Source organism: Ottowia sp. VDI28, from assembly GCF_049532675.1.
Taxonomy (GTDB): domain Bacteria; phylum Pseudomonadota; class Gammaproteobacteria; order Burkholderiales; family Burkholderiaceae_C; genus Ottowia.
Map to the genome: position 1 here is coordinate 113,602 of NZ_CP149820.1, position 113,323 is coordinate 226,924.

Annotated in this window: 99 protein-coding genes and 4 pseudogenes (2 of these 103 running past the window's edge); 60 read left to right on the forward strand and 43 right to left on the reverse strand. The window is 63.6% G+C overall.

Features of this window, described 5'->3' with window-relative positions:
* The 4 genes in view from WJU18_RS00540 to WJU18_RS00555 are tightly spaced (at most 35 nt apart) and all read right to left on the reverse strand, a layout consistent with a single transcriptional unit that may run on beyond the window.
* Positions 1–517: the 5' portion of an amino acid synthesis family protein gene (locus WJU18_RS00540; protein WP_423458234.1), read on the reverse strand. Its footprint begins 68 nt before the window's first position; the window shows 517 of its 585 coding nt (coding positions 1–517); its start codon is at positions 515–517; its stop codon lies beyond the left edge, outside the window.
* Between the two features lie 35 nt (positions 518–552).
* Positions 553–1,194, reverse strand: a complete 642-nt coding sequence (locus tag WJU18_RS00545; RefSeq protein WP_423458235.1) for an amino acid synthesis family protein — start codon at positions 1,192–1,194, stop codon at positions 553–555.
* A 24-nt stretch (positions 1,195–1,218) separates the two neighbouring features.
* Positions 1,219–2,118 carry a UPF0280 family protein gene (locus tag WJU18_RS00550; RefSeq protein WP_423458236.1) on the reverse strand — a complete coding sequence of 300 codons (900 nt, stop codon included), beginning with the start codon at positions 2,116–2,118 and terminating at the stop codon, positions 1,219–1,221.
* Between the two features lie 16 nt (positions 2,119–2,134).
* The gene (locus WJU18_RS00555) at positions 2,135–3,754 is read right to left on the reverse strand and encodes a 6-hydroxynicotinate reductase (protein ID WP_423458237.1); all 1,620 of its coding nucleotides are present in this window, start codon (positions 3,752–3,754) and stop codon (positions 2,135–2,137) included.
* Positions 3,755–3,969: 215 nt separating this feature from the next.
* Between WJU18_RS00555 and WJU18_RS00560 the strand changes: the two genes are divergently transcribed.
* The 12 genes from WJU18_RS00560 (at position 3,970) to WJU18_RS00615 (ending at position 17,106) form a co-directional block, all read left to right on the forward strand.
* Positions 3,970–4,743 carry a ferredoxin--NADP reductase gene (locus WJU18_RS00560; protein WP_423458238.1) on the forward strand — a complete coding sequence of 258 codons (774 nt, stop codon included), beginning with the start codon at positions 3,970–3,972 and terminating at the stop codon, positions 4,741–4,743.
* Positions 4,744–4,809: 66 nt separating this feature from the next.
* Positions 4,810–5,538 carry a TetR family transcriptional regulator gene (locus tag WJU18_RS00565; protein WP_423458239.1) on the forward strand — a complete coding sequence of 243 codons (729 nt, stop codon included), beginning with the start codon at positions 4,810–4,812 and terminating at the stop codon, positions 5,536–5,538.
* A gap of 180 nt (positions 5,539–5,718) precedes the next feature.
* On the forward strand, positions 5,719–6,912 hold the full coding sequence (locus tag WJU18_RS00570; protein WP_423458240.1) for an amidohydrolase family protein: 1,194 nt from the start codon (positions 5,719–5,721) through the stop codon (positions 6,910–6,912).
* 655 nt (positions 6,913–7,567) lie between these two features.
* On the forward strand, positions 7,568–8,401 hold the full coding sequence (gene nadC / locus WJU18_RS00575) for a carboxylating nicotinate-nucleotide diphosphorylase (RefSeq protein ID WP_423458241.1): 834 nt from the start codon (positions 7,568–7,570) through the stop codon (positions 8,399–8,401).
* A 229-nt stretch (positions 8,402–8,630) separates the two neighbouring features.
* Positions 8,631–10,679 (forward strand): phosphonate metabolism protein/1,5-bisphosphokinase (PRPP-forming) PhnN, encoded by a 2,049-nt coding sequence (gene phnN, locus WJU18_RS00580; RefSeq protein WP_423458242.1) that lies wholly within the window; start codon positions 8,631–8,633, stop codon positions 10,677–10,679.
* Positions 10,680–10,801: 122 nt separating this feature from the next.
* Entirely contained in the window at positions 10,802–11,770 is a 969-nt protein-coding gene (locus tag WJU18_RS00585; protein WP_423458243.1) for a Bug family tripartite tricarboxylate transporter substrate binding protein, read from the forward strand.
* A 469-nt stretch (positions 11,771–12,239) separates the two neighbouring features.
* Entirely contained in the window at positions 12,240–12,650 is a 411-nt protein-coding gene (locus WJU18_RS00590) for a cupin domain-containing protein (RefSeq protein WP_423458244.1), read from the forward strand.
* A 203-nt stretch (positions 12,651–12,853) separates the two neighbouring features.
* Positions 12,854–13,915 carry an Ldh family oxidoreductase gene (locus WJU18_RS00595; protein ID WP_423458245.1) on the forward strand — a complete coding sequence of 354 codons (1,062 nt, stop codon included), beginning with the start codon at positions 12,854–12,856 and terminating at the stop codon, positions 13,913–13,915.
* A gap of 50 nt (positions 13,916–13,965) precedes the next feature.
* Complete coding sequence (locus tag WJU18_RS00600) at positions 13,966–14,361, forward strand: RidA family protein (protein WP_423458246.1); 396 nt, start codon at positions 13,966–13,968, stop codon at positions 14,359–14,361.
* A 5-nt stretch (positions 14,362–14,366) separates the two neighbouring features.
* On the forward strand, positions 14,367–15,263 hold the full coding sequence (locus tag WJU18_RS00605; protein ID WP_423458247.1) for a fumarylacetoacetate hydrolase family protein: 897 nt from the start codon (positions 14,367–14,369) through the stop codon (positions 15,261–15,263).
* Positions 15,264–15,286: 23 nt separating this feature from the next.
* Positions 15,287–16,216: a VOC family protein gene (locus WJU18_RS00610; protein ID WP_423458248.1), complete on the forward strand. Its 930-nt coding sequence runs from the start codon at positions 15,287–15,289 to the stop codon at positions 16,214–16,216.
* A gap of 5 nt (positions 16,217–16,221) precedes the next feature.
* Complete coding sequence (locus WJU18_RS00615) at positions 16,222–17,106, forward strand: amidohydrolase family protein (protein ID WP_423458249.1); 885 nt, start codon at positions 16,222–16,224, stop codon at positions 17,104–17,106.
* Positions 17,107–17,292: 186 nt separating this feature from the next.
* Here the strand turns inward: WJU18_RS00615 and WJU18_RS00620 are convergent, their stop codons facing one another.
* From WJU18_RS00620 to WJU18_RS00630, 3 genes and pseudogenes are all read right to left on the reverse strand, one after another.
* Positions 17,293–18,303 (reverse strand): Bug family tripartite tricarboxylate transporter substrate binding protein, encoded by a 1,011-nt coding sequence (locus tag WJU18_RS00620; RefSeq protein ID WP_423458250.1) that lies wholly within the window; start codon positions 18,301–18,303, stop codon positions 17,293–17,295.
* Between the two features lie 15 nt (positions 18,304–18,318).
* A pseudogene (locus WJU18_RS00625) lies at positions 18,319–19,391 on the reverse strand (ABC transporter substrate-binding protein).
* A gap of 13 nt (positions 19,392–19,404) precedes the next feature.
* Positions 19,405–20,139: a GntR family transcriptional regulator gene (locus tag WJU18_RS00630; RefSeq protein ID WP_423458251.1), complete on the reverse strand. Its 735-nt coding sequence runs from the start codon at positions 20,137–20,139 to the stop codon at positions 19,405–19,407.
* Between the two features lie 117 nt (positions 20,140–20,256).
* Between WJU18_RS00630 and WJU18_RS00635 the strand changes: the two genes are divergently transcribed.
* A complete protein-coding gene (locus tag WJU18_RS00635) occupies positions 20,257–21,075 on the forward strand; it encodes an ABC transporter ATP-binding protein (protein ID WP_423458252.1) in 819 nt (272 codons plus the stop codon).
* On the forward strand, positions 21,072–21,851 hold the full coding sequence (locus tag WJU18_RS00640; protein ID WP_423458253.1) for an ABC transporter permease: 780 nt from the start codon (positions 21,072–21,074) through the stop codon (positions 21,849–21,851). The genes WJU18_RS00635 and WJU18_RS00640 overlap by 4 nt, the downstream gene beginning before the upstream one ends.
* A 273-nt stretch (positions 21,852–22,124) precedes the next feature.
* Here WJU18_RS00640 and WJU18_RS00645 read toward each other — a convergent pair whose 3' ends face one another.
* The 3 genes from WJU18_RS00645 to WJU18_RS00655 all read right to left on the reverse strand — a co-directional run bounded on the left by WJU18_RS00645 (position 22,125) and on the right by WJU18_RS00655 (position 25,603).
* Positions 22,125–22,856, reverse strand: coding sequence for an SDR family NAD(P)-dependent oxidoreductase (locus WJU18_RS00645; protein ID WP_423458254.1), 732 nt, complete (start codon positions 22,854–22,856; stop codon positions 22,125–22,127).
* Positions 22,857–22,860: 4 nt separating this feature from the next.
* A complete protein-coding gene (locus WJU18_RS00650) occupies positions 22,861–24,468 on the reverse strand; it encodes an FAD-dependent monooxygenase (protein WP_423458255.1) in 1,608 nt (535 codons plus the stop codon).
* Between the two features lie 196 nt (positions 24,469–24,664).
* A complete protein-coding gene (locus WJU18_RS00655) occupies positions 24,665–25,603 on the reverse strand; it encodes a LysR family transcriptional regulator (RefSeq protein ID WP_423458256.1) in 939 nt (312 codons plus the stop codon).
* 175 nt (positions 25,604–25,778) lie between these two features.
* On the opposite strand from WJU18_RS00655, the gene WJU18_RS00660 reads away from it, so the two are divergent.
* The 5 genes from WJU18_RS00660 (at position 25,779) to WJU18_RS00680 (ending at position 34,219) form a co-directional block, all read left to right on the forward strand.
* Positions 25,779–26,615: an alpha/beta hydrolase gene (locus WJU18_RS00660; protein ID WP_423458257.1), complete on the forward strand. Its 837-nt coding sequence runs from the start codon at positions 25,779–25,781 to the stop codon at positions 26,613–26,615.
* A 172-nt stretch (positions 26,616–26,787) separates the two neighbouring features.
* Complete coding sequence (locus tag WJU18_RS00665) at positions 26,788–28,056, forward strand: efflux RND transporter periplasmic adaptor subunit (RefSeq protein ID WP_423458258.1); 1,269 nt, start codon at positions 26,788–26,790, stop codon at positions 28,054–28,056.
* 105 nt (positions 28,057–28,161) lie between these two features.
* Positions 28,162–31,398, forward strand: a complete 3,237-nt coding sequence (locus WJU18_RS00670) for an efflux RND transporter permease subunit (protein ID WP_423458259.1) — start codon at positions 28,162–28,164, stop codon at positions 31,396–31,398.
* Positions 31,399–31,919: 521 nt separating this feature from the next.
* Complete coding sequence (locus tag WJU18_RS00675; protein ID WP_423458260.1) at positions 31,920–33,359, forward strand: efflux transporter outer membrane subunit; 1,440 nt, start codon at positions 31,920–31,922, stop codon at positions 33,357–33,359.
* Positions 33,360–33,493: 134 nt separating this feature from the next.
* Positions 33,494–34,219: a GntR family transcriptional regulator gene (locus tag WJU18_RS00680; RefSeq protein ID WP_423458261.1), complete on the forward strand. Its 726-nt coding sequence runs from the start codon at positions 33,494–33,496 to the stop codon at positions 34,217–34,219.
* Between the two features lie 114 nt (positions 34,220–34,333).
* On the opposite strand, the gene WJU18_RS00685 is transcribed toward WJU18_RS00680, so the two are convergent.
* From WJU18_RS00685 to WJU18_RS00700, 4 genes are all read right to left on the reverse strand, one after another.
* Positions 34,334–35,071 (reverse strand): amino acid ABC transporter ATP-binding protein, encoded by a 738-nt coding sequence (locus tag WJU18_RS00685; protein WP_423458262.1) that lies wholly within the window; start codon positions 35,069–35,071, stop codon positions 34,334–34,336.
* A complete protein-coding gene (locus WJU18_RS00690) occupies positions 35,049–35,738 on the reverse strand; it encodes an amino acid ABC transporter permease (RefSeq protein ID WP_423458263.1) in 690 nt (229 codons plus the stop codon). The genes WJU18_RS00685 and WJU18_RS00690 overlap by 23 nt, the downstream gene beginning before the upstream one ends.
* Positions 35,739–36,407 carry an amino acid ABC transporter permease gene (locus WJU18_RS00695; protein WP_423458264.1) on the reverse strand — a complete coding sequence of 223 codons (669 nt, stop codon included), beginning with the start codon at positions 36,405–36,407 and terminating at the stop codon, positions 35,739–35,741. It lies immediately after the preceding gene.
* Between the two features lie 65 nt (positions 36,408–36,472).
* A complete protein-coding gene (locus WJU18_RS00700) occupies positions 36,473–37,306 on the reverse strand; it encodes a transporter substrate-binding domain-containing protein (protein ID WP_423458265.1) in 834 nt (277 codons plus the stop codon).
* Positions 37,307–37,513: 207 nt separating this feature from the next.
* Between WJU18_RS00700 and WJU18_RS00705 the strand changes: the two genes are divergently transcribed.
* The 8 genes and pseudogenes from WJU18_RS00705 to WJU18_RS00740 all read left to right on the forward strand — a co-directional run bounded on the left by WJU18_RS00705 (position 37,514) and on the right by WJU18_RS00740 (position 43,159).
* Positions 37,514–37,957: a (2Fe-2S)-binding protein gene (locus WJU18_RS00705; protein ID WP_423458266.1), complete on the forward strand. Its 444-nt coding sequence runs from the start codon at positions 37,514–37,516 to the stop codon at positions 37,955–37,957.
* Positions 37,947–39,374, forward strand: a complete 1,428-nt coding sequence (locus tag WJU18_RS00710) for an NAD(P)/FAD-dependent oxidoreductase (protein ID WP_423458267.1) — start codon at positions 37,947–37,949, stop codon at positions 39,372–39,374. The genes WJU18_RS00705 and WJU18_RS00710 overlap by 11 nt, the downstream gene beginning before the upstream one ends.
* A 59-nt stretch (positions 39,375–39,433) precedes the next feature.
* A pseudogene (locus WJU18_RS00715) lies at positions 39,434–39,712 on the forward strand (FAD-dependent oxidoreductase); the annotation flags it as partial.
* Between the two features lie 101 nt (positions 39,713–39,813).
* Positions 39,814–40,521 carry an NAD(P)/FAD-dependent oxidoreductase gene (locus WJU18_RS00720; RefSeq protein ID WP_423460905.1) on the forward strand — a complete coding sequence of 236 codons (708 nt, stop codon included), beginning with the start codon at positions 39,814–39,816 and terminating at the stop codon, positions 40,519–40,521.
* Positions 40,522–40,539: 18 nt separating this feature from the next.
* A complete protein-coding gene (locus tag WJU18_RS00725) occupies positions 40,540–41,475 on the forward strand; it encodes a dihydrodipicolinate synthase family protein (RefSeq protein ID WP_423458268.1) in 936 nt (311 codons plus the stop codon).
* A 20-nt stretch (positions 41,476–41,495) separates the two neighbouring features.
* Entirely contained in the window at positions 41,496–42,584 is a 1,089-nt protein-coding gene (gene hydA, locus WJU18_RS00730; protein ID WP_423458269.1) for a dihydropyrimidinase, read from the forward strand.
* 26 nt (positions 42,585–42,610) lie between these two features.
* On the forward strand, positions 42,611–42,907 hold the full coding sequence (locus WJU18_RS00735; RefSeq protein ID WP_423458270.1) for an amidohydrolase family protein: 297 nt from the start codon (positions 42,611–42,613) through the stop codon (positions 42,905–42,907).
* 12 nt (positions 42,908–42,919) lie between these two features.
* Positions 42,920–43,159, forward strand: coding sequence for an FmdB family zinc ribbon protein (locus WJU18_RS00740; protein WP_423458271.1), 240 nt, complete (start codon positions 42,920–42,922; stop codon positions 43,157–43,159).
* Here WJU18_RS00740 and WJU18_RS00745 read toward each other — a convergent pair.
* From WJU18_RS00745 to WJU18_RS00765, 5 genes are all read right to left on the reverse strand, one after another.
* Positions 43,156–44,145, reverse strand: a complete 990-nt coding sequence (locus WJU18_RS00745) for a PhnD/SsuA/transferrin family substrate-binding protein (protein WP_423458272.1) — start codon at positions 44,143–44,145, stop codon at positions 43,156–43,158. The genes WJU18_RS00740 and WJU18_RS00745 overlap by 4 nt on opposite strands.
* Positions 44,142–45,467, reverse strand: coding sequence for a Rieske 2Fe-2S domain-containing protein (locus WJU18_RS00750; RefSeq protein ID WP_423458273.1), 1,326 nt, complete (start codon positions 45,465–45,467; stop codon positions 44,142–44,144). Before WJU18_RS00750 ends, WJU18_RS00745 begins: the two co-directional genes overlap by 4 nt.
* A 239-nt stretch (positions 45,468–45,706) precedes the next feature.
* Positions 45,707–46,198: a MarR family winged helix-turn-helix transcriptional regulator gene (locus WJU18_RS00755; protein WP_423458274.1), complete on the reverse strand. Its 492-nt coding sequence runs from the start codon at positions 46,196–46,198 to the stop codon at positions 45,707–45,709.
* 7 nt (positions 46,199–46,205) lie between these two features.
* The gene (locus tag WJU18_RS00760) at positions 46,206–47,399 is read right to left on the reverse strand and encodes a Gfo/Idh/MocA family oxidoreductase (RefSeq protein ID WP_423458275.1); all 1,194 of its coding nucleotides are present in this window, start codon (positions 47,397–47,399) and stop codon (positions 46,206–46,208) included.
* Positions 47,396–48,364, reverse strand: a complete 969-nt coding sequence (locus tag WJU18_RS00765) for a PDR/VanB family oxidoreductase (RefSeq protein WP_423458276.1) — start codon at positions 48,362–48,364, stop codon at positions 47,396–47,398. Before WJU18_RS00765 ends, WJU18_RS00760 begins: the two co-directional genes overlap by 4 nt.
* 168 nt (positions 48,365–48,532) lie before the next feature.
* On the opposite strand from WJU18_RS00765, the gene WJU18_RS00770 reads away from it, so the two are divergent.
* Both WJU18_RS00770 and WJU18_RS00775 read left to right on the forward strand, forming a co-directional pair.
* Positions 48,533–49,519, forward strand: a complete 987-nt coding sequence (locus WJU18_RS00770) for a Bug family tripartite tricarboxylate transporter substrate binding protein (protein WP_423458277.1) — start codon at positions 48,533–48,535, stop codon at positions 49,517–49,519.
* A gap of 55 nt (positions 49,520–49,574) precedes the next feature.
* Positions 49,575–50,027 carry a bacteriohemerythrin gene (locus WJU18_RS00775; protein ID WP_423458278.1) on the forward strand — a complete coding sequence of 151 codons (453 nt, stop codon included), beginning with the start codon at positions 49,575–49,577 and terminating at the stop codon, positions 50,025–50,027.
* Between the two features lie 68 nt (positions 50,028–50,095).
* Here the strand turns inward: WJU18_RS00775 and WJU18_RS00780 are convergent, their stop codons facing one another.
* Positions 50,096–51,715, reverse strand: coding sequence for a hypothetical protein (locus tag WJU18_RS00780; protein WP_423458279.1), 1,620 nt, complete (start codon positions 51,713–51,715; stop codon positions 50,096–50,098).
* Positions 51,716–51,949: 234 nt separating this feature from the next.
* Here WJU18_RS00780 and WJU18_RS00785 point away from each other — a divergent pair, with 234 nt between their 5' ends.
* Positions 51,950–53,503 carry an ArnT family glycosyltransferase gene (locus WJU18_RS00785; protein ID WP_423458280.1) on the forward strand — a complete coding sequence of 518 codons (1,554 nt, stop codon included), beginning with the start codon at positions 51,950–51,952 and terminating at the stop codon, positions 53,501–53,503.
* A gap of 44 nt (positions 53,504–53,547) precedes the next feature.
* Here the strand turns inward: WJU18_RS00785 and WJU18_RS00790 are convergent, their stop codons facing one another.
* Complete coding sequence (locus WJU18_RS00790; protein WP_423458281.1) at positions 53,548–53,892, reverse strand: helix-turn-helix transcriptional regulator; 345 nt, start codon at positions 53,890–53,892, stop codon at positions 53,548–53,550.
* 177 nt (positions 53,893–54,069) lie between these two features.
* Between WJU18_RS00790 and WJU18_RS00795 the strand changes: the two genes are divergently transcribed.
* From WJU18_RS00795 to WJU18_RS00815, 5 genes are read left to right on the forward strand one after another with little or no spacing between them, the layout of a single operon-like run.
* Entirely contained in the window at positions 54,070–54,267 is a 198-nt protein-coding gene (locus tag WJU18_RS00795) for a response regulator transcription factor (protein WP_423458282.1), read from the forward strand.
* Positions 54,268–54,326: 59 nt separating this feature from the next.
* The gene (locus WJU18_RS00800; RefSeq protein WP_423458283.1) at positions 54,327–54,671 is read left to right on the forward strand and encodes a LuxR C-terminal-related transcriptional regulator; all 345 of its coding nucleotides are present in this window, start codon (positions 54,327–54,329) and stop codon (positions 54,669–54,671) included.
* Between the two features lie 25 nt (positions 54,672–54,696).
* Positions 54,697–56,484: a hybrid sensor histidine kinase/response regulator gene (locus tag WJU18_RS00805; protein WP_423458284.1), complete on the forward strand. Its 1,788-nt coding sequence runs from the start codon at positions 54,697–54,699 to the stop codon at positions 56,482–56,484.
* A complete protein-coding gene (locus WJU18_RS00810) occupies positions 56,481–57,065 on the forward strand; it encodes an FAD-binding protein (protein WP_423458285.1) in 585 nt (194 codons plus the stop codon). The genes WJU18_RS00805 and WJU18_RS00810 overlap by 4 nt, the downstream gene beginning before the upstream one ends.
* Complete coding sequence (locus WJU18_RS00815; RefSeq protein WP_423458286.1) at positions 57,050–62,725, forward strand: alkaline phosphatase D family protein; 5,676 nt, start codon at positions 57,050–57,052, stop codon at positions 62,723–62,725. The genes WJU18_RS00810 and WJU18_RS00815 overlap by 16 nt, the downstream gene beginning before the upstream one ends.
* Positions 62,726–62,747: 22 nt before the next feature.
* Here WJU18_RS00815 and WJU18_RS00820 read toward each other — a convergent pair whose 3' ends face one another.
* From WJU18_RS00820 to WJU18_RS00845, 6 genes are all read right to left on the reverse strand, one after another.
* A complete protein-coding gene (locus WJU18_RS00820; protein WP_423458287.1) occupies positions 62,748–63,854 on the reverse strand; it encodes a helix-turn-helix transcriptional regulator in 1,107 nt (368 codons plus the stop codon).
* A gap of 251 nt (positions 63,855–64,105) precedes the next feature.
* Positions 64,106–66,379 (reverse strand): IPTL-CTERM sorting domain-containing protein, encoded by a 2,274-nt coding sequence (locus tag WJU18_RS00825; RefSeq protein ID WP_423458288.1) that lies wholly within the window; start codon positions 66,377–66,379, stop codon positions 64,106–64,108.
* Positions 66,380–66,534: 155 nt separating this feature from the next.
* The gene (locus WJU18_RS00830; RefSeq protein ID WP_423458289.1) at positions 66,535–68,241 is read right to left on the reverse strand and encodes a putative bifunctional diguanylate cyclase/phosphodiesterase; all 1,707 of its coding nucleotides are present in this window, start codon (positions 68,239–68,241) and stop codon (positions 66,535–66,537) included.
* A gap of 144 nt (positions 68,242–68,385) precedes the next feature.
* Positions 68,386–68,859, reverse strand: coding sequence for an OmpA family protein (locus WJU18_RS00835; RefSeq protein ID WP_423458290.1), 474 nt, complete (start codon positions 68,857–68,859; stop codon positions 68,386–68,388).
* 33 nt (positions 68,860–68,892) lie between these two features.
* Complete coding sequence (locus WJU18_RS00840; protein ID WP_423458291.1) at positions 68,893–70,116, reverse strand: diguanylate cyclase domain-containing protein; 1,224 nt, start codon at positions 70,114–70,116, stop codon at positions 68,893–68,895.
* Entirely contained in the window at positions 70,113–70,655 is a 543-nt protein-coding gene (locus tag WJU18_RS00845) for a YfiR family protein (RefSeq protein ID WP_423458292.1), read from the reverse strand. The genes WJU18_RS00840 and WJU18_RS00845 overlap by 4 nt, the downstream gene beginning before the upstream one ends.
* A 672-nt stretch (positions 70,656–71,327) precedes the next feature.
* Between WJU18_RS00845 and wecB the strand changes: the two genes are divergently transcribed.
* The 5 genes and pseudogenes from wecB (at position 71,328) to WJU18_RS00870 (ending at position 79,646) form a co-directional block, all read left to right on the forward strand.
* Positions 71,328–72,509, forward strand: coding sequence for a non-hydrolyzing UDP-N-acetylglucosamine 2-epimerase (wecB, locus tag WJU18_RS00850; RefSeq protein ID WP_423458293.1), 1,182 nt, complete (start codon positions 71,328–71,330; stop codon positions 72,507–72,509).
* Complete coding sequence (gene nrfB / locus WJU18_RS00855) at positions 72,496–74,712, forward strand: cyclic di-3',5'-guanylate-activated glycosyltransferase NrfB (RefSeq protein ID WP_423458294.1); 2,217 nt, start codon at positions 72,496–72,498, stop codon at positions 74,710–74,712. The genes wecB and nrfB overlap by 14 nt, the downstream gene beginning before the upstream one ends.
* Positions 74,713–74,818: 106 nt before the next feature.
* Positions 74,819–77,001: pseudogene (locus tag WJU18_RS00860) on the forward strand (NfrA family protein).
* 33 nt (positions 77,002–77,034) lie between these two features.
* Complete coding sequence (locus WJU18_RS00865) at positions 77,035–78,786, forward strand: DUF2334 domain-containing protein (protein WP_423458295.1); 1,752 nt, start codon at positions 77,035–77,037, stop codon at positions 78,784–78,786.
* Between the two features lie 32 nt (positions 78,787–78,818).
* Entirely contained in the window at positions 78,819–79,646 is an 828-nt protein-coding gene (locus tag WJU18_RS00870; RefSeq protein WP_423460906.1) for a hypothetical protein, read from the forward strand.
* Between the two features lie 35 nt (positions 79,647–79,681).
* Here WJU18_RS00870 and WJU18_RS00875 read toward each other — a convergent pair whose 3' ends face one another.
* Complete coding sequence (locus tag WJU18_RS00875; RefSeq protein WP_423458296.1) at positions 79,682–80,419, reverse strand: TetR/AcrR family transcriptional regulator; 738 nt, start codon at positions 80,417–80,419, stop codon at positions 79,682–79,684.
* 136 nt (positions 80,420–80,555) lie between these two features.
* Here WJU18_RS00875 and WJU18_RS00880 point away from each other — a divergent pair, with 136 nt between their 5' ends.
* The 12 genes from WJU18_RS00880 to WJU18_RS00935 all read left to right on the forward strand — a co-directional run bounded on the left by WJU18_RS00880 (position 80,556) and on the right by WJU18_RS00935 (position 90,720).
* Complete coding sequence (locus tag WJU18_RS00880; protein ID WP_423458297.1) at positions 80,556–80,855, forward strand: NIPSNAP family protein; 300 nt, start codon at positions 80,556–80,558, stop codon at positions 80,853–80,855.
* Between the two features lie 212 nt (positions 80,856–81,067).
* A complete protein-coding gene (locus WJU18_RS00885; protein ID WP_423458298.1) occupies positions 81,068–82,393 on the forward strand; it encodes an extracellular solute-binding protein in 1,326 nt (441 codons plus the stop codon).
* Positions 82,394–82,450: 57 nt separating this feature from the next.
* A complete protein-coding gene (locus WJU18_RS00890) occupies positions 82,451–83,368 on the forward strand; it encodes a carbohydrate ABC transporter permease (RefSeq protein ID WP_423458299.1) in 918 nt (305 codons plus the stop codon).
* A 17-nt stretch (positions 83,369–83,385) separates the two neighbouring features.
* Entirely contained in the window at positions 83,386–84,294 is a 909-nt protein-coding gene (locus WJU18_RS00895) for a carbohydrate ABC transporter permease (protein WP_423458300.1), read from the forward strand.
* Between the two features lie 28 nt (positions 84,295–84,322).
* Positions 84,323–85,423: an ABC transporter ATP-binding protein gene (locus tag WJU18_RS00900; RefSeq protein ID WP_423458301.1), complete on the forward strand. Its 1,101-nt coding sequence runs from the start codon at positions 84,323–84,325 to the stop codon at positions 85,421–85,423.
* Positions 85,424–85,452: 29 nt separating this feature from the next.
* Positions 85,453–86,328, forward strand: a complete 876-nt coding sequence (locus WJU18_RS00905) for an FAD binding domain-containing protein (RefSeq protein WP_423458302.1) — start codon at positions 85,453–85,455, stop codon at positions 86,326–86,328.
* Positions 86,325–86,828 (forward strand): (2Fe-2S)-binding protein, encoded by a 504-nt coding sequence (locus WJU18_RS00910; RefSeq protein ID WP_423458303.1) that lies wholly within the window; start codon positions 86,325–86,327, stop codon positions 86,826–86,828. Before WJU18_RS00905 ends, WJU18_RS00910 begins: the two co-directional genes overlap by 4 nt.
* Positions 86,825–88,567, forward strand: a complete 1,743-nt coding sequence (locus WJU18_RS00915) for a xanthine dehydrogenase family protein molybdopterin-binding subunit (RefSeq protein WP_423458304.1) — start codon at positions 86,825–86,827, stop codon at positions 88,565–88,567. Before WJU18_RS00910 ends, WJU18_RS00915 begins: the two co-directional genes overlap by 4 nt.
* Positions 88,528–89,208: a molybdopterin cofactor-binding domain-containing protein gene (locus WJU18_RS00920; RefSeq protein WP_423458305.1), complete on the forward strand. Its 681-nt coding sequence runs from the start codon at positions 88,528–88,530 to the stop codon at positions 89,206–89,208. The genes WJU18_RS00915 and WJU18_RS00920 overlap by 40 nt, the downstream gene beginning before the upstream one ends.
* On the forward strand, positions 89,205–90,086 hold the full coding sequence (locus tag WJU18_RS00925; RefSeq protein WP_423458306.1) for an NAD(P)-dependent oxidoreductase: 882 nt from the start codon (positions 89,205–89,207) through the stop codon (positions 90,084–90,086). The genes WJU18_RS00920 and WJU18_RS00925 overlap by 4 nt, the downstream gene beginning before the upstream one ends.
* A 2-nt stretch (positions 90,087–90,088) precedes the next feature.
* On the forward strand, positions 90,089–90,523 hold the full coding sequence (locus WJU18_RS00930; protein WP_423458307.1) for an SRPBCC family protein: 435 nt from the start codon (positions 90,089–90,091) through the stop codon (positions 90,521–90,523).
* A 62-nt stretch (positions 90,524–90,585) separates the two neighbouring features.
* Positions 90,586–90,720: a hypothetical protein gene (locus tag WJU18_RS00935; protein WP_423458308.1), complete on the forward strand. Its 135-nt coding sequence runs from the start codon at positions 90,586–90,588 to the stop codon at positions 90,718–90,720.
* Between the two features lie 9 nt (positions 90,721–90,729).
* Here WJU18_RS00935 and WJU18_RS00940 read toward each other — a convergent pair whose 3' ends face one another.
* The gene (locus tag WJU18_RS00940) at positions 90,730–91,692 is read right to left on the reverse strand and encodes a LysR substrate-binding domain-containing protein (RefSeq protein ID WP_423458309.1); all 963 of its coding nucleotides are present in this window, start codon (positions 91,690–91,692) and stop codon (positions 90,730–90,732) included.
* A 174-nt stretch (positions 91,693–91,866) separates the two neighbouring features.
* Between WJU18_RS00940 and WJU18_RS00945 the strand changes: the two genes are divergently transcribed.
* Genes WJU18_RS00945 through WJU18_RS00955 form a run of 3 tightly spaced genes read left to right on the forward strand, consistent with a single transcriptional unit; the run spans position 91,867 to position 94,554 of the window.
* Positions 91,867–92,835 carry a Bug family tripartite tricarboxylate transporter substrate binding protein gene (locus WJU18_RS00945; RefSeq protein WP_423458310.1) on the forward strand — a complete coding sequence of 323 codons (969 nt, stop codon included), beginning with the start codon at positions 91,867–91,869 and terminating at the stop codon, positions 92,833–92,835.
* 3 nt (positions 92,836–92,838) lie between these two features.
* Entirely contained in the window at positions 92,839–94,197 is a 1,359-nt protein-coding gene (locus WJU18_RS00950; protein ID WP_423458311.1) for an acyclic terpene utilization AtuA family protein, read from the forward strand.
* Between the two features lie 3 nt (positions 94,198–94,200).
* On the forward strand, positions 94,201–94,554 hold the full coding sequence (locus WJU18_RS00955) for an AtuA-related protein (protein ID WP_423458312.1): 354 nt from the start codon (positions 94,201–94,203) through the stop codon (positions 94,552–94,554).
* Here the strand turns inward: WJU18_RS00955 and WJU18_RS00960 are convergent.
* From WJU18_RS00960 to WJU18_RS00975, 4 genes are read right to left on the reverse strand one after another with little or no spacing between them, the layout of a single operon-like run.
* Positions 94,551–95,705, reverse strand: coding sequence for a CaiB/BaiF CoA transferase family protein (locus tag WJU18_RS00960; RefSeq protein ID WP_423458313.1), 1,155 nt, complete (start codon positions 95,703–95,705; stop codon positions 94,551–94,553). The genes WJU18_RS00955 and WJU18_RS00960 overlap by 4 nt on opposite strands.
* Before the next feature lie 34 nt (positions 95,706–95,739).
* Complete coding sequence (gene metC, locus WJU18_RS00965) at positions 95,740–96,948, reverse strand: cystathionine beta-lyase (RefSeq protein WP_423458314.1); 1,209 nt, start codon at positions 96,946–96,948, stop codon at positions 95,740–95,742.
* Between the two features lie 33 nt (positions 96,949–96,981).
* Entirely contained in the window at positions 96,982–97,950 is a 969-nt protein-coding gene (locus WJU18_RS00970) for an ornithine cyclodeaminase family protein (RefSeq protein ID WP_423458315.1), read from the reverse strand.
* Positions 97,947–99,146, reverse strand: coding sequence for an amidohydrolase family protein (locus WJU18_RS00975; protein WP_423458316.1), 1,200 nt, complete (start codon positions 99,144–99,146; stop codon positions 97,947–97,949). The genes WJU18_RS00970 and WJU18_RS00975 overlap by 4 nt, the downstream gene beginning before the upstream one ends.
* Before the next feature lie 86 nt (positions 99,147–99,232).
* Between WJU18_RS00975 and WJU18_RS00980 the strand changes: the two genes are divergently transcribed.
* Together WJU18_RS00980 and WJU18_RS00985 are read left to right on the forward strand one after the other, a co-directional pair.
* A complete protein-coding gene (locus WJU18_RS00980; RefSeq protein WP_423458317.1) occupies positions 99,233–99,463 on the forward strand; it encodes a helix-turn-helix domain-containing protein in 231 nt (76 codons plus the stop codon).
* Entirely contained in the window at positions 99,412–99,954 is a 543-nt protein-coding gene (locus tag WJU18_RS00985; RefSeq protein ID WP_423458318.1) for an IclR family transcriptional regulator, read from the forward strand. The genes WJU18_RS00980 and WJU18_RS00985 overlap by 52 nt, the downstream gene beginning before the upstream one ends.
* A gap of 32 nt (positions 99,955–99,986) precedes the next feature.
* Here WJU18_RS00985 and WJU18_RS00990 read toward each other — a convergent pair whose 3' ends face one another.
* Positions 99,987–100,199 (reverse strand): DUF2783 domain-containing protein, encoded by a 213-nt coding sequence (locus WJU18_RS00990; protein WP_423458319.1) that lies wholly within the window; start codon positions 100,197–100,199, stop codon positions 99,987–99,989.
* Positions 100,196–101,770, reverse strand: a complete 1,575-nt coding sequence (locus WJU18_RS00995) for an FAD-dependent monooxygenase (RefSeq protein WP_423458320.1) — start codon at positions 101,768–101,770, stop codon at positions 100,196–100,198. Before WJU18_RS00995 ends, WJU18_RS00990 begins: the two co-directional genes overlap by 4 nt.
* A 178-nt stretch (positions 101,771–101,948) precedes the next feature.
* Here WJU18_RS00995 and WJU18_RS01000 point away from each other — a divergent pair, with 178 nt between their 5' ends.
* The gene (locus tag WJU18_RS01000) at positions 101,949–102,464 is read left to right on the forward strand and encodes a VOC family protein (protein ID WP_423458321.1); all 516 of its coding nucleotides are present in this window, start codon (positions 101,949–101,951) and stop codon (positions 102,462–102,464) included.
* Positions 102,461–103,681, forward strand: coding sequence for an alpha/beta hydrolase (locus WJU18_RS01005; RefSeq protein WP_423458322.1), 1,221 nt, complete (start codon positions 102,461–102,463; stop codon positions 103,679–103,681). The genes WJU18_RS01000 and WJU18_RS01005 overlap by 4 nt, the downstream gene beginning before the upstream one ends.
* On the opposite strand, the gene WJU18_RS01010 is transcribed toward WJU18_RS01005, so the two are convergent.
* The 8 genes and pseudogenes from WJU18_RS01010 to WJU18_RS01045 all read right to left on the reverse strand — a co-directional run bounded on the left by WJU18_RS01010 (position 103,678) and on the right by WJU18_RS01045 (position 112,448).
* Positions 103,678–104,658: a Bug family tripartite tricarboxylate transporter substrate binding protein gene (locus WJU18_RS01010; protein WP_423458323.1), complete on the reverse strand. Its 981-nt coding sequence runs from the start codon at positions 104,656–104,658 to the stop codon at positions 103,678–103,680. The two genes, WJU18_RS01005 and WJU18_RS01010, sit on opposite strands and share 4 nt — an antisense overlap.
* A 236-nt stretch (positions 104,659–104,894) precedes the next feature.
* Complete coding sequence (locus tag WJU18_RS01015; protein WP_423458324.1) at positions 104,895–105,653, reverse strand: SDR family NAD(P)-dependent oxidoreductase; 759 nt, start codon at positions 105,651–105,653, stop codon at positions 104,895–104,897.
* Between the two features lie 11 nt (positions 105,654–105,664).
* Positions 105,665–106,177: an L-2-amino-thiazoline-4-carboxylic acid hydrolase gene (locus WJU18_RS01020; protein ID WP_423458325.1), complete on the reverse strand. Its 513-nt coding sequence runs from the start codon at positions 106,175–106,177 to the stop codon at positions 105,665–105,667.
* A 31-nt stretch (positions 106,178–106,208) separates the two neighbouring features.
* Complete coding sequence (locus WJU18_RS01025; protein WP_423458326.1) at positions 106,209–107,894, reverse strand: thiamine pyrophosphate-dependent enzyme; 1,686 nt, start codon at positions 107,892–107,894, stop codon at positions 106,209–106,211.
* Between the two features lie 22 nt (positions 107,895–107,916).
* A pseudogene (locus WJU18_RS01030) lies at positions 107,917–109,346 on the reverse strand (aldehyde dehydrogenase family protein).
* Positions 109,347–109,354: 8 nt separating this feature from the next.
* On the reverse strand, positions 109,355–110,239 hold the full coding sequence (locus WJU18_RS01035; RefSeq protein WP_423458327.1) for an NAD(P)H-binding protein: 885 nt from the start codon (positions 110,237–110,239) through the stop codon (positions 109,355–109,357).
* Positions 110,236–111,219, reverse strand: a complete 984-nt coding sequence (locus WJU18_RS01040) for a Bug family tripartite tricarboxylate transporter substrate binding protein (protein ID WP_423458328.1) — start codon at positions 111,217–111,219, stop codon at positions 110,236–110,238. Before WJU18_RS01040 ends, WJU18_RS01035 begins: the two co-directional genes overlap by 4 nt.
* A 20-nt stretch (positions 111,220–111,239) precedes the next feature.
* A complete protein-coding gene (locus WJU18_RS01045) occupies positions 111,240–112,448 on the reverse strand; it encodes a hypothetical protein (protein WP_423458329.1) in 1,209 nt (402 codons plus the stop codon).
* 253 nt (positions 112,449–112,701) lie between these two features.
* Here WJU18_RS01045 and WJU18_RS01050 point away from each other — a divergent pair, with 253 nt between their 5' ends.
* Positions 112,702–113,323, forward strand: the 5' portion of a protein-coding gene (locus tag WJU18_RS01050; RefSeq protein ID WP_423458330.1) for a hypothetical protein. 71 nt of this gene lie beyond the right edge of the window; 622 of the gene's 693 nt are visible here — the first part of the coding sequence; its start codon is at positions 112,702–112,704; its stop codon lies beyond the right edge, outside the window.

A 113,323-nucleotide genomic window follows, 5' to 3' on the forward strand; every position in this document is an offset into this window, starting at 1 on the left:
CGGAGTCGGTCACGGCCACCGCCACCACAATCTCATTGGCGCGCGGCGCATCCGTCACACGGGCTTCCACAGCGTCGAAGTGGCTGCGCACGAAGGCGGCATCCTTGTGGCCCAGGGGCACGTCGATCGCGGTGCCCAGGGTGCCGCGCTTCTTGGCCGAAGGCACCAGCGCGGCGCCCTTCTCAACGGCCACGCGCAGCGGCGCGCCCAGCTTGGGGTGCAGGATGGCGGCGGCGTGTTCCAGCTCACCTGCTTCGCCCACGATAGCGGCCTTGCCGTAGCTCTGGGCCTGGCCGGGCTCGATGCCCAATGCCTTCACGGCCTTCTGCCCCAGCAGCGCGCCCAGCTCCTCGCCGATGGCGATCAGCTCATCGAGGTTCTCGCTGTAGCGGCCGGCATAAGGGTTGGCGATGACGGCCATGGCCACGGCGCGGCGTGTGGGCGGGTTGACGGCCTGCCCCATTTCCTGGCGGGTCTCGTCGACCTGGACAATGATCTTGCGGATATTTGCTGGCATGTCTTGTGTTTTCCTTGTGAGAGGAGGGGCCGGGATCAGCGCTGGCCGTCCCATTGAGCGATGTTTTCCGCCAGCAGGCCGCCCACGCGCGCATGCACGCGGTAGCCGGTCGTCATGGCGAGGATGAAGACGAGTTCATCGGCGGCGGGCGAGCCTGGCACGCGCACCTCGAAGGCATCGAACTGGCCGCGCACATAGCTGGCATTGATGTTGGTCATCGGCACATCGAGCGTGGCGCCCGGAGGGCCGACTTTCTTGGTCGAGGGCACGATCGAGAGCGCATTGCCGGGCTGGCCGGTCTTGGCCCCGCCCAGACCGGCGATGTAGGCCGCGCGGTCGCCCTTCCAGCCGAGCAGCTCGCGCATGGCGTAACCGCCCGGCACATGCCAGAGCGCGCCGTGCTCCAGTTCGCCCGCGCTGCCCACGATGGAGCCCTTGCCGTAGGTGGCGATGCGCTCGCGCGGCACATCCATGGCGGCCAGCAGACGCTGCGCCATATCCACGCCCACAGGCTCCAGGGCCTTCATCATCGGCAGGATATCGGCCTCGTAGCGGCCTGCGTAGGGATTGGTCATCACCACCGCGATGGCGCCGCGTATCAGCGGTTCGGCTGGCGGCGGACCGAATTCGTGGCGGATTTCCTCCACCTGGGTGAAGATGCGGCGAATTTCAATCATGGGCAAGAACTTTCTTCCTGTTTTTCAAGCAAGGACCGCGCCAGGACCGGCGAAGCCCGCAGGTGGCTGCAAGGATATAGGCTCCACGTGGCGCCACTGCTCCTGACAAACCAGAAGCACGGCCCAGACCAGCCCGCGCGCCTGCAGCGCACGGGCCCGTGTCTGGCCCGCATCGAGGGCGTGTTGCACCTGCTCTGGTGCAAGCGGAGGCACCATGGTGGTCACCAGGCGCTCGCCCAGATCGCTGTCGTCGCGGCACTCGTTGGCGGGACGGCGCTCGATGGCCGGGTCCGGCACGTTCACCGCATTGGCGATCATGGTGGCGGCGGCATCGGCCTGGGCTGCGGTGGCGGCCAGCACGGTCACGCTGTCCGCAATACCCATGGAGAGGCTGCGTCCGCGCCAGCCGCTGGTGGCTACGCCGCGCACGGCGTCGTAGTGATGGATTTCGAAACGGCCGTCGGCCGACAGGCGCTGCATATCGGCCAGATCAAAACGCGCCAGATCGCTGAACAGGCCCACGCGGACTGAATGGCCGGGTGCCAGATGCAGGGCGATATCGCCTCCGTTGTTGAGCCAGGCCCGGTCGATGCCAGGGCGCTGATAGAAAGCGATCAGTTCCTCCGCAACGCTGCCTGCCACCGCAGCCATGGGCGTGATGAACTCGGGCAGGAATGGCGCGCAGGCCTGCCGCATGCGCCGGGCAATCGGGCCGCTGGGCCCGCCGGCCGGATCAGAGACCGGCTGGCGCAGCAGCGGCAATTCCGCCACCAGTTCGGTCAACACGCCTTCGAAACGCTGCCAGGCCGCCTCATGCGCTTCGGCCACCGCGTCGCGCTGGCCGTGCGCTTCGGCCACGATGTCGATCGGGCCATGCTGCCAATGCCAGCGATGGGCGTCGAGGCGCTGTCTCTCGGCGTTCATGGAGGAGGCCCGCTCTTCAACCCAGCATCGGCGGCTGCCCCAGCGGCCATGCGTTGTCGGAAGGGTTGCGCAGCCACTGCCGTGCCAGCGGGGCGCCATCGTCTTGCCAGGCCCCGCGCGCGAGCGCTTTTTCCAGGGGCATCACATAGTCCACATGGCCCCCGAGCGCGGCGAAATCATGAAGCCGCATGGAAAATTCGATCGGCGCCACGATGGCCGGTGTGGGCACGGTGCCGAAGCTGTTGTCCGGCATGCGCAGCACATCGGCCATGACGGTGATGCCGCCTCCCGGCCACACGTAGGCAGGCGCGCCGCCGCAGGTTACGTTCACCAGCGCCCGCTTGATGGCGCGTGTGAGCAGCACTGGGTTTTCGGTCACGCCCGCGCGCAGGCTTCCACCCGCGCCGCCCAGGAACAGCACGCTGCAAAGCGAAGGTTCGCAGTTTTCACCGATGCGCGCCACCACGCTGCGCACGGCGGCCGGCATCTCCTGCTCCACGGGTTGCAGCGCTTCGTTCAGCACATACCACTGCGCATGCTCGCCTGTGGTGGATGTCATCAACAGGCGCAGCCCCGGCCGCGCCACGCCCGGCTCCCACCCCTCGATGATGGACAGCGGATCAGCGATGTCGGTGCCGCCCCAGCCCGTGCCCGGATTGGCCACCTGGAAGTAGCGCCCCGGTGTGGATTTGCGGCCGCGCATCTGGATGCCCGAAGAGGGCATGCCCAGGCAGCGTCCGGCCTGGTGTTCGCTCAAGACACCGGTGATATGGTCATCCACCACCACCACCTCGTCGGCGTGCCCGTACAGCTGGCGCGCGAAAATGCCCACGGCCGCCGAACCGCAGCCCACGCGCATGCGCTGCTCTTCCACTCCGCCGACGACAGGTGCCTTGCCGGCCTGGATGATGAGGTTGGCTCCGCCGTCGATGGTGCATTCCACCGCCTGCTTGTTGCCCAGGCGCTGCATGATCTCCAGCGCCATGCGGCCTTCCTTCTTGCTGCCGCCGGTGAGATGGTGCACACCGCCGAGCGAGAGCATCTGCGAGCCGTATTCGGCGGTGGTCACATGGCCGATGGCTTCACCTTTGTAGCGCACGTTGGCCTGCTCCGGCCCGAGGAAGCGGTCGGTGTCGATCTTCACCTTGAAGCTGCAATAGCTGAAGATGCCTTCGGTGACGACGGTCACCATGTCTACGCCGTCCATCTTCGAGCCGACGATGAACGGGGCGGGTTTGTAGTCGGGGTAGGTGGTGGAGGCGCCCACGCCGGTGACGAACACTTCTCCCGAGCGCAGCAGATCGCCATCCCATTCCGGGGGCGAAGAGGGGGCTGATCCGGCGGAGGCCGGCTCGGCTGGCTCGCGCGCGAAAGGCACGAGCGCCGGCTGTTCTTCCTTCAGGGTGCGGCGCAAGAGCAGCACGGGATCCACACGTACCAGCACGCCTGCCTGGTTGGCATAGCGGTCGCATGCGCCCGCGCGCCCTTCGGCGATCTGGCACAGCACAGGGCAGGCGTTGCATTCCACCTTACCCGCTGCCATGCGCTCATTGCGCGGCGGCGCCTTGGCACCCAGCTCCGGCGGCAGCGGCATATCCATCGCGGGCAAGCCATCGGTTTTGGTATGTTCAGTCATGATGCAGTCTCAAAGTTTTCCCTAGCAAAAGCTTGTCTTGGGTACACGATTTGTGTAGCATCTGCTCCATGTTCATGTTGTAATTACTACATGAAATATGAATATACCTGAATGGCTATGTAAGTGTCTTGGTGTTTTCCAGTACGTTTGGTGTGCTGCCCCACGCTAGCTTGCAAGCCGTTGTATCGAATCACTAAAGAAGCCAGAGCCAACTCATGAGTTCCATGCATACCGAGCGCGTTCTAACCGTCCACCATTGGACCGACCGCCTGTTTTCGTTCACCACCACGCGCGATCCGGCGCTGCGTTTTTCCAACGGCCACTTCACCATGATCGGCCTCAAGGTCAACGACAAGCCCTTGCTGCGCGCCTACAGCGTGGTCAGCGCCAACTATGAGGAGCACCTGGAGTTCCTGAGCATCAAGGTGGAAGACGGCCCGCTCACCAGCCGGCTGCAGCACATCAAGGTGGGAGACGAGATCATCGTCGGCCGCAAGCCCACCGGCACCCTGCTGATCGACTACACCCTGCCCGGCAAGCGCCTGTACCTGTTCGGTACCGGCACGGGCCTGGCGCCGTTCCTGAGCATCATCCGCGACCCCGAGACCTACGAGCGCTTCGAACAGGTCATCCTGGTGCATGGCGTGCGGCAGGTGAACGAGCTGGCCTATCACGATTTCATCACGCAGGATCTACCGCACCATGAGTTCCTGGGCGAACTGGTGAGCGAGCAGCTCAAGTACTACCCTACCGTCACGCGCGAGCCCTTCCGGAACCAGGGCCGCATCACCGATCTGATCACCAGCAACAAGCTCACCAACGACCTGGGCCTGCCGCCGCTCGATCCCGCCGAAGACCGCGTCATGCTGTGCGGCAGCCCCATGTTGCTGGCCGACATGAAAATGATCCTGGAGCAACGGGGCTTCCATGAAGGCAACACCACCACACCGGGCGACTATGTGGTGGAGCGCGCCTTCGTCGAGAAGTAACCCTGAGTTCGTAAACACGTTCCGAGGCCAAGGCCACCAAGGCCTTTTTCGCGCGCAAAACCAAGAATGAGCAGCACAGCCAGCAATACAGCCAGCAATGCGCCTGCCGCGCGCAAGGCCGCCAAGCCGCAACGCCGCACCGGCACGCGTGCGGCGGCGGCCGAAGCCACGCGCGAAGCCATTCTGCGCGCCGCCACCAAGGTATTTGCCAAATATGGCTATGCGGGCGGCAGCATCGAAAAGATATCCAGCGCGGCCAAGTCGGTGGATCGCATGATCTACTATTACTTTGGAAGCAAGGAAGGATTGTTCGTTGCGGTTCTGGAGGACATCTATCGCCGCATGGATGAAGCCGAGAGCCGCCTGGAGATCGACGAAAGCCAGCCACTGGAAGCTTTGGGCGAGCTCATCCGCTTCGTCCTGCGCTACTACCGCGAGCATCCGGAATTCGTCACCCTGCTCAACACCGAGAACCTGCACAAGGGCAAGCACATCGTCAAGTCGCGCCGGGCACGCGAATACTCGCATCATGCCGTCACGCTGACCGAGCGCCTGCTGGCAAAGGGCGTGGAACAAGGCCTCGTGCGCTCCAACATCGAGCCGCGCCAGCTTTACCTGCTGATCGTGGCGGCGGGTTACTTCCATACCTCCAACCGCTACACCCTGGGCGTTTTCCTGGGGGAGGCCATTGATACGCCCGCGGCTGTCGCCCGTTGGGAGACGTTCGTCGCCGACAGCGTGCTGCGCATGATTTTGAAGAATCCCCCTGAGGCGCTAACGCACGCTTCCGCTTGACGCATGGCTTTCCACATGCCCCTCCCCTCGTCATTCCCGCGCAGGCGGGAATCCAGCGACGGCGCTTGCAGGATGCACTGGATTCCCGCCTGCGCGGGAATGACGGCTAAAAAGGGGCGTTACCTGGAACGTGTCCGAGCAACATAGGCTTTCTTACCCAGAAAAAACAAGGAGACCCACATGGCAGAAATCGCCGCCGCAGAAAAATCCGGCAAAGTCGTCATCAAGAACATCGGCCTGCTGTTGTCGGGCGACATCGATCACCCCATTCTTGATGCCGACACCATCGTCATCAACGATGGCCTGATCACCGCCGTCGGCAAGTTCAAGGATTGCGACACCACGGGCGCCAAGACCACCATCGACGCGCGCCAGACCTGCGTCGCGCCCGGTCTGATCGACAGCCACGTGCACCCTGTGGCCGGCGACTGGACGCCGCGCCAGAGCCAGCTCAACTGGATCGAATCCAGCCTCAACGGCGGTGTGACCACCATGATCTCGGCTGGCGAGGTCCACTACCCCGGCCGCCCGAAAGATATCGTGGGCCTGAAGGCGCTGGCCATCACCGCACAGCGCGCCTTCGATGCTTTCAGGCCTGCCGGCGTGAAGGTGCTGGCCGGCGCCCCGGTGATCGAGAAAGGCATGGTCGAGAGCGATTTCAAGGAACTGGCAGAAGCCGGCGTGAGCCTGCTGGGCGAGATCGGATTGGGCTCGGTCAAGGCCGGCTATGAAGCCAAGGAAATGGTGGCCTGGGCCCGTAGGCATGGCATCCAGAGCACCATCCACACAGGCGGCCCATCGGTTCCCGGTTCAGGCTACATCGACAAGGACACGGTCCTCGAGGCCGATGCCGACATCATCGGCCACATCAATGGCGGCCACACCTCGCTGCCGATGAAGCACGTGTGCGACCTGTGCGAGCAGAGCACGCGCGGCATCGAGATCGTGCACAACGGCAACGAGAAAGTGGCGATCGGCGCCGCGCGCGCGGCGATCGAGCTCAAGTGCCCGCACCGCGTTATCTTGGGCACCGACGGCCCGGCCGGCTCCGGTGTGCAGCCGCTGGGCATTTTGCGCATGATTGCGCTGATCTCCTCGATGGCCGACATTCCGGCCGAGTTGGTGTTCTGCTTTGCCACGGGCAATACGGCGCGCATGCGCAACCTGAACTGCGGCCTGATCGAAGCTGGCCGCGCGGCGGACCTCGTCTTCATGGACCGTGCCCAGCACACGGCGGGCAACAACCTGCTCGAAAGCGTGCAGCTGGGTGATCTGCCTGGCGTGGGCATGGTGATGATCGATGGCCTCGTGCGCTGCGGCCGCAGCCGCAATACACCGCCTGCTGCGGAAGTGCCGCAGCTTGTGGCCTCGTAGGCTTTGCGCGGCGGTCGATAGGCTTCGCTGCGCTGCGCGGTATTGGCCCCTTCCCCCTTTGGGGGAAGGCTGGGGTGGGGGCTTTCATGGTAGGTTGATCTGAACGGTCTTCTGCTTCCTAATGAACTTCTGCTTTTTGATCTGAGGTCGGAGGCCGGGATTGCCCCCGGCAGTGCAGTCACCTTCTTTTGCGTCGCCAAAAGAAGGTAACCCAAGAAAAGGCGACCCCACTGGCCGTGTCCCTTCGCTTCGCTCCGGGCAACCTGCGGTGCTCAATCGAGGGGTGGTGCCGTCGAACTCGCTATGTTCACTTCGTTCACGTCGCTCAAACAACGCCGGCAAGCTAGAGCACGAAGCAAGGGCATCTTGCAGTGCCCTTGCCCACCCCTCGCTCTGCGCTCCTCGGCACGTCCAGAGGGGACCCGTGGGTCGGGCCATTGCTGCGCTCGGCCTGCGAATAGTCAGACCTCGCACTGCTCGGTGGTCTTGTTCCCTCTCCCGCCCGCGGGAGAGGGTTGGGAGGCCGGCCATCCGGTGAGGGTCAGCGGCGGTTGCTCATTCACCGTCCTGTCAACAGGCTTCGCTGCGCTCAACCCACCCAACGAAGAGAAAACAGGGATACTCTCCGCAAGAATTCTTAAACCGAGGAGCTTTCATGTACGACACTTTTCAAGTAGATCGCCTGATTGATATGTGGCTGACAGAAGACATCGGCTATTGCGACCTCACGGCGCAGCTGATGATCGAGGCCGACGAGACGGCCTCGTTCCAGATGAACGCCCGTGAGTCCCTCATGCTGGCCGGCGTGGAAGTCGCGGCGCGGGTGTTCCGCCGCTACGATCCCGATGTGCAGGTCAAGGTGCTGGTGCGCGATGGCGAACGGGTGGAGAAGGGCACGCGCCTGCTGGAAGTCAGCGGCCGCGCACGCAGCTTGCTCACCGCGGAACGCACCTCGCTCAACATCATCCAGCGCCTGAGCGGCATCGCGACCGAAACCGCGCGCTACGTGGAAGCCATCCGCGGCACCCATGCACGCCTGATCGATACACGCAAGACCACGCCCGGCCTGCGCATGCTCGAGAAGCACGCCGTGACCTGTGGCGGCGGCCTGAACCACCGCCTGGGCCTGGACAACGGCGTCATGGTGAAAGACAACCACATTGCCGTGTGCGGCGGTATCGCCAAGGCGGTCGAGCGCGCGCGGCGCCAATTGCCGGTGCTCACCAAGCTGGAAATCGAATGCGACCGCCTGGAACAGGTGGAAGAGGCGCTGGCCGCCCAGGTGGATGTGATCATGTTCGACAACATGTCCGTGGCTGACATGGCTACCGCGGTCAAGATGGTGAACGGTCGCATCAAGCTTGAAGCCTCCGGCGGCATCCGCCTGGACACCATTCGCCCCATTGCGGAGACCGGTGTCGACTACATCTCCACCTCGAAAACCCACCAATCCGCGCCCGCTGTCGATATCGGCCTTGACACGTTCTGAGATGCCCCCCTGAGTCGCTTGCGCGCCTTCCCCCTATGGGGGGCGCACCCGGCGGCCTGGCAAAGCCAGCTCCGCGGGTGCCCCCGCATGGCCTGCTCCGCGGCCTTTTGTTTTTGACTCCTTCTCCCAGAGGGAGAGGAAAAAGACAGAAGGCGCCAAGTCCCGTGCGTTTCATGCCATGCGGGTGACGTGCTGCGCCATGGAAAACTGAGATTCCCATAAGGCCATCATGTCGACTCCAGGTATTTTCTTTCTGGTGGTCGGGCCCAGCGGGGCCGGCAAGGACACGCTGATCGACGGCGCCCGCGCTGCATTGGCCGCGGGCGGCCGCCACGTCTTCGCCATCCGGGTGATCACGCGGCCGGCCGATGCTGGCGGTGAGCAGCACACCGCCGTCAGCGAAGCGCAGTTCACGGCAGACGAGCAGGCGGGCCGTTTCCTGATCACATGGTCTGCCCATGGCTTGCGCTACGGGCTGCCAGCGTCCCTGGCCGATGAACTCCGGGCGGGCCGCCACGTGATCGCCAACGGTTCGCGCGCGGCGATCGCCGAACTGGCCGCGCGTGTGCCGCGCCTGGTGGTGCTGCATGTGGCAGCCGAGCGCGCGGCCCTGGCCGATCGCATTCGCGGGCGGGGACGGGAAGAAGGCGAGCAAGTGGCCCGGCGCCTTGAGCGCGAGGTGAATCTGACAGTACCGCATGGCGTTCAGGTGATCGATATCCTCAACAACGGTACGGTGGGCGAAGGGGTTGAAAAACTTCTCTCCGCGCTCGATCATGCGCAGCGCAGCCTGCGGGTGGTCCGCTACCCCATCGACACCTGGCGCGAGCGTGTCGCCTATCTGCCGCCGGGCAGCGTGGTGAGCGCGGCCGACTACCTCGGGCCCGGCCGGATTTCCATCGAAGGCGATTCGCGCAGCATCACGGCCTGTGTGCACGTTGCAGAGACAGGGCCTGTGCTGGCGGACGACGAGATCGGCCTTTCGGTGCACGCCTTCGAATCGCTGGCGCTGCCGCAAGGTACGAGAGTCAGCATTCGGCGCACACCCGCCCCCGACAGCCGGCAGGCGCTACGCGAGAAAATCCAGGGCCACCCGCTCAGCGAGGCGCAGTACGCGCTGCTGCTCGAAGACATTCTGCAAGGCCGCTACCCCGACAGCGAGGTCGCGGCTTTTCTCGTGGCCGCCACCCGGTCGCTCAGCGACAGCGAGGTCGTCGCGCTTGCACGGGTGCGTGCCTCGTTCATGCCGCGCATCGACTGGAACGAGCCCATCGTGGTCGACAAGCATTCCATGGGCGGTATTCCCGGCAGCCGTATCACGCTGATCGTGATTCCCGTGGTGGCTGCCCATGGGTTGGCCATTCCCAAGACCTCCTCGCGCGCCATTACCTCGGCAGCCGGCACCGCCGACGCCATGGAGGCCGTGGCCCGCGTCGATCTCACGGCGGCGGAGGTGCGGGAAACAGTGCGCCGCACGCGCGGCTGCATCGCCTGGAACGGCCGGCTCAATCATTCCGCCCTGGACGATGTGATGAACCACATCACTCGGCCGCTGGGCATCGATTCCAACCGCTGGTCGGTGGCTTCGATCCTGTCGAAGAAGCTCAGCGCGGGTTCGACACACGTCATCGTCGATCTGCCCTGGGGCCCGCAGGCCAAGCTCAAGACGCTGGCCGAAGCCAGCGAGCTGGCGCGCCTGTTCGAAACCGTCGGCGACGCACTGGGCCTGGTGGTGCAGGCCCACCCGACCGACGGCTCCGCCCCGATCGGACGCGGCATCGGCCCCGCCCTGGAAGTGCAGGACGTGCTTCAGGTGCTGGGTAACGGCTTGGCGGCGCCGGCTGATCTTCGGACCAAGGCGCTGACCTTCGCGGGCCATATCCTGGCCTGGGATCCCGCGCTGGGCAGCTTTCAGGCCGGGCTGGCGCGTGCCGAGGAGCTGCTTCTTTCCGGGGCGGCACACGAGAAGTTCGAGCAGATCGTCGACGCGCAGGGCCGCCGCCCTTCACCGGTCCGGCCGGCCGCATTAGCCCATCCGGTGCACGCGCTGGGCAATGGCCGTATCCGGCATATCGACATCGCCCGCATCAGCGAGGTGGCGCGCCGGGCCGGCGCTCCCGCCGACAAGGCCGCCGGCATCCACCTGGCCGCAGGCCTCGGCGACGAGGTGGCGGGCGGACAAGTGCTCTATACCATTCACGCCAGCGCGGCCTCGGATCTTGAGGCCGCTGCGCAGCTGGCTGAACAGGCCAGCGGCGTGTCGCAAGGGCATTCTTGATGGACCGGGTTGGCGCAAAAGGAGTCCGTCATACCGGCTTTCGCCGGAATGGCGGACACGCGAATCTCCCCAGGTCAACCTCTTTTCATCTCACGCATTACTGCAATTGCAGGAGGTCTTACATGAAGCCGATCCGACGTTTGTTCGCATGCCTGGCCGTGCTGGCCGCGTTTTCGCCCATTCCGGCGCTGGCCGCCGAGTATCCGGACAAACCGGTTACCCTCATCGTGACCTTTCCGCCTGGCGGCGGCACCGATCTGCTGGCACGGCTGATCGGCACCGAGCTGCAGAAGAACTGGAAACAGACCGTGGTGGTGGAAAACCGTGCCGGCGCCAGCGGCAATATCGGCGCGCAGGTCGTGGCGCGCAGCCCGGCAGACGGCTACACGCTGCTGATGGTCAACAGCTCGTTCGCCGTCAACCCGAGCGTATTCCGCAAGCTGCCCTTCGATCCCAAGAACGATTTCACGCCGGTGATCAACGTCGCCTATGTGCCCTCGGTATTCCTAGTGCCGCCCGATTCGCCATTCCAGACCCTCAAGGATGCGCTGGCCGTGGCCAAGGCCGGGCGCCAGGTGACCTTCGGCTCCTGCGGCAACGGTACGCCTCAGCACCTGGCCGGCGAGATGCTGGCGGTCGACAGCCACGTCAAGCTGCAGCACGTGCCCTATCGCGGTTGCGGCCCAGCCCTGACTGACCTGCTGGGCCAGCAGGTGAGCATGGCCATCGTCACGGCCTCTTCGGCCATGCCTTACATCACCTCTGGCAAGGCGCGCGCATTGGCCGTGACGTCCAAGATTCGCTCACCGTTCCTGCCCGCGGTGCCGACGGTGGCAGAGGAGGGGCATCCGGGCTATGAACTCGACCAATGGCACGGCTTCCTGGCGCCGGCCCACACGCCGAAAGCCGTGGTGGACAAACTCAATGCCGACATCGCTGCCATCGTGCAGAGCAAGGAAATCAAGGAACGCATGACGCAGCTGCTGTATGTCACGGCTTCCGATTCGCCTGAAGCTTTCAAGAAGCTCGTATGGGATGACATCGACCGCTTCGGCCAGTTGACGGCCAAGATGGGGTTGAAGCTGGATTGAGGCGGATGGCATTTACTTAGGGACCTCGTTTTGTAGGAGCGGCTAACGCCGCTCCTACACCGGGACCTATCGAAGCGGTTGCTTTGCATTGAGTAAGCGCCATCAGGGAATGACAGCGGGAGCTTTTGCGACACTTTCTGAAGCCGTTCCTGCAAGAGCGCATGCCAACGAAGCCTGGCATCGTGCTCAAAACCGCTCGGCCAGCTTGTTGCCTATTGGCAACCCCATGCGCACGTCAAACACCGGAGTGAGGTCTGCCGCGTGGGCATGAATGCCCACCCTGCGAAGCGGCGAACAAATCGGCTGCCGTAAGCGCCCTCGCAGGATGTCCTGCTGCATCACCTATACCCGGCCCGCACGGATGGGTCTTGTGGTTTCAGGTATACTGTGTAATATATCATGTGAACTAGTACTAAAGCGGCCGCCCCGGATCCCCCTGGGCAGTTGGCTCAATCAGGAAGCCCCAACCATGTCCAGTCCTACCGCCAAGATCGCCGGAGCACCTCCGCTGGCTGAACTTCTCCTGCAGACCAATGAATTGGAGTGGCGCGAGAAGTCGTTGAAAGGCGTGTCCGAGAAAATGCTCTGGCGCGATGAGGCGACGGGGGCCTCGATCGCACTGATCAAGTTCGCGAAGGGAGCCAGCATCCCTCAGCCGCATTCGCATGCCTCCAATCAGTTCATGTTCTGCCTGAACGGCAAATACGAATACACCTCGACCGGCGTGACCTTGGTGGCGGGCTCGTTCTACTGCAACCCGAAGGGCAACGTGCACGGCCCCACGTTGGCGCACGAGGAGACCGTGGTGGTGGAAATCTACGATGGCCCCCACTATCCCCAGAAGCCCGATTGGTACACGGACGAGCGCGACGCGCATTGAGAACGTGTTTGCGATCTCCTCGCGGGCCCCTTGCGCCCGAGAAACCGCGTCTGCCGCGTTGCCTATGCCGGCCGCGCAAATCCACGCGATACCAATCGGTATCCGTGCGGTTTGCGTCGCATCGGCGCACCGCTTGCATCCACCATTTTTCGATCACAACGGTCCTCGCGCCGAGATCGTAGACACGTTCTGAAGGGGTTGACATGAGCCAAACTTCATCCATTGATGCCACCGCGCTGACGCAACTGGTCGGGCTGCTTTTCCAGGCCAAGGGCGTGCCGGAGGATGGCGCGCGGCTGGTGGCGCAATCGCTCGTGAGCGCCGACCAGGAAGGCGTGGCTTCGCACGGCGTGGCCCTGGTGCCCATGTATCTGGAGCGTCTGCGTGCCGGCAGTGTCAATGCCCTGGCCGTACCGGAGATTGCCGAGGATCATGGCGGGTTGCTGGTAATGGCGGCCCATGGTGCCCTGGGGCAGGTTTCCTCGGGTATGGCCGTGGATCTGGTGCTGGAGCGCGCACGCGTGCATGGCGTGGCTGCCGTGGCCGTGCGGGATGCCTTCCATTTTGGCACCGCGGCGTTCTGGGCGCGCCGGATGGCCGCTGCCGGCATGATCGGCTTTGCCTTTTCCAATACCCGCCCGCTCATGCCGGCACCAGGCGGGGCCGAGCGCGTGGTCGGCAACAACCCGATGTCGATCGCCTTTCCTTCGGCCGCCAGCGGCGAACCGATCGTGGTCGACATGGCGATGAGCGCCACCGCGATGGGCAAGATCCGCCTGGCCGAGGCCGCGGGAAACCCTATCCCCGCGGGATGGGCCGTGGACGCCCAGGGCAATTCCACGACCTCGCCCACGGACGCCATCAACGGCATGCTGCTGCCCGCGGCTGGTCCCAAGGGGTTCGGATTGGCGGTGGCGATCGATCTGCTGTGCGGAGCCCTGTCGGGCGGCGCGGTGGGTGCGGCTGTGAGGCCTCTCTACGGCGATCTGAGCCAGCCTTATGGCTGCGCCCATATGTTCATCGCGATCAATGCCGCGAGCGTGGGCGCAGGCGCGGGAATTGGGGCTGCAGTCTCGGCGTTTGCCCAGAGCATCCGGGATTCGAAGAAGGCCCCAGGGACCGATCGCATCTATGCCCCCGGCGACCTCGAGCGCGCCCGGCGTGCCGGCAATGGCGAGCATTGCACGCTGCCCGATGACGTGATCAAGAGCCTCAATCAACTGGCTGAGCAAACCGGCGTTGCCGCGCGCTTGGAAGCCCAGTAACCCCACACCACGTATTCCCGTTCATTACCGCTTATTCAAGGAGTATTTTCATGAAAGTCCAGATCACTTCCCCCGAGCTTGCCGTGCCCAACGGACATTTCTCCCAAGCGACGATGATCGAAGCCAAAGGCAAGCTGCTGTTCATCTCCGGTATGACGGCGCGTGCCAAGGACGGCAGCATCACGGGCATCGGCAACGTCGAGGCGCAAACCAGGCAAGTGTGCGAGAACCTGAAGGCGGCCGTCGAGGCTGGCGGGGGTACTCTCAAGGACATCTGCCGGGTGGATGTCTACGTGCGCAACATCGAGCACTTCCCCATAATCCACAAGGTGCGCGCGGAGTACTTTGAAAATCCGCTGCCGGCTTCCACCATGGTCGAAGTATCCAAGATGGTTTCGGCTGAATACCTCATCGAGATCAGCGCCATCGCCGTCATTCCTGACTGAGCATCATGAAACTTGGAACTGTCAAAGCCGGGGGGAATGAGCGAACGGCCTGCTTGACCGAAGCCGCCGCGGGCGTTCTGCTGCCCGTGGCGCTCGGGGATCTGGTCTCGATCATCGAGCAGGGCGAAGCAGGCCTGCAGGCCGTGCGGACCGCTGTGCAGGCCCCCCATGCGGAACGCTTCGAGTTGTCCGAGGTGCAGGTGCTCGCGCCGATCCGCCGCTTCCGCCGCGACGTGCTGTGCACGGGCTGGAACTATTGGGATCACTTCTACGAAAGCGAAGGCAAGCGCGAAGGCCAGGACGTGCCCAAGCCCGTGGCGCCCACGTTCTTTACCAAGGCCCCGGGTGCCATCATCGGTCCGTACGATGACGTCGCCTACGATCCGCAGATCTCCGCCAAGTGGGACTACGAGGCCGAGATCGTGCTGATCATCGGCAAGACCGGCCGGAGCATTCCCAGGGAGCGTGCGCTCGAGCATGTGTTCGGGTATTGCCTTGCCAACGACATGTCGCAGCGCGATCTGCAGCGGCGCCATGGCGCCCAGTGGTTCAAGGGCAAGAGCATCGACACAGGCACGCCCCTGGGCCCCTGGATCGTCACGCGCGACGAAATCGATCTGCCCGCGGTGCAGCTTGAGCTGGACCTGAACGGTCAGCGCATGCAGCAGGCGACGGCCTCTCAGATGGCGTTTCCCATCGACGAGTTGATTTCGGAGCTGTCCTTCGGCATGACACTGCATGCCGGTGATGTGCTGCTGACCGGCACACCCAGCGGCATCGGCAATGCGCGCACCCCTCCGGTGTACCTGGCCGATGGCGATGAGATGATCGTACGGGGCTCTGGCCTGGGCGAGCTGCGCAACCGCATGCGCAAGACGCCGCTCTCCGCGTACGAAGCTTGAATTGGAAGTGAAGAGGGGTTCCCATGGACAACACACTACGCGTACAGCATCTGGCCGGATACGGCCTTGAGGTGCCGGACGTCGCCGTCGCCGAGCAATTCTTCGGTGCCTTCGGCCTGAATGCCCAGCACCCCGGTAGCGCGCTGCACATGCTGAGCGGAAGAAGCCTGGCCTCTTCCGGTCCTGCCGAGATCGTAGTGCTGAAGGGCGGAACGCAAAAGCGCCTGCATCATCTGTCGTTCGCGATCCGGCCCGAAGACCTCTCCGGCTTTGAGGAGCATCTGCGCAAGATGGGGGTGGCTACGGTCAAGCCGCCTTTCGGCGCGATCCGCGACGGTCTGTGGTTCCAGGATCCCTGGGGCACCTGGATCAACCTGGTCCCCGTGGCGCCCTGGGCGGTGATCGAGAAGCCGCCGATGGTGGCGGTTCCCCGCGTGGACCGGCACTACTGGCAGGATCTGCGCGATCCGGTCAAGCCCAACAAACTCGGGCACGTGCTGATCTTCACGCAGGATTGGGAAAAATCCGAAGCGTTCTTCTGCCAGGCGCTGGGCCTTCGTGTGGCCGACCGCGCAGCGGGGAAGGTGTCTTTCCTGTCCGGCGGTACGGGGGTGCGCGATCACCACTGCTTCGGCCTCATCAAGGACACGCACCGCGGCTTCCAGCACGGCAGCTTTCACGTGGATTCCCTGGACCAGATCGGGCTGGGCGGATTGCAGATGCACAAGGCCGGGTACAAGGAAGGCTTCGGCGTGGGCAGGCATGCGCTGGCGTCGAACCTGTTTCACTACACGCGGGATCCCTGGGGCAGCTGGGTCGAGTACTACACCGACATGGACAAGATCAGCGAGGCCTGGGTGTCCAAGGACTGGAATGACCTGCCGTACATTTGGCCTCAATGGGCTCCGGAGTTCTGGGGCAAGGAAATGAACGCCAACCTCGAACCCAAGTAAAGACCATGATCGAGCTGGACGTCCACACCCACCTGGTGCCCATCAATGCCGGGCGGCTGCAAGAGCTGCCCGGAGTGCAGTGGAAGCCTGAGGACAAGGCCCTCGTGCTCGACGGGCACAAGGTGGGCATGAAGGCGCTTTTCGAGCCGGAACGCCTCGTCGCCTGGATGGACCGCCATGACGTACGCCGGGCCTTGGTTTCCGTGCCTCCCCCAGCCTACCGCCAGAACCTGGCGCCGGAGGCGGCGCTGGCCTGGGTGCGCTATCTCAACGAAGAGCTGTTGTCGGTCTGCCAGGCCAGCGGCGGCCGCCTTGGCGCGCTTTTCTACCTTCCCCTGGAAAACGCGAGCCTCCTGGCCCCGCTGTTGCAGGACTTCGAGGCTGCCGCCGCGTTCGAAGGCGTGGCGCTGGCCGCGGGCGGGCACCCTGCCATTGAATACGCGCATGCGTGCTATCAGCCTCTCTGGGCATGGATGAACGAGCGTGGCAGCTTTGTCTTCCTGCACCCGGGGGCTTGCCGGGACGAACGTCTGTCGCAGTTCTATCTTGAGAACCTGGTGGGCAATCCCTACGAGACCGCGGTCGCGGCCGCGCAGCTGGTCATGGGCGGTATTCCAGCGCAGTTTCCCCGCATCCGTTTTTGCCTGGCCCACGCGGGCGGCATGTTCACCGCGCTGGTGGGCAGAATGCAGCGCGGTTTCGACACCGAACGGCCTGGGGTCGATCGGGCCCTGGAGCCACCGCTTCAGGCGGCCCGCAGGTTCTATGCGGACGGCATTGCCCACCACCCCTCGATGCTTCGTCTTGCCAGGGAGGTGCTGGGGGAAGACAAGCTGCTCTTCGGATCGGATTGGCCGTTTCCCATGGGAATTGAGCAACCTGGAACGTAACTGCCCCGAAGCAGGCCAGGCGCGGCGCGCCCTGGCCGAACCGGAGCCAGGCAGGGCCTGGGGCCCCCTACCTCTCTCCTCTCGTCATTCCCGGATGGCCCGCCCCGCGCAGGCGGGAATCCAGGGGCGTTCATCGGCTGCGCTGGATTCCCGCCTACGCGGTTCAGAGGTGCCACCTCTTGCCTCTTACTCGGCCTTGGCCCCGGAGCGCTTGACAACCTCCTGCCACTTGACTCTTTCGCTCGCGATGATGCGGGCGAACTCTTCCGGCCGGTCGCTGGCCACTTCCACGCCCATCTGCTCGAGCTTCGAGGCCACTCCAGGCGCGCGAAGAATCTCGTTGATATCGGCGTAGAGCGCCTCCACGATCGCCTTGGGCGTTCCCGCTGGTGCCACCAGTCCGAACCACGGCGTGGCCTCGAAGCCCGGCACGCCGGATTCCGCCACTGTGGGGAGGCCGGGCAGCACCTTCAGGCGCTTGGGCTCGGCCACCGCGATGGCGCGCAAGGCCCCTGTCTTGACGTGGGGAAGGCTGGACGAGATGTTGTCGAACATCATGGTCACCTGCCCGCCCACAAGGTCGGCCAGTGCGGGCGCTGCCCCTTTGTACGGCACGTGAACGGCCTGCAACCCGGTGCTGGTTTTCAGCAGCTCCATAGCCAGGTGACCGCTTGAGGCGATGCCCTGGGAGGCATAGGAAGTTGCCTTCGGGTGGGCCTTGGCATAGGCGAGCAGCTCGCTCACGTTGTGGATTGGCAAGGCGGAGGGCACCACCAGCACCAACGGCGCGGTGCAGATCCGCGTGATGGGGGCGAACGCTGTTTTGGGGTTGAACGGCAGCGAGGTGAAAAGGCTCTCGTTCACGGCCAGCGGGCCTGGTGCCGTCAGCAGCAGGGTGTAGCCGTCGTTGGCGCTCCGTGCGGCGGCATCGGCGCCGATGTTGCCGTTGGCGCCGGGCCGGTTGTCGATCACGAAGGGCTGGCCGAGCTTCTTGGCCAGGCCGTCGGCGATGATCCGCCCCAGCATATCGGCGGTTCCTCCCGGGGGGTAACTCACCACCAGTTTCACCGGTTTGGCGGGGTAGGTGGCGGCCGCGCTGGGCTGGACGGACATAGGCAGCGTGCCCGCCAGCGCGGCCAGCGAAAGCAGGGTTCGCCGCTTGAGCGGGCGAGCGGAGGCTTCCGATTCGGGTGACACATCAGGCTCCAGCGATCAGGGCTTGATGGCGGGTTTCGGCAGGAAACCTTCCACGAGCACACGGTCCGGGTTGAGCGGTGTGCCGGGCACCTCGATGTTCTGGTTGATGAAGTCGAAGGTACGCTTGAACTTCTCGCGCGAGATAGTGCCAAAGCCTTGCTCGGATACTTCCGGCGTGATGGCGATGCGGCGCAGGATGCGGAGCTCGTCGGCGATGATCGCGGGGTCGAGCGCTTTCATGTACTGGGTTTGCAGGCGAGCGGCTTCCTCGGGGTTGGCCAGCGCGTCTTTCCATCCGCGCAGCGCCGCACGGACGAACCCGCGGACAGCCTCGGGATTGGCCTTGAGAAAATCTTCGCGGACACCGATGCTGTTGGCGTAGATATCGAGGCCGAAGTCGGCCAGCAGCATGCACTTGGGCGTTGCGCCCGCCGCAGCCCGCCGGATGGACGGCTCACCCATCAGGAACTGGTCGATCGCGGGGACCTTGCGGGACACCAGCATCGGAACCCGGGCTGCGCCATCGATGTTGACGATCTTCAGCGTGGACGGATCCACATGGTTCATCTTCATGAAGGCGGCGAAGATGCGCGGCATGAACGACGCGCTGCTGGAGCCCACTTCCAGCCCGGCCATGTCCTGGGGCTTCGTCACGTTGGCGCCGGGATCCAGGCTGAAGACGCAGTAGGGCGCCTTCTGATAGCTGTTGGCGACGATGCGCACCGAAGACCCCCGCTTCCGCTGGCCACCAGGCTGGGAATGTCGATGAAGCCGAATTCGGACAAACCCGACTCGATGTAGCGCACCGCATCGGCGGTGCCCTTGGTCGGCAGGATCGAGACGTTCAGCTTCTCTTCCTTGAAGTACCCCTTCGCCAAGGCTACGTACCAGGGCGCATGGCGGCCCAACGGGATGAAGTCAAGCGCGAACTTGACGTCCTTCTCTCCGGGGTGCTCTGAGCCTTCGCCGGTAAGGCGGTCAACAACGACAAGGCCAGCGCGGCGGTCAGGAACTTTAGTAGCTTCATGGTCTTCCTCTTTGAAAAAACGACTGCGGGAAAAAGCCCGGCAAACGAGGAGGAACACCATGTCTGCCAAGCGTTTATGAACCGGAGGCCTTCAGAATCCGGCTGTGCAGGGACTCCAGGTGAATCTGCATGGCCTTGCGCGCGGCCTTGGGGTCGCGTGCGACGAGAGCTTGAAGAACGGCCTCGTGTTCCTGCTGCGTGACCTCCAGGCCGTCGGCCGGCATGATCCGCAGGTGCCACATCAGGTCGGAGCGCTCATGCAGCGGACGCAGGGTGTCGGCCAGAAATTTGTTGCCGGAGCCTTCGGCCACTACGCGGTGGAACGCCCGGTCGATCAGGCTGAACGAATCGCGCTGGCTCTGGTTGAGCAGGCCCTTCGATTCTTTCAGCAGCTTGCGCAGCTCTGCCAGCTGCTCGTCCCCGATGCGCTCGGCCGCCAACGCGACGATGTTGGGCTCCATCGCCATGCGTGCTTCGAGCACCAGCTCGATGTCGTGAATCGAGTCCATCCGGATGACGAGCCCCTTGCGCGGGATCACCTCGATCATTCCCTCGGCCTGCAGGCGGTGGATTGCCTGGTGGACGGGCATACGGCCCAAGCCGGTCGATTCGCACAAGGCCGCCTCGTTCAGGAACAAGCCGGGGCGGAGCTCGAGCGACAGGATTTTCTCCTTGATGGCGTCATACGCCTGCTGGGTCAAGGAGATGCCGCTCTTGGGCGTGACTTCCGCTGTGGCGCGTGGCGATGCCGAGCGCTGCGTCGCCGCGCGCTTGGTCGTCTTCTTGGCAACAACGGGGGTACGTGTCATCGTTGACATATTGTATAATATATCACAAGGTATAGTAAATGATCCGGGCAGAGCTCGGGCGTGAAAAGTCTCTAAATATCTCTAAAGCATAGTCTTGAATTGTCCAAGGAGTTTTACGTGGCATTTGGCGTTATCGAGAGGGCCCGCAAGGTGTTCCCAGCCAGCGAACTGGGCCCGACAGCCCGAGAAGACCTCGTCGCCCTCGACGAAGCAACATTCTCGTTCGAGGAAGGGGAGTTCGTTTCGCTGCTGGGGCCGAGCGGATGCGGAAAGACCACCTTGCTGCGGATCGTGGCGGGGCTGATCTCCAAGACCGCGGGCCGGGTCAGCGTGGCGGGCCGCGAGGTGGACGGGCCTTACGGCGACTACGGCTTCGTATTCCAGGCGCCCGGACTCATGCCGTGGCGCAGCGTCATGGACAACGTGCTGTTTCCCATGGAAGTCCTGCATCGCAGCGATGCGAAGGCCCGCAAGCGCGCGGGCGAACTGCTGTCGCTCGTTGGACTCTCGGGCTTCGAGAACTCCAGGCCGCACCAACTCTCAGGCGGCATGCAGCAGAGGGTTTCCCTTTGCCGGGCGCTTATTCATGCACCCAAGCTGCTGCTCATGGATGAACCCTTCGGCGCGCTCGATGAACTGACGCGCCTCGATATGAACGACCTTCTGCTGGAGGTCCGCCGCGAGACAGGAGCCGCCGTGCTGTTTGTGACGCATTCCATCTCCGAGGCGGTATATCTCGCCGACAAGGTGCTGGTCTTCAGCCGGCGGCCCGCGCGCGTGGCCTGCCAGATTGAACCGGCCTTGGGCAGGGACCGCAAGCGGCACATGCGATACGAGAGCGCATTCCAGGCTGCCGAGCGTGAAGCCAGCATCGCTTTGGGGGTCATCACGGAGGAGACCGGCGCGCTGCTGGCGAAGAAGGAGACGCTGCAATGAAACGACAGACCGCTGATACCCTGCGCCGGGTGGCGTATCCCACGGTGGGCATCGTCCTGATGCTCGCCCTTTGGGAGGCGATCTGCGTCATCGGAAAGCTGCCCACCGCTGTTCTGCCGACGCCGGGCCAGGTGTTCGGTTCGCTTGTAAACAACTGGGCGGTACTGATGAGCGAAGGCTGGATCACGCTCAAGGCCACGCTTTACGGATTTGCTCTGGCCTTGTTGCTGGGTATTCCCTTGGCCGTCGCTGTGTCGACCTTCCGCTGGGTCAACCTCATGTTCTATCCGCTGTTGGTCGCGCTGCAGTCTGTCCCCAAGGTGGCGCTGGCGCCGCTGTTGCTGGTCTGGCTTGGCACGGGGATGGAGTCCAAGCTGGCCATCGCCTGGCTGGTCGCGTTTTTCCCGGTCCTCGTGGATACAGCTGCCGGCCTTCAGGCCACACCCAAGGAGTTGCTGGAGTTGGCGCGCAGCCTGCGCGCGTCCCGCTGGCAGGTCTTCGCGAAGGTGCGCTTCCCCGCAGCGCTTCCCTTCGTGGTGACGGGCGCCAAGGTGGCGGTCACGCTGGCGGTCATTGGCGCTGTGATTGGGGAGTTTGTGGGGTCGAGCGAGGGGCTTGGTTTTCTGTTGCTCAGTGCGACTTCCCAGATCAATACCCCGCTGGCTTTCGCGGCATTGTTCGCGCTCTCGATTCTGGGGATGGTGACTTACTTTTTCGTCGTCCTTGCCGAGAAGGCCATTGCCTCGTGGCTGCCGCCACCGCCGCCTGCGCATTGAGGGCTTTTACTCCCTCTCCCGCCTGCGGGAGAGGGTGCCCGCTCGGGCCATCGGTGCGCTCGATGGTTTTTGGCATGGATATCCAGGGACCCTTCAGTTTCTCCCCCGTCATTCCCGCGCAGGCGGGAATCCAGCGACTGCGGTGAATGGAGCGCTGACCTTGGATTTCGGCTCTCGCCGGAATAGCGGGCCTCTTACGGCCCGCTGATGTCCATGCGCGGCGATGCAAGAAACGATACGGAGGCTTTGAAAGGGACGGTTCCCATCACGCCTTCAAGCTCTCGCGATCAGGCGGCGCTCCACGACGTTTCCAGAGATGCCTGCTGCAATATCGGAGAGCAGGTACATCAGGGTGTCCGCGACTTCTTCCGGTTGAGACACGCCCAGTGTGCGCTCATACATCGCCAGCTCTTCCTCGCTGGCGGAGTTCAGAAACACGGGAGTGGCCACGAGGCCTGGTGACAATGCATTGATGCGCACACCATGGGTGCGCAACTCCAGCGCGGCGGACTTCACCAGGCCGACAATGCCTGCCTTGGTGGCGGCATACGCTGCAGCTCCTGCCCAGCCGTTGCTGGCTAAGCCTGAGGTGAATGCCACGATGCTGCCGGAGCGCTGGCGTTTCATGACCGGGTACAGCGCGCGCACCAGGTAGAAAATACCGGAGAGATTGACGTCGAGATGGCGCTGCCAATCGGCATCCGTCGTCTCGTCGATAGGCGTGCGTTTCTGGATGGCGCTGGTCAGCACGGCGCCATCGATGCGGCCCGTCCTGCCCGCGAAGTCATCAATGGCAGCCTGCACCGCGCGGGGGTCGGCGATGTCTACCTTGGCGGTGAGCATGCGGCCATCCTGGGGAAGAGACGCCAGCCCGCTGGCGTCCACGTCCATCGCCAGGACAGTGGCGCCGGCTTCCAGGCAACGCAAGGCCGTGGAGCGGCCAATGCCCGAGGCTGCGCCGGCCACGAGGACGGACCGGCTGGTGAAGTCGAAGGTCACGTTCATGTGCTTAATCTTTCGCAGGCGCCATGCCGGTGATTCTTTCGTAGAGCGCGGCCGCCTGGTGTTCGCTGCCGTCCATGGGGACGATCGCGGCAATATATTCGTCCGGGCGGACCAGCACCAGCGTGTTCGCCGGAATACCCATGCGCTTGAACAGCTTGTCGCCCGCATCCAGCAAGCTGCGGTTGCGCAGTCCGCTGTCGTGCGGGGCGTCCCAGCGCGAGACCACATAGTGGCTGAGCGCGGGCGATTTGCTTTGCGGGATGCCGGGCTTGCGGCGCGCGTCGCTGAAGTACAGCGCGGTGAACTTGCCGGAGCACAGGTCGTGGATGTGCTCCTGCCGGCCCGCCGGCGTGTGCACCAGATAGTCAGGCAGGCGCATGCCCGGCTTGACCGGCGGCCGGGTTTCCGTCACCACCATCGACCAGCCACCGCCGTCGGCGGCATCCAGGTCCACGCCGAGCTTCACTCCCAGCAGGCTCCGCGTGTAGGCGTTGCCCCAGTTGTTGTCCGTCATGCCCGTGATGGCGTCGGTGCGCTTGGCCATGGACTGCCGGGCGGCCTCGGCCATTTCACCCGAACCATGCACCGCCAGGGGCCGCTGCTCGCGCTCGTAGCCATCCAGGATATCTTCGGTGCCCCAGCCGCGCAGGTACCAGGAAAGCCTCCACGGCAGGTTGGAGGCGTCCAGTGCGCCCGTGTTCAGCCCCAGGGCCCACATTGGCGTGATGAGGTGCGCGGCATCCCCCATCAGCAGTACACGGCCGCGGCGCCACTCGGTAGCCACACGGTGGTGGACGTTGTAAGTGACCTTGTTGATGGCCTGAACATTGCTGGCCTGGCCGATGAAGGTCAGCGATTTGTCGCGCAGCTCCTCGATCGAAGGCTCTTGGGCGCCTTCTGCCAAGGGGTAGAGGAAACGCCAGCAATGGGGGTGCCTGACCAGGATCATCCACTCCTCAGGGTCGGCGAAGTAGGCCAGATAGGGATAGTCGCGCGGGTTTTCGTTGTCCAGATCCACGACCAGATCCACCAGCGAATACTTGACCGGCAGCGACATGCCCTCCACCTGGATGCCCATTTGCGTGCGTACCGTGCTGCGCCCGCCGTCGCAAGCTAGCAGAAAGCTGGCATCCTGCGTGGTTGGCCCGTCCGGTGTCTGCAGATGCAGGGTGACCAGGCCGCCCTTGTCTTCATAGCGCTCGAGCCGGTGATGCATCTTGATCTCGACCAACGGGTTGCGCTCGATGGCCTGCGCCAGGATGGGCTCCAGATCCTGCTGCGGCAGATTGATGACGAAGGGATAGCGCGTTTCCGCATCCAGCTCATCCAGCAGCACAGGGAAAGTGGATTTCTGGGAGCGGCGGTCAATCTCTCCGATCTCATCGACACGCAGCGCCTTGGCCAGTACGTCGTCGGCGACGCCATAGCGGCGGAAAATCTCGAGCGTGCGGGTCAGGATGGTGCCTGCCTTGGTATCCAGGGAAAGATGGGTATCCTCCTCGAAAACCACGCAGCGGATACCGTAATACGCAAGGCCTAGCGCGGTGATCAGGCCGATAGGGCCACCGCCAACGATGGCTACCGGCAATTCCGAAGACTGAGTTGCGTTCATATGACTGATGAAGGGCGGAAGACTACAGGAAGCGGATAAGCCCCGACCGGCACGCTCCCACTCTGTTCCATGATGTTAATATCATCACAAATCTCATGTAATATATCAGACGATGATTCATGCCGTCAAGGGCTCCGGGCGGCAAGCAGGTGCGCCGTGGCGCCATGGCATGGCGGCGGTGTTTTCCCTGGCTGGATCAGCGCGGGCCGCCTGCTGGCGCTCTTCCCTGCAGCAGCGGATTCCTGGCGAACAATTCCACCACCCAATCGACGAACGCACGCACCTTGGCGCTGAGGTGGGAGTTGGGCGGGTACACCACGTAGACGGGCAGGAGCGGTTGCGTCCAGTCCTCCAGCACGTTCCGCAACCGGCCGTTGTCGAAGTATTCCTGTGCCTGCAGGCGGCTGACCTGCCCGATGCCCTGGCCCGCCAGAATGGCGGTCACATAGGCGTTGCCTTCGTTGACAGTGAGGTGCGAAGGGTTGGAGATCTCGATCACTTCACCATCCTTGTGGAACTCCAGCGGATAGCGCCGTGTGGAGACTGGCGAGAAAAAGATCACGTTGCGATGATGGCCGGATTCGAGGTCCCGCGGGTGCGCGGGAATGCCATAGCGTGCCAAGTATTCGGGGGTGGCGACCGTCACGAACTCCAGGTTGCCGATGCGGCGTGCCACCAGCGACTGATCGGTCAGTTCGCCTCCGCGGATGACGCAATCCACGTTGTCGCTGATGAGATCCACGGTGCGGTCGCTCACGCCCAGGTCGATCTCTATCTCGGGATAGCGTGACTGGAACTCCGCCAGATGAGGAAGCACCATGAGACGTGCCGTGGTGCTTCCCACATCGACACGCAGGCGGCCCCTGGGCGTGGTGCGTGCCTGGCTGACGCTGGCTTCGAGATCATCGAAGTCGGCGAGCAGGCGCACCGCGCGGTCATAGTAGGCCGCGCCGTCGGCGGTGACGGTGACGCGGCGTGTGGTCCGGTTGAGCAGTTTGACGCGCAGGCGCTGCTCGAGCGCCTGAATGTTCTTGGTGATGCTGGCTTTGGGCATCAGCAGCGAATCGGCGGCTCGTGTGAAAGTGCCTGCTTCCACCACCCGCGCGAAAATACGCATGGCCTGAATCTGATCCATTGGATCTCCTTATCCTTGCGAAACCAGGGTTCGCCGGGGTTGCGGGATTCTCACACGCAGATACTGGCGTCATTGTTAAAGAATTGGAAACAGTGCGGCCGCGTATAGGGGGTTTATGCCTCCAATGGGCGCCGCTACATTCTTATCTCATCAACCGGCCTTGTCCGGAGACATCATGCCCAATACCGAAGCACCTGCATCGCCCATGGATCCTCAAGCCGACACCACCATCGCGGTGGCGGATGGCGTGCAGGCCAGCGTGCGCCTGTATGGCAGCAAGAAGCGGGGCGAAGTGGCGCCGCTCGTGGTGCATTTCCATGGCGGCGCCTTCGTGGCCGGCGATCTTGATTGCGGCTACACCGTGGGGCATGCACTGGCCGCCGCCGGCGCGTGCGTCGTGTCGGTAGCTTATCCGCTCGCGCCTGAAAATCCGTTCCCCCGCCCGCTGGAGGTGGGCTATGCCGTGCTGCAGTGGGCCTACAAGCGGCGCACCAAGCTGGCCGGAAAGGACGCGCCGCTGTATCTGGCTGGCGAGGAGGCCGGGGGTAATCTCGCGGCGGGCGTCACCATGATGGCGCGCGATCAGATGCACCCGCCGCTGGCCGGCCAGATCCTGATCTCGCCGATGCTCGACCCCTGCGCGGGCACGGCTTCGCAGCGGGCGGCAAGAGGTGAGTCCATCGAATGCAAGTGGGCTGAGGGATGGCGCCAGTACCTGGGCGGTTCTTACGATGCCGAACACCCTTACGCCGTGCCTGCGGGAGCGCTTCGCCTGGCGGGGCTGCCGCCGACGCTGATTCTCGTGGCGCAGGCTGACCCCATGCACGATGAGGCCTTGCGCTATGCGGCACGCCTGGAGGCGGCCGGATTGACCGTCTTCAGCCATGTGTTCACGGAAGACGGGCAGTGGCCGGAGGCCCTGTTGGAGCCGCAGCCCGAATGCTGTCCCTGTGCGGCTCAACTGGAAACGCAACTGCGCCATTTCTTCGAGACGACCCGATGTCGATCTTGAGCTGACCGCGTTTTGCCTAGGTTGCCTCGCTGTGCGTGAGGCAGCCTGAGCCAGGCGAAGGCGCGTTTTTTCCTTTCCATCCGATTCCAGGCCTTTGGGCCGGAAGGGATGAGCCTTGCCCGCCGCAGGGAGAGTTTTTTCCGATTTCAACCTTTGAACTAAAGACATCGCCATGAACGACACCTCCAAAATTTCAGCCCGTCGCCGTTGGTGGGCCGCCGCTGGCGTTGCCGTGGCCGTGACGGCCACCGCCGGTGCCGTATTCGGCCTGCAAGCCTCGCATGCGGAAGCGCCCGCACCACACGCCGCGGCGCCGGCGGTGCCGGTTTCCGCCGCACGGGTCCAGCAGCAGGACGTGACCTTGTGGGATGAGTTCTCCGGCCGCCTCGAAGCCGTTCAGCGTGTGGACGTGCGCCCGCGCGTGTCGGGAGCCGTGCAAGCGGTCCATTTCAAGGAAGGCGCGCTGGTGAAGCCGGGCGATCTGCTGTTCACGGTGGATCCCGCCCCCTATGCCGCGGAGGCTGATCGGGCCGAAGCACAGGTCGTGGCCGCCAAGGCGCGCATGGCCTATACGCAAAGCGAGTCCGAGCGCGCCACCCGCCTCTGGGAAGAGCGTGCGATTGCGCAGAAGGAATTCGACGAGCGCGTGAACGCCCAGCGCGAGGCCGATGCGAACCTGCGTGCCGCCCAGGCCGCGCTTCAGGCCGCCCGGTTGAATCTGGGCTACACGCAGGTTCGCGCGCCGGTGGCCGGCAAGGTGGGGCGCGTGGACGTGACCGTGGGCAACCTGGTCAGCGCCGGGGCTGGCGCTCCGGTGCTGACCACGCTGGTATCCGTGAACCCCATGTACGCCAGCTTCGATGCGGATGAGCAGATTGTGGCCAAGGCCCTGCAAAGCCTCCGGGAAGGCAAGAGCGCGCGTGCGCTCATCGAAAGCATACCGGTGCAGATGGGCGTCGGCACGAGCGGCGCGACCCCCTACACGGGGCATCTGCAACTCATCGACAACCAGGTCGATGCCAAGAGCGGGACCGTGCGCGTGCGCGCCGTGTTCGACAACGCTGATGGCGCGCTCATGGCCGGTCAGTTCGCCCGCATCCGCATGGGCCAGCCGAACAGCCAGCAGGCGCTGCTCATCAATGAGCGGGCCGTGGGAACGGATCAGAGCAAGAAGTTCGTGATGGTGATCGGCGAGGGGAACAAGGCCGAGTATCGCGAGGTGCAACTGGGCGCGCCCGTGAACGGCTTGCGCGTGGTCACCGGCGGGCTGAAGGCCGGCGAGCGCATCGTGGTCAATGGCCTGCAGCGCGTGCGGCCCGGCGTAGAGGTCGCGCCGCAGGATGTGCCGATGAGCGCCAAGACCGAACTCGCGGGTGGCCCTTCCGGCACATCCAGCGGTACTGCGCAGGCACAGCCAACCCAGAAAAAGCCTATCGCTTGATACCTACTTGCTTTCAAAAATATCAAACCGTTCCACGCTGAGCCTGTCGAAGCGCCGCGCGAGGTTTCGACCCTTCGACAAACTCAGGACCGGCAGGACACTCCCATGAACCTTTCCCGATTTTTCATCGACCGCCCGATCTTCGCGGGTGTGCTGTCGGTGCTCATCTTCCTCTCGGGCCTGATGGCCATGCGTGCGTTGCCTATCTCGGAATACCCCGAGGTGGTGCCGCCCTCGATCGTGGTGCGCGCGCAGTATCCGGGCGCCAGCCCCAAGGTGATCGCCGAAACCGTGGCCACGCCGCTGGAAGAATCCATCAACGGCGTGGAGGGCATGCTTTACATGGGCAGCCAGGCCACGACCGACGGCGTGATGACGCTCACCGTCACTTTCAAGCTCGGCACCGATCCCGACAAGGCGCAGCAGCTGGTGCAAAACCGCGTCTCACAGGCCGAACCGCGCCTGCCCGAGGAAGTGCGCCGGCTCGGCGTGACCTCCGTGAAGAGCTCGCCCGACATCACCATGGTCGTGCACATGGTCTCGCCTAATGGCCGCTACGACATCGACTATCTGCGCAACTACGCGGTGCTCAACGTGAAGGACCAGCTCGCGCGCATCCAGGGCGTGGGACAGGTGCAGATCTTTGGCGGCGGCGACTATTCGATGCGTGCCTGGCTAGACCCCCAGAAAGTAGCCCAGCGAGGCCTTTCCGCCAGCGACGTGGTGGCTGCCATCCGTGGCCAGAACGTGCAGGCCGCCGCGGGTGTGATCGGCGCCTCGCCTGGTTTGCCCGGTGTGGACATGCAGCTTTCGCTGAATGCGCAGGGGCGCCTGACCAGCACCGAGGAGTTTGGCGACATCATCGTGAAGACGGGCGCGGATGGCGCCGTGACGCGGCTGCGCGACGTGGCCCGGCTGGAGCTGGGCGCGGCGGACTACTCGCTGCGCTCGCTGCTCAACAATGAGCCCGCGGTGGGCATGGGGGTGTTCCAGGCCCCTGGTTCGAACGCGCTCGAGATCTCCGGGAACGTGCGCAAGGCCATGGCCGAGCTGCAGAAGAACATGCCTGAAGGCGTGGAATACCGTATCGCCTACGATCCGACGCAGTTCGTGCAGGCCTCCATCGATTCAGTGGTGCACACGCTGCTCGAGGCGGTGGCGCTGGTGGTGATCGTCGTGATCCTGTTCCTGCAGACCTGGCGCGCCTCCATCATTCCGCTGCTGGCGGTGCCGGTGTCGGTGGTCGGCACGTTCGCGGTGCTCCACCTGCTTGGCTTCTCGATCAATGCATTGAGCCTGTTCGGGCTGGTGCTGGCCATCGGTATCGTGGTGGATGACGCCATCGTGGTGGTCGAGAACGTGGAGCGCAACATCGAGACTGGTTTGAGTCCGCGCGAGGCCACCTATCAGGCCATGCGTGAAGTTTCAGGCCCCATCATCGCGATTGCGCTGGTGTTGGTGGCCGTGTTCGTGCCGCTGGCTTTCATTAGCGGCCTGACGGGCCAGTTCTACCGCCAGTTCGCGGTGACCATCGCGATCTCCACGGTCATCTCGGCCATCAACTCGCTCACTCTGTCGCCCGCGCTGAGCGCCCTATTGCTCAAGGGCCACCATGAGCCCAAGGACGCGCTCACACGGGGCATGGACCGTGTGCTGGGCGGGTTCTTCCGCCGCTTCAACAGCCTGTTCCATCGCGGCTCTGAAGCGTACAGCGGTGGCGTGCGCCGCGTCATCGGCCGCAAGGCGGGAACGATGGCGGTCTACCTGGCCCTTGTGGGGGCGACCTGGGGCCTGTTCCACCTGGTGCCGGGCGGCTTCGTTCCGATGCAGGACAAGCAATACCTCATCGGCTTCGCGCAACTGCCCGACGGCGCGACGCTGGACCGGACCGATGATGTGATCCGCCGCATGGGCGAAATCGTCAAGAAGAACCCGAACGTGGAGGACGCGATCGCCTTTCCCGGCTTGTCGATCAACGGCTTCACCAACAGTTCGAACTCGGGCATCGTCTTCGTGACGCTCAAGCCCTTTGCCGAGCGCACGCGCGCGGAACAAAGCGGTGCGGCCGTGGCGGGGCAGCTCAATCAGGCCTTCGGCCAAATACAGGACGCCTTCATTGCCATGTTCCCCCCTCCGCCGGTGGCCGGCCTGGGCACCACGGGCGGCTTCAAGCTGCAGATCGAGGACCGCGCATCGCTCGGCTATGAGGCCATGGATGCGGCCGTGAAGGCCTTCATGGCCAAGGCTTATCAGACGCCCGAACTCGCCGGCCTGTTCACGAGCTGGCAGGTCAATGTGCCGCAGCTCTATGCCGACATCGACCGCACCAAGGCGCGCCAGCTTGGCGTGCCGGTGACCGACATCTTCGAGACGCTGCAGATCTATCTGGGGAGCCTCTATGCGAACGATTTCAACAAGTTTGGCCGGACCTACAGCGTACGCGTGCAGGCCGATGCGGCTTTCCGCGCGAAGCCGGAGGACGTGGCGCAGCTCAAGGTGCGCTCATCTACAGGCGAGATGGTGCCGCTTTCGGCGCTCATGAAGATCGAGCCGAGCTTTGGCCCGGAACGCGCCATGCGCTACAACGGCTTCCTCACGGCCGACGTGAATGGCGGCCCCGCGCCGGGTTTCTCGTCCGGCCAGGCACGCGAGGCGGTGGAACGTATCGCGGCCCAGACGCTGCCTCAGGGCATCGGCTTCGAATGGACCGAGCTGACCTATCAGGAAATCCTCGCGGGCAATTCCGCCATGCTGATGTTCCCGCTTGCCATCCTGCTGGTGTTCCTGGTGCTGGCCGCCCAATATGAAAGCCTGACCCTGCCGCTGGCGATCGTGCTCATCGTGCCCGTGGGCTTGATGGCTGCCATGACGGGCGTATGGCTCTCACACGGCGACAACAACGTGTTCACCCAGATCGGGCTCATCGTGCTGGTGGGGCTGTCGGCCAAGAACGCCATTCTGATCGTCGAGTTTGCCCGCGAGCTGGAGTTGGCGGGGCGCTCGCCGGTGCAAGCCGCCATCGAAGCCAGCCGCTTGCGCCTGCGCCCGATCCTCATGACCTCGATGGCCTTCATCATGGGCGTGCTGCCGCTGGTGCTTTCCACGGGGGCCGGCGCGGAAATGCGCAGCGCCATGGGGGTGGCGGTGTTCGCCGGAATGATTGGCGTGACCGCCTTCGGCCTGTTCCTCACGCCGGTGTTCTACGTGCTGCTCAGAAAGCTCGCGGGCAATCGGCCGCTCCAACACCACGGTCAGCATGTGCAACCCATCGTACCGGCTAGCGGCACGGGTATGGCCTCTGCGAAGCCGGTGCTGGCCGCGCCGCGCGGACACGACGAATGAACGTGTGTTGGCAAGGCGTTGAAATGTCAGCGGCGGTTCGTTCGGGACTTTGCTCCCTCTCCCTCCCCCGTTGGGGGAGGGCTGGGGTGGGGGCTTTCACGGCGTTTGATCTGAATGGCTTTCCGTTAGTCATCCGAGGTCGGAGGCCGGGATTGCCCCGGCGGTGCAGTCACCTTCTTTTGCGTCGCCAAAAGAAGGTAACCCAAGAAAAGGCGACCCCACTTGCCGTGTCCCTGCGCTGCGCTACGGGCAACCTGCGGTGCTCAATCGAGGGGTGGTGCTGCAGAACTCGCTTTGTTCACTTCGTTCACGCCGCTCAAACAGCTGCAGCAAGTCAGAGCACGAAGCAAGGGCATCTTGCAGTGCCCTTGCCCACCCCTCGCTCTGCGCTCCTCGGCACGGCCAGAGGGGACCCGCGGTTCGGGCCATTGCTTCGCTCGGCCTGCGGATCGCCAGATTCCGGCTTGCGCCGGAATGGTGAGTTGATCGAAAAGTATCTCGTGCCTATTAGGAGCATTTACATGAACACGATGAAGAACACATGGCATCGCCTGGTGTTGACGCCGCTGACGGCGGCCCTGTTTCTGGCCGGCTGCGCCACCGCCCTGCCGCCTGCCCAGCCGAATGCGGGCGTGCGGATTCCGGCTGAATTCAGCACGCCGCAAGACAAGGCCTCCTGGACCACCGCGGCCCCTGCAGAGGCCCAGCCGCGCGGCGAATGGTGGCGCGCCTTCTCGGATGCGGAGCTTACCGCGCTTGTCGAGCGCGCCGCCGCGGCCAACACTGATGTGCAGATCGCCGCCGCGCGCCTGGCGGAAGCGCGGGCGCTGCTGCGCTCTACCGATGCCGAACGGATGCCGCAAGTGGGTGCATCGGCGGGTGCCGCGCGTCAGGCAGGTCTGAACACCGCCAATGGCACGCAGCCGGCGACACTGGTCACGGCCGGGTTGAACCTATCCTACGAGGTCGACCTATTCGGCCGGCTCTCGAATGCCAGCGAAGCCGCCCGACAAGACGCCGAAGCCCGCGCCGCGCTGCTGCAAAGCACGCGTTTGCTGGTACAGGCCGATGTGGCACAAACCTATCTGCAACTGCGCTCGCTACAGACCGAGCAGCAACTGGTGCGGCAAAGCCTGGCGGCTTACCGTGACACGCTGAGACTCATCGAACGCCGTTACCGTGCGGGGGATGCGGCGGAGCTGGACGTGGTGCGCATGCAGAGCGAGGTAGCCACCACGGAGTCCGAAGCGCTCGCATTGGAGCGCCAGCGGACCACGCTCACGCATGCGTTGGCCGTCCTGGTGGGCGACGTGGCCACCGGCTTCACGCTGCCCGCGCAGGCCGGGGAGATCGCGCTGCCCGTGATCCCCGCGGGTGTCCCGGGCACCGTGCTTGCGCGCAGGCCTGACGTGTCCGCTGCCCAGGCCAGCGTGCAGGCCGCGCAGGCGCGCGTGGGCGTGGCGCAGGCCGCCTGGTTCCCGGCCATCACGCTGACGGGTAGTGGCGGCTTTGCGTCGCCCGATCTGGGCGATCTTTTCAAGTGGTCGGCCCGCTCCTGGGGCCTGGGCGCGCTGCTGTCGCTTCCCATCTTCGATGGCGGCCGGCGTGCCGCCCAGGAAGAAGGGGCCAGGGCGCAGCTGGAAGCTGCCGTGGCCCAGCAACGCGGTCAGGTGCTGGCGGCCTTCCGCGACGTGGAAGACCAGCTCAGCGCGCTGCGGCTGCTGCAGGGTCAGGCCGAGGCATTGAGCCAGGCCGTGCAGTCCGCCGAGCGTGCCACGCACCTGTCGGACGTCCGCTACCGCAACGGCCTGGTGAGCCAGCTTGAACTGCTCGACGCACGCCGCAACGAGCTGCGCAACCGGCGGCAAGCGCTGCAGGTTCGCACCGCACAGTACACGGCCACCGTGGCGCTGATCCGTGCGCTGGGCGGGGGATGGGAGAGCGGGGTACAGGCGGGTTGAAACCTGCAGCCACCGTATCCCTGGACATACAACCGCCACTTCTTTTGACCGCGTATCTCGTTTTAATGTCGCTTCTGTAGCAAAGCGCGATCAAAGCCCGTATGCTCAACGGGATCGCATACATTTTGTAGACAATGAGCACTGGAGCCAAAGCCACTTCCAAATCGGCCTCACCCGTCAAGGGGCCGCGTGCGGCAGCGTCCAGGAAAAACACGGCGGGGGAGAGCAATCTGACCGACAGGGCCTATCTCGTGGTCAGGCGCCTGATTCTGGAGCGCGAGCTGACGGGTGGCGAGGTCCTTGTCGAGGGGCGGCTCGCCGAGCGCCTGGACATGTCGCGCACGCCCTTGCGCGAAGCGCTCCTGCGGCTTGAAGGAGAGGGGCTACTGGTGCGGGCCAATGCGCGTTCCTATGCGGTGCGCCGCATGACGGCATCGCACTACTTCCAATGTTTGCAGGTGCGCGAACGGCTGGAGTCACAAGCGGTGGCGCTGGCCATGGGGCGCATTCCGGCCGAAGACATCCAGCGGTTGCGTACGGCGATTGTTGCCCTTGATTCGACCCAGCAAGGCTCCAGCCACTGGCAGATCGACGATCAGGTCCACGGCATGTTCGCGCGCGCCTCCGGCAACGAGATGCTGGCAGAGACCATCTCGCACCTTCGCATGCTGTGCCGTCTTTTCGAGGTCGTTGATCCCTTTGCGCGGATCGAGGATGACCGCGGGGAACATCTGGCCATTCTGGATGCCTACGCCGCAGGGGATGCCAAAGCGGCCGAAGAGGCGGTAGTGTCTCATCTGCGCCATCTGGCCCGCTATACGCTCTCGCGTTTGAGCCACGGTTTGGTGAGCGAGATCTGAAACGATTCCCCGCTGGGACCGCCAAGCTCCAGCTTGGCATTCGGGGTATCTGCACACGCTGCGTGCCAAGCTGGAGCTTGGCGGTCCCAGGAAGAGGGACGGAAGGCGCGGGCCTCAGTGCCGCAGGATCTTGCCGACAAACTCGCGTGTGCGCGCCTGAGTGGGCGCATCGAAGATCTGTTGGGCGCTGCCCATCTCCACCACGTGGCCGCCATCCATGAACACCACCTTGCTGGAGACCTCGCGCACGAAGCCCATTTCATGCGAGACGATGAACATCGTCATGCCGTCGGCCGCAAGCATCCTCACGGTGTCGAGCACTTCGTTGACCAGTTCGGGATCAAGCGCGGCGGTGACTTCATCCAGCAGCACGATGCCAGGCTGCAGCGCCAGGGCGCGGGCTATGGCCACGCGCTGCTGCTGCCCGCCTGAAAGCTGGTCGGGGTAGGACTTGAGTTTGGCGCCCATGCCCACTTTCTCGAGCAGGCGGATGGCGTAGTCCTCCACCTCCTTGCGCGGCCGGCCCTTGACTTTGACGGGCGCCACGGTCACGTTGTCCAGCACAGTCATGTTCTGGAACAGGTTGTATTGCTGGAATACGATGGCCATCTGCGAGCGGATGGTGCGCAATTGCGCGCGATTGTTGTAGTCGAGCTTCTGGCCGTCGATGCGCACTTCGCCCTCGATGGGCGGCAGCAGGCCCATCAGCACGCGTAAAAGCGTGCTTTTGCCGGAGCCCGAAGGCCCGATGAGGCTGACGATCTCGCCCTTCTCGACGTTCAGGTTGATGCGCTCCAGCACCGTATGCGTGCCATAGTTGGCCTTGAGGTCAACGATCTCGAGTTGGGGCAAGGCGGGTCTCCAGGTATTTGCCGAAACGGGCGAGCGGATAGGACAGCGCGAAATACAAGGCCAATACGGTGCCGTACACCAGCGCGGCCGAGAAGCCCTTGTTGTTCATGGTCTTGCCGGCAAACGCCAGTTCGACCACGCCGATTTGCGAGGCCAGCGCAGTGTCCTTGATGAAAAGCACGAAGAAACCGAACACGGGCGGCAGGATGATCTTCCAGGCCTGCGGGACGATGACCAGGCGCAGCGTTTGCCAATAGCTGAAATTGAGCGTGGCGGCAGCATCCCATTGGTTCTGATGCACGGATTCCAGCCCGCTGCGCACAATCTCCGCGATGAAGGCCGTGGCGATCACGCACACGCTGATGAGCGCCACGGTGAACATGCTCAGATCGGCATTGAGTGCCTGGAAGATGAAGAACGTCAGCATCAGCGTCACCAGGAACGGGATGCGGCGGAACAGCTCGATGAACAGCGCCACCGCCACGCGCAAGGGCGCGGCCGCCGGCCGCTTGATCAACCGGATGGCGGCCAGCGCGAAACCGAGAGAGAAGCCCACCACGCAGCCGATCGCCGACAGCGCGAAGGTCACGCCCAGCGCCTTCGCGAAGAACAGCAGGTTGTAGTAGCTGAAGAAGCGCGGCAGCTCCTCGATGATTTGCCCGAACATCTAGAACCACCTCATCTTGGCGCGGAAGAAGCGCTTGCCCACGAACGCGAGCGACAGCGTGGCGATCAAGGTGATCACGATATAGAACACGGCCGCCACCGAAAAGACCTCGATGGACCGGAAGGTTTCGGCGTTGATGTTGTAGGCGCGTCCGGTGAGTTCCTCGACTCCGAAGACGGCGGCCATCGAGGTGCCCAGCGTCATCAGGATGTACTGATTGGAAAGCGGCGGAAACAGCACGCGGATGATGTGTGGCAGGATCACGTAGCGGATGGTCTGCAGGCGCGAGAAACCCAGCGTTTCGGCGGCTTCGAGTTCGGGGCGGCGCACCGTTTCGAAGCCGGCGCGCTGTATTTCAGTCAGGTATGCACCAGCATTGAGCGTCATGCCGATGAGCACGGCCTGATACGGCGAGAGCAGAATGCCGGCGTCTGGCAGCGCAAAGAAGATGAAGAAGATCTGGATCAGCTGTGGCGTGTTGGTGAAGAAAGCCACATAGACGCCTACGAGCCAGCGGGCCCAGCGCGGACCATAGGCGCGCACGGAAGCGCCAGCCAGGCCGATCAGCATGCCCATGGCAAAGGCCAGGAACGCGATCTGCAGGCTGAGCCAGGCGCCCGCCGCCAAATAGGGCAGACGCTCCAGCACCGGGGTGAAATCAATTTGCATGGTGGATGATGGAACGGCGCGGCGCCGCCCGCTTGCGCGGGATGACGCGGCGCCGGAAGCCCTGCTTACTTGTAGCCAGGCGCGGTGCGCGGATCATGCAGCATGGGGCCGCCGAACCACTTTGCCCAGCGCTCGTCGACATAGCCGTTGGCGTGCAACTGCTTGATCGCGCCGCTGAGTTTTTCACGCAGGGCGTCATTGCCCTTTTGCACACCGATGGCACAGAAGTAGACCTCGATGGGCGCGTCGACGATGCGCCAGTCGATCTTGTGCTTGCGCGTGTGCTCGGTCATGAAGTCCATCACGTCGATCATCGCGTCGGCGCGGCCTTGGGCGATGGCGCGCACGGCATCAGGGTAGTTGTCCAGCAGCAGCAACTGCGCCTTGGGCAGCTTCTCCTGCACCAGCTTCACGGGCGTGGCGCCGCGCACCTCGACCAGTTTCACGGCCGGGTCGTTGAGCTCCATCCAGTTCTTGTAGGGCTTGGACTTGGTGGTCAGCACGCCCAGTACCTCGGTGTGCACCGGAACGGTGAAGTCGATCACTTTCTGGCGCTCGGGCGTGATCGTCATGGCGCCCAACACGGCGTCGATCTTGCCGCTGCTCACGAAAGGAATGCGGTCGGGCGAGCCGACCTGCACGATTTCTGTCTTCAGTCCCAGCACTTCACCGATCTTGCGGGCGACTTCGACGTCAAAGCCGTCGATTTCGTTCTTGTCATTGAAGATGCCCAGCGGCGGCAGCGTCGGGTTGACGCCGAACACGATTTTCTTGCTGGCCATGATCTCGTCGAGCGTGCGTGCCGACGCGCCTGCCGGCAGGCCCAGCAAAGTGGTTCCGAGCATGGCCGAGGCGGCCAGCAGCACGTGACGACGGTTGGCATTCCTGATGGGCTTCATAAGAGGTGGCTCCTGGGTGTTGAAGGGATAGGCGGCAGCCCGCACGGGCTGCTCGCGCACTCTGGGGAGAAGTCGCAAGATGCATGCCAGTTCCTGACGGTGCATGCAAAAAATATAACATATATATATTGAATGTATACAATAAAATTGCGATGATCCGATCAGGCATATCCCTTGCTTCTGGTTCTGTCGCAAGCCTTGATTCGCATGTCCCCATCCCAAACGCACACTCCCTCTCATTCACTGCGCAGCGACGCCGCCGTCCATCGCGGCCCGCCATTGCGGTTTCTCATGGATGGCCTGAGCATCGAGGCCTTCGCGGGCGAAAGTGTGGCGGCCGCGTTGCTGGCGGCAGGCCGGCGCGAGATCAGGCAAAGCCCGCGCGCGGGAGCGCCGCGTGGTGCGTTCTGCTTCATGGGTTCCTGCCAGGAATGCCTGGTATGGGTGGGCGCGCGCAAGCTGCCTTCGTGCCAGGTGCCGGTGAGCGAAGGGCTCGTCGTGGAATCGCTCGCTTGGCGCGAAGGCCGCCGCGAGGAGCAGAGCGTGGAAAGCCGGCGCGAGCGCAGCGCCGGGCCGCCCCAAGCAAGCTCAGCCCCCTCGGGGGGCGGCGGCGACACGAAGTGCAGAGCGTGGGGGCCTCATGACTTCTGACTTATTGATCATCGGGGCAGGGCCGGCCGGCGCCCGTGCGGCGCTGCGTGCCAAGGCCTGTGGTCTGTCGGTCCTGTTGGTCGACGAAAACCCTGACGCTGGCGGGCAGGTATGGCGCCCGTTGCCGAACACTTTCTCGCGCCGCACTGACGCGCCCGCATCGGCGGAAGCGCAGGACGGCGACGCGCTTCGCCGAGAGCTCCGGCAGGCCGGCATCGAGTGCCGGTTCGGCCACAAAGTCTGGAACATCGGATCAGATCTGCGCACCGATGTCATCGGACCCGAAGGCTCGGTGAGCTGGAGGCCGAAGGCTGTGCTGGTGGCGACCGGCACCACGGAGCGCGTGGTGCCTTTTCCGGGTTGGACATTGCCCGGCGTCATCGGCTTGGCGGCCGCTACCATCCTGCTGAAATCGCAGAACCTGCTGCCAGGCCGTCGTACCGTGGTGGCCGGCAGCGGTCCGTTGCTGCTGGCGGTGGCCAATGGCATTCTCAAGGCGGGCGGGGAAGTGGCCGCTGTGGTGGACCTGGCCAGCCGGGGCGAATGGGTGGGCACCCTGCCATCGCTTCTCGGGCGCCCCGATCTTGTTCGGCAGGGCGCCGCGTGGCAATGGAAGCTCCGCGCGGCGGGTGTGCCGGTGTATTACCGCCATGCCATCCGTTCGGCATCGCAGGTGGACGAGGGCTTCGCGATCCGGATCGGCCGGGTCGATGCGGCCGGCGCACCCGTGGAGGCGCCCTTGGTCGAGCTGTACGCCGATGCGGTGGCTGTCGGCAACGGACTGGTGCCCGGAACGGACGTCACCCGTCTGCTGCGCGCGCGCCATCGTTTCGAGGGCCGACTGGGTGGCTGGATCGCGCGGTCGGATGAGGGCGGCCGCACCAGCGTGCCGGGGCTCTACATTGCGGGTGACGGCGCCGGCATTGCCGGTGCGGCGGCAGCGGGTGCGCACGGTGAAATCGCGGCGCTGGCCTGTGCACTCGATCTGGGTACGATCGACCAGGTGGCGTATGTTCGTGAGCGGGCGCCGCTCGTGGCGCAATGGACGCGCAGTGCCCGCTTCGGGCGTGCCATGGCGGGCCTGATGGCTTTGCGCGGCGGCTCGGTGGAGGGCATTGCGCCGGAGACCATCGTGTGCCGCTGCGAGGACGTGACCCGTGCCGAGATCGATGCGGCGGTGCGGGACGGCGCCAGGGATGTCAATCAGCTCAAGGCCTGGACGCGCTGTGGAATGGGCCCATGCCAGGGCCGCACTTGCGGCGATGTGGCGGGAGCCCTGGTGGCCCTGCAGGCCGGCAGCCGCGAAGCAGCCGGATGTTTCACGGGCCGGGCGCCGCTGCGGCCGGTGTCGCTGGCGGAGGTGGCGGGCCCCTATACCTATGCGGATATTCCGATTCCGAAGGCGGCACCGCTATGAGCAGCTTTTCCAACCAGCCTTCACAACCGTGGGATGCCGTGGTCATCGGCGGAGGCGTCATGGGCTGCTCCACCGCGCTGCACCTGGCCCAGGGCGGCATGCGCGTCGCGCTCGTCGATCGCGGTCCGCTGTGCCGGGAGGCCTCTGGCGTGAATGCCGGCACCCTCACGCTGCACATGACACGCGCGGCGCTCATTCCTTATGCGATGCGCGCCTGGCAGATGTGGATGGATGCCGAGCGCTGGCTGGGAATGGGGGTGCTTGCCACCCACGTTCCCGGCCTTACGCTGGCTTTCACTGAGGCAGAGTGTGAACTGGTCGAGCTCCGTGCCAAGGCGCGCCGCGAGTACGGCGCTCCCATCGAGGTGATTTCGCCGCAACGGGCCCGGGAGATCGAGCCCGGCCTGCCCCTTCCCTGCTCAAGGCGGGCTACTGTGAAATCGATGGCTTTGCCAGCGCTTATCTCACGGGGCGCGCGTTCCGCCATGCGCTCACGCTGGCAGGTGTGCAGATTCTGGAAAACGCCCCCGTGGAGGCCATCGATTCCGGCGATGGCGGGCACGTGGTGCGAATGGCGGGCCGCACCGGACTCGCGCCTTTGCGCACGCGCCGGGTGGTGCTGGCGGGTGGCGTCTGGATCGAGAACATGCTTGCCATGATGGGCGTGCAGATCCCGATCAAGGTGCTGATCAACCAGTTGGTGGTGACCGAGCGCATCCGCCCGGTCATGCGGACCGTGCTCAGCGTGGCCAATGGCCTCCTGTCGCTCAAGCAGTTTGCCAATGGCACCGTGCTGATCGGCGGCGGTTGGCAGGGCGACGGTGATCGCGAGCGCGGGGGCGTCGAGGCGCGCCCGCAGAACCTCGTGGGCAACATGCGCCTGGCCGCCTATGCCGTGCCGGCCTTGGCGGAGGCGCGTGTCGCACGCATCTGGCTGGGCCTGGAGGCCGAGACGGCCGATGCCATGCCCATCATCGGCGACGTACCGGGCGTGCCGCACGCGTGGGTCGTCGGCAGCGCGCACTCCGGCTACACCAGCGGCCCCTTCATGGGACGCATCCTGGCGCAGCACATGCTGAGCCAGGAGCCCGATCTTCCCTTGTTCGACCCTGCGCGCCTGATGGGCATGCCCATGCCTGGCGCCTGATTTTCCTTCCTGAAACGAATGCTTCCCCAACGTCCTTCCCCCTTCAACGGCATCTACGCCGCCACGCTGTGCCCGCTGCATCCCGATGGCCGAATCGACGAGCAGACGCTGGCGCGCCATCTGGAGGCCAATGCCTTCGTGCCTGGCATGACGGGCCTGCTCATCAACGGCCACGCGGGCGAGAACTTCAGTCTGTCGCGGGAGGAAAAACTCCGTGTGACACAGATCGCGGCGGAGGTGTGCGGCCATCACTCCGTTCTGGTGTGCGGGATCAACGCCGAAGACAGCCATGAGGCGCAGCGCCACGTGGACGACGCCAAGGCGGCCGGCGCTGACGCGGTGCTGCTGTTCCCTCCATTCTCATGGGCGCTCTCGCAGGACACGCGGATGGCGGTCACCCACCATACGGTGGCCAACGCCAACGCGCAGATGCCGCTGATGCTCTACCAGGCCGGCGTGAATGCCGGCACCATGGCCTACAGACCGGAGGTGCTGGCGGAACTGGCGCAACTGCCGCACGTGGTGGGTGTCAAGGAGGGAAGCTGGGAGGCCGCCGCCTACGAGGCCCATCTGCGCCTCGTCAAGCGCGTGGCTCCCCACGTCGCCATGATGGCTTCGGGCGACGAGCACTTGTTCACCTGCTTCGCGGTGGGCAGCGAAGGAAGCCTGGTCAGTCTGGCGGTTGTGGTGCCTGAATTGGTGATCGAGCTGGACGCCGCCATCCGTGCCAAGGATCTCGACAGGGCCCGCGCGCTCAATGACCGGATCTATCCGCTGGCCAAGGCCGTCTACGGCACCGCACCGGGCGGCTGGGCCACGGCACGCCTGAAGACCTGCCTGAAGCTGCTGGGCCGGATTCCCCACGACACCATGCGGCTGCCCATAGGCCCACTGCCTCGGGCCGAGGTGGCCAGCCTCGAACGCGCTCTGGCCGATGCCGGCGTGCACGCCTGACCCCAAATTCAAGGAAAACCATGTCACGCAAAATCATCCGCAACGGCCGCATCGTCACCGCCATCGACGACTATGTGGCGGATATCCTGATCGAAGACGGCCAGATCGTGGCCATCGGCCGCAACCTGTCCGTGGGCAGCGACACCGAATCGATTGACGCCAGCGGGCTCGTGGTGCTCCCCGGCGGCGTGGATTGCCACACGCATATGGACAACACCTTCGGTGACTCGACCACCTGTGACAGCTTCGAGTCCGGGACGCGCTCGGCGGCGTTCGGCGGCACCACTACCATCGTCGATTTCGCTTTCCAGCGGCACGGTGTCGGCGTTCTAGAAGCCATCGAGCGCGCCCAGGCCAAAGGCAGCGAAGGCGCTTGCATCGACTACGGTTTCCATGTGATCGTCACCTCGGTCGACCAGCAGACACTGGCAGACATGCAGCATGCGATCCGCCATGAGGGCGTGTCCAGCTTCAAGATGTTCATGGCCTATCCGGGCTCGGTGATGGTGGACGACGCGGCCATCTTCCAGGCCATGCGCATGGTCGGCCAGCATGGCGGGATGATCGCGCTGCACGCCGAGAACGGCACCATCATCGAGCTGCTGATCAAGGAGGCCCTGGAGCAGGGCCATACCGCGCCGAAGTACCACGCGCTGACCCGTCCGGCCATCATGGAAGGAGAGGCCACCCATCGGGGCATCAAGCTGGCGGAACTGGCCCAGGCGCCGGTGTACTTCGTCCACCTGTCCGCCAAGGAAGCGCTCAAGCACGTGGTCGAAGCGCGTGACATGGGGATACCCGTATTCGCCGAGACCTGCCCCCACTACCTGTTCTTCGATGAAAGCGTGTACGACAGCGAGGACTTCGACCTGGCGCGCTACGTGATGAGTCCTCCGCTTCGCTCCAAGGAGGCACAGGATGCGCTGTGGACCGCTCTGCGGACCGACGATCTTCAACTGGTTTCCACTGACCACTGTCCTTTCTGCATGAAGGAGGGGCATCTGGGCAGAGTGAACCAGAAGCCCTATGGCCGGAATGATTTCTCCAAGATCCCCAATGGCATTCCGGGTGTCGAGACGCGCCTGACCACCATCCATGACGGGGGGTAAGGGCGGGACGCATCTCACTCAATCGCATGGTGGAGCTCACGGCCACGGCCCCGGCCAAGCTCTTTGGGCTCTATCCGCGCAAGGGCACCATTGCCGTGGGCAGCGATGCCGATGTGGTGCTCTTCGATGCCGGCCGCTCGCATGTGATCAGCGCTGCCAACCAGCACGGCAATTGCGATTTCACCTTGTTCGAGGGCCGGGAGGTCACCGGCACGGTGCGCAAGGTTTTCCTGCGCGGGGAACTCATCGTCGATGGCGACCAGTGGCTGGGGCGCACCGGGGCCGGGCAGTACGTGGCGCGCGGCGAATCGGGCGGCTGGTGAGAAAGTCCGAAGATGCCGTTGTACGACTACACCTGCGAAAGCTGCGGCCGCTTCAGCGCGGCGCGGCCGGTGCGGGAGTTTGACGCGCCGGCTCCATGCCCTGGTTGTGGGGTACTTGCACCGCGTGCGCTGACGGCGCCGGCCGTCCTGGGCCGTACGGCGCGGCAGCAGCGCGCGCCCGATGACGCCGGCTACCGGCGGTTGCAGCACGCTGCAGGTTGCGGGTGTTGCCGGACTTCAAGCTCGCCTTAGATCACATAACTCTCATAGGTGGCCGGATGGAAGATTTCCTCCACCGAGAGCTGCCGCGCCGAGAGCCCCTGGGAAAAATGGTGCCTCAGGAAGGTTTCGATAGTGGCCCTGTTGCGGGCGACGCCGTAAGACCAATAGTCCTCGCCCATGGTGTCGCGCGCGGCCTTGAGCTGCTCTTCCACGAAGGGCAGGGTCACCTTGGTGGCAGAGGTGTCGGACAGCGCTTCCAGGGCGGCGGCCTTCGATTGCGAAAACGCCTTGAACACCGCGCCCGGCAGCCAGGGCTGAGCCTCCGCCAGGCTTTTGCGCACACCTACCACGTGCATGATCGGGAAGACCCCGGTCCGGCGGTAGTAGTCCTTGGCCACGGATGTTGGGTCGTCGAACAGCCAGCCGATGTTCGGGTTCGCCAGCACGTGGGCGCTGGGCGGCCTGGGGGCCATGAACGCATCGACCTCGCCCCGGTCGAGCATCTCGGAGATCGTGGTGTCCGCCGGCGCGGATTCCAGCTTCACGCCCGGCGGGAGCTCCAGCGCGATCTTTTCGGGCCGTCCCGGTGTTTCGATGCCACCGCGCACCCAGGTCACGTCTTCGGGCCGCACGCCGTAGTCGTCCTGCAGGAAACCGCGTGCCCAGACGTTGGCGCTCAACTGGTACTCGGGCAGCCCGATGCGCTTGCCCTTGAGGTCTTCGGGCTTCTTGATCCGGTCCTTGCGCACATAGATCGATGTGTGCCGGAACGCCCGCGAAAGAAACACCGGCACCGCGATGTACGGGCAATCGCCTTTCGCAGTCTTGACGGTATAGCTCGAGAACGACAACTCGCAGATGTCGAACTCCTGGTTGCGCATCGCGCGGAAGAACATCTCTTCCGGATAGAGCGTCATGTAGGCGGGATCCACGCCGTCGATCTGAACGCGGCCGTCCAGGAGTGCGCGCGTACGGTCATAGTCGCCCATGGCGACTGAAAGTCGGAGTTTGCTCATTGCGATTCCACTGAATAGGACGGTTCCATTTCCGAAGGGTGCTCAGATCCCTCCAGCCACATGTAGCGGACTTCATGCGCCCGCCAATCGACCGTCTTGGGGATGACGGCCTGGTAGGCGCATACAGACGCTGGAATGGCGTTCTCGCCGGTACCGATGGCCGGCTGGCCGGCATCGACCGCTCGCACGGCTTCGAGCATCTGCTTGCGGAATTCCACGACCGCCAGATCGCTCGCACCGAGCCGGTCGTTTGTGCGGTCGGCGATCGGCCCCATGGTCAGCCACATCGCTACGTCCTGATTCGGAAATCCCGTGATCCCGGTGAAGTTGCCTGCCTTCATGGCCTGCCGGTCCTGCCAGAAGCGGTTGCCCTCGGTGCGCAGCGGGTGGTAGTGTTCATCGAGGTCGATGCCCACCGTCTGGCGCAGGAAGGCGCGCCAGGTCGCGGTTTCCGGCGTCTTGCTGGGGTGCCCCCAGGCCATGAAATAGAAGGCTGTGTGGACATCGTCAAGCGGAACGTTGACGTTGGCCACGTTGTACAGATTGTTCGGCGGGATGAGTACCGAGAAGGGGGCGACGAAGACCGTGGACCGGATGTATTCGTGCGTGGCCGCATCCTTGATGGGGCGCCGGATGGCCGCATAGCGGAACCCGTAGCCGCCGCGCTGCACCTGCATGCGCGGCGCCTTGTCCGTCGAGGGCCGGAGCCAGCTGTGGTCGGTGGCTTTGGCGCCCTCGACCCGCGCCGGAACCATGTCTGACGAGTGCAGGCTTGAACTGTGCGCCGAGTCGATGGCGCCTTCGAGAATCTGCGCCCAGTTGCAGGGCAGGATGACCTTGGCGATGGATACGCGGACGTCTGCCGTGGGCGCCCAGGGCGGCGGCACGAACTCGGGAGCGGCATCTGCCGCCCCGAACCAGGCCCAGACGAAGCCGCCCCACTCCTTCACCGGATAGGCCTTGTGCTTGACCTTCTCGGCGAAGCCGCTGCTCGCGGGTTCGGAGACCATTTCGAGTACGTTGCCGGAGGTGTCCATCTTCCAGCCGTGATAAAGGCAGCGCAGACCGCCTTCCTCATTGCGCCCGTACACGAGCGACACGCGGCGGTGCGGGCACTTTTCATCGAGCACGCCCACCTTGCCATCCGAATCGCGAAACACCACGAGGTCTTCGCCATACACACGCGCCTTCACTGGCGCACCGTCGGGTTCGCGCACTTCTTCGGTTAGGCACACGGGCGTCCAATGCTGGCGCATCAGCTTGCCCATGGGGGCATCGCCTACCACCCGGCACAGCAGATCATTCTCTGCACTGGTCATCATCGCAAATGTTCTCCGTCTTGAATGCTGGACGGAATTATTATTCGATATCTAAGTATTTGCAAGATGCCAGATGCAGCGGCTGTTCCAGGCGGGGAAGCTAGATCATTTCCGTCATTCCCGCGAAGGCGGGAATCCAGTGCAGCCTTTCTAACGCCCCTGGATTCCCGCCTGCGCGGGAATGACGAGAGAGGAAGACCTCCCTGGATGGCTGGCCCTCGCTCCTACAAGGGGGCGGACCGTCAGGCCGATTCGTCAGCCTCGTCCGCGGCAAGGTTCTCGATCATGCCGAGCAAGGCCTTGCGCACCGTGGCCACGGTGCGCGGGCTCATTCCCTGCACGCTGACGTCGTTCACCTCTTCCGCGAGCGGCACCAGCACGGGCTGGAGGGCGCGGCCCTTGTCGGTGAGGAACACGTGCATGTTCTTGCGGTTGCCGGCCAACTGGCGCCGCTCGATGAGCCCCAGCGCTTCCATGGCCTTGACCGCGCTGAAGGTGGTCGGCTCCATGACGCCGGCCGACTCGCTCAGTTCGCGCTGTGTCTGTCCGTCCTCGATCCACAGAATGCGCAGGAAAGTCCAATGCCCGAAAGACACGCCGTGCTCAGTCAGCCGGGCTTGCAGCGCCTTGGTCTGCATTCTGGCCACATCGCGCACGAGGTGGGCCAGACGGTCTTTCGGAAGTGTTTCTCGCCAGTGGAGAAGAAGGGCTTTGGTGCTGTCGTTGGCGGGCATAGGGGATTCAGGGAGACGCGATCTGATGGCATAGAGGCGCATCTCGCCCGCTGGCGTCGGATGCCAGCATCGCCAAGCAGACCTCCAGGGTTGCAAGCGACCATTGTCCATCATGCAGCGGCGGGTGCCCTTCGCGGCCTGCGCGCCATACCTCGTCGATCACCTCGGCGCGCGGAACGGCGGGCAGGGGCGCGGCCAGGAGTTGCGTTCCGCTGGCGTCGATGACCTCCACCCCTGAGGGCGTGAGCCGCAGGTCGGCGTGTTCGCAACTGACGATCACCGGCCCGAAATGCTGGAAGGCTGCAGGCAGAGTGGGCGCGGGAAGCGTGAAGGCGCTGCCGCCGAAATTGCGTTCGGCCTTGAGCGCGACCTCGGCCGCTTCATCCGTGGCCTTGCGAAGGCGCGCGCGCGTCTGTTGGTGGGCGTCGGCGGCCTTGGGTGATCCCATTTCGCCGGTGCCATCCATCCAGCGGTCGGAGTCGAAAAAACCATAACCGTTGTAGCTGATCGAGGCGAAAGCGCCTTCCCGGAAACTCAAGAGCGCACTATAGGCGCCCTCTGTCGGCCGTGCCGGATCCCAGCGCCCCAGGCGGGCACGAACCGATTCGACGAGACCGCCGCCCAGCAGGCGGACCATATCGACCTGATGCGCGGCCTGGCTGAACACCACACCGCCGCCCTGTTGCGTATCCAGTTCTTCGGGCCTCCTCGGCCGGTACAGAAAATCGGTGTACTGCAAGGCTTCGATCATGCGGACCTGGCCGTACTGTCCTTCGGCGATCAACTGCCGCGCATGCAGGACGGGGGTATTGAAGCTGTGGCTGTGCCCGACGACAAGCCACACGCCCGCCTTGCGGCAGGCTTGCACCATGCGCAGCCCTTCCTCGAGCGTGATGGACAGCGGCTTTTCAACCAGTACGTGCTTGCCATGCGCGGCCGCCATTTCCACATGGCGCGTATGGAGCTGATGCGGCGTGGCGATGTAGATCCATTCCACGTTTGGGTGGGCGCACAACGCTTCATCGGTGGCGCAAGCTTGGCCGCCGAACACGTTTTCGAACGCGCTCCTGGCGGAGGCCCGAGGGTCGAACGCGGCCACCAACTGGACGCGCTTGTCGCCCAGGAAGGTCGGCAGCATGAGTGTGAACGCGCGCCCCATGCCGAGCACGCCGAAGCGGATGGGTGTAGAGGTGGCAGTCATAGATCCAACGTCAGTTCGGGGGACTTGGCGCGGGACACGCAGATCATGATGTGATCCGTCTTTTCTTCTTCGAGCAGCACCATGTCCCGGTGGTCCGCATCGCCGCCGAGGAGCGCGGTCTTGCAGGAGCCGCAGGTACCGCTTTCGCACGAGCTGGCAGCCTGAACCCCATGCTCGCGCGCCACCTCCAGGATGGAGCGTCCCACGGGCACCTCCAGTGTCAGGCCGGACCGCGCCAGCCGGACGGTAAAAGGCTGGTCATCCGCATGAACTTTGGTGTCGCCGCCAAAGCTCTCGAAATGGACCGTGCTGCCGGGCCAGTGGCCTGTCATGTCGCGCACGGCATCCATGAGGCCGCGAGGGCCGCAACAATAGACGTGCTGGCCCGTCAGTGTCCCCGGCTTTTCGAGCACGGGCCAGAGGTCATACGCGTTGGCGGGATCGCCCCCGTCGTGGTGAATGATCACGTGAGGCTTGAGATCGGAGTTCGCGATGTCATCCAGGAACGCGGTGGTTTCGGCATCGCGTGAGAGGTAGTAGAGCTTGAACTTGCGTTCCCCTTCCGACAGCAGGCTGCGTGCCATGGCCAGCATCGGAGTGATCCCGATGCCGCCTGCCACGAGGATGAAGCTGCGCGCGCGGTCGTCGAGCGCGAACAGGTTCTCGATCTCTCCCACCTGCAGCTGATCGCCCGTCCGCACCTGATCGGCCATGCTCATGGAACCGCCCCTGCCCTGGGCTTCGCGCTTCACGGCAATGACATACCTGTCTTGTTCCTGAGGGTCGTTGCAGAGCGAATACTGGCGTGTGTGGCCCGAGGGTGTCCTGACCTTGATGTGCGCGCCGGGGGTGAAGGCGGGCAGTGGGCCGCCATCGGGATTGCGGAGTTCAAACAACTGGATGCCCTGGGCTGCAGGCTCTGCGCGGGTTACCCGCAGGGGGCGGAAAGTACTGTCTGTGGTCATGGGTCTGGCTGATGGGGCCTCACGGAGTCCATGAGGTTTGTTTGTATTGACAAGCGTCAAGTCTTCAATCAGACTTAATATTAGAAGTCTAAGTATTTTTGTGCAAGTGCTTTTGAACACGCTCTTTGAACGCACGCTCGAGGCTTCAATACAAAAAGGAGATAAACCATGATGAGAATCCATTGGCCTGCGCTCGGGTATGTGTTCGGCGCGTTTGCGGCGCTGGCGTGCATACCTCTGGGGGCGAGCGCGCAAACCTATCCATCGAAGCCGATCAAGTTCATCGTGCCCTATGCGCCGGGAGGTTTGCCCGATACCGTTGCCCGCTGGGTTTCACAGCGGTTGACGGAGCGGCTGGGCCAGAGCGTGGTGGTGGACAACAAACCGGGCGGCAACGGCGTCGTGGCCTATCAGGCGTTGCTGCAGAGCACGCCTTCCGACGGCCATGCGTTCATCGTCTCGGATGGCTCGATGCTGTCGATCACGCCGCAGATCAACAAGAATGCGACCTACCGGATCGGACACGAACTGCTGCCGGTATCGATGATTGCGACTTCGCCGCTCTTCATCGTCGCGCACCCCAAGACGGGCGTCACGAGCTTCAAGGAGTTCGTCGAAGCCGTCAAGGCCAAGCCCAACGAATACGCTTACGGCTCGTCCGGCATCGGAAGCACCCACCACTTGACGATGGAAGCCCTCAAGGCCGCGCTGAATCTGGACGTCCGGCACGTTCCGTTCCGCGGATCAGGCCAGTCGACACCCGCGCTGGTAGGGGGGCAGGTCGACTTTTCAGTAGCGGCCTTGCCGTCGATCGCCGGATTCGTAAAGGCCGGCCAGGTGAAGCTGCTGGCCAGCAACGCGCGGGAGCGCTCCAAGCAGGCGCCGGATGTGCCGGCAGTGGCAGAGACGGTTCCGGGGTTCGATTTCGCCGTGGTAGTGGGCGTGCTAGCGGCCAAGGATACGCCGCAGGCCGCGATAGATCGCATCAGCAAGGAGATTGCCGAAGTGGTGAAAATGCCTGAAGTCATCAAGACTTTCCACGATGCCGTGATCGAACCCGTGGGAGGAAGCCCTGCTGAATACGGCAAGGCGATCGAACGCGAAAATGCAGCCATGGCCAAGGCCGGCAAGGCGGCGCAACTGACGGCTTTCTAACCGCTTTCTGCGCGCGTGTTTATGATCTCAACCAGCACATCCACGCTCAAAGAACATGAATCCCACTGAATCCGATCAACCCCTTGCATGGAGCGACAGGCTCCTGTTGGGGCACAGCCCCATGGACGACACCCACCGTGAGTTCGTGGAAGTGGTCGGGCTTTTGCAGGTGGCGGCTGAGCACGAGTTGGCCGAGCGCCTGGAGAATGTCTTGATCCACCTGGAGCGGCACTTCCGTGAGGAAGATACCTGGATGCGGGACACCAGCTACCCCGCGGCCGATTGCCATGTGGATGAGCATGCGGCCGTTCGGGCTTCCGGCCAGGAGGTGAAAGAGATGCTCGCCAATGGCAATTCAGAGCCATGCAGGCGCTATGCCGATGAATTGGCGAAATGGTTCCCGGGGCACGCGGACTATCTGGATGCACCGCTGGCCCAGTGGCTCTCGCGGAAGCGGTTCGGGGGAACGCCCGTGGTGATCAAGCGGGGCGTGGCTCACGCGGAGTGAGCCTGGAGAGAAGACCGCAACTACCCCCTCCGTCATTCCCACGTAGGCGGGAATGACGAGAGTCATGTTCAGAGGCCCAACTGCCCCTTCATACCTTGCCACGCAGCGGCATTGAGGCGGGCGCTGTTGGTGCTGAGACTGTTCACATCAGGCTTGGTTTCGCGGGCTTGGTAGATCCATTTGCCGTTGGCGCCACCCCAATCGACCTCCGCATACAGCCTGGTGTGGTTCATGATCGACGGCAGCTGATTCGCGAATCGGATCACGCGAGCACCACCGATCGTGCTGATGGTGTAGGTGCCTGTTCTGGCCGCGGCGCAGTTGAATGACGATGTCTGATCGGCGGACAGATCGCACTCATAGTATTGAACCTCGCCGGTTGTCGGGCTGGTCGCGGCGCCGAATGCCACCCGCTGGTTGCGCAGTTCGCTGCTCGTGATTCCCAGGGTCAAAGTACCGCCCGAAGCGGGCAGCTTGACATTGGAAACCGGTTTGGCGGCAATCAGTTGCTCCAGCGTGGTGGCCTCGGCTTGAGGCCGGCCGTCGTTGGCCAGGGCATTGATGTAGATGCTTTGCTGCACTGCCATATTGGTTCGGCGCGTCACGTTGCTGCCTGCAGGAAACTTCGCGCTGCCCAGTGCGCCCAGGAGTGCTGCTGTCGGCTCTGCAGGTGTGCTGAAGTTGGCCGCATCGGTTTTCAGGGCGTTCAGCACATCAGCCATGGCTTGGTTGGCGACGGTCTCCTGGCGGTTGTAGCCAACGCTGACCTCGCCGCCACAATAGGTACTGCGGCTTGGATTGCCCTGGGTTTGTGTGTGGACCACGGTGTCGTTGCAGTAGGTCCAGCCGTCCGGGCCCAGGTAGGCCGTGCCATACAGTTGCTGTGAGGTCAGGGCCACGCCGCCCACCTTGCCTGCACGCGAATCCTTGTAGAGGGAAAGCGTTTCTCCAGCAGGTTTGGCCAGAAAGTCGTTGGTCCGGAAACGATAGTTATCCGGACCGCTGTAGGTGAGCGATCTCAAGGAACCGTCAGATGCGGCGATCGCCGCAGACTGATCCGCCACACTGAGGACGGCGCCGCTGCGCAGCGCTTCGGACACCACGATCGCCATTAGGCGGGTGCTGTCCTGGATGTGGGAGGCATCGGGAACGGCGTCACTCTGGTAGTTGTCAATCCTGGCCCCATCCAAGGCCAGCTGAATAGCTGCATTCTTGCGCGCATCGGCCTCGCTCATGCCGCCTGCGATGCCTTTCTGTACCAACGTGGTCAGCGGATTGATACCGCCGCCGGTGCCGGCAGGGCGGGTCATGACGTAGGCGTTGTCGGTGGCCGGACCCGCGCTGGCGCCGTCCATCACGGCGGAGTCGATGGGCGCGATCAGCGTGGCGGCAGCCAGATCCGCTGCGGAGATCTGAGTGACATCCACCGAGTAGGCGCCATCAGCCCCCGTCTTGGCAGAGACGGGCTCTCCAGCGTCGCAGGCATTGTTCGCATTCAGATCCAGGCAGACCACGGCGTTCTGCAGCGTGCCTATGCGCGCCACGTTGCCTGACAGGATTTTCGGCTCTGGCGTGGGATCAGGCCCAGGGGTGGGGGACGAGCTGTCGTCGCTGCCGCCGCAGGCTGTCAGCGCGAGAACGGCGCTTGCCAGGAGCGAGCAGCGCCAGAGTTTGGTGGAGCGGGTCATGGGGACGGTACCTTTCGAAAGGTGGATGAGCGACGCCCCAAGTCTGTCCAAACGCCACCTTCACATCCATACCGCAATTGCGGTATGGATGGTTTCTGTTTTCTTGCCAATGGTGTCTGGTAGGATAAAGTTGGTAACAGAGTGTGTGTTTTTGCCGAACAGATGGGTACCATTGGCGGTTCGGATATTCCGAAGCCCGTTTTCCCATTTTCCCGTTTCCATCGTTTTCCGGTCATGCCACTTTCACCCTCTCTCGCTCTGGCGGCTCACGCGCGGTCCTCATCGCGCGCCGATAGGGCGTTGGCCATGGGTTTGCTGGCATTTGCTTCCGCCTGGCTTCTGCTACTGATCTTCACCCGCAACGCGCCACCCCTCGATAACGTGGAGCAGTGGGTCTGGTCGCAAGGGCTGGCCCTGGGGTATTACAAGCACCCACCCCTGCCCACATGGCTGGCATTTGCCGTGCACGCCTTGGCGGGGCGCTCGCCCGTCTGGATTTCCGTCATGGGCGCGGCTTGCCTGGTGGGGGCTCTGTGGCTCTATGCCAAATTACTGTCCGAGCTGTGCGGCCGGGCGTTCGCGCGTTTGGCGGTGCTGGCCGCGCTCTGTATCACGTATGCCACGCTGCGGATCGATCTATACAACCACAACACGGTCATGATGCCTTTGATGGCGGGTATCGCCTGCCTGATGTGGCGCGTGACCACCACGCCGCGCCTGCGTACGTGGTTGGGTATCGGTGTCCTGATAGGGCTGGGGCTGCTCACCAAATACCAGTTCGCCTTGATCGGGGCCTGTGTGGCGCTGTGGTGGCTGCGGATCGGCGGATGGCGGCAGCGGGTTCACTTGCAGGGCGCATTGCTGGCGGCTCTGGCTGCCGTGCTGGTATTCATGCCGCACGCGTGGTGGCTGGTGAAGTCGGATTGGGCGCCATTGCATTACGCCAGCCAGAGTTCACTGGGCGCGCACCTTCCCCTGGGGGAGCGTCCTGCCCACGTCGTGCTGTGGATGCTCGACTGGCTCGGTAACCGCTTGCTGCCTGCGTGGGTGCTGCTCGCCGCGGCATGGTTTGCACTGAGGCGTTCCACCGGCAAAGTCCTGAAGGCTGATCCGCAGGCGCGCGATCTGCTGCTGCTCCTGGGTTGGCTGCCCCCTATTCTGATGGTCCTGCTGGGCCTGTTCACCGGCATGCGGCTGCAGTTCAAATGGAGTACCGCTTTCTGGATGTGGACGATTCCGGCCGTTATGGTGACTGTGCCGACCTTTACCCGTTCCATGCGTTTTTCCCGCAGGAGCAAGGTGATCGTTTTGGGCGCATTCGTTCTGCTGCAAGCCGGCTTGATCCTGTGGCAGGTGAAGTCCGTGGAGCCCTGCCCGCCGGAGCATGTCTGCCCGTGGGCGCAGCGTTCATACGATGAAGCTGCTCTTGCGGCCGACGCTTTTTCAAACGAGCGGCTGGGCGGGCCTGCGCAGATCCTGAGCGGGCCTTATGGCGTGACGGGTCTCCTGGCGCAGCAGTTGAGGCATTCCTCTTCCGAGGTGCCTGCCGTGCTCATCGATGGCGAATTGGAGAAGAGCCCGTGGCTGGACGCCCAGACGCTGGCTGCTTCGCGCGTGGTCCAGGTATGGCCGGGCTGCAAACTGCCGGCGGGGGCGGAGCGGATCATGCCAGGGTGGTATGTCACGCTGCCTGGACCTGATTTTGTCCAGAGCCCCGCCTATCTCCAGTCTGAGACCTGGCAGACCGCATCGGACCAGGGCGGCGGCCAATTCGTGCAATGCCCTTGATGCGGGCATTCCCGCATTAAATGGCTGTGTAGCCGCCCACGCTCTTAGGCCAGCGAGCGCACCAGCAGCCCCACTTCCACTTGACGATGGCAACCTGTCTTGAGCAACAGGTTGCGCGCATGTGTGCGTGCGGTGTGCCAAGTGCAGCCTTGTGCCTTCGCGAATTCCTTGATCGTTTTGCCAACGGCGATTGTCAAAGCCAGGCGAGCCTCGGTTTCGGTGAGGTTCAGCGCGGCGGCAACGCGTGTGACGTCGGGCGATGTGTCAGTCTCTAAGGTGGACAACACCGATGCAAGCCGGATATGGACGCGTCCAGGGCGGGCATCTGTCAGATGGCTTGCGAGCGGCGGTATGGCTTCCATGGGGGGGATGCAGGCGATTGCGGTCATAACGTATTTCCTCCTCGAGGCCAGTTTCCGTTTACACCGTGTCTTCGTCATCAACCTTCGGTTACAAACGAGGTTGTAGGCATCCTGAACTTTGGTTGAGGGCAGATCCCCCCAAGGTTGGGCCGCGGTCACAAACGGATGCCGTATGCTTTGAATCGAAAGAGGAAGGAGACCGGTTTGCGCATCCTGCTGGTAGACGATCACGCCTTGTTCCGGCGAGGGCTGCGCATGATGCTGGCCGAGTTGATGCCGGAAGCCCAATTGCACGAGGTCGAGTCCTGCGAGGCACTGCCACAGCTCAATGGGGTGCCGTTCGACATGGTGCTACTCGATCTGAACATGCCTGGCGCGGGGGGCTGCAAGCGCTGGAGCTGACTAAGGCGCACTTTCCCGCGAGCAAGGTGCTGGTGGTCTCCGGTGAGGAGCAGCCCAGTGTGATCCGAGGGGTCCTGGAAATGGGCGCGGCGGGCTTCCTGCCCAAGACGGCCAGCCCGGAAATCATGATGGGGGCGCTGCGCATCGTGCTGTCAGGCGGGGTCTATGTGCCGGCGCAAGCCATCGCCTCGGGCTCCGAGATGGTGCTGGACCGCCTGACGGAACGCCAGCGGGCCGTCTTGCGGCTGGCCCTCAAGGGCATGCCCAACAAGCTGATTGGCCGCGAGCTGGGCTTGTCCGAGGGCACGGTGAAGTCGCATCTTTCGGCGGCTTTCCGCACGATGGACGTGCGCAACCGCACCGAGGCGCTTTACGCCATTGCCAAGTCGGGCGCCCGGATCTAGAGCCCAAGCGCCGCGTGATCTATCCATGACAACAGCGCCTGCCGTCGACACGCCGGGAGAAGACCATGCTCTGGAGACGGAGCGCATGGCCTTTGCCCTGGGGCAATCGGTGCGGCAGAATTTCGCGCCGATGGCAGCCTGTGTGGTGGTGGCGCTGGCGCTGGCTGGTGGCGGTGCGCCGATCTGGCAGGTACTGCTGTGGGTCTTTCCGGCGCTGGGTATCTATTGGGTGCGGCGGCGGCGCCTCGACACTCTGCGCCGCTCGCTGGGTGAGCCCGGCGCAGCGGCTGCCGCGGGCACACCCCGGTGGCGTTGGGTGCTGCGCGAATATATCGGCCTGACGGGGGTGGCGGGCGCTTGGGTGGGCGCTTGCCCCGCCTGGTTCATGTCGGGGCTGAGTGGTGGCACGCAATTGTTCGTCTCTACCGTGCTGTGCGGCTGGGTGGCGGCTTCGCTGGCGGTGCTGGGCGTCTATCCGCTGGTGTTCGTGGTGTATTCAGCCTTGATCCTCACAGGCGTGGCGCTGGGATGGGCCTATGCGGGGCTGTCACAGGTGATCGAGCTGCTGCTGGTGGAGTTGGCATTCATTGCCGTCATGGCTCGAAGCGCGCGCGACTTTTCTCAACGCGTGATCGAGGGCTTGCGCATTCGCCGCGAGAACGATGCCCTGATGGCCGCCGCGCAGCAAGCGAGGCTGGTGGCCGACGAGGCCAACGCAGCGAAATCCCGTTTCCTGGCTGTCGCCAGCCACGATCTGCGGCAGCCCTTGCACGCGCTGAGCTTGCTGAATGGCTTGCTGGCGCATGTGGATACCGTACCCAAGGCACGTGAACTGGCGAACCAGATGGCGCAATCCATCCATGCGCTGGACCGCCTGTTCGGCGCCGTGCTTGATTTTTCCAAGCTGGAAGCCTCGGCAGTGAGCGCTGAATTGCAATGGATCAGGCTCCGGCCCATGGTGGAGCGCTGCATGCAGATCATGAACGCGCATGCCCAGGCCAAGGGGCTGGTCATGGTCAACCGCGTGGCCGGCGCCGAACTCCTGACCGATGCTCTTCTGTTCGAGCGGGTGCTGCGTAACCTGCTCGACAATGCGATCAAGTACACCTCCTCGGGCACGGTGACCGTCGAAACCTCCGAGGGTCCGCGTGGCTTGGAGCTGGTGGTGTCCGATACCGGTTGCGGCATTCCCGCCAACGTGCGCGGCCACATTTTCAAGGAGTATTACCAGGGGCCTGGCGCGCGCCAGATGCCAGGCCTCGGTCTGGGGCTGCCGATCGTGCGGCGGCTGTGCGGCCTGCTGCGCTTGATGGGTCCCGAGGCCAGCGACAACCAGCCGCAAGGTAGCCGACTCACGCTGGTAGTGCCGCCCGAGCATTGGCGTACTGGCGTCAAGGCAGAGGACACCATTCCGCAATCGCTGGATGATGCGCCGGATCTGGCTGGGCTGCGCATATTGTGTGTCGATGACGATGGTCCTTCGCTGGCCGCGCTGGCCAGCGTGCTGCGCGTCTGGGGCTGCCACCCTCACACCGCCACCTCGGCCGAGCAGGCTCTGGCGCTGGCCGGCGAGCTGGACTATGTGGACGTGATTCTCAGCGATCAGGATCTGGGCGATGGCGAAACGGGTGTCGAGCTGATCGGCCGCCTGCGCGACGTTCTAGGTGAGATTCCGGCCGCGCTGGTCACCGGCGATCCCGCGATCCTGGCTGCCCAGCGCCAGGGCGACATCGAGTTTCCGGTACTCACGAAACCTGTGCGCCACGATGACCTGAAGGCTATTTTGCAGGTGTTCAAGGAGCTTGAAGATTGACAGAACCCCACGCCCAAGCCTTGGCGCAGAACGAAGCCTGCCTGGAGAAAGACCTTGCCGGTCTCGCGGGCCGCCCGGTCGATGCGGTGGTGATCGGCTCCGGTTATGGCGGTTCCGTCGCAGCCCTGCGCCTGGCTGCTGCAAGGAGTGAGGTGGTTGTATTGGAGCGGGGCGAGGAGTGGCATAGCGGCGAGTTCCCGGATGGCCTGGGCAAGGCGTTCGGCCAGGTGCGCATGCGGATGCCGGGCAGCCCGGATATCCAGGGCAACCCGCAGGGGCTGTTCGAGATGCGGGCGGGCGATGGACTGGCAGCGCTCGTGGGCAATGCCCTGGGCGGCACCAGCCAGATCAACGCCAACTTGTTGCGCAAACCGGATGCTGACACCTTTCAGCGCTACTATAAGACAGACAATGGAAATCAGGTCTCGCTCTGGCCCGCCCTGCTGCGGGAGCCCGGAGCGCTTGATGACTACTACGACCGTGCGAGGGACATGCTTGGCGCTCAGCCCCTGCGCGGCGTGTTCCAGGGCAGCCGCCCGAATGGCGAAAAGCTCGAACTGAACGAGTGGGGGAGCCGCTGAAGCACCAGGCTCTGAGGAGGCTGCAGCAGACCCTGGCGGAGGCCGGTGTGGCCACCCGGATGGATGAGGCCGAATGGCTCACGGTTCGAGCCAACAAGCAAGGCGCGGTATTGGATGAAAAGAAGGGAAAAGGTGACCCTGCCGAAGGCCAGTGCGCTGCCTGCGGAGAATGTGTGGCGGGGTGCAACTTCAACGCCAAGCTCACGCTGACGCATTCCTATCTCGCCCGGGCCAGGAAGGCTGGCGCCCGCCTGTATACCGGTGCCGCTGTGCTGTGGCTGGAAAAATTGCCGGAGGGTGTCTGGCAGGTGGCCTACGTGCCCAGCTGCGCCGAGCGAGACTACGAACGGGGCATGGACGCGCCCATCAGATATGTGCGCGCCAAGCGGGTGGTGCTGGCGGCCGGCACTTTTGGCAGCACGGAAATCCTCCTTCGCTCCCAGGAGCGAGCCGGATCGCGGCTGCGCTTTTCCCGGCATCTGGGCCAGCGGCTGAGCACCAACGGTGACAACCTGGCGGCGATTCACCTGCAGCCGGAAGAAGTCAATGGCGTCGGGGTGGGCGCGGCAGGCGTGGCGCGCGACGGCCAGGCCGTGGGCCCCACCATTACCGGGTGCATCCAGGTGGGCAGCGAACATGTCGAGCAGCGGTTTCTGATCCAGGACGCCGCCGTGCCGCGCGCTCTGGCGGGCATCTACCATGAGCTGCTGACCAGCTTCGGCGCCTGGGCCCAACTGGCTCGCTTTCAGCCTCTGCCGCCCAGCCGGCTCGCGCGCGCGTCCCGTCCCCTGTACGACGGGATCAGCCTGCATCCCAGGAGCTTGAGCCACACGCAGTTGCTGCTGCTGGTGGGGCACGACCGAAGCGGCGGGCGCATGCGCTTTGATCCCAAGGCAGGGCTGTCGATCACCTACGACACCCAGGAGCTTGCGCAAGTCGGCAGCCATCAGATGGACGTCCTCAGCCGCGGGGTGGCGCAACGCGGTGGCCGGTTGCTTGAGAACCCTTTGCTTCATCCGATGCCCCGCGAGTTGAGGGCAGCACCTGGACCCCATGACCGGGCCCTCAGCGGTGTGACGGTTCACCCTCTGGGCGGGTGCTGCATGGGCGACAACGTGAACACCGGCGTAGTGGATCACATGGGGCGCGTCTTTGATCCGGGCGCACACGATCCGAAAGGCGTTCACGAAGGGCTTTGCGTTCTGGACGGTTCGATCGTTCCCGGCTCGCTGGGGGCCAATCCCTTGTGGACCATCACGGCGCTGGCCGAGCGCGCTTGCGATCACTGGGGGCTGCGGTTGCCCGATGCGCGAGCGGCCGCAGAGGATTTTCCGTTGCCCCTCATGCGGGACAAGAAGACGCTGGCGTCCGAGCGGCGGCAGGTGCCTGTGCGCTTCACCGAAGTGCTTCGAACACGGCAGTTTCTTTACCAGCCTGATTCATCCACGGTGTCTGGCGAGGCCAAGCACAGGGCCAGACTGCTGCTGCACATGCCGCTGCCCAGCCTGGAGGCGTTCGCGGCAGATCCCGAGCATGCGGTGGTACTGGCCACGCCCAACCTGCTGCCGGGGCGCGAGCCGGGCAGCTTCCGCATCGACGACGGAAATGGCCAGTGCGTGACGGAGATGACGGTCATAGGGGGTACGCTGCATCTTCTGCCTGTACTCCCCCGGCGTTCCTTGTGGCGGCATGCGGGCGAGACTTTACGAGTCGCGTTGACCTATTGGTTGACCCAGCCCAAGTCTCCTTCATCTAAGCGTGCTGATTGGCGGAAGCTGGCCATTGCCTGGCACATGGCCGAGAGCCGCTTCATGAGCTACCGTATCCAGTTGCGGGAGCCCGCAGGGCCAGGCCATGGCGCGCGCGAATATGTGCTGACGGGTACCAAGCGGGTTGGCTATGCGGCGGGCTGGCGTGAATTGCTGCGAGCTGGATGGAGCGGCGAACCGCTGGCGCGCCGCAACGCCTGGGAAGCTTTCACTACCCTGGACGCCAGACTTCATCGTGCAGGCGGCGCACTGATAGGTGTGGGCGAGATGAAGATGGACCTGGTCGACCTGGCCCGCTACTACGCCCCTCAGCTCGGCATGCGCGGCAACACGCCGGATGCACTGGTCTCTCTGGCCGGCTACGCCACATGGATGCTGCGGCTGCTGCTGGCCACGCGCTTTCCGGATGTGGGGCCGCGCGAGGTGGCTTACGCGCAGCGCAGGTGGCGCGATGTACCTGCGGCAGACCCCTGTATCAGGCGGATGTGGGGCAACCAGTTGCCGCAGAAGGCCTCGGGCACCCTGCTTCCCTATCCGCCGCTTCAGGTGAGCGGGGCTGACGGAAACACCCAGCTGATTCCGGCAAGAGGGCCTTATCGCTTCCGGGTCAAGCGCAACCGCGAGGCCAGGCAGGAGGATGTCGAGCTTTTCCTGGTGCACTATCCCCATGCCGTGACCGCTGAAGAAAACCGGCGCTGCGGCCCGGGCGTGCTGCAGACGAATGTCATGCTCATGCTCAACGGCTTCGCCCAGTCCACCTTGTCAAACGTGCCCGAGGAGTTCGAGCGCGGCCATGGCGAGATCGGCCTGGCCGCGTTCTTCCATGAGCAGCGCATGGACGTGTGGATGCTCGAATACCGCCTGAGCCCCGTGCTGGAAGCATCCAAGCTGCGCACGAACATGGACGAGATCGCCGAATTCGACATTCCCGCGGCGGTGAACCTCGTGCTGAAAAGGATCCGGCGGAAGCTGCCGGCCGAACAGCGCGGTGCCCAGCTCCAGATCCACACGTTTGCCCACTGCATCGGCTCCGGCGCGATGGCGATGTCGATCCTGAGCGGCCGGCTTCACTATCCGGAGGCGACTGACACTTCAAGCGCCGAAGAGGCGCCGGCCTTCACGCCAGCGTCCAAACTGGCCAGCGTGACGTTTTCCCAGATCCATCCCTATCTGATTGGGAGCGAAAATGCCCAGATGCGGCTGCAACTGGCGGCGCTGTTGCAGAACGCGGGAGGTATCGACTATCTCAACATGTCTCCCGCGGACGCGCCGCCCGGGGAAGACGATCCTCCCGAGACGAGGCGCGCGCCTTCGGCGGGGTTGGCGTCGGTGCTGGACGGCCTCTTTGGTACCTTGCCCCACCTACCCGGAGAGCAGTGCCCCGGCGAGCACCCCAGAATGCGGTGGAGCGCAGCCACTTGTACCTGCAAGCGGATGAGCGGCGTGATCTCCCCGGTGCTCAAGCACGACCGGCTCAAGCCCGAGACGCACGACAGGCTGCCCGAGTATTTCGGGCGGGCGAACACCGGGATCCTCGCCCACGGCGGTTTATGCGTGGAACGCGGGCGGCTGGTCAACGCCGACGGGCAGAATGTCTATGTGACGGCTGACAGGCTGGCCCGGTATCTGAACATGCCGGTGGCATTGCTGCATGGCACGCACAACCAGCTTTTCAACATCGACTCGGCACGTGAAACCCGCCGGCAGCTGCGGGGCTTCGTGCCCAACATGCCGGAGAACGGCCATCTGCTGATCGAGGCGCCGAGTTTCGCGCACTTCGATTGCACCATTGGCATTGGCCGGGCCATGCGCAAGGAGATCTTCAGTAAGCTGGAGATATTTCTTCGGGATGCCGGGCAGATCAACCGGGAGCCCATATCGCCCTCCGAGCAGCGCGTGCGCTATGTGGTGCAGCCGCCGCTGGCAGGCCCCGTACTGGGCTGGAGCCGTGAGGCCGCTTTAGAAGCGCGCGAGAAAGGCTACGTCCGTACGCTGAATATCTGGATCGCCGTGGATGAGGAGCGCACTACCTCGGCAGAGTGCGCGATGATCATGATCGGTGAAGGCGAGTACGCGCGGACGCTGACCTGTGACGTGGAGCGGATACCGCTATCGGCTGCCGCCCAAGGAGGCAGCGGAGCGCAGGGCGCTCTCGCTGTGGCGGTGGCCGAGGTGCACCTGAAGGAGGCTGATTTCAGCAAGCCGGGCGAGCCGCTGCGTATTGCCATGGTGAGCGTGCACAAGATCCCTGAGGCCGCGTTCGCATCCGGCAAAGGCGAAGCATCTGATGAGGCCTGTTCGCCCGTGCCTATGGGTACGCCTTCTGATTCCAGGGGTGCGCGAGCGGGCATCCGCTTGGACCCTAGCGGCTATGTTCCTCGGCAAAGGCGTCCCAAGCTACCCATGGGCGCCATCAGAGCAGTGATGCACCAGATCCGTTCGCTGAGCAAGCCCGAAGCGAGCCTCGGTTTTGTGGAGAGTACACCGCAACCGCATCTCCATGCCGTTTGGCCTGCGCCCGTGTTCGTCGAATTCCGGCAGCCAGTGCCGCCATCTTCGGGTGGTGGCAAACCCGTGCATCCGGATATTTCGCTCGAGGAAGCAGGCCGTGGCCTGCTCGGCTTGCGGCGCCAGCAGGATTTGGTACGGCAGGCCGCGTTGCAAGCCTGGCCACGCACCATAAACCGGAGGGTGCGCAATGCCTATCCCGTTGGTGGTGAAGAGGCGGGCATGGCCTGGGTATCCGGGAGGATGCTCGAAGGACCTGGCACTTCGAACCTGTGCTTCGTCGCCGCCTGCTGCCAGCACCCTGGCACCCCCGTAGAGGCTGACCGTTCCGACGCCAGCATGCTCGCCATCGCCGACGGCCTGGACAAGGCAACCATCCCCGCGCAGTTCATATGCCTGGTGGGCGACCAGATCTACGCTGACGCCACGGCCGGCTTGACCGACAGCCTTTCGCCCATCGAGCGCATCCGCAGCGCCACGCTGCGCGCATTCAATTCCGCGGGTTTCCGCAGAGTGACTGCGCGGCTGCCCACCTACATGACACTCGATGATCACGAGATAGATAACGAGTGGAGCCTGGACCGCCTGAAGTTCCGGCCCGGCCACGAGCGTGAACAAGCCCAGGCCGAAGGCTTGCGCGACGCTGCGCTGGCTTATGTCAGGGCGTATCAGTGGAAGCATTCGCCCTGCAACGAGGGCGTTCACGCAGAAGGATCCTTCGATTACAGCTTCGAGGCGATTGGCAGCCGGTTCTATACCTTGGACACACGCAGCCGGCGCAGGCGTTTTGACCGGCCGCAGGTGTGCGATGACACCCAACTCACCGCACTCGAGGCATGGCTCTCTGCGTGTAAGGACCCAGGCGAGTTGCAGGTGATCACTATGGGATCGGTGCTGGCACCGGGCCTTCATGCCTTCGATACCGGCGGCAAAGCGTCTCACCCAGGGGCTGACAACTGGCAGCTCGCGCCGGAGCAGAGGCAGCGGGTGCTGAAAGCGATCGCCGCTTCCGAGGCACGCAACGTGGTGCTGCTCTCAGGCGACTATCACTGCAGTGCTGTGTCCGCGCTCCGGTTTCAACGCGATGGTGAAGCGGCACCTTTCAAGACAGTCTACGCCATCGTGGTGCCGCCTTTGTATGCACCGTTTCCTGCGATCAACGCGCACCCCAAGGATGTGATGGAGAGGGAAACCATCAAGTTTGACGATTGCACCGTGACGGTGGAAACCGAGGCCTGGTATGGCCAGGGTTATAGCGTCAACAGCCTTGAGGACCTGAGCGGTGGTCAGCGGATGCTGGATGTGTGCATGCACCTGACCTTGCTCGACGCTGGAGATGCGCCGCGTGCCAAAGTCGTACGCAAGCGCTTGCCGCTGGCTTGAAAGCGTTACTCGCCATCTGCAGTTAAATCAGCCCCCGCACCATTTGCGAGACCTCCGCTTGCCGGTGGCAGCCTGTCTTGGCGAGCAAGTTACGCACGTGGGTGCGGGCTGTATTGACGGTGCAGTCTTGTGTCTGAGCAAAATCCTTGATGCTTTGACCTTGGGCCAGCATCAAGGCTAGGCGGGCTTCTGTCTCGGTAAGCCCTAGCGCGGTCGCGATGTGGTTTGTACCAAGGGCCATGTCAGGGCTGGCCCAGACCAGCAAGGCATGGGGGATTTCATCGTGGACTTGGGCCAATGGGTGCGTGGGTTGCAATGGCAGCACATGCAGCAGGTTCCGGCCCAGGCGCACACTGCCCGCGAGTGGTGTCCCTTGGCGTCGGCAGGCAACGGCGATATAACGCACCAGGGTTTCCTGCGCCAGCGGGTCAGAGGCATACAATCGGTCGTGATGTATGTACCAAGGGTCGCCACTTGCAAGCGTGAGTCGGGCTGCGGTATTCAGAAAGCGCACTCGGCCACCTTCGTCCACCAAGGCCAGGGCGCTCGGCATGGCATCCAGCGCGGCCATGCCCAGGGCAGCTTGGGAAGCCAAGCCCGCCGTCCGTGAGCGCAATTTGCTGGCGCGCGTCAAATGCGGCATGAGCCGCTCGCACACGCGCCGTTCGTGCGCGCCGTAAGGCGCATCAGTCTTGTCACGCATCACGCCCACTGTGTCGATGACGCCGTCGTCAGCGCTCAGCTTCATCACCAGGGTATGGCGTACACCGATCGAAGGCAGCCAGTCGGCATACACGGCATTGCGCGATAGCACTCGTGCATCGAAATATTCGTGATCGAACACCACGCTTCCTGCAGGGGCGCTAATCCCGATATTCATGCGGATATCGTTGTGAATATGTTCCTGCTCATACTCTCGCACCTTGTCCGCAGACGCCGTCAGGTTGGCCAAGCTGTCGAACATGGTGAAATCGTCGAGCCTCATTCGGAGATGGTGGAAAAACACGCCACCCATCGCTTGGCGAATGGCGTCCAGTCCAGCATACCAATCATCATGGCTGGTGATGCCATCGTAAAGCAGACCGGCCACGTTTTCCCAGTTGTCTCCCCGCCACATGGTCTGCACCACCCCCCTTTTTCTGTGTGAGAGCAGGATAATGGCTGTCGCCAAATGTGTCCTCCCCCAAAGGTATGAAGCCCTCTCAGCCTCAGGTAGGAACACTTCTCGATTGAACCTGGGAGAAAGGGCGAGATGGCTTGTTTCTAGCTCTGGAACTTATGAGATTGCTCCAGTTATAAGAGCAATGGTGTACTAGGCGGACGCATGAGGCCCGTCGCCGGAATACAACAAATAAGTTCGAGGTTGCGCTTCATGGAAGTTCACCTGAGAGACCGCCTCCATCCCACTAGAAGAAGCATCCCTGCCAGTACCATCAGAGCCCACTGGTTCAGCGTAGGGATGGCCACTGTGCCCCCGGGGCGAATTTCTTGAACGACAGCTACTTGCCCTGGATCGACGATGCGGCCATTGGCTTGGCCATCGTCATCGCCCTGGCCTCCATCACGCAGTGTGAGCGTGGCGGTGGTCGCGCCGGCCTGGGCAACTGCTCCAGCGTAAGGCGTCCAGGTGTTCCCACTGAGCTTCCAGTACTGCACGCCCAGCGGCAGAGGGGCGGGGTAGTTGACCGTAACGGTCACATCAGTCTGATTGCATCCGGTCAGCACAAAATCCAGCACTCCATGCGGGAAATGCAGATGGGCGGCGGGCGCCACGCTGACATTCGCCTCGGGCAATACCTGAGCGTATTCGAAACCGCAGGTGCTGCCTCCACCCGCCGCGGTAGCGGTCAGCGTGCCAGAACCAGTAGGCGATGCTGCCGAGAACGCCTGGGCGTTGACCAGTGGCGTGGCCGGGTTGGATTGTGCAGGCGTCGTGCCGCTGTCAGAGCTGCTGCCGGCGCTGTTGGTAGCCTCCACGGTGAAGGTGTAGGTCCGCCCGTCGGTAAGGCCGGTCACGGTGCAGGAGGTAGCCGTGGGCGGCGTGGGCGTGCAGGTTTGCCCGCCTGGTTGGGCAGTGACCACGTAGCCGGTGATGCCGCCGCCGGTGTTGGTGGGAGCAGTCCATGTCACGGTAACCTTGCTGGAGCCGACGGGCTTGGCTTGCACGTTGCTGGGAGCGGCAGGAGGCCCAAGGCGGGTAACGGTGACCGTGTAGGTGCGCGTGGACGAGCCATCGCCAGAGGTGATCGCGACATTGACCACGTTGTCGCCCACGTCAAGCGCAATGGGCGTTGCCTCACCATCGGTGACGGTACCACCGTTGACTGTGATGCTCACGTCGCCGATCCAGGCGGTGGGGGTAAGTGTGGCACCAGCGTTGTGGGTGTCTTGCACTGTGGCGGTGTAGGCGGATACAGCACTGTCGAATGCGGGTGACAGGGCGACAGGATTGCCGCCTGAGGTCAACACCAGATTCAGCAGGCGAGAATCTCTGGAGAGGACCCCGTTGGTGCTTTTGAAAACACGGGAACCTGTGCCTGCATACAGCGTTGAGTTGCTGCTGTCCACTGCAAGGGTTTGCACAGGCTCATAGCTTAGCCCACTGTTAACCAACGACCAAGAGTTTCCGCCATTTGTGCTCTTGAACACACCTCCACCCAAAACGCCTCCGCAGCCGCCCCTATCTCCGCATTGCCCTGTCCACCACCTATCCTCGACGCCAGCAAGCAGTGTCCGACCGTCATTGTGCAAAGCAAGGGCGAGCACTGTGTACCTTGGGTCAACCAGTCCGGCGTGGGCGGAGGACCAATTGACGCCTCCGTCAATACTTTTGAAGATCTGGCCGCCATAGGAGCCGGCATACAGGGTTGACGGTCTGGCCGAGTCAATCAACAGACTGCTCGTGAACCAGTTGCTGGTGATGGGTACCCAGGTATTGCCACTGTCGACGCTCTTGAACACACCGCCGTTCGTGCCCGCATAAAGCACGGCGGGCATGGTTGGGTCGATCCGCAGGGCGCCAATACTTAGGTGGGCTATTTCTATGTTGGCCGCGGCCCAGTGAGCGCCTCCGTCGATGCTCTTGAATACGCCGCCATCGGTGCCTGCATACAGTACGGGTGGGGTGGTGGGCGCAATCGCCAGCGACCGCACATAGTTGTTTGTCAGCCCGTCGCTGGCGGGGAGCCAGTGGGCCCCTTCGTCGATGCTTCTGAACACGCCGTCACTGGTGCCCGCGTACAGCGTTGAAGGCGTGACAGGGTCGATTGCCAGGGAAAGCGTATTGCTATTCGCCAGTCCATTGTTGGCCTCTATCCAAGAATCACCCCCATCAGCGCTCTTGAACAGGCCGCCAAGGAAATGGGTGCTTGCATATAGCGTTGCAGGCGTGGTCGGGGCGATTGCCAGAGCCTGTATTGATCCTGCCGGCCCGCTGGTCTGCTGCCATGCATCGACGGCCCAAGCCGAGGAAGATAGTCCAAGCCCATGCAATATGAAATACAGAGGCAGCAGCCAGCGCCGCCACCAGGACCCGCCACTCTCGCGCGCATTGGATTCCCGCCTATGCAGGAATGACAGGATTGCTATGAGCAGGTTTTGATGACGGTGCTTCTGGATTCCGGCCTGTGCCGGAAAAGCAATGGCTGCGTTCATGGTGATGGCGCTCAAGTAAACAAACCGCGAGCCTTTGTCGGCACGGGAATGGTTTCAAGTGAATCGCACCTTGCTGTATCTGCCATCGTCTGGTTGATACGGGCATTGCGCGTTGTTTGCCTGATGCTTACCTCAAAGCGCGCGACGCGCCATACCTAAAATGCGGTAGATGGCCTTGCTGCGGCCTTGTGATGCGATGGCGCCTCGCCCCTGCTGACGAAGGTTGCCACCTCCTGCGCAAGCGCCGGTTTTGCCAGCAGATAACCCTGGAACAGGTCGCACCCGGCGTCCATCAGGAATGCTTGTTGCGCCTCGGTCTCCACCCCTTCGGCAACGACCCGCAGATTCAAGCTGTGGGCCAGGCCGATGACGGTGCGGACGATGGCGGCGTCGCGTGGGTTCGTCAGCAGATCGGCGACAAAACTTTTGTCGATTTTCAACTGATCCAGCGGGAGCCGCTTGAGGTATGCCAGCGACGAGTAGCCGGTGCCGAAATCGTCCAGGGAGAAGCTCACCCCGAACTGTTCGAGGATGTTCATTCGGGCCAGGGTGACATCCAGCCGGCCTATCAGCATGCTTTCCGTCAATTCCAGGCGCAGCAGGTGGGGCTGCACCTGATGTCGGGCCACAGTGGCCATCACCTGGTTCACGAATTCAGGATGGCCGAATTGCCTTGCGCTGACGTTGACCGCGATACTCAGGTCTTCCATTCCCGGCTGGCAAGCCCAGGCCGCCAACTGGGCGCAGGCCTGCTCCAGCACCCATTGGCCCAAGGGAAGAATCAGGCCGGTGTTCTCGGCGACTGGAATGAATTCTGTCGGACTGACCTGGCCCCGGGCTGGATGCTGCCAGCGCAGCAGGGCCTCGACTCCGGTAATGCGGCGCGCGCGGTCGCACTGAGCCTGGTAGTGGACGAAAAGCTGCCCGTCCGCCTGGAGGGCTGTCCGCAAATCGGCTCCAAGCGCTGCGCTGGCGGCGACCGCCGTTTGCATGGCGGGATGAAAAAAAGCGACTGCATTGCCGCCCATGTCCTTGGCTTGGTACATGGCCAGATCGGCCTGCATGAGCAGCTCGCTCGTGGCTTCGCTTCCGGTGCCAAATCGCGCCACGCCGATACTGGCGGTGCCATAGTGCAGGTAGTCATCCAGATCAAACGGTTCGGCGATGCTTTCAAGCAGATGGGCGGCCGCAGCATGTGCCTTGGCTTCCGCTGCCGCGGGCGTGGCGTCCAGATCGCGCAGCAGCACCATGAATTCGTCGCCGCCAATGCGCGCCACGATGTCCGTCTTGCTCAAGTCCCTCACCAGGCGTTCGGCCACTCGCTGCAGCAGCAGATCGCCATGCGAGTGGCCCATGGTGTCATTGAGCACTTTGAAATTGTCCAGATCAATGAACATCAAGGCGCCTTCCTGTCCGGAAAGGGCGCAATCGCCCAAAGTGTCTTCCAGGCGCTCCATCAGCAATTGGCGATTGGGCAGACCGGTGAGCGTGTCGAACAAAGTCAGGCGCCACGTTTCCTCGCGGACACGCTTGTAGGCGCTGATATCCTGCACTGCTCCGTGGATTTCCCCGGTCTCGTCCAAAGTACCGGGAAATGACTCCCCGACAAAGCGTACCCAGCGCGGTCTGGCCCGTGGCATCGCCAGCTGTACTTCCGCGTCGATGGGCGTGCCAGCTCGTGCGCAAGTGGCAAAGGCCTCGCGCAACAGTTCCGCCGACTCCACGGCGAAGTGGGGCAATAGTTCATCGAGGCAGGTTGGCGCGGCATCCGCCATACCCATGATGGCCGCTGCTTCCGCGCTCAATACCAGCTGCTGCCTGGCAATCCGGCAGCTCCAGTGGCCCATTTCCAGAGCGCGCATCGCACCGAGCAGTGGCGACCGGGGGGAGCCTCAACCGGTAGGGCGAGCTGGTTTTCAAATGTCATAGGAAAGTGAATTCAGTACTGCGCATGTCATGCAGTGAACTGCTCTCTATTGTTCTTCACTTTCGTTGCCATTCCGCGGTCAACGCAGAGGAACAATGATCGCCACTCGCCTGTTTTCCGCATCGTCCCCGATCAAAAGGGGTTGCGTTCGCCCGAACCCCCGGACTTCGATCCCTTCCGGCGCGAGGCCGCCGCTGACCAGTTGACTCTTCACCTCTTCGGCACGCTCCACGGACAGTTTCTGGTTATAGGCGTCACTGCCCCGCGCATCGGTGTGTCCTTCGACACGCAAACGGTGGATGCCTGCCCCCGACAAAGCCCGGCCGAGCTCGATCAACCGGGCACGGGCTGGCGCTTCCAGCTTTGCCCTGTCAAACGGAAACAGCACCTTGCCGGACATCGGAAGTTCCCATCCTTCTTCGGCCTCCACGAATCCTCGATCCCTCAGTACCGCCTGCTGGGCTGGTGTCAAGCCGGGGGCAGCCATTGGCGATGATTGGCAGCCCGCGAGCCAGGACAGGCTGGCCGCGCAGCACCAGAAGAGGATCTGCATGCAGGTCCGTTTCCACCCCATTGCGCTCATGATCTACACCTCCTGTATCGCGGCGTAGCTATCCCGATGCTGCGCCTTGTGCTGGTACATGGTTTGGTCGGCATGCTGCAGAAGTTCCTGCATGGTCATGCCATCCTCGGGGAAGACCGCCGCACCGATGCTGACCGAGGGAAAGAACATTTCACCTCCATCCAGTACCAGCGGCTCTTCCATGCCTGCCAGGATCTTCCTGGTCACAGTGTCGGCCGCATCCTTGCTCCGGATGGGGTGGAGCAGCACGGCAAACTCGTCGCCGCCGAGGCGAGCCACCAGGTCGTCCACGCGCACATGGGCCTGGAGACGCCTGGCCACTTCCTTGAGCAGCGTATCCCCTGCGGCATGTCCCCACCCATCATTCATTTCCTTGAGCCGGTTCACATCTATGTACAGCAGGGCAAGGCCTTGCCCCTTGCCCGCCACGTCGGCGATCCCCTGCTGCAACCTTTGTTCGAGAAACAAGCGATTGGCAAGCCCCGTGAGACCATCTCTCAAGGCCTGCTCACTCAGCACGGAGTTTTCCTGCCGCAAACGCTGCTGGCGCGCCTGCAATTCCGCCAGCAGTGCGTTGAAGTGCTCCCCCAGCGTCCTGAGTTCCGCCATGCGTGCCAGGGGCACCCGCTTATCCATCAGGCGGTCATGCCGGACGGCACTGGCCACCGAGGCGAGATCCTGCAACGGTTCGACGATATCGGTCAGGATGCGGCGCGACTGCCGCAGTCCCGCATAGCCGCTGACCCCCAGGCACACCCCCAGGACCACGATACCAGCACCAAAGAATTGCATCAAACCCACGCCGTCGCTGGTGAGCACAATCTTGCCGACGACCTGATCCTCCAGTTTTACAAGTGCCACGCCATGCGGCAGGCCGACCGCCCGGGCAAGCCGTTCTCCAACGCGGGCAGAGACGGGAGGCTTGTACGGAGACCATTGCGCAAAGAGCTTGTCATGGTTGTCGAACACTTGCGCGCGAGCGACTCCCTCGTTTGCAAGGACATCCTTGAGCACGCGATCCGCCTCACCGTTGTCGCGAAAGACAAGCGAAGCTTCGATGGTGTAGGACAAAGTCCGCGCCAGCAGCTGAAGATTGTTGCCCAGGTAGAGCCACAGCACGGTGGCTCCCACCGACAGGAGCAATGATCCCGCGAGGAGGATGGCTGTCCACGCCATGCGCAGGTGAGAGCCGCGGATCACGTCCCGCAAGGAGTCTGTGCCGGTCATGGAAGGGCCCTCAAGGAGGACTTCTGGCCGGCCAGGTAGAGCACTTTGGGGCTGATTTTCAGTCCGCTGCGGGCTACTGAATCGAGATTCATCTCGAAGCCAGCGCGCTCACTGTCGAATCTGAGACAAAACATGACCCCGATGCGGCACAGTTCCACGTCCTCGCTGATCGTCAACATCGGACGGTCCTTGATGGGGGCTGTCAATGCGCGCAAGGCTTGAGCGTCGACGCGGCCCAGGTAGAGACCATCGCATGCCGGCAGCGCTTCCTGAGCGAGATCGGAGGTGATGCGCAGCACTTCCATCCTGCGGCGGCCGATGTCCTGGGAGGAATTCGCCAGGAGTTCGTCCGCGTATTCGGTAGGCCCCAGCACGCACATGCGCACGGAGGCGCGTCCATCAGGCCAGTGGGTATAGCTGAGGATGCCGTGCACCACGCGTGCCACAGCCTCGGCCCGCTCGCCGGTGCTTGTTTTTTCGTCGGCATGCGCAGGGCTTCCGAGCAGCGGCATGCCTGCGGCCACCAACCACAGCCACATGCCTGCTCTACCGCAGAGAAGTCTCCGGCACGGATTTCTTCTGCCAATGATCAACGGAAGGCCCTCTCCGAATGCGCTGGGCCGCTGGTTTCTGTGGGACACCAATAGCGATACCTATCTTGCTGCTGGAGAAAACCAGACGGAAGCACTACCCAAAATGAATCCTTGATTAACTCCATCGATGGCCTGCAAAAAAACAAAGCTTCCAGTGGTTTTCCATCTAAAGCTTGTTCACGATTTATGGCTTATGCGAGTTCTTGTGCGTAGTTGTGTAATTCATCTGCTTTCTCGGATTCAAATGAATGAAAATTCACTACGAAAAGAAAATGTAACCAGTTGATTTAAATAAACAATTTTTCACCTAAAAGGATAGTGGATCTTTGGGGTGATGAAATGTTTTCCTCGCAGTTGAGCTGGTTTTAAATGCGATGAATGTGAAATAGTTGGCGCACTAATTGCTATATATGCAACTTGATCTGAGCAACTTGATGTTTTAATTAATTGCCCTCGGATCTTTTGTGCGGCACACCAGCGCAAATCTGATCCGTCCGAGCGGCTCGAAGTCTGGGCGAACCAAAACTGGGCCCACAGGCGCGCTGCGCCATTCATTTGAAATTTTGCAGTGCCCCAAGGCATAGGTGGGCTGCTGCATAGCGCGTAAGGAGTGTTGCGATGAATACGGCCGCCATCCAGGGTTCGTTCGAGTCGAATGCCGTTCCCGTTCTCATGGTGTCGGGTACCCGGCCCGAGATCATCAAGCTGGGCCCTCTGTATCACGCCCTGCAGCAATCAGGCTGGGCCCGGCCCGCATGGGTGCACACAGGCCAGCATGGCGACATGGCTGCGCAGATGCTGGAGTGCTTCGATATCCGGCCAGACCATGTCCTGCAACGCCAGGGCAGTTCGCTGGCGGAATTCAGCGTCGGCTGCCGCGTTCAGCTGGAGACTGTGCTGGCACAGGAAAAATGGGGTGTGGTCGTCGTCCAGGGCGACACGGAAAGCGCGTTCCAGGGCGCCCTTGCAGGTTTCTACCATGGCGTGCCGGTGGCGCACGTCGAGGCCGGCCTGCGGACCTACAACCTGCGCCGCCCATTCCCCGAAGAGGGACTGCGGCAGATGATCGGCCGCATCGCCAATCTTCATCTCGCGCCCACCCAGCGCGCAGCGCAGGCGCTGGAGCGTGAAGGGGTTGCCGCGAGAAACATCGCGGTGACAGGTAACACGGTCGTGGATGCTCAGTTGTGGGCGTGTGAGCATCACGGCATCCACCGCCGTGCGCAGGGACGCGGCCACATTTTGGTCACGATGCACCGGCGCGAGAACTGGGGCTCGGACGTCGACAACATCTGTGCCGCCATTGCCGATGTCGCGCGCGAGTACCCCGGCCTGCCCATACTGTTTCCGGTTCACCTGAATCCCGTGGTGCAGGAGCCGGTGCATCGTCTTCTGGGCCATCTGCCCAACGTGACGCTGACGGCTCCGCTGGATTACCTGGCCATGCAGCAGGCTCTGGCCGATGCCTGGCTGGTGCTGACCGACTCGGGCGGCTTGCAGGAAGAAGCGCCCACATTCAAGGTGCCGCTGCTGGTGCTGCGCGATGAAACCGAGCGGCCGGAAGTCATCGATGCCGGTTGTGCCGAGCTGGTCGGCGCCGACCGTGCCGCGATTGTCCACGCGGTGCGCCGCCTGATGACCGATGAGGCCGCCTACCGGCGCATGCAGGCTGGCGGGAATCCGTTCGGCGATGGCACGGCCTCGCAGCAGATCGTCCAGCGCCTGTACCAACTGCTGAAGCCAGCCAGGGTATCTGCCTCGCAAGCAGCTGAAAGAGAGGCCATTCATGGCATGGCTTGAGATTTTCACCGCCTATCTCTATGTGCTGAAAGCCATTGCGGTGACGTTGGCGATTGTCGTCTTCATCAGCGGCCTGGACGATCTGTTCATCGACATCGTCTATTGGGTGCGCCGCATCTGGCGCGCTCTCACGGTGTATTCGCGTCACAAGCCCATGGACCCGAAGGCGCTGTACGAGGTGGACGAAAAGCCGCTGGCGATCATGGTGCCTGCCTGGCAGGAGCATGGCGTCATCGGCAAGATGGCGCAGCTCGCGGCGACCACGCTGGACTACGAGAACTACCACATCTTCATCGGCACCTATCCGAACGATCCGCAGACCCACGCCGAAGTGGAGGAGGTGCGGGTGCGCTTTCCCAATGTGCATTCGGTTGTTTGCGCACGTCCCGGGCCCACCAGCAAGGCGGATTGCCTCAACAATGTGCTGGATGCCATTTTGCAGTTCGAGCAGCGATCAGGCGTGCAATTTGCCGGCTTCGTGCTACACGACTCCGAAGACGTGCTGTCCAGCCAGGAGCTGCGGCTTTTCAACTATCTGGCCGAACGCAAGGACCTGATCCAGTTGCCGGTCTATCCGCTGGAGCGCCCGCTGGCTGATCTTACCGGCGGGCATTACCTGGACGAGTTCGCCGAGCTGCATGCCAAGGACATCGTGGTGCGTGAAGCTCTGGTCGGCCAGGTGCCTAGCGCCGGCGTGGGCACCTGCTTCAGCCGGCGGGCCATCGTGGCGCTTCTGGAGCAAGGCGACGGCATCGCCTTCGATACGCAAAGCCTGACCGAGGACTACGACATCGGTTTTCGCCTCAAGCAATTGGGCATGCGCGAAGTGTTCGTGCGCTTTCCGGTGCAAGACCCGAAGCTGGCCGCCAATGCCGGTCACCGGTTCGGGCGCAGCATGCGTGAGGCCAGCGTGGTTTCGGTGCGAGAGTATTTTCCTAACACCCTCAACGCCGCGGTGCGCCAGAAATCACGCTGGATCACCGGCATCGTCATCCAGGGCTTTCGTACCCTCAAATGGACCAAGAGCGGTGCGCTGAATTACTTTCTGTGGCGCGACCGCAAGGGTGTGATCACCAACTTCGCCAGCTTCCTGGCCACATTGCTGGCCCTGCAGCTTATCGCCATCTGGCTGTATCAGCGCTTCGTGCCGGACAGCTACAAGTTTCTCTCGATCTTCGAAGGTGAATGGTGGTTCTTCGCGTTGCTGGCGGCCAACTTCGTGCTGATGCTCAACCGCATGGTGCAGCGCGTCTTTTTCGTCACGAGCTACTACGGCATCGTGCAGGGTCTGATGTCGCTGCCGCGGCTGGTATGGGGCAACCTGGTGAACTTCCTGGCCAACTGGCGCGCGGTGGCGCAAGCCCTGCGGGCCAAGGATATCCGGCGCATGGCCTGGGCCAAGACCGATCACGATTTCCCCATCCTGGGCAGCGGGCCCCGCAAGCACCGTCCGTTGGGACAGATCCTCATCGGGCAGGGCGCGCTGACAGAGGCGCAGCTGCAGCAGGCCTTGCAAAATCCCATCCGCGGCCTGCGGCTGGGCAGTGCCCTGGTGCACCAGAACATCATCACGACCGAACAACTGGCCGCCGCCGTCGCCGAGCAGGGCGGCGTGACGTGGGACAGCATGGCGGACTCCGAGATCGGAAGCCATCTGGCTGCGAAGGTTCCTGCGGCGGTCGCGCTCCGCTACAGCATCGTGCCTTGGTATGAGGAGCAGGCTGCTCTGGTGCTGGCCAGCGAGTCCAACATCGATCCGGTTTCCATGGCCGCCCTGGAGCGCAAGCTGGGCCGTCCTGTACGTTACGTGATCGTGCCCAAGGGGGAAGTCACTGTCGAGTTGCGGCGCCTGTATGCGCGCCGCGAGACGGAGCCGGCGCATGAGCTGCTGCAGCTGGCCACGCGGCAAAACCGGATCGCGCCTGACGAAGCGCCGTCGCTCTGGTCCCACTATGTGTCGCGGCAGTTGCTGCTGGGCGACATATTGCTGGCGGTTGGCCGTATCGATCCGGCGGTGCTAGGGGCGCTTTTGCTGCGGCAGGAGAAAACCGACCTCAGCCTGGGCGCTTTCTTGACTCAGCAAGGCGTGCTGACGCAGGCCGCTCTGGACGAGGCCCTTCAGCTTCAGAGCCGTCTTCAGGTTTCCATGGCGCAACTGCTGCGCCGGGTGGATGCGCCGCCGGGCATGCGTGCCTTTGCATAGAGGTTCCCTGATGAAGTTCATATACCAGCCCTTCGTTCTTGCCATGGCGCTGGCCTCGTTTGGCGCCCTGGCGCAAACGGTGGATCTTGGCCCCGGCCTCAGTCCCATGCAGCGCTTTCAGCTCTACCCGCGGATCGACAAGGCCCTGGAGGCCATGGCGCGAGGCGATGGCCCGCGCGCCATCACCGAACTGCAGGCCGCTCAGCGGGTAGCGCCAGAGAACACGGCGATTGCGCTGTATTTGGCCGATGCCTATCGCCGCTTCGGGCAGCCCGCGCGGGCGGAGGAGGTGTTGAAGGCACAACTGCGCCGCACGCCGGGCGAGCCGCGCCTTGGCGCAGCCTTGCGTGATCTGCAAGGCGCCACCATCGCCAGTGCGCCAGCAGTACCACCTGCGGCACCACCCATGGCGCCTGCCTCGCCATTGGCCGCAGCACCCGGACCCAGCCCCGCCTCTGAGCCTCCTTCTGAAGCCGCGCAGAGAAAGCCAGGCGAGCAACCCCGTGTGAGCGCCGCCACACCACGTGCGGCTGCCCGCCCATCCCGGGCGCCCGTCAAAACCGCAAAGGCCGCCGAGCCCGCAAAGACCGAAGAAGCCGCACCAGCAACGCCGGCCCGCCCAGGCTATGAACCGGCCCGCCAAGCCTATGCCGCGATGGCGCGGGGCGATGCCGCGGCCGCCTTGCCATGGGCGCGCCAGGCCGCGCAGGCCGAACCGGAGCACCCGGATTACCAGCGCCTGCTGGTCTATCTGCTGATCGAGAACGGCCATCTTGACGAGGCCGAATCCTATGCGGCGGCGGCGGAGTCACGCGTAGTGTCCTTGCAATCCGACCCGGTGTGGCAGGCCCAGCGGGAGCAGGCGCGGCAACGCGCGGCCTACAAGAATCTGGAGGTGGCGAGCGAAGCCGCGCAGCAGGCCTATCAGGCGTACTCGGCGCGGGACTACGATCTGGCGGCACGGAAAGCCGAAGAGGCCGCGCAGCGCAACGCCGCTCACCTTCCCTACCTGCTGCTGCGCCTGCAAGCGCTGGCGGCCGGGGGGCATGTGGACCAGGCGCTACAGGAAGCGGAGCAGATTCTGCAAAAGCGCACGGATGCCTCTGAGGTGCTGGCCTTGCGCAGCCGCCTGCGCCATGATCTTGGCCAAGACGAGGCCGCCGCCACCGATGCCCGGGCGGCACTGCAGGCGGGCGGCCTGTCTCTGCCCAGCGAGGTCGATTTGTGGCTGCAACTGGGCGAGCGCGAGAAAGCCGCCAGCGTGTTTGCCGCCGCCATCGAAGCCCCCGGCCTGCAGGGCAGCGCCGACCCTGATCTGGCCTATCTGGCCACCCGTGTGGGCGACGACCGTACCGCGCTGGCCGTGTTCAACCGGGCACGCGCGAAAGGCAGCTTGCCTGCCTCTTCGTGGCGCGATGGCGCCTACACCGCGAGCCGGCTGGCCAAGAACGACCAGGCAGTTGAGTATTTCCAGGATGCCATCGACGCGGCGGAGCGCCACGAAATCAAGCTGACGCCACAAGAGCTCTTCTCCACGCGGCGCGAAGTGGCTGACCGCACGCGCGCCTGGGGCGCCAACGCACTGCTGGGCTACCGCGGCATCTCACCAGGCTCCGTCTCGGCGCAGCCCGGGCTCTATGGCGACGTGGCTCAGGTGGTGGGCGAGGCGTTCTGGCGCCCCCGGAAATTCGGGGACGGCCGCTTCTGGGAGCTGTATGGCGGCTTGGCGCAGACCGTCTACAGCCGTCAGGATGGGCCGACCGGCGGCGCCACTACGCAAGGGGCTCTTGGCATCAGGGCCAAGCCTTTCAGCAACCATAACTTCGTTCTGTCGGCCGAGCGGCGCATACGCATTGGTTCCCTGTCCATCAACGACTGGCTGCTGCGCGCCGGATACTCGGGGGGACAGGCACTGATCTGCGCGTCGATGTGCCGAACTGGACCACGCTCAACGTCTACGCAGAGGCGGGCCGCTTCCTGCAGCGCAGGCAGAACTACGCGACGTTCGAGGCGCAGGCGGGCCGCAGCTTTCGCGTGAGTGACGCTGATTCACGCCTGGTGCTGTTCCCGCATGCGGTGCTGGGTGTGGACTACAACTCCCAGCGCACCTCCGCCGGCTACAACGGGGCTGCCGGCGCGGGCCTTGGCATTGGCGTGCGCTATTGGTTCAGAGAGGACCGCTACAACGCACCCCGCTCCTACCTGGACCTCTCTTTGCAATACCGTGCCCGGTTACTGGGCGACGAGCGGGGCAAGGGTGTGTTCTTGCGAGCCTCACTGGTTTATTGAGCCGGCGGCGCGAGCGGATTTTTGGGGAAGATCATGGTGAAAATCCAGCAACTACAGTTATTCGTCCTGGGGCTTTGCACCGCCATGCTGGCGGCTTGCGGTGGCGGCAGTGATCCGTTCTACCAGCCGCCCGATGGCGGTTCGGGCACACAACCTCCCTTCGGCACGAGCGAGCCTGTGAAGCGGCCGGCGATCGCGTCATTGCCTGCGCCGGTGCGCGCCGCACCCACCGGACCGCGTGTCCTGGTGCTCTATGACGAGCCGGAGAACGACGAATACGCCAAGCTGGGTGCTGCCTACAGTATCCTGGTGCGCAACTTGCTCGGGCATTTCGATGCCGCCGTGGAAGCCATGCCCATGGGGCAGTACCGCAAGGCCGCCATCAATGGTTACCAGGCCACTTTCTATATTGGCTGGGCCTCGGAAAGCGAACTGCCTGAGGCCTTCCTGGAGGACGTTGCCACCACCTCCCAGCGCGTGATCTGGGTGCGCGACAACCTGCAGCAATTGGCGGACTTCGAAGGAGCCGGTTTCCAGAGCCGCCTGGGGATCGCCACGGAAGGGGGCCGCGCGTTCGATCCCGGACCGGCGCCGCCCGGCACGGCGCCCAGCTTCTTCAGCACCGTGCACTACAAGAACATGGCATTCGAGAAGAGCGCCACAGTGGTGAACGGCGTGGTGGAGGCCGATCCAGCCATGTTCGTGACCAAGGTCACCGACCCTGCCAGGGCACGGGTGCACGCGGTCATCTCCAACCCGGCGACACGGGAGTCGGCGCCTTATGTGGTGCAATCGGGCAACTTCTGGTTTGTCGCCGACCTGCCCTTCAACTATTACACCCCGCGCGACCGCTACGTGGTGTTTTCCGACCTGCTGCACGACATGCTGGGCATCGACCACACCGAGAACCACCGGGCCATGGTGCGCCTTGAAGACATCGACGCCAAGGTCAATCCGGAAGCGTTCAAGAAGACGGTCGACTATCTCTACAGCAAGGGCGTTCCGTTCTCGTTGGCTGTCATTCCTCATTACAAGGATCCCTACGGCTCGCAGAGCGCGGGCGTGCCCACGGACATTCCCATGGCCCAGGCGACCAACTTGCGGTTGGCGCTGGATTACGCCCTGGCGCGCGGCGGTGAAATCCTGCAGCACGGCACCACGCACCAGTACGAGAACATGATCAACAACTTCTCAGGCGCCAGCGGGATTGATTACGAGTTCTGGGACATGGTCGACGACAAACCCCTGCCTGGCGACTCCGTTCCCTGGGCGCGTGACCGGATCAACGCCGGCTTGCGGCAGATGCTCGATCTGGGTTACCTGCCCGTGGCTTGGGAAACCCCGCACTATGTCGGCTCGCCTTCGACATTGCGCGCGGTGGAACAGATCTATCAAACCGCCTACCAGCGGCATATGTATTACACATCCGACCATCCGAACCTCACGCCTGGCATGGGCGCCGATTTCGGTGTCGACCAGTTCGCACCCTACATCATGGAACGGGACATCTATGGGCTTCGGGTGCTGCCGGAAACCATGGGCAACCTGCAGTACTTCGAGTTCGGTGCGGACGAGGAATTGACCTCGAAGGAGTTGCTGGAGAATGCCAGATACCTGCTGGCCGTGCGAGATGGCTTTGCCTCGTTCTTTGTCCATCCGTTTCTCATGGTGCCCTCTGGCGCCTACGACGGCCGAGGCTATCGCGACCTGACCGAAATCGTGGAAGGCTTGACCGCCATGGGCTACAGCTGGACGTCGCCTGGCAGGCTGGCTGCGCCGCAGTGAGTTTCACGCGCCGCCGGGCCCTGGTTGCTGCCATGGCGCTGCCTTGTGCCGCAGCGGGTTGCGCGGCGCTGTCCGCTCCGATGTCTGTGCGCCACCTGCCCGGCATGGTCTGGCAGCCCAGCAACAGCACTTTGCGCCCTCGCGGACCCTGGCAGGACCTGGGAATCCATCGCTTGCTGGTGCAGTGGACAGCGGTCGATGGCCGGAGTTTCGTCCCGGAAGGCGGCCTGCCGCCGGTCGGGGCTGAGCTGCCAGACTGGAGCCGCATTGCCGGCGAGCCCTGGGCGCGCGAGGTGATCCTGGGGTTGGCCGGTATGCATGCTGAAGCCGATGCCCGCGCAAGCCTTGCCGGTCTGGCCGCGCAGTCTCATCGTCTTGTGGCCGCCGCCGCATCGCTGCCGCTGCGTATCAGCGGATGGTATTTTCCCGTGGAGATCGATCCTACATGGACGACTCCGGGCATATTGACGGACGTACTGGAGGGGCTCCCCCGTCCGCTATGGATCAGCGCTTACGACAGCGCCAACCTGGGCCCGCAGGCGCTGGCTGACTGGATCGAACGCTATGTGCCTGCCCACGTGGGCGTGTTTTTTCAGGACGGCGTTGGTGTGCACGCCCGTACACCGGCGGTGGCACGCGAGTATCTGCGGGTGCTGAGCGCACGTCTGGGGCATGCCCGTGTGCAGGCCATCGCGGAGGCTTTCCGCCCGGCGCCGGAGGGCGGTTTCCGCAGCGCCACAGCCGAGGAGTTGCTGCCTCAGATAGATGCGTACCAAGGCTGGCCGATTTTCGCTTTCGACGGTCCGCACTATCTGCACGACGCACTGACAGCCGATCTGGCCGCCAGCGGTGTCGGATAAATCCTCTGGAAACGGCTTTTACCTCTGGCGCTTGTTCAAGGCGTTTTCGCGGGGAGCCGGTGCGGGCGGGAAGAATCCTCGGCATATTGCTTGAACAGCATTGGCGCGGCAGCGAGATAGGCCGATACGTGAAGCCGTATGGCCGATCCTACGTCCACGGATGTCGAGTTTCTGTATACGTGACGCCGGATCGCGAGGTGGGATAGGTTGCCGTGAAGCAGCCAACCGATTTCCTGCCTCATGTCCGCCTCCTTGGGAGGCGCGATTCCGGCATCGGCCGCCGTTTCATCAACGATGGTCTCCAGCAAGGTCCTGATGACCGCGGAAATATAGGCTGGGGCCATTTCCACTTCGGCCAGCGAGGCATAGAGGAATAGGCGCAGCCATTTTCTGGTCAGGACGCCATCGTAGTACTCTTGGTAGAACGACAGCAACCGCTGCTGGAGCGGAATGCTCCGGTCCCGGAGCTTGACCAGCCAGACGGCCTTGAATGGGCCGGCGATATTGGCTTCATAGACCGCGTCGATCAGTGCGGCCTTGCTGGGAAACACGCTGTAGAGCAGGCGTTGCGACACGCCGCAGGCATCGGCAAGCGCGCGGGTCTGTGCTGTCAACCCGTATTCCGAGAAGAACTCGAAAGCTTTTGCCAGGATCTGCGCCTTGCGCTCGGCGGCTGGCAGGCGCGAGGTGGGCCGGCGCTTGCTGGCCTGGGCCGGGCGGGGCTGGACCGATGTCTGCCGCTTGGTGGCGAGGAGATCTGACTTTGCTTTCATGAGGTGTGAGGCCGATATTGCCAGCCCATCTGGACACATCAGCCACTTTACCTTCAAAATATATATCGTCAAATGAAGATATAAAATTGAAGGTATCGAATTCTTCCATGTTGAAAGGTCGCTTGTGATCTACGAAATGCGCACATACCAGGTGGCTCCGGGCAAGGCCGGAGAGTTCCTGAATTTCTACCAGGAGAAGGGCCTGCACATCATTACGCGCTACGCCAGCCTGGTGGGTTGCTGGGTCAAGGAGTCCGGCGTGCTGAACTCCACGGTGTTTATTTGGGCCTATGAGGATTTCGGGCACCGCACGAGCCAGAGAGCCAAGCTTGCCCAGGATCCGGAATGGCAGTCATTTGTGCCCGCGATGCTGCCCTATCTGGTGCATCAAGAGAGCGTGTTCTTGAACCCTGCTGCGTTTTCTCCGCTGAAATGACCTCCCTGAGTCGCTTACGCGCCTCTCCTGCGCCGTGCACCATTTTTGGCGGCCTCGCACCAATATCGTCACTTGACGATATGTGAAATTCAAGTCAACAATAAGACGTGGCTCGGATCGCCAGCAGGGGCTGGCGGGCTGTGAGCCTCGCGGGCGCAGTTCGGGGCAGACCATTTGTTTGCCGCGCGCATCAAGCTAAGGGAGCGTTATCGATGAGCCAGATCTGGACCAGCGACACCAGTCGCCGTGATTTCCTCAAGTACGCAGCAGCGGCGGGGGCGGCCTCATCGGGCGCGCTTTCAGTGGATGCCTTGGCCCAAGGCGCGCCGATCAACCTGTATTCCTGGTCTGCCGCGGTTGACTTGGTCAAGAGCCACCTCACGGCGTTCGAAGCCAAGATGGGGCTGAAGGTCAACTACAGCAACGCGCCTTGGGCCCAGTACCGCGAGGCCATGGTCACGAAGTTCGTGGGCAAGGCGCCCATGGATGTGCTTTGGGTCTCCGACAGTTGGCTGCCCGAATGGGCCGATGCCGGATGGATTGCGCCCATCAACAACTATCCGCAGTTGATGAAGTACAACGCCGATGCCGACGACTTCTGCACCCAATCCATGCAGTACAAGGGCAAGCAATACGGGCTGACCTACTACTCCGACTACATGGCCTTCTTCTATGACGCCGAGATGCTCAAGAAGGCTGGTATCAAGGAGCCTCCGAAGACCTGGGACGAACTGGTGCAGCAATCGCTCAAGATCAAGGGGGCGGGCCTGTCGGAGTATCCAATGATGTTCTCGATGGCACGCGAGAGCTGGCTGATCGAATTCCTGACCGCGATGGTGTATTCCAATGGCGGACGCTTCACGGACGACAACGGGGCAGCCGTGATGGCTGATCCGAAGAAGGGTGCACAGCAGGCTCTGCAATGGATCGTCGACGCCGTGCAGAAGCACAAGATCATTTCCCCCGCCTGCGTCGAGACGGGAGAGCTCAACGGCCTGAAATCCTTCGGTTCAGGCAACCATGCATTCGCGCTGCTGAGCCGCTACCGGATCCGTACCTTGAACGATCCGAAACAATCCGCTATCGCGGGTCGCGTCAAGCAGGCGCTTATGCCAGCCGGGCGCGGAGGCTCCAACATGACCGTGGGCTGGATGCGCTTTCACGGCATGACGGCGCAAGCCGCGGCAGACAAGAACCGTGCGGCCAATGCGGTGAAACTGATCGAGTGGTTCGGCGGCAAAGCCGACGGCAAGTATCAGTTCCAGAAGCTGCTCTTCAATGACCTGGGGTCGGGCTTCGGCGTCAAAGAGCTCTTCAAGGACCCGGAGATCCAGGCGAACTACGCCAAATACTCGGATCTCTCCATGTACGAGGCGCAACAGAAGCTGGTGCGCAAGAAGGACGTGATCGCCCGCTGGTTCGGCGAGTGGGACGAGGTGAACGGGACCGCATGGCAATCGGCCGTGCTGGGCAAGGCTTCGGTCGCGGACGCGCTGAAGAAATCCTCGGAAGCGTGGAACGACATGCGCAAGTCGTAATGCAGCGCTGGGCTGCGCGAAGCGCGGCTCATCTTCGGACACCATTTCCTCAACTTCATGAACGATCCCAAGCCGCAGCGCCGACCCTGGCTGACCCTGCCATCGAGCCGATACGATCAGCACAGCGCCATGCTGTTCCTGGCGCCCATGATGGCCGTGCTCATGATCGTGGCGGTGTTCCCAGTCATCTATTCATTCTGGGTCAGCCTGCACGATCTCAAGCTCACGCGTCCGCATCGCGTGCCGTTCGTCTGGTTCGCCAACTACGTCAAGATCTTCCAGGACACGCTCTTCTGGGAGTCGGTGCTGCGCACGGCCAGCTTTACCGTGATGTCCGTGCTGGCCATCATGGTGATCGCCACCCTGATGGCGATGCTGCTGAATGAGGAGTTCAGGGGCCGACGGATCCTTTCCACCATCCTGCTGATTCCATGGGCCATTCCCTATGTGGCCAATGGCCTTATGTGGAAATGGATCTACGACTCGGGCTATGGCGCGCTGAACGGGCTGTTGATGCAGTTGGGCTTCATCGACAAATACATCGTCATGCTGGGGGATGTCAATAAAACCATGCCCCTGATCACGAACGCCTTTGTGTGGAAGGAAGTGCCACTTGCAACCATCCTTCTGCTGGTCACGCTGAAATCGATCCGTCCGGATTTGTACAGTGCCGCAAAGGTGGACGGCGCCAATGCATGGCAACGCTTCATCCATATCACGCTGCCTTCGTTGGTGCCCGGATTCGCGCTGGTGATGATCTACGAATCCATGATGGCGATCCGCCATTTCGATCTCTTCTTCATCCTTACCGAGGGTGGTCCGGCTGACGCCTCGCACGTGCTGGCATGGCAGGTCTATGTGGAAACGTTCCGCAAGCTCGCGTTCGGCACAGGTTCGGCACTGGCCTACATCATGGCCGTGGCCACTTTCACCCTGGCGTTCTTCATCATCCGCAGTACCAGCCGCAAGCTATGAGCCCAGGCCAAGCTTTCATGAAATATCTACCCACGCTCAGACAGACGCTGATCTTCTTCGGCTCGGTGCTGTTCGCGCTGTACGTGCTCGCGCCCATTGCCTGGCTTGTGTCGTCCTCGATTCAGTCGGAGGCCGAGATCACCTCGGTGCCGCCCCATTGGATTCCCGAGCAGCCGACGCTGGAGAACTTCGCGGCCGTCTTCAAGTCCGGCGACGAGAAGATCACCTACGAAACTCGCAAAGAGGGTGATACCGCCACGGGCGGGTTCATTCCCTCCACAGCCAGTAATCTGCTGCCTTCGATGAAGAATAGCTTCATTGTGGCCTGTGCCGTGGTGGTGCTCAACCTGCTGGTGGGCGTGCCGGCCGCCTACGCGCTGGCCAAGATCCGCTTCATCGGGCGATCGGGATCCATCTATTTCATGCTCACCACACGGGTGATTCCGGATATTGCCCTGGTGGTCCCTTTCTTCCTGTTCGTGCAGAAGCTCGGACTGATGGACAGTCTTTCCTCGCTCGTGATCACTTATCTAGCGATCACGGTGCCGTTCACGGTCTTCATCCTGATGGGGTACTTCGAGTCCTTGCCCGACGAGCTGGACAAGGCGGCCAGGGTGGATGGCTGCTCACGCTTGCAGACGCTGCTGCTGGTGTTCCTTCCGCTGGCGCTGCCGTCGCTGGTCGCCGTCATCCTCTTTACTTTTCTGACAAGCTGGAACGAGTTTCTGCTGGCCTTGATGTTCACGCAGACACCCGCGTCGCAGACCATGCCCATCGTGGTGGCTTCGTTCACCTCGGATTTCAACATCAGCTTCTCATTCATCAACGCGGCGGGGGTCATGGCCATCATTCCTCCGGTGATCGTCGCCGTCATGTTTGAACGCTACATCGTTTCTGGTCTCACCGCGGGCGCGGTCAAAGGCTGACCACGCTGACATACCCTAGGAGCACACATTGGCCAGAATCCAGTTTGAAGCCGTCGGCAAGCGCTATCCCAATGGCTATGTCGCGCTTGAGAATCTGAACCTCGACATCGGGGACAAAGAGTTTCTCGTCTTGCTGGGGCCTTCGGGCTGCGGCAAATCCACCACGCTCAATATGATCGCGGGTCTTGAGGACGTGACCGAGGGCCGGCTCCTGTTTGACGGCGATGTCATGAACACCGTGCCGCCGCACAAGCGGGATGTGGCCATGGTGTTCCAAAGCTACGCGCTCTATCCCCACAAGACGGTGTACGACAACATCGCCTTCGGCTTGAAGATGCGCAAGTACGACAAAGCCGAGATCGACCGGCGTGTGCGTGATGCGGCACGCCGGCTGGCCATCGAGCCGCTTCTGGAGAGGCGCCCCGAGCAGCTTTCGGGTGGCCAGCGTCAGCGCGTGGCGCTGGGCCGTGCGATGGTCCGGCAGCCTCAGGTGTTCCTGATGGACGAACCCTTGTCCAACCTGGACGCGGCGCTACGCATTTCCATGCGCGCGGAAATCAAGCAACTGCACCAGGCCATGCAGACGACATTCGTCTACGTGACGCACGATCAGGCGGAAGCCCTCACGCTGGCCGACCGCATCGTGGTGATGAAAAGCGGTGTCGTGCAGCAGATCGGCGGCCCGGACGCCATCTATGAGCGGCCGCGGAACATGTTCGTGGCCTCTTTCCTGGGCAATCCGCCCATCAACTTCATGGAAGGGCGCATCACGGCGGTCGCGGAGGCGTTTTTCTTCGAGCGTGGCGACCTGCGAATCAGCCTGCCCGCCGGAATGGCAGAGCGTGTGAAGGCGCACGCCGGCAAGGAAGTGGTGCTGGGCCTGCGAGCCGAGGATGTCATGGAAACGGGAGGCCCCGACCATGGTGAGCGTATCGCCGGGCGCGTGATCTCGGTGCTGCCGGTCGGATCGGACCAGTTCATCGAAGTGGAAGTGCAGGGCGTCAAGCTCTTCCTCCGCCTGGGCAAGGAGTGCCGTCACCGCGAGGGCGAGCAGGCGGCGTTCTACCTGAATCCCAAGCGCCTGCACCTGTTCGACAAACAGAGCACCCAGAGCCTGCTCTGGGATTGAGCCGGGATTGAATTGGAGCGAGGAGCGCGGTGAAGCCTGCGTCATTTGAATACCACCGGCCGGCTTCCATCGGCGAAGCCCTGGACTTGCTTGCTCTTCACGGGGCGCAGGGCAAGCTGATTTCCGGCGGACAGAGCCTGGTGCCGATGATGAATATGCGGCTGGCCAGCCCCGCGCATCTGATTGACATCAATGACCTGTCGGAGTTGGCAGGCGTGCGAGACCAGGGCGATGCCGTGGAGATCGGCACGTTGACGAGGCATTGTGAGGTCGTTTCTTCAGCCCTGCTGAAAAAGCACTGCCCATTGCTGCCAAAAGCTGCTGCCACCATCGGCCACCATGCCATCCGGCAGCGGGGCACCCTGGGCGGCAGCCTGGCGCACGCCGATCCGGCGGCGCAGATGGCCCTGGTCGCGCGTACGCTGGATGCGCGCATCACGCTCGCAAGCCGATCGGGGGAGCGCGAGGTGGCCAGTGGGGTCTTCTTCGAAGGAGCCATGGCCACGGTAGTGCGCCCGGACGAAATGATCGTGCGGGTTCACTATCCGAAGCTGCCGCCACAAGAGCGGTCTTCGTTCAAGCTCTTCTCCCGCAGGCATGGCGACTTCGCGATCATTTCAGTCGCGGTGCTGCTGGAAGTCCATGAAGGCTGGGTACGCAAGCTGCTTATCGGGGTAAATGGCGCATCGCCGGTGCCTCTTCGCCTGGACGCGGTTGCTGCTGAATTTCTGGGAAAAACGCCGGACGCTCGCTGGGTGGAGGCGCTGGGTCTGGCCGTTTCCCGAGCCATCACTCCGGAAGACTCCGCACGGATTCCGCCCATCTACCGGCGCGAGCTGGCCAGAGGCTTGACGGTGCAGGCCTTGCAGGAGTTGCTGGCAGAACGAAAGGGAGACGTGGCATGAGCAAGACCGCCATCATGCTGACCGTGAACGGCCGGAATATCGAATTCGAGGCCGAACCGAGAAAGCTGCTGTCCGATGCATTGCGCGAGGATTGCAGGTTGACAGGCACCCATGTGGGATGCGAGCACGGTGTATGCGGCGCGTGCACGGTACTTGTCGATGGCCGGCCGCAGCGTTCCTGCCTGTCTTTCGCCATCCAGATGGAAGGCCATGAAATCACCACTATCGAATCGGTCGGAACGCCCATGGGCTTTTCTGTGCTGCAGGAAGCCCTGCATGCGGCGCACGGCCTTCAATGCGGTTTTTGCACGCCCGGGATCGTCATGACGTTCGAGGCATATCTGCGCGATCATCCCCATCCGACCGAGGTCGAGATCCGGGAAGCATTGTCGGGCAACCTGTGCCGATGCACGGGCTATCAGAACATTGTCGCGGCCATTGTTGACGCGGCCCGGCGGATGGCCGATTCCAATGGCATGGGAGGAGCGGCCAAGCCATGAGCCCTTCCGGATTTCGCCATATCGGCGGGCAGCAGCCCCGCAAGGAAGACGCCCGCCTCTTGACCGGCCGCGGCAGGTATGTGGACGACATCGTGGTAGACGGCGCCCTGCATGCCTGCTTCGTCAGATCGCCCCATGCCCATGCGCGGCTTGTCTCGATCGATGCATTGGCCGCGCTGGAGATGCCGGGTGTGGTCGCTGTGGTGTCTGGCAAGGATCTGGCCGCATGGACCACGCGGCTGCGCATGGCGCCGCCCATCGACGGGCTGCACCCCATGGAGATGGATACGCTGCCTATCGACAAGGTGCGCTTTCAGGGGGACCCGGTGGCCTGCGTGGTGGCCACGGACCGCTATCTCGCGGAAGATGCGGCCGAGCAAGTTCAGGTGGCGTACGAAGCCTTGCCGCCGGTGACCAACATGTGGCAGGCGCTGGAGCCTGGTGCTCCCTTGGTGGACGACACCTTGCCCTCCAACCTGCTGTCTCACCAGAAGGCTGTCTACGGCGATGTGGCCGCTGGCATGGCCATGGCTTTCAAGATCGTGGAGTCCACGTTCTCGCAGCACAGGCAGACGCACCTGCCTATCGAGACCCGGGGGTGCATCGCCGAGTGGGATCAAGGGCGCCAGCATCTGACGTTTCAGGTGGGAACGCAGGTGCCTCACCCCTATCGCACCACGCTGGCGTCGAGGCTTCGCTTGAGAGAGACGCAGGTGACCATCGTGTCTCCGGATGTTGGCGGCGCGTTCGGCCAGAAGATCGCCCTGTACCGCGAGGAACTCGTGGTGGCCGCTTTGGCCATGCAACTGGGGCGCCCTGTCCGCTGGCGCGAGGACCGCATGGAAAACTTGCTGGCTTCGGCGCAATCCCGGGAGGACCACTGCCGCACCCGGGTAGGCGTGGACGCCGAGGGGCGGGTGTTGGCCCTGGAGCTGGAGATGCTGGAGGATTTCGGCGCTTACAGCTTTTATCCGGGCAACTACCTGGCCAGGGTCGTGGCCATGATCCTTACCGGACCTTACCGCATCCACCACTACAGCTACGACGTTCGAGTGGTGCTCTCGAACAAGGTCGGCAACGCCCCCATGCGGGCGCCCATGGCGATCACCAGCTGGGTGATGGACGGCACGATGGACGCCATCGCGAGGGCGCTCGATCTCGACCCGATCGAGGTCCGCCGCGTCAACATGCTCGCGCGCGAAGAAATGCCCTTTACCATGCCCACGGGCGAAGTCCTGGAAGACGTGACGCCCCGGGAAACCATGGAAGGGGTGCTGCGGGCTATTGGCTACGGAGCATTCCGCGAACGTCAGGCCAAGGCTCGGACCGAAGGGCGCTTGCTGGGGCTGGGCATCTGCAACGTGGTCGAGTCGACCACTTACGGCTCCAAGTTCTACAAGGCCGCTGGGATACCAGGGTCCGGCCACGAGGCGGCCTGGGTGCGCATCGAGCCCTCTGGCGAGGTCAATGCCGCGGTGGGGCTGGGAGCTTCGGGCCATGGCTATGAAACCTCGCTGGCCAATGCGGTCGCCGACGGCCTGGGCGTGTCTCCGGAAGGCGTCAGGCTTCATCTCGGGCACACCGATATCGCGCCTTACGGCATGGGCAGCCGTGGCGCACGGGGCGGTACCGCTGGCGGGGGGCTTTGTACCTGTGCGCCCAGCTGGCGCAGCAGGCTGTGCTTGGCGTTGCATGTGCCATGCTGGGCGAGACGGATACCGGGAAACTGCGCATGGTGAACGGACGCATTCAGCGCGCGGCTCGCGAGGCATGGGAAGACACTTCCCTCTCGCTGGCCGACATCGCGCGCACGGCCTATCTTGATCCCCTGGCCCTGCCACCAGGCATGAAACCCGGCCTGGAGTTTCACACTACCTACGAGCCGCCGCCGATGACGTACTCGAACACCAGCCATGCCTGCGTGGTCGAGGTGGATAGCCGTACCGGAGCCATCCGTATCGAACGCTATGTGGTGGCGGAAGATTGCGGCACGGTGTTGCACCAGGCGATCGTGGAGGGGCAACAGCATGGCGCGATCGCCATGGGCTTGTCGGGCGCGCTGTATGAGCATGTCGAGTACGACGCCGAAACCGGTCAGAACCTTTCGGGTTCCTTGGCCGACTATCTGGTCGCTACTGCCTGTGAGATGCCCGCCATCGAACTGCTGCCCATGCACACCCCAAACCGGCGCACACCCGCCGGCATGAAAGGCATGGCGGAAGGAGGCGTGATGGGGGCTGTCGGCGCTGTGACCAACGCGGTCAACGATGCGTTGTCCTTCCTGGGCCTCGTGGCCGAGCGGCAGCCGCTTTCGCCTATCTATATGAGGGAGCTGCTGCGCAACTCCTCACATCCATTTTTCGAACAGGTATCCGCATGACTGAAAAGAATTCAACCCTGCGCGTGGGCTTTGTCGGCCTGGGCATCATGGGCGAGGCCATGGCTGGCCATATCCTTGCCGCGGGGCACCCCTTGCGCGTCTATAACCGTTCGCGGGCCAAGGCTGACGCGCTGGTCGGGAAGGGGGCACTGTGGTGCGGCACCCCGGCCGAGTTGGCCTCTTCTTCGGACGTGGTTATCTCGATGGTGGGCTATCCTAGCGACGTCGAAGAAGTCTGGCTGGGGGCGGAGGGTATTCTGAAGACCGCGCGTGATGCAGTGCTGATCGACATGACCACCTCCAGCCCGGCGTTGGCGCAGCGCCTGGCCGATGAGGCGTTGCGGCGAAACTGCGTGGCGCTGGATGCGCCCGTTTCCGGTGGCGACGTGGGGGCCAGGGAAGCCAAGTTGTCCATCATGGTCGGCGGAGACGAGCAGGCTCTTGGCAGGGTGATGCCGGTGCTGCGCCTGATGGGGAGCAATATTCAGTATGCCGGCGCAGCGGGAGCGGGGCAGCACACCAAGATGTGCAATCAGATCGTCATCGCATCGACCATCATGGGCGTCTCAGAGGGTTTGGCCTATGCCAAAGCCGCTGGGCTGGACCAGGAGAGAGTGCTGCAGACCATCGGGTCCGGCGCGGCGGGGAGCTTTCAGCTCAATATCCTCGGTGCGCGCATCGTCAAGGGCGACTTCGCGCCTGGTTTCTTCATCGAGCACTTCCTCAAGGACCTGGGGATCGCGCTGTCCGAGTCGCAGCGCATGGGGTTGGAACTACCCGGTGCAAGCCAGGCCAGGAAACTGTACGAGCAACTGGCCGCGCAGGGCTACGGCCGCCGAGGCACGCAGGCGCTCTACCGCCACTACGTTCGGGAGTGAGCATGGAGTTTTCTGGTGAATACCGTATCCCGGCGCCTCGGCTGCGCGTCTGGGAGGCGCTGAACGATCCTGCGGTTCTGCAGGCCAGCATAGCCGGTTGCCAGTCGCTGGAAAGAACAACGGGCGAGAACAGCTTTGCGGCCATCGTGACCACCAAGGTCGGGCCGATATCGGCCACGTTCCGTGGCACGCTGGAGCTGTCGGAGCTCGATCCTCCTCACGGCTACAAGCTGACTGGCCGGGGGCAAGGCGGCGCTGCCGGGTTCGCGAGAATGTCCGCCGCCGTGGGGCTGGCACCTGATGGCGATGCCACTCTCCTGCGCTATACCGCCGAGGCGGAAATCGGTGGCAAGCTCGCCAGCGTGGGAAGCCGCCTCATTCAAACGGTGGCCAAGAAGAATGCCGATGATTTTTTTCGGCTTTTGCACGGCAGCTGACTGGCGAGGCACAGACTGTTCCGCAGTCTGCGGTGATTCCCAACGCGGTTGACGTCCCGCGAATGCCTGTTCCTGAACCAGCGTCGATGAGCCATGACCGCAGTGGCGGCGGACAGACCGCGCCCGCCTGGCTAGTGGTTTTCGGAACCGCTGTCGGTGTGGTCCTGGGCTACTGCATCGCGCTGGTGGTGCGCTGAGCGCATTGCTCAGTATCTGGAGAAACGCGAGGGAAGCGTCCGCACCCAGGCGTCCATGCTGGCGTTACGCTCCTTCAGAGAATTCTCGACATAGTCCACGAACGTATGAATGCGCGCGCTGAGGTGTCTCCGATGGTGATAGACCGCCTGGACAGGCTGCGCTTGGAATGATCGGTTCGTGAAGAGCGGGATCAAGGCACCGGAATCGATATCGGGGCGTACATGAAAATCGCCGAGGCGGGCAATGCCAGCGCCTTGCCGGACCATTTCCAGCAGCGCTCCGCCATCGCTTGCGGAAAAATTTCCCATCGCGGCTTGCTCGTGCGTTTCCTGCGCCAGGCTCATCTGCCAATGATTCCAAGCGTCCTTCACGATGAAGTTGAGGCAATTATGCTTCACGAGGTCTTCCGGCTGCCGGGGCGTACCGCACCGGGCCAGGTAGTCTGGCGAGGCGCATACGATCCAGCGGACGGTCGACAGCGGCCTGGCAACCATCGAAGAGTCCGGCAGGCGCCCGGAATGAATGAGCAGGTCCAGCCCGCGCTCAGTGAGACTTGGCGCGTCGAGCCCCATGAACATTTCGATCCTGACCTCCGGATATTGCGCCAGGAAGGAAGCAATGATCCTGGTCAGCTCGATTCTTGCGAAGACCGGTGCGGCGTGAAGGCGCAGCGTGCCGCGGACATCCTCATGTGCTTGCAGGACGGCACTTTGGGCGCTCTCGGCCGCATCCAGCAGGGCCTGGGCCTTGACGTAGAAGGCTCGCCCGGAAGGCGTCAGCGTCACGGCTCTGGGCGTCCTGTCGAACAGACGCGCCTTCAGTCGGCTCTCCAGGCGGTCAATGACTTTGCTCACGGTGGAAGGCGAAAAATGCCAATCCTTGGCCGCGGCTGAGAAGTTGCCTCGTTCGGCAACACGGACGAACAGCGCGACATCGCTGATCCGGTCAATTTGCTGGATTCGCTTTTCCATGGTCGAGGACTCCATGATCGAGGCTTATATCGAGGCTGATCAGGCATCGATGCTGAAGTATCTGTGAAGTATTTTCACAGCAGCTGTTCCGTGGAATCGTTTGCCGCGTACCGGGGTGGTCATGCACCATCAAAAGTATCGGGGCCGGCGAGCCCCTTCCAATGGAGACAAACCATGAAATTCCGAATCGCGGCGGCGGCGATGACTGCCCTTCTTGCGGCTGGCCCGGTGGGGGTTCACGCAACGGAATTCGCACCCACCCGCCCGCTGACCATCGTGGTGCCGGTGCCGCCGGGGGGAACCACGGACATCCTCGCGCGTCTGCTGGCGGACAAGCTTTCCACCACCTTCAAGCAGCCTGTCCTGGTGGAGAACCGCCCAGGCGGTGCGACAGTCATTGGAGCCCGCCAGGTCCTCAATGCGCCGGCGGACGGCCAAACCATGTTCTTGGGCACGTTCGCGACGATTGCCAACCCTTACCTGAGCAAATCGAGCAAGGTGGCCTATACCGATTTCGATCCGGTATCCCTCGTGATCAATACACCCAACGTACTGAACGTGGGGCCTGGCACACCCTACAAGACTGTGGCCGATCTGGTCGCCGCCGAGAAGGCCAAGCCGGGTAGCGTGAGCTTTGCCTCCACGAGCAACGGTGGTTCACCGCATCTCTCCGGAGCCCTGTTCAACAGTATGGCCAAGACCCGCATGGTGCACGTGCCCTATCCGGGCTCGGCGCCTGCCATCTCCGATCTTCTCGGGGGCCATATCGGGGTGATGTTCGACAACCTGCCCGCGGCGCTGGCGCAGATCAATGCCGGGAAGCTGCACCCGCTGGCCGTGACGACCAAGGAGCGGGTGTCCATATTGCCCAATGTGCCGACGCTCGCGGAGTCCGGCCTTCCAGGCTATGAGGTGAATGCGTGGTTCGGCATGCTGGCGCGCAAGGGTACGCCGCCGGAAGCGATCGAAGCCTGGAGCAAGGGTATCAAGGTCGCGGTCGATTCTCCGGATGTCAAGCAGAAGCTGATTGCGCTGGGCGCCCTCCCGGTCGGCAGCACGCCTGCGAGCTTCGCTGCCTATCTGAAGGCCGAAGATGAAAAATGGGCCCGCGTCATCCGTGAAGCCAACATCAGGACGGAGTGATTCATGCAAGCTCGGACGATTCGTATCGGCTGCGGCTCCGGCTGGTGGCGCGACCGCGTGGAGCCCGCGGTGGTGAATGCCCGGGATGGCCAACTGGACTTCCTGTGCTTCGAAACCATGGCGGAAGCTACCGTGTCGTTTGCACAGACCCGCAAGCGCCAGGATCCCTCCTTTCCGGGATACGAGACCTTGCTGGAGGAGCGGATGAGGAAGGTCATTCCGCACTGCGTCGCCAACGGAACGCGCATCATCACCAACGGCGGGTGGATCAATCCGCTCGCGGCGGCGCAGGCCACGGCACGTATCTGCGCGGAGTTGGGCTTCCCGGGAGTGAAGATCGCCGCCGTCGTGGGCGATGACCTGAGCGAGCGCATCTTTACCCTGGCTGACAAGGTCATGGAGAACGGCGCGCCGGTGAGCGGCCTGAGGGGCAGCCTGATTTCCGCGGAAGCTTATGCGGGCGCGGACGGCATCGTGAAAGCGCTGGATGAAGGGGCGAAAATAGTGATCACCGGGCGCGTGGCCGATCCCTCGCTTTTTCTGGCGCCAATGATCCATGCTTTCGGCTGGCCGGTGGACGATGCCGATCTGATGGCGCAAGGATCCGCCGTGGGGCACTTGCTGGAATGCGGCGCGCAGGTGACGGGAGGCTATTTCAGCGATCCGGGCTTCAAGGATGTTCCCGATCCCTGGAACCTGGGTTTACCGATCGCGGAGGTATCCAGTTCGGGCGAAACCGTGATCACCAAGGTCGGCGGAACAGGTGGCCGAGTCAACGCCCAGACCGTCAAGGAGCAGATGTTCTATGAGGTGGGCGATCCATCGAGCTATCTCACGCCGGATGCCGTGGTGAACTTTCTGAGTGCGCGCGTGGAGGAAATTGGTGAAGACCGGGTGCGTTTCTCTGGCGTGACCGGCCGTCCACGGCCCCAGACCCTGAAGGTGTCGATGGGCTGCAAGGAAGGCTTCATCGGAGAAGACTGGTTCTTCTATGCCGGCCCAGGCGCGGTGGCGCGGGCGAAGCTGGCCAAGCGGATGCTGGAGGAGCGCTTCAGAATGGTCGGCCTGGAAGCGGAAGAGCTTCGCATCGATTTTCTCGGCATCAACGCGGTGCACCGTGAGGCGTCCCCGCCCGTGGAGCATGAACCTTATGAACTTGGCGTGCGGGTGTCGGCGCGCACCAGAACCCGCGAAATGGCGGAAAAAGTGGGCGGCGAAGTGGATGGCATGGCTGTCTCCGGCATCGCGGCCACCGGCAAACGCCTGCCCTTCAATGAGCGTACCCGTGAGGTCATTGGTATCTGGTCTACCCTGGTGGATCGGAATGCGATCGGCTTCCAACTGCATCTTCTTGAGAGCTGAGCCATGGAAGTCGCACTGCGTTATCTTGCCCATAGCCGCTCGGGAGACAAGGGCAACATCTTCAATGTCGGCGTTTTCGCGTACGAGCCCGCTTTCTACCCCTACCTTGTGGAGCAATTGACGGCGGAAAAGGTCCAGGCCTTCTACAAGGTGGCCGAGCGCGTGGACCGCTTCCTCGCGGACAACATCTGCGGCATGAACTTCATGATGCACAACGCGCTGGCAGGTGGCGTCTCGCGCACACTGGCGCTCGACAACTATGGCAAGGCCATGTCAAGCGCGATTCTTCGTATGCCGATCGATCTGCCGGAAGCGTTGGCCAAGGAAACGCTGCGCCGGTTTTCAGGCGCAGCTTAGGCGGTCTTTGCCGCGTACTCCGCGCGGATTTCCTCGGTATGTTCGCCGAGGCCCGGGGGCGAGCGGCGAATGGGAAAGCCCTGGCCGCTCAGCCGCACGGGTGACGCGAAGGTGCGCGTCTGCTTGCCATTGGGCAGCGTCAGCGGTTGCACCCAGCCCATGTGCTCGGTCTGCTCATCGGCCAGTGCCGAGGCATAGTCATTGATGCGCGCATGCGGCACCCCCGCTTCATTGAACGCCGCGATCCAGTGCTCCACCGGCTTCTGGGTGAACAGCGTCTCCAGGATCTCCTTCAACGCCGCCTGGTTCTTCGCCCGGTCGGTGGTGCTCACAAAGCGCACATCGTCGGCCAGCGCGGGCATTCCCACCACCTCCAGCACGCTCAGCCACAGCTTGTGGTTGCCCGCCGCAATGGCGAAATAACCGTCTTTCGCCTGGAACGCCTGATAGGGCGCATTGCGCGGGTGCGCCGAGCCCAGCTTCACCGGGCTGCGCCCATTGCCAAAATACTCGCTGGTCTGCAGCGCGGCGATGCCCAGCGTGCAGCCGAACATCGGGATGTCGATGTGCGCGCCCTGCCCGCCCGCGCGCACATGCGCCAGCATGGATGCAATGGAAAAGGCCGCGTACAGGCCAGAGGCGAAGTCCGACAGCGGCACCCCGCACTTGACGGGGGCGCCTTCCGGCTCGCCGGTCACGCTCATCACGCCCGCGGCCGCCTGGATGGTCAGATCGAACCCGCCTTCGCCCGAACGCGGGCCGCTCTGGCCGTAGGCGGAGATGGAGCAAAACAGAAGCGTGGGCTTTTCGGCCGACATGGCGGCCCAGCCCAGGCCCAGGCGGTCCATCACGCCAGGGCGGTTGTTCTCCACCACCACATCGGCATCCAGAATGAGCTGGCGGGCCAGAGCCACGTCAGCCGGGTCCTTGAGGTTGAGCACGGCCGAGCGCTTGTTGCGGTTGAGCGAGGCAAAATTTTCGCTGTAGCCTTCGTTGAGCGGAGGCCACTGGCGCAGGCCGTCGCCCGCAGGCGGCTCGATCTTGACCACTTCGGCGCCCATGTCGGACAACAGCATGGTGGAAAAGGGGCCAGAGGCGGTCGAGCAGAACTCGACGACACGGACGCCGGCCAGAGGCAGAAGAGTTTTCATGTTGGTATCGATTCGAAAGCTGGTTGCAAGACGTTCAGGACTTTGCTGCCGCCATGGCCGCGAAGCCGTCCTCCAGGTCGGAAATGAGCGCTTCGGGGTCGTCAAGACCCGCGTGTATGCGCACCAGCGGACCACCTTGCCAGGGTCCTGCCGTACGCAGGCCGGTGAGGTTGGCTGGCATGATCAGGCTTTCAAAGCCGCCCCATGAAAATCCCAGACGGAAGTGGCGGCGGTGATCGCATAAGGCACTGAGCTGATCCGCACTGGCAGCGTGCAGTTCGAACGAGAAGAGACCGCTGGCCCCGCTGAAATCGCGTTTCCATCGCGCGTGCTGAGGGTGCGAGGGCAAGGCGGGGTGCAGCACGCGCGCCACTTCCGGGCGCTTTTCCAGCCAGCGCGCGAGCACCAACCCATTGCTTTCGTGCGCCTGCATCCGGACCTTCAGGGTGCGCATGCCGCGCAGAATCAGCCACGCATCGTCGCTGCCCACGCACAGGCCCTGTTGGCGTACTGCTTGGTGGAGCTGGGGCCAGAGGGCTTCCCGGACCACGGCGGCGCCCATCAGCACGTCGGCGTGTCCGCTCCAGTATTTCGTCAGCGGCAGCACGGAAATGTCCACGCCCCAATCAAAAGGGCGTGCCAGCACCGGGGAGGCCCAGGCATTGTCGATCGCGGTCAGAATGCCGCGCTCGCGCGCTAGCGAGCAGATCGCCGGCACGTCCGGAATTTCGAAGGTGTAGCTGCCCGGGCTCTCCAGATAGATCATGCGTGTGTTAGGCCGGAGCAAATCCCCGATGCCGGCACCGATGGCGGGGTCGTAGAACGTGGTCTCGATGCCGAAGCGCGCAAGCATGCCCTGAGCGAACAGGCGCGCAGGCCCATAGACCGAATCGCCCATGAGCAGGTGATCACCGGGGGAAAGGAAGGCTTGCAGCACGGTGGCGATGGCGGAGAGTCCGCTGGGCAGCAGGGCCGTCCGGGCCGGATGTGGGCCCGCTTCCAGTTCCGCCACCGCATCTGCCAGCGCGAAGGTGGTGGGCGTTCCAGCGGTGGCGTAGTTGGCCGCGCGCCGCTCGCCCGCAGCAGTGGCCGCCACTTCGGCTCGCATGTCGGCCACGTTGGTGAACAGCACGCTCGAAGCCCGCCATATCGGCAGATTGACCGATTCGTAGGGCTTGCCAGCGTCGCGCGCGATGGACACCAGATCCTGGTTTTTGTGGTCCTGTGGGAAGGATTGCGTCATGGCGTTCGATTCTTTCTGATCGTCAACATGCTCTCAGGCCTGGGGGACCACGGTTCCCAGTCCTCGGGCCGATGCGTTGAGAAGGGCCAGCTCGATGGCGCCCAGATCCAGTGCGCCGAAGCCGAGCGACTTGTACAAGGTGATCTCCTCGGCGCTGGTGCGGCCCGCATGGCGGCCGAGCAGGACATCGCCCAGTTCAGCCTGAATGTGGTCTTCTGTGATGGCGCCTTCTGCCAGTGCGCGGCGCACGTCACCCGATTCGGCCAGGGCCGCATCGCGGCGGTCGACGAACAGCCGGGAGGCGGCCATGAGTGCGGGATCGATCTCGCAGGCCGCTGGTGTGCTGGAGCCCACCGCGTTGACGTGGCAGCCTGGCGCCAGCCATTCGCGCCGGAGGATCGGGTCATGCGCGGCGGTCACGGTGCAGACCACGTCCGCATCGCGCACCGCCTGCTCGATGGTAGGCATGGGTTCGCACTGGGTTTCCCGGGCCAGCTCCCGTGCCTTCTGCTCGGAGCGGCCCCACAGCCGGATCTGCGCGCCAGGCAAGATCGCCCGCATGGCCTCGATGTGCGTGCGGCCCTGCACCCCTGTGCCGATGATCGCCACTGTGCGCGCATCGCCGCGCGCGAAAGTGAGGGTTGCCAGGGCCGTGGTGGCGGCGGTACGCAGCGTGGTCAGCCCCGGCGCATCGGCGATGGCGAGCACGCGGCCATCGTCGCCGTCGTGGAGGATGACCAGCCCTTGCAATGGGTCCAGGCCACGCGCGGAGTTATCAGGGGTGACGACCATCTGCTTGAGGCACCACCGGCGAGGCCGTTTGAGCCGGAGCGTCGGCATCAGTGTCATGCCGTTGGGGCTCTCTCCAGCCGGCCGGACGCGGCTGCGGACGGGCGCGTAGTAGCCGCCCTCCGCCGCATCAATGAACACCTGCCGCATCGCTTCGACACACTCGGGAATGGGCAATGCCGCGCGCAGCGTACGCGCATCCAGGACCATCATGGCCGACTCCCCATGAAGTCTGGGCCGCAGCAAGCCATCACGGGCCGCAGGCGTGGCGGCGGGGTTTGCCGGCTGCGCCCCGACACCACCGCTTTTCCATCGATCAGCACATGCGTGATGCCCGGCAGGTCGCCGTGCGCCACGGCATCGGCGAGCGTCGTGCCCGCAGATCCTTCGACCGGTCCGCACAAAGCCAGGTCCGCCGGCCGCCCCGGCGCGAGGAGGCCTTCTTCCAATCCGTGCGCGCGTCCGGTGTTGCCCGTGGCCACCGCGATCGCTTCTCCGGGTGAGAGACCGCACATGGAGGAGAGAAACAGGATATTGCGCCAGGCTCCGCGTGGGATGACCCCGGTGCCGCCGGGCGTGTCGCTGCCCAGTGTCAGGCGATCCAGGCGGCCGCGCTGCACCAGCCTGCGCACCGCGCGGTGGCCGGAGGCGTAGTTTCCCGAGGAGCATATTTCCAGAGGAAATTCCAATTCGTCGATGACCCGGTCCAGATCTTCGTCGCACATCGGAATGGGGCCGCCCGAGATGTGGGCGGCGATATCGGGCTGCAGCCACGACAGGATTTCGAAGCCGCAGATCTGGCTCACGCCGGAACGCGACACTCCGCCCGTGTGCACCTTGCTGCGCAAGCCGCGCTCCCGGGCCCAGCGCACGTAGCGCATGGCTTCGGCCGGGTCCTGGGCGAACGGGTAGAAGAGAAACTTCACCAGCCGGGCGCCCGCAGCGGCGAGCCGGTCGAAATGCGCTTCAGTCATGCCGGGCACCAGCAACGCCGTGCCCGCATAAAGTTTCACGCTGCCTGCGCGCAGGTTGGCAAAGGTGTTCGCGGTGACCTCGGCCAGGGAGGTCACCAAGTCCGGCGTGAGGTTGCCGTAGTCCAATCCCGGTGTGTGCAGCTCACCTGCCGACAGCATGCTGGTGGTGCCTCCATGAAGGTAATTGCCCACCCAGCCGATGGCGTCCTGCGTAGGAGTCCACTCACCGGCGACCGGGTGTACGTGGCCGTCGATCAGGCCCGGCACCACGGCCAGCCCGCCGGCGTCGATCACGGTGTCGAAGCCTTCGTGCGATGATGGGTCGAACTGCGCGATGCGGGAGCCCTCTATCGAGAGCGCCTTGACCGGCAGCGTCGGTTGCGCCAGGTCTCCTGTATAGAACTCGCCTATGTTGTGGATCAGAACGCGCGACACGTGATTTCCTTCATGAGTTTTGTTCATTATTCAGACAACGATGACCGATAATCGGATTTGATTCCATCGGGGAAAATTACCGCGTCATGACCGAGATATCCAAGACTGCTGACCAGGCGCTGGTCCTCCTGGCCTATGTGGCCGAACACGGCCCGTTGGGGACGACCGAACTGGCGCGGCGCCTGCAGATGCACCGCACGGTGGTACATCGCCTGCTCGCCACGCTCCAGGGACGCGGCTTCATCCGCCGGGTGGGGGAAACTACTTGCCCGGCACGGCCTTGCTGCATCTGGCGCAGTTTGTGGAGCCGGAATTGATCGCGGCTTCCCGCCCCATTCTTGGCGACCTGGCACAGGAGTTTGGCGAAACCTTCATCCTCACCGCCTTGCAGGGCAGCCATGAGGCCATCCAGATCGAGCAGGCGGTAGGCAGCCATCATTTCATGCGGGTCCAGCTCACGCGCGGGTTCCGCCACTCGCTGGCCAAGGGGGCCAGCGGCCGGTCTATCCTCGCCTTCAGCGACGACTCGGTGATCACGCATGCGCTGGAGCAGTCCGGTGATCCGGATCTGCTGAGGCAGCAACTGGCTGAAGTGCGGGAGCTGGGCTACGCGGTTTCCCGCGGCGACCTGTCGCCGGGCGTGCACGGCGTGTCGGTGCCGGTCATGATCGACAGGCAGCCTATCGCCTCGGTCGGCGTGGTGTATCCCGCTGTCCGCGAGGATGTGGCTGGCACCTATGCCAAAGCGCTGAAGAAGGCCGCTGCGGCCATCGCGCGCGCGGTGAAGCAGAACACTTCGCTGGGCTAGCGCGCGGCATTGCGCCAGGCGCCCACGGCGGTTCATAGCGGACTTTCGACCGCCACCGTTTCGGGGAAATCCTTGGCGGCCGCCTGAATCGCGGCGCGCACCCGCCCGGCATCGCCCACTTCGTGCATCAGAAGGAGTGCCAGGCGAGCCAGGATCTGTGGCGTCGCGGCTTCGCCCGCGCGCGCCATCCGGTAGCACAGTTCGGTATACAGATCGTCCAGCTCCTGAGGGGCGAGATTCTTCACAGCGAGCCTCCTTGGCAGCAGCGCTCGACGGCGCGGCGTATGGTTTCGAGATCGGCACGCCGCCAGCGGGCCAGTACATTGCCATCGGGACGCAGCAGATAGACGGTCTCCGGCTGGGCGTCGTAGCGCTTGGCCAGCGGCCCTCGCGCTGGTGCGGCCAGCAGCTTGACGGGCAGGCGTGCGTCTTCGAGTTCAGCATCGCTGAACTGCGGCGCCTCGAAGGCCAGCAGCGTGAAGCCGGGGCCGATGTGCTGGCACAGATGGCTGCCATCGGGCAGTGGTGCATCAACAAAGGCAAAACCGCTGGCTGGACCCGCGGCGAATGCCGATTCCTCGCCGGGCTGGTTGAGCGGAGAGTCCGGATACCCGACCGTGGTGCTCTGGCGCGGATCGATGAGGCTGCGCACCCAGTGATGTTCTGCTGCCAGGCCCAGAACGGCGGAGCGCATCAGAGCAAAGGCAGGTGCCGGTGGGGCCATGAACTCCGCACTCTTGGAAGCGTGGCGCATGTTTTCACGGGTGGCGAACACGCGTTCGGGGGTGTAGGTGTCCAGCAGCGCTTCGCGGGCCTGACCGCGGATGACGTAGGCCAGTTTCCACACCAGGTTGTTCACATCCTCCATGCCGGAGTTCAGGCCGCGCACGCCGAAGATGGGCACCAGATGCGCGGCATCGCCAGCCAAGAGCACCCGGCCGTGGCGGTAGTTTTCCAGCGTCAGGCAACTGGCGCGGTACAGGCTGATCCACACGGGCTGCCAGGGCGCGTGCTCGCCGATGAGTTCCAGGTGGCTGCGGATGCGGCTGAGCACATTCTCGGGCTTGACCGCTTCTTCAGGATCCTCGTCCTCGCGCAGCTGGTAGTCGAAGCGCCAGAGATCGTCACGATGCTTGTGCAGCAGCAGCGTGGCGCCGGGGTTGGACGGCGGATCGAACCAGGCCCGGCGTCCTGGGGGCATCTCACTCTTCATCTTGATGTCCGCGATGATGTACTGGCCGTCATACTGGGTTCCGACGAAGCGGGCACCGAGCGCCTTGCGCACGGCACTGCGCGCACCGTCGGTGCCGATTACCCAATCGGCCGTGAGCGTATAGCTGCCCGAAGGCGTGGAGACGTCGAGTTCAACGCCATGCTCGGTCTGGCGCAGAGCCTCCATGCGGTTCTGCCAGCGGATCTCGATCAGATCGCCATAGCGCGCACGCACCGAATCCAGCATGTACTGCTCGATATAGCACTGCTGGATGTTTACCAAGCGCGGAAAGCGGGCAGCGGAGTCCTGCGGCACATCCAGGTGCAGCACTTCGTCCGTGTGGTAGTAGCTCCAGCCCTCCGCCCAGGGCAGCCCCTGGCGCAAGATGGGATCGGCGACCCCGGTTTGCTCGAAGATTTCCAGCGTACGCGAGGTCACGCAGCCCGCGCGGCTGCCCAGGCAAACGCTGTCGTCGGCTTCCAGCACCACGCTCGCGATGCCCTGCCTGGCCAACCCCAGTGCCACGGCGAAGCCTACCGGGCCGCCACCCACCACCGCTACACGGTGCCGCTGGGGATCGCGCCCCTCCTTGAGTTCCGGCATGACCGGGGGAATTTCTCGTAGTCGAAATAGGAAACGAATTCCATCAACGTCCTTGGCAGCTAAAAGGAATTGTGGCAGACTGAAGTCCTATAATCGAACATCAGCATCCTGTATTCGGACAGTCTAACCAAGGCGCCCCGTTTCAGTCAACTCTTTCAACTCTCAGTACGAGGACTCCATGCTGCCCCCTGAATTCAACGTGAACCGACTCAATCACGTCGCATGGCGCTGCCGCGACGCCGAAGAGACCCGCGCCTTCTATGAGGACGTGCTCGGCCTGCCGCTCGCACATGTGGTGCGCGAAGACCGTGTGCCTTCCACGGGCGAGGAGACTTCGTTCGCACACCTGTTCTTCCAGATGCGCGATGGCTCGTACGTGGCCTTCTTCGATCTCGCCGACGGCCAGGGCGCCTCGGATCCCACCACGCCAGGGTGGGTCAACCACCTGGCCATGTCGGTCGGCTCTCGCGCCGAACTCGAACAGGCCCACAAGCGCCTGCTGGATGCGGGCGTCGAGGTCATCGGCATCGTCGATCACCATTGGCTGCAGTCGATCTACTTCCACGATCCGAACGGCCTGCGGCTGGAGCTCTCCTATCAGGTGGGGGGCCAGCAGGTGCTCGATGAGTTCTCGCGCAAGGCGCGCGCCACGCTGGCGCAATGGACCGCCGACAAGTCGGAGGGCAAGGTATGAACACGCCTCAGAAAGAGCTGATCGTGCTGGACGTCAAGCCGGGCATTCACATGGAGTCCCAGTCCGGCATCGCGCAGCTGTGGCCCAAGATCTATGGCGCCATCGTCCGCGCAAAGGACCGGCGCACCGCAGCCATCGTCATGCACCCGGCCAGCAACTTCATGGGGCACTACCTGCTGGAACCCATGGCCGCGGCGGGCATCACCATGCTGGGCCTGAACTCCCGGTACCTGAACAACGACTCCCAACTGATCATGGAGCGCGTGCTTCAGGACCTGGGCGCGGGGGTGCGCTATCTGCGCGAGCAAGGCTATGAGAAAGTGCTGCTCATCGGCAATTCGGGCGGTGCTGCCCTGGCTTCCTACTACCAGGCCCAGGCTGAAAACTTCACCGCCACGCATACCCCGGCGGGCGATCCCACGGGACTCTCCCCTGCAGACCTGCCGCCGGTGGATGGCATCGTGCTGACGGCGGCCCACCCTGGCCGCTCGCGCTTGTTCTCGGACTGGCTCGATCCTTCCGTGATCGACGAGCGCGACCCCTATTCAGCCAATCCGGCACTGGACATGTTCAATCCGGCCAATGGTCCTGCCTACAGCCCTGAGTGGCTGGCACAGTACCGCGCCGCTCAACTGGCGCGGAACGAGCGCATCGAGCAATGGGCCCGTGCCCAGTTGGCGTATATCCGCGCCATGCCGGTCCCGGTGCGGGACATGGCGTTCCTCATCTACCGTACGGCGGCTGATCCGCGCCATCTGGATCCCAGCCTCGATCCCAATGACCGGCCAGCCGGCAGCAACATCTGGGGCGATCCGCGCGAAGTCAACTATGGCGCCAACAACATCGGACGCTACACGACCATCACGGCCTACCTGAGCCAGTGGGCGCCTTCGACCAAGGCGGACGGTCCCAGCAACCTCATCGAGACTTCCATACCGGTGCTGTCCATCGAGCACACGGCCGATGCTTCAGTGGTGCCCGCGATGAACACCCTGTGGCAGTCGCGACAGCCGGGCCGCATCACGCGGCACGAACTCAAGGGGGTACTCATTACCTCGCCGGCCAGCCTGAGAAGGTGGACGAGACCGTGGAGGCCATCAAAGGCTGGGCGGAACGCGTTCTCTGAAAGACAGTCTTCGCATCGTCAGCCAAAGCAAAAGCGGGTCCCGAGGGACCCGCTTTTGCTTTGGCTTTTGCTGACAGCCTGGTGCCATTAATCGATATGAATGTTCTTGGCCTTGATGATCTCTGTCCAACGCACGCGCTCGCCTTCCGCGAAGCGCTCGAACTCGGCTGAGGACTTGCTGGTGACCGGCTCCAGGCCGATGCCGCGCAGGCGCTCGGCGACCTCAGGGTTCTCGATAGCGCTGCGGATTCCCGCAAACAGCTTCTCGGCTACGGCGGGAGGCGTTCCGCGCGGCACTGCAAAGCCCATCCATGACATGGCTGAATAACCCGGGAAGCCTTGCTCGGCGACGGTCGGCACATCCGGTGCCACCGCGGCGCGGTTGGGCGTGGAGACCGCCAGCGCGCGCAGCTTGCCGCCCTTGATCTGGGGCAGCATCACCGGGGAATCGATGATGGCCATATCCACCACACCGGCCAGCAGATCGGCCACCGCCGGGCTTGATCCACGGTAGGCCACGTGCTTGATATCGATCTTGGCCTGGGAGTTGAAAAGCTCCATCGCCATGTGGTGGATGGTGCCGACGCCCGCCGAGCCATAGGAAAGGCCTTGTGGCTTCTTGCGTGCCGCGTCGACCAGATCTGACAGCGATTTATAGGGGCTGTCGACCTTGACCGCGATGAACAGTGGCGTGCGGACGATCTGAGTGAGGGGTGTGAGCGTCTTCTCAGGCAGCGTGATGGGTTTGCTTTGCAAGGCCGCTGCCACGGCCAGCGTGTCGGCCGTCGCGGCCAGCACGGTGTAGCCGTCGGCCGGGGACGTGGCCACCGCATGGGCGCCGATGAGCGTGCCCGCACCGGGCTTGTTGTCCACCACAATCGGTTGGCCCCAGGCGCTGCCCAGCTTGTCTCCGACCATGCGCGCGATGACGTCCACGCCTCCACCAGGCGGGAAGGGCACGATGAGTTTGATGGGCTTGTTGGGGAAAGTGTCCTGGGCGAAGCTGGGGGCCTGCGTGGCCATCAGAGCGCAGGCCAGCAAGGCGCGTGCGGCGGCGAGCGACTTCATAGTGTGTGTACCTCAAGATCACGGCGGCAAAATACGCCGCCTGGTCAGCAACCCAGCCTCCGGCCAGGGATTTTATTTATCCGAATATCGGTCTAAATAATGCGATATTCGGACGATAAGATATTGCCATGCATCAAGGACGTTGGCAAGCGGCTGAGAGGGCGGGGGACGCCAAAGGCTGGCGGTATCGTTGTCTATAGGGGCAGTTTTCAAACCTGCTCTCCTCGCGCGCAAGCCTAGTGCGCCAGCCAACCTCCATCGATGGCGATGGTGCTGCCTGTCATGTAGCTCGCATGCGGGGAGCACGCAAACAGGACAGCGCCGGCCATTTCTTCGGGGCGACCCACGCGGCCCATCGGAATGCGTGTCAGGAAATCGGAAAGGGCTTTCGGGTTCGCGAGCAACCCGGCGGTGAGGCCGGACTCGGTGACCCCGGGCGCCAGCATATTGACCCGTACGCCGCGCGGAGCGAGTTCGAGTGCCAGCGAGAGCGTGACGTTGCGCACCGCCGCCTTGGACGCCGCGTAGGCGACCGCACGCGGTTTGCCCAGAAAGGAGAGTGTCGAGCCGACGTTGAGTATCGTGCCGCGCGTTTCCAGAATCTGTGGCAAAAAGGCCGAGATCATGTTGTGCAGGCCGTTGACGTTGACGCCGATGACGCGGTCCCACACGGCGTCGGCTTCTTCCGTACCGGCGTCGGCCTTGCCGTCAGTGCCCGCGTTGTTGATCAGATGGCGCACCGGGCCAGCCTCGGCCAGCACCTGTGCTGCCAGCACTTTGCACCCGGCACGATCCGTGATGTCGAGTTCATGCACGAAAGGCGCCAGGCCGCTCTGCGCGGCAAGGGCCGAAGCCGTCGCTGCCAACTGATCGGCCGTCCGATCCACCAGCACCAATTGCGCACCAGCCTGCGCGAAGGCCATTGCGAGCGCGCGCCCGATGCCGCTGGCAGCGCCCGTGACCAGCACTACTTCATTGTCATAGCGAATCTGCATGATGGCGTTTCCTAGTCTCTGGGCTTGATGTGCAGATGGCAGCAGCCCTGGCCGCCGGGTGCCCAGGTGTCGTTCCTGATGGCGAAACCGGCGCCTTCGAACAACCCCACGTCGCCGTCCCCGGAGATGCGCAGGAGCACTTGCATCCGCTCGGGCGAAATACCTGCTTCCTCATAGGCTTCCTTGACTGGGCAGGTTTTGAACTTGATCCCTAGGCCGGCGGCATCGCAGCGCGTGGTCTCGATCTCGAAGAGCCCGCCGTGGTCCGGGAGGAAGTCGATGAAGCGCTCGCGCAGCAGAGGCATGTTGCCGGGCGCGCAGTCCGAGAGGAACCGCTTGCCTGCTCCTTCGCTGCGCTTGTGCATGACGCGTCTCAAGACGGTCTCGGCGCGCTCCAGCCCGATTTCGGGCTCGAGTTCGTCGAGTAGCGCGGCCATGAGCATGGCTCGGCTCTTCAACAAGTTCTTTACCTGGTTGCGCAGATCGGAAACTGCCGCGTTGGATGAGGTCGGAGAAGACTCCATGGGTACTCCGTGTTCGGTGGTGGTCAATTGATCAAGGAGCCAGCAGATCGGCGACAGGGTCCGCCGGCTCCGGCGAAGGCCGCTTGAAAATGCTGTTGTAGCCAATGAGATGCCAGGCGCTGGGCATCGGACCGACGCGGACCTCGAGCAAGCTCGGCCCTCCTCGTGCAAGTGCATCTCGAAGCGCGCTTTCCATCTCGTCCGGAGAGGAGGCCACGGCCGAACGGACGCCGAACGCATCCGCGAGCTTGCTGAAATCCGGGTTGCACAACTCGACACCGATCGTGTGTCCGAAGGTTTGCTGTTGCAGCAGCCGCACGTTGCCGAAGTGCCCGTCGTTGAAGACCACGACCACCATGTTGAGTCCATAGCGGCGCGCGGTGGCCAACTCCTGCATGCCCCAGCCGAATCCGCCGTCGCCGGTAATGCATACGACGGCGCGATCGGGCATGGCCGCGGCAACGCCCAATGCCGTCGGGAAACCGAAGCCCAGGGTACCCTGATAGCCCGGGGTGATCAGTGTGCGGGGATGGTAGAGGGGGTAGGCGATCGTGGACAGGTAGCCTACCTGGGTCAGTTCGTTGATGAGGAAACCGTCCTCGGGAATGGCACGGCGCAGCGCCTGCACATAGGCGAACTGAGGCTCGACCTCGCGGATCTGCTGCGCGGCCCACCCGCGGGCGGCTTCCACGATTCCCATGCGCGGTGTGCGTGCGGCGGGCACGGCGCGCGCCAGCGCTTCCAGGCCAAGGCGCGCATCTGCCTGGATCAGCAGGCCGGGCTTGCGCGGAGGGGCTGCGGCCTCGGCCTCCACATTCAGGTAGATGAACTGCGTGGTGGCGGAAGTCCATTGAGGAGATGGCGCCATGCGGTTCATGAAGCGGCTGCCGACCACCAGGACGACGTCCGCATGCCGTATCAAGGCTCGGCCGGCCACGGAGTTGACGGCCATGGGGTGCAGGTCGGAGATCGCTCCCCGGCTTGTCTCCGTGGTGATGACGGGGGCTTGCAACCGCTCCGCGAGGGTTTCCAGCGCGGCGGACGCATCCGCTGCAAGCACGCCGCCGCCTGCATGAATCACCGGGAACCTCGCATGGGCCAGCAGGGCTGCTGCGGCGCTGACCTGCTCGGCCGCAGGTGCCAGCCGGCCGTCGGCCCCGAGGGGTGGGGGTACCAGTTCGATGTCGGCGGCGCTACTCAGCACATCGTGCGGAATCTCGATGCCCACGGGTTGCGGACGGCCGCTGCGCAGGCGTGTGACGGCCTCGCGTACAAGCCCTGGTACCTGGTTGGGTGCCGTGGCGAGGCCATGCCATTTGGTCACGCTGCCGATAAGGTCAGACTGGCCCTTGATTTCGTGCAGCATCCCGTAGCCGGCGCCGATGGTCGATGAGTGGATCTGGCCGGTGATCGACAGGAGCGGCGATGAGCAGGCATAGGCCGTGGAAAGTCCCGCCATCGCATTGGTCAACCCGGGGCCTGGCACGGTCATGCAGACGCCGATGCGGCCGCTGGCGCGCGCGTACCCGTCCGCCATGTAGCTTGTGGCCTGCTCGTGGCGGGGGATCAGCAGACGGAAGGCATCGCCCATCTCACGAATACCGTCGACGGCCCAGTCCAGCTGTACGCCGGGCACGCAGAAAATGTCACGCAGCCCTTCCAAGGCCAACTGCCTGGCCAGAGCCTGCCCGCCTGTCATATGCATTGCATGCGTCATGCCGGAAATCCTTTTGTTCTGATCACTTTTGTATGCTGATGACGTGGGGCCGGGTGACGGACTTCAAGCCCTCGGCTCCAAACTCCACGCCCCAGCCTGAACGCTTGCTTCCGCCGAATGGCACCATGGGGTGAATGGTGCCGTGCTGGTTGATCCATACGGTTCCTGCCTGCAGGCGCATGGCCACCGACCGTGCCTGCTCGGGGTCTCGCGACCATACCGAGGCGCCAAGCCCTACATCCAACCGGTTCGCGCGGGCGATGGCATCTTCCACGTCCGTGTAGCGGATGATGGGCAGCACAGGGCCGAACTGTTCCTCGTCGACCAGCGGGTTGCCGTCGTGCACGTCGGTGACCAGCGTCAACGGATAGAAGTTGCCCGGACCGGAGAGAGGTTGTCCCCGCAGACGACCGTCGCGCCCGCGGTGCGGGCAGCTTCGACGAGTTTCACCACTTTTTCGAACTGCATGCGGTTCTGGATAGGCCCCATCGCCACACCCGGCTGCATACCATCGCCCATGGGGGTGGCGGCCACCAGCTTCACCAGTTCCGCGACGATCCGGTCGTGCAGCGCTGCCGGTACATACAGCCGCTTCGCGCAGGCGCAAGTCTGTCCCATGTTGAGAAAGGCACCCCAGAAAAGCCCCGTGGCGATGGCCTCCGGGTCGGCGTCCGGAAGCACGATGGCGGCATCGTTGCCACCCAGCTCCAGGGTGGTCGGCGTCAGGTGCACGGCCGCGGCAGCGGCTACCTTCGATCCGGTGGAAGCGGAGCCAGTGAACATGATCTTGCCGATCCGCGCGTCATCTACCAGCCAGCCGCCCACCTCTCCCAAGCCGCTGACGGTGTTGAGTACTCCGGGCGGCAGGACGTCGGCGATCAGCCGGAACATTTCCAGCGAGCAGGCGCTGGTGTATTCCGAGGGCTTGATGACGACGGTATTGCCTGCCCGCAGCGAGGGAATGATCTGCCATATGGCAATCATCAGCGGCCAGTTCCAGGGGGCGATCGCCGCCACCACTCCATAGGGTTGGCGATGCACTTCGTCGCGCCGCTGCTCGTTTTCGAAGGCGACCTCGACCGGCATCTCGATGCCCGCCGTGGCACGTGTCCAGGCCTCGCAACCCATGAGTTCGAACCGTGAGCCCGGGATACTTCCCCGGCCGTCTCCTCCCAGCGGCTTGCCTTGCTCACGCGTGACCCACCGGGCCAGTGCGTCGGCATTGTCCTTGATCGTATCGGCGATCTTGCCCAGGAAGGCTCGGCGCTCGGCATCGGTGAGCGCTGCCCACGAAGGTTGTGCGGCCTTCGCCGCGGCAATCGCCAAGTCCACCTCATCCCGAGAGCTGTATGCGACCTTGGCGATCACCTCTCCTGTTGCCGGGTTCAATGAGTCAAAGGTCTTGGCGGCCGCCACCGGTTGGCCATTGACGGTGTTCAGGAATGTCTGCATGGTCTGATCTATTTCCTCACTTTGGCGCTTACTTCTGCCAGAAAGCTGTCCACGCTCCGGGAGGGCCGTCCAAGCAGGTTCTGGAAGTCGTCGCTGCTCTGGCTTCCCGCCCCTTCGCGCAGGAGTGACAGGACTTCTCTCTGATGCCGCAGCGTGAATTCGGGCATGCCGCTCGCGCGGGCCCGATCCATCGCAGCATCGATGTCCAACGGGCGGTAGCCGATAGGACGCGCGAGCATCTGCCCCAGCAAGAAGGCTATCCTCGCGCCACTGATGGCTTCAGATCCGGTGACTTCGATGAGCGGGGGCACCGAAGCGGCGGCCATGGCATGCGCGCCCGCGGCCGCGATGTCACGGATGTCGGCAAAGGCCACGGCAGCATCGCCGATCGCCAGCGAGAACGTATTGCCGGAGTTCAGTTCCCCGTCCAAGCGCCCCAGCATCCCTTGCAGGAACGCATTGGGCCGGATGCAGGTGTACTCGAAGCCATAGGTATCGTGCAGGGAGTGCAGCATGGCTTCGACCAGCGCATGCGCGGCACCGACCGTGGTGACGCGGCCCGCCTCCATGGTCCATGCCGAACCGGATAGCTTGACGATGCGCCGCACGCCAGCCTGGGCAGCTGCCCGCACGGCGTCGCACTGCCATGAAGCCATCTCAGGATGCACAGGAGACGCCACAAAGACCACCTGGACGCCCTTCATGGCGGCGCTGATCGAGGCCGGATCGCCAAACTCCCCCGTGACGGCCGTGACGTTCGGCGGCCACATGGATGCCGCGCGTCCGGCATCGCGCACGAGGCCGCCAACGCTCAACCCCTGGCCGGCCAACTCCTGGATCACAAGGGACCCTATGCGGCCAGTAGCGCCCAGAACGAGGAAGTGGGGACTCATTCGAGGACGATGTTCAGCCGTTTGACCAGCGGGCCCCAGACCTTGACTTCCGCTGCGATCTTCTGCGCGAATTGGTCCGCGCTTCCGCCCGCCGGCGTGTTGCCTGTACCGCGCAGGAATTTTTCCACCGAAGCCATCGCCAGGGTCTTCTGCAGCTCGTTGTTCAGGCGCGTGACGACATCCGGCGGCATGTTGGCGGGCCCGAAGATGCCGATATACCCTTCGCTCGTAATGCCCTGCACGCCCTGCTCCGCGATCGTGGGAACGTCAGGCATCGCGTCATTGCGTTCGCGCGTGGCCACGCCAATCGGCTTCACATGCTTGGTGGCGATCGAGCCGATGGCGGTCCCGAAACCGTCGAACATGATGTCCACCTGCCCGCCGATAAGATCTTGCGTAGCTTGCCCGCTGCCTTTGTAGGGCACGTGCGTCATGGTCGTTCCGGTCTTCTGCGCGAACAGCTCTCCAAGCAGGTGCGCGGTGGAGCCCGTACCGATGGATGCATAGCTGAGCTTGCCGGGGTTGGCCCTGGCATAGGCCACCAATTCCTGCACGTTGTTGAAAGGCCGCGATGTATTGGCGATCAGCACGGTGCTGGAGCCGACGATCTGGAAGATCGGAGTGAACTTCGACGCGTCATATGAGAGCTTGGGGCGCATCATCGGGTTCGTCACGTGCGTCAAGCCGTTGGTCAGCAAAAGCGTATGGCCGTCCGGGGCGGCGCGCTGGACTTCCAGTGCGCCGATGCCGGTATTGGCGCCCGGCTTCGTGTCAATGATGACAGGGACCCCCATCGATTCGGAGAGATGCATGCCGAACCGGCGTCCGATCACCTCGGCTTGTCCGCCGGGGCTGAAAGGCACCACGATCCGGATAGGCTTGCCTGGTGCGGGAAAGGTCTGGGCATGCGCTTGGAATGACGCTCCGGCGGCCAGGACTGCAGCAATCGAAAGAGCGAACGTGCGACGAGATGAGGGCATCGTGAGGTCTCCTGAGCGGGTTAGGGTTGAAGGTCTTCGAGGGGAATCTGTTGTCCTTGATCGATCAGCGGCCGTCCTTCTACTTCGAGGCTGGCGCGGCTCCAGGTGAGCCAGCGATGAAAGGTCGACTGGAACTGCCCCCCGGATAACACGTTGTCGCCCAGGATCAGGCGCACGACGCCCGCGCCGAAGCCGTAATGCGGCAGGAAAGAGCTGCCGGGCACCGGTGTGAGCAGGGGATTGCAGCCGATGATGACCTCGCCGAGCACGTCCTTGTCCCCGGTTTCGGCGGCCCACGCCCGGTCGAGCGCCTGTTGATCGCCGCCTGTCTGGACGGAAACGGCACGTCCATCTCGAAATTCGAACGCCAGCCCGGCACCTGTGAATGGGTGAACATCGAAACCGCGGCCCAAAGCCATGGCTTCGCCATCCGTGCGGCGAGGAAACACGACCCGTCCCTGTGCGCTGCCCGGCTCCGGGATGAAACGGAAGCTCCCTACGGGTACTTCTTCCTCGCGGTCGCGGCCGCTGGTGAAGCGGGCCATGCGTTCGCGCGAGGCATCACCGTAGTTCGTATGGAAGCGCACACCCGCACGAAAGCGCAGATCGGTGCCTGCATCGTCGGTGAGCCTCAGCTCGCGGCCGCGGATCATCTCGGCCATGCGTTCCATCATGCGGCGCATCCAGTCGTAATCGAGGTCGATGATGGCTTTTTCGTTGACGCGGTCGTGCAGCAGGTTCACAGGATGGGACGGATCCGGAAAGCGAGGATCCTGGAACCAGTGCAGATGAGCAGCCCGCCCGCCTTTCCATTCGTTGACCACTTCGTCCGATTGCGAGGTGGCCACGGTGCGGTAGGCTCGCCGCCGATCGTTCATGAGCAGGATGAACACATCGGCACACGAGAAAAGCTGTTTCATCGCGGCGGTTTCCGCGCGGTCCAGTTCGCTGTCCGGATGGCGGCCACTGGGCAGGCGAAGCCCCCCTACCGCTGGTGACCAGTGCAGGATGGTCGCCAGCTCCAGCGCCCCCGCCCGCTGGATCTCGCAGCGCACGGCTTCCAACGGAGCGCCGCCGTAGTAGGGATCGGCCGAGATGATCACCCGCTCCGCGCGCTCCACGGCCAGGATGCGCCGCACCACGGTCCGCGCAATCGCCTCCCAGTCAATGGCATGCGTGGGCGTGAGGCCTTGGTGGCCTGGGAGAGGAAATGGATCGAAAACCGTCATCCGTGTAGCCCTCTTCAATCATCAAATAGTCCGATATTTGATGTTATGTGTCCGATATTAGGTCATAAAAATGCAATGGCAATAGGTGTATTCGCGGGGGTGGCTTGGTCGCGCCCCGAAAAAAGCGCGGAAGGAAGCGAGAGAAACCTCATGTGAACCAACGTGCAACCTGGGGTAAAGCACGGTTTTCATACACGGGGGGCGGCGGCTCGCCTTATCATTGATCCTGCGCTTTCTCATGCGCTGTGTTTTCATGGAAGAGCAAACCCCCAACGAACGCCCCAGTGGCCCTCCCCCTGAGACCGATGGTTCGATGACCCGCTGGATCATCGCCGTCTTTGCTCTGGCGCTCTTGATCCTCGGTGGCTACAAAGGCTACCAATGGTGGGCTGCGGAGCATGCCGTCCCTGTGGAGACGGAAGCCGCCGCGCCTGTTTCCGAGCCTGCAGCATCCGCTGCCGAGCAGAATACCCCCGAGAAACCTGCCGATGCACCGCCGCCGCCCACGGGCGAGGCAGATCTACGGGCGCCCGCCGTGGCAGGAGACAACATCATCAACAAATGCGTGATGGGCGGCCAAGTCACCTACACCAATGATCCGTGTCCGGAAGGCTCGACCACTGGCACCGTGGAGGCCACCGCCATCGATCCCAACGGCGTAACCGGCTTCACGGGCGACAAGGCACCCGCGGCAACGGAGCGCGCTCCCGCATCCGACGACCCGAGCCAACGAGCGGCAGAATGCGACTATCTGGCGGCGGAAATTGCGCGAATGGACTACGAGTTCAAGCAACCGTTGCCGCCACCCGTGCTGGATCAGATCGCGACTGACTTGAAGAATGCGCGCGAACAAGGCGCCAGCCTGAAATGCACTG

Bases quoted from the DNA above. Each gene is read 5' to 3' on its own strand.
- WJU18_RS00770 (WP_423458277.1), top strand. From the start codon at position 48,533: ATGATGAGAATCCATTGGCCTGCGCTCGGGTATGTGTTCGGCGCGTTT.
- metC (WP_423458314.1), bottom strand. From the start codon at position 96,948: ATGACGCAATCCTTCCCACAGGACCACAAAAACCAGGATCTGGTGTCC.
- WJU18_RS00600 (WP_423458246.1), top strand. From the start codon at position 13,966: ATGAAAGTCCAGATCACTTCCCCCGAGCTTGCCGTGCCCAACGGACAT.
- WJU18_RS00565 (WP_423458239.1), top strand. From the start codon at position 4,810: ATGAGCAGCACAGCCAGCAATACAGCCAGCAATGCGCCTGCCGCGCGC.
- WJU18_RS01015 (WP_423458324.1), bottom strand. From the start codon at position 105,653: ATGCAGATTCGCTATGACAATGAAGTAGTGCTGGTCACGGGCGCTGCC.
- WJU18_RS00935 (WP_423458308.1), top strand. From the start codon at position 90,586: ATGCCTGTTCCTGAACCAGCGTCGATGAGCCATGACCGCAGTGGCGGC.
- WJU18_RS00710 (WP_423458267.1), top strand. From the start codon at position 37,947: ATGACTTCTGACTTATTGATCATCGGGGCAGGGCCGGCCGGCGCCCGT.
- nadC (WP_423458241.1), top strand. From the start codon at position 7,568: ATGTACGACACTTTTCAAGTAGATCGCCTGATTGATATGTGGCTGACA.
- WJU18_RS00920 (WP_423458305.1), top strand. From the start codon at position 88,528: ATGCTGGGCGAGACGGATACCGGGAAACTGCGCATGGTGAACGGACGC.
- WJU18_RS00915 (WP_423458304.1), top strand. From the start codon at position 86,825: ATGAGCCCTTCCGGATTTCGCCATATCGGCGGGCAGCAGCCCCGCAAG.
- WJU18_RS00560 (WP_423458238.1), top strand. From the start codon at position 3,970: ATGAGTTCCATGCATACCGAGCGCGTTCTAACCGTCCACCATTGGACC.
- WJU18_RS00835 (WP_423458290.1), bottom strand. From the start codon at position 68,859: ATGCAGATCCTCTTCTGGTGCTGCGCGGCCAGCCTGTCCTGGCTCGCG.
- phnN (WP_423458242.1), top strand. From the start codon at position 8,631: ATGTCGACTCCAGGTATTTTCTTTCTGGTGGTCGGGCCCAGCGGGGCC.
- WJU18_RS00675 (WP_423458260.1), top strand. From the start codon at position 31,920: ATGAACACGATGAAGAACACATGGCATCGCCTGGTGTTGACGCCGCTG.
- WJU18_RS00775 (WP_423458278.1), top strand. From the start codon at position 49,575: ATGAATCCCACTGAATCCGATCAACCCCTTGCATGGAGCGACAGGCTC.
- WJU18_RS00955 (WP_423458312.1), top strand. From the start codon at position 94,201: ATGGAAGTCGCACTGCGTTATCTTGCCCATAGCCGCTCGGGAGACAAG.
- WJU18_RS00945 (WP_423458310.1), top strand. From the start codon at position 91,867: ATGAAATTCCGAATCGCGGCGGCGGCGATGACTGCCCTTCTTGCGGCT.
- WJU18_RS00890 (WP_423458299.1), top strand. From the start codon at position 82,451: ATGAACGATCCCAAGCCGCAGCGCCGACCCTGGCTGACCCTGCCATCG.
- WJU18_RS00940 (WP_423458309.1), bottom strand. From the start codon at position 91,692: ATGGAAAAGCGAATCCAGCAAATTGACCGGATCAGCGATGTCGCGCTG.
- WJU18_RS00970 (WP_423458315.1), bottom strand. From the start codon at position 97,950: ATGATGGTCCTGGATGCGCGTACGCTGCGCGCGGCATTGCCCATTCCC.
- WJU18_RS00660 (WP_423458257.1), top strand. From the start codon at position 25,779: ATGCCCAATACCGAAGCACCTGCATCGCCCATGGATCCTCAAGCCGAC.
- WJU18_RS00640 (WP_423458253.1), top strand. From the start codon at position 21,072: ATGAAACGACAGACCGCTGATACCCTGCGCCGGGTGGCGTATCCCACG.
- WJU18_RS00570 (WP_423458240.1), top strand. From the start codon at position 5,719: ATGGCAGAAATCGCCGCCGCAGAAAAATCCGGCAAAGTCGTCATCAAG.
- WJU18_RS00545 (WP_423458235.1), bottom strand. From the start codon at position 1,194: ATGATTGAAATTCGCCGCATCTTCACCCAGGTGGAGGAAATCCGCCAC.
- WJU18_RS00760 (WP_423458275.1), bottom strand. From the start codon at position 47,399: ATGACTGCCACCTCTACACCCATCCGCTTCGGCGTGCTCGGCATGGGG.
- WJU18_RS00590 (WP_423458244.1), top strand. From the start codon at position 12,240: ATGTCCAGTCCTACCGCCAAGATCGCCGGAGCACCTCCGCTGGCTGAA.
- WJU18_RS00995 (WP_423458320.1), bottom strand. From the start codon at position 101,770: ATGCCGGAACTCAAGGAGGGGCGCGATCCCCAGCGGCACCGTGTAGCG.
- WJU18_RS00740 (WP_423458271.1), top strand. From the start codon at position 42,920: ATGCCGTTGTACGACTACACCTGCGAAAGCTGCGGCCGCTTCAGCGCG.
- WJU18_RS01010 (WP_423458323.1), bottom strand. From the start codon at position 104,658: ATGAAGTCGCTCGCCGCCGCACGCGCCTTGCTGGCCTGCGCTCTGATG.
- WJU18_RS00960 (WP_423458313.1), bottom strand. From the start codon at position 95,705: ATGAAAACTCTTCTGCCTCTGGCCGGCGTCCGTGTCGTCGAGTTCTGC.
- WJU18_RS00610 (WP_423458248.1), top strand. From the start codon at position 15,287: ATGGACAACACACTACGCGTACAGCATCTGGCCGGATACGGCCTTGAG.
- WJU18_RS00700 (WP_423458265.1), bottom strand. From the start codon at position 37,306: ATGAAGCCCATCAGGAATGCCAACCGTCGTCACGTGCTGCTGGCCGCC.
- WJU18_RS00895 (WP_423458300.1), top strand. From the start codon at position 83,386: ATGAAATATCTACCCACGCTCAGACAGACGCTGATCTTCTTCGGCTCG.
- WJU18_RS00765 (WP_423458276.1), bottom strand. From the start codon at position 48,364: ATGACCACAGACAGTACTTTCCGCCCCCTGCGGGTAACCCGCGCAGAG.
- WJU18_RS00680 (WP_423458261.1), top strand. From the start codon at position 33,494: ATGAGCACTGGAGCCAAAGCCACTTCCAAATCGGCCTCACCCGTCAAG.
- WJU18_RS00655 (WP_423458256.1), bottom strand. From the start codon at position 25,603: ATGGATCAGATTCAGGCCATGCGTATTTTCGCGCGGGTGGTGGAAGCA.
- WJU18_RS00870 (WP_423460906.1), top strand. From the start codon at position 78,819: ATGGCGCTGCCTTGTGCCGCAGCGGGTTGCGCGGCGCTGTCCGCTCCG.
- WJU18_RS00780 (WP_423458279.1), bottom strand. From the start codon at position 51,715: ATGACCCGCTCCACCAAACTCTGGCGCTGCTCGCTCCTGGCAAGCGCC.
- WJU18_RS00550 (WP_423458236.1), bottom strand. From the start codon at position 2,118: ATGAACGCCGAGAGACAGCGCCTCGACGCCCATCGCTGGCATTGGCAG.
- WJU18_RS01025 (WP_423458326.1), bottom strand. From the start codon at position 107,894: ATGACGCATGCAATGCATATGACAGGCGGGCAGGCTCTGGCCAGGCAG.
- WJU18_RS00825 (WP_423458288.1), bottom strand. From the start codon at position 66,379: ATGAACGCAGCCATTGCTTTTCCGGCACAGGCCGGAATCCAGAAGCAC.
- nrfB (WP_423458294.1), top strand. From the start codon at position 72,496: ATGGCATGGCTTGAGATTTTCACCGCCTATCTCTATGTGCTGAAAGCC.
- WJU18_RS00705 (WP_423458266.1), top strand. From the start codon at position 37,514: ATGTCCCCATCCCAAACGCACACTCCCTCTCATTCACTGCGCAGCGAC.
- WJU18_RS00790 (WP_423458281.1), bottom strand. From the start codon at position 53,892: ATGACCGCAATCGCCTGCATCCCCCCCATGGAAGCCATACCGCCGCTC.
- WJU18_RS00910 (WP_423458303.1), top strand. From the start codon at position 86,325: ATGAGCAAGACCGCCATCATGCTGACCGTGAACGGCCGGAATATCGAA.
- WJU18_RS00755 (WP_423458274.1), bottom strand. From the start codon at position 46,198: ATGCCCGCCAACGACAGCACCAAAGCCCTTCTTCTCCACTGGCGAGAA.
- WJU18_RS00585 (WP_423458243.1), top strand. From the start codon at position 10,802: ATGAAGCCGATCCGACGTTTGTTCGCATGCCTGGCCGTGCTGGCCGCG.
- WJU18_RS00665 (WP_423458258.1), top strand. From the start codon at position 26,788: ATGAACGACACCTCCAAAATTTCAGCCCGTCGCCGTTGGTGGGCCGCC.
- WJU18_RS00930 (WP_423458307.1), top strand. From the start codon at position 90,089: ATGGAGTTTTCTGGTGAATACCGTATCCCGGCGCCTCGGCTGCGCGTC.
- WJU18_RS00750 (WP_423458273.1), bottom strand. From the start codon at position 45,467: ATGATGACCAGTGCAGAGAATGATCTGCTGTGCCGGGTGGTAGGCGAT.
- WJU18_RS00650 (WP_423458255.1), bottom strand. From the start codon at position 24,468: ATGAACGCAACTCAGTCTTCGGAATTGCCGGTAGCCATCGTTGGCGGT.
- WJU18_RS00950 (WP_423458311.1), top strand. From the start codon at position 92,839: ATGCAAGCTCGGACGATTCGTATCGGCTGCGGCTCCGGCTGGTGGCGC.
- WJU18_RS00630 (WP_423458251.1), bottom strand. From the start codon at position 20,139: ATGACACGTACCCCCGTTGTTGCCAAGAAGACGACCAAGCGCGCGGCG.
- WJU18_RS00875 (WP_423458296.1), bottom strand. From the start codon at position 80,419: ATGAAAGCAAAGTCAGATCTCCTCGCCACCAAGCGGCAGACATCGGTC.
- WJU18_RS00865 (WP_423458295.1), top strand. From the start codon at position 77,035: ATGGTGAAAATCCAGCAACTACAGTTATTCGTCCTGGGGCTTTGCACC.
- WJU18_RS00690 (WP_423458263.1), bottom strand. From the start codon at position 35,738: ATGTTCGGGCAAATCATCGAGGAGCTGCCGCGCTTCTTCAGCTACTAC.
- WJU18_RS00885 (WP_423458298.1), top strand. From the start codon at position 81,068: ATGAGCCAGATCTGGACCAGCGACACCAGTCGCCGTGATTTCCTCAAG.
- WJU18_RS00695 (WP_423458264.1), bottom strand. From the start codon at position 36,407: ATGCAAATTGATTTCACCCCGGTGCTGGAGCGTCTGCCCTATTTGGCG.
- WJU18_RS00880 (WP_423458297.1), top strand. From the start codon at position 80,556: ATGCGCACATACCAGGTGGCTCCGGGCAAGGCCGGAGAGTTCCTGAAT.
- WJU18_RS00615 (WP_423458249.1), top strand. From the start codon at position 16,222: ATGATCGAGCTGGACGTCCACACCCACCTGGTGCCCATCAATGCCGGG.
- WJU18_RS00925 (WP_423458306.1), top strand. From the start codon at position 89,205: ATGACTGAAAAGAATTCAACCCTGCGCGTGGGCTTTGTCGGCCTGGGC.
- WJU18_RS00830 (WP_423458289.1), bottom strand. From the start codon at position 68,241: ATGCGCGCTCTGGAAATGGGCCACTGGAGCTGCCGGATTGCCAGGCAG.
- WJU18_RS00735 (WP_423458270.1), top strand. From the start codon at position 42,611: ATGGTGGAGCTCACGGCCACGGCCCCGGCCAAGCTCTTTGGGCTCTAT.
- hydA (WP_423458269.1), top strand. From the start codon at position 41,496: ATGTCACGCAAAATCATCCGCAACGGCCGCATCGTCACCGCCATCGAC.
- WJU18_RS01000 (WP_423458321.1), top strand. From the start codon at position 101,949: ATGCTGCCCCCTGAATTCAACGTGAACCGACTCAATCACGTCGCATGG.
- WJU18_RS00595 (WP_423458245.1), top strand. From the start codon at position 12,854: ATGAGCCAAACTTCATCCATTGATGCCACCGCGCTGACGCAACTGGTC.
- WJU18_RS01040 (WP_423458328.1), bottom strand. From the start codon at position 111,219: ATGCCCTCATCTCGTCGCACGTTCGCTCTTTCGATTGCTGCAGTCCTG.
- WJU18_RS00980 (WP_423458317.1), top strand. From the start codon at position 99,233: ATGACCGAGATATCCAAGACTGCTGACCAGGCGCTGGTCCTCCTGGCC.
- WJU18_RS00805 (WP_423458284.1), top strand. From the start codon at position 54,697: ATGACAACAGCGCCTGCCGTCGACACGCCGGGAGAAGACCATGCTCTG.
- WJU18_RS00845 (WP_423458292.1), bottom strand. From the start codon at position 70,655: ATGTGGCTGTGGTTGGTGGCCGCAGGCATGCCGCTGCTCGGAAGCCCT.
- WJU18_RS01045 (WP_423458329.1), bottom strand. From the start codon at position 112,448: ATGACGGTTTTCGATCCATTTCCTCTCCCAGGCCACCAAGGCCTCACG.
- WJU18_RS00605 (WP_423458247.1), top strand. From the start codon at position 14,367: ATGAAACTTGGAACTGTCAAAGCCGGGGGGAATGAGCGAACGGCCTGC.
- WJU18_RS00785 (WP_423458280.1), top strand. From the start codon at position 51,950: ATGCCACTTTCACCCTCTCTCGCTCTGGCGGCTCACGCGCGGTCCTCA.
- wecB (WP_423458293.1), top strand. From the start codon at position 71,328: ATGAATACGGCCGCCATCCAGGGTTCGTTCGAGTCGAATGCCGTTCCC.
- WJU18_RS01020 (WP_423458325.1), bottom strand. From the start codon at position 106,177: ATGGAGTCTTCTCCGACCTCATCCAACGCGGCAGTTTCCGATCTGCGC.
- WJU18_RS00670 (WP_423458259.1), top strand. From the start codon at position 28,162: ATGAACCTTTCCCGATTTTTCATCGACCGCCCGATCTTCGCGGGTGTG.
- WJU18_RS01035 (WP_423458327.1), bottom strand. From the start codon at position 110,239: ATGAGTCCCCACTTCCTCGTTCTGGGCGCTACTGGCCGCATAGGGTCC.
- WJU18_RS00725 (WP_423458268.1), top strand. From the start codon at position 40,540: ATGCTTCCCCAACGTCCTTCCCCCTTCAACGGCATCTACGCCGCCACG.
- WJU18_RS00840 (WP_423458291.1), bottom strand. From the start codon at position 70,116: ATGACCGGCACAGACTCCTTGCGGGACGTGATCCGCGGCTCTCACCTG.
- WJU18_RS00555 (WP_423458237.1), bottom strand. From the start codon at position 3,754: ATGACTGAACATACCAAAACCGATGGCTTGCCCGCGATGGATATGCCG.
- WJU18_RS00745 (WP_423458272.1), bottom strand. From the start codon at position 44,145: ATGAGCAAACTCCGACTTTCAGTCGCCATGGGCGACTATGACCGTACG.
- WJU18_RS01005 (WP_423458322.1), top strand. From the start codon at position 102,461: ATGAACACGCCTCAGAAAGAGCTGATCGTGCTGGACGTCAAGCCGGGC.
- WJU18_RS00645 (WP_423458254.1), bottom strand. From the start codon at position 22,856: ATGAACGTGACCTTCGACTTCACCAGCCGGTCCGTCCTCGTGGCCGGC.